104 protein-coding genes and 2 pseudogenes (2 of these 106 running past the window's edge) are annotated in these 113,926 nt (G+C 69.9%); 49 read left to right on the forward strand and 57 right to left on the reverse strand.

Going from position 1 to position 113,926, the window contains the following annotated elements:
* The 4 genes from AC0T5L_RS04050 to eccD all read right to left on the reverse strand — a co-directional run.
* On the reverse strand, positions 1-1,129 hold the 5' portion of the coding sequence (locus AC0T5L_RS04050) for an outer membrane protein assembly factor BamB family protein (protein ID WP_476163971.1). It extends 224 nt beyond the left edge of the window; 1,129 of the gene's 1,353 nt are visible here — the first part of the coding sequence; its start codon is at positions 1,127-1,129; the stop codon falls past the left edge of the window.
* Positions 1,130-1,134: 5 nt separating this feature from the next.
* Positions 1,135-3,648, reverse strand: coding sequence for a TPR repeat domain-containing protein (locus tag AC0T5L_RS04055; RefSeq protein ID WP_476163972.1), 2,514 nt, complete (start codon positions 3,646-3,648; stop codon positions 1,135-1,137).
* Between the two features lie 60 nt (positions 3,649-3,708).
* On the reverse strand, positions 3,709-3,999 hold the full coding sequence (locus AC0T5L_RS04060; protein WP_476163973.1) for a hypothetical protein: 291 nt from the start codon (positions 3,997-3,999) through the stop codon (positions 3,709-3,711).
* Positions 4,000-4,242: 243 nt separating this feature from the next.
* The gene (gene eccD / locus AC0T5L_RS04065; RefSeq protein ID WP_476163974.1) at positions 4,243-5,577 is read right to left on the reverse strand and encodes a type VII secretion integral membrane protein EccD; all 1,335 of its coding nucleotides are present in this window, start codon (positions 5,575-5,577) and stop codon (positions 4,243-4,245) included.
* A 218-nt stretch (positions 5,578-5,795) separates the two neighbouring features.
* Here eccD and eccCa point away from each other — a divergent pair, with 218 nt between their 5' ends.
* The 7 genes from eccCa (at position 5,796) to AC0T5L_RS04100 (ending at position 15,853) form a co-directional block, all read left to right on the forward strand.
* On the forward strand, positions 5,796-9,764 hold the full coding sequence (eccCa, locus tag AC0T5L_RS04070) for a type VII secretion protein EccCa (protein ID WP_476164098.1): 3,969 nt from the start codon (positions 5,796-5,798) through the stop codon (positions 9,762-9,764).
* A gap of 266 nt (positions 9,765-10,030) precedes the next feature.
* Positions 10,031-11,152, forward strand: a complete 1,122-nt coding sequence (locus AC0T5L_RS04075; protein WP_476163975.1) for a hypothetical protein — start codon at positions 10,031-10,033, stop codon at positions 11,150-11,152.
* Between the two features lie 397 nt (positions 11,153-11,549).
* Positions 11,550-11,885, forward strand: coding sequence for a hypothetical protein (locus AC0T5L_RS04080; RefSeq protein ID WP_476163976.1), 336 nt, complete (start codon positions 11,550-11,552; stop codon positions 11,883-11,885).
* Positions 11,886-11,928: 43 nt separating this feature from the next.
* Positions 11,929-12,222, forward strand: a complete 294-nt coding sequence (locus AC0T5L_RS04085; protein WP_476163977.1) for a WXG100 family type VII secretion target — start codon at positions 11,929-11,931, stop codon at positions 12,220-12,222.
* A 14-nt stretch (positions 12,223-12,236) separates the two neighbouring features.
* Positions 12,237-12,581: a hypothetical protein gene (locus AC0T5L_RS04090; RefSeq protein ID WP_476163978.1), complete on the forward strand. Its 345-nt coding sequence runs from the start codon at positions 12,237-12,239 to the stop codon at positions 12,579-12,581.
* A 72-nt stretch (positions 12,582-12,653) separates the two neighbouring features.
* Positions 12,654-14,708, forward strand: a complete 2,055-nt coding sequence (locus AC0T5L_RS04095) for a serine/threonine protein kinase (RefSeq protein WP_476163979.1) — start codon at positions 12,654-12,656, stop codon at positions 14,706-14,708.
* Between the two features lie 215 nt (positions 14,709-14,923).
* Positions 14,924-15,853, forward strand: a complete 930-nt coding sequence (locus AC0T5L_RS04100) for an AEC family transporter (RefSeq protein WP_476163980.1) — start codon at positions 14,924-14,926, stop codon at positions 15,851-15,853.
* A 38-nt stretch (positions 15,854-15,891) separates the two neighbouring features.
* On the opposite strand, the gene AC0T5L_RS04105 is transcribed toward AC0T5L_RS04100, so the two are convergent.
* From AC0T5L_RS04105 to AC0T5L_RS04125, 5 genes are all read right to left on the reverse strand, one after another.
* Entirely contained in the window at positions 15,892-17,556 is a 1,665-nt protein-coding gene (locus AC0T5L_RS04105; protein WP_476163981.1) for an OmpA family protein, read from the reverse strand.
* A 365-nt stretch (positions 17,557-17,921) separates the two neighbouring features.
* Positions 17,922-19,298 (reverse strand): dihydrolipoamide acetyltransferase family protein, encoded by a 1,377-nt coding sequence (locus tag AC0T5L_RS04110; RefSeq protein ID WP_476163982.1) that lies wholly within the window; start codon positions 19,296-19,298, stop codon positions 17,922-17,924.
* Positions 19,299-19,320: 22 nt separating this feature from the next.
* Positions 19,321-20,301: an alpha-ketoacid dehydrogenase subunit beta gene (locus tag AC0T5L_RS04115; protein ID WP_476163983.1), complete on the reverse strand. Its 981-nt coding sequence runs from the start codon at positions 20,299-20,301 to the stop codon at positions 19,321-19,323.
* Between the two features lie 3 nt (positions 20,302-20,304).
* On the reverse strand, positions 20,305-21,420 hold the full coding sequence (gene pdhA, locus AC0T5L_RS04120; protein ID WP_476163984.1) for a pyruvate dehydrogenase (acetyl-transferring) E1 component subunit alpha: 1,116 nt from the start codon (positions 21,418-21,420) through the stop codon (positions 20,305-20,307).
* A gap of 496 nt (positions 21,421-21,916) precedes the next feature.
* Positions 21,917-22,534 (reverse strand): sigma-70 family RNA polymerase sigma factor, encoded by a 618-nt coding sequence (locus AC0T5L_RS04125; RefSeq protein WP_476163985.1) that lies wholly within the window; start codon positions 22,532-22,534, stop codon positions 21,917-21,919.
* A gap of 280 nt (positions 22,535-22,814) precedes the next feature.
* Here AC0T5L_RS04125 and purS point away from each other — a divergent pair, with 280 nt between their 5' ends.
* The 6 genes from purS (at position 22,815) to AC0T5L_RS04155 (ending at position 28,567) form a co-directional block, all read left to right on the forward strand.
* On the forward strand, positions 22,815-23,060 hold the full coding sequence (gene purS, locus AC0T5L_RS04130; protein WP_476163986.1) for a phosphoribosylformylglycinamidine synthase subunit PurS: 246 nt from the start codon (positions 22,815-22,817) through the stop codon (positions 23,058-23,060).
* A 350-nt stretch (positions 23,061-23,410) separates the two neighbouring features.
* Positions 23,411-23,890 carry an ATP-binding protein gene (locus tag AC0T5L_RS04135; protein WP_476163987.1) on the forward strand — a complete coding sequence of 160 codons (480 nt, stop codon included), beginning with the start codon at positions 23,411-23,413 and terminating at the stop codon, positions 23,888-23,890.
* Between the two features lie 372 nt (positions 23,891-24,262).
* Positions 24,263-24,958 (forward strand): phosphoribosylformylglycinamidine synthase subunit PurQ, encoded by a 696-nt coding sequence (purQ, locus tag AC0T5L_RS04140; RefSeq protein WP_476163988.1) that lies wholly within the window; start codon positions 24,263-24,265, stop codon positions 24,956-24,958.
* A 31-nt stretch (positions 24,959-24,989) separates the two neighbouring features.
* Entirely contained in the window at positions 24,990-25,502 is a 513-nt protein-coding gene (locus AC0T5L_RS04145; RefSeq protein WP_476163989.1) for a hypothetical protein, read from the forward strand.
* 73 nt (positions 25,503-25,575) lie between these two features.
* Entirely contained in the window at positions 25,576-27,870 is a 2,295-nt protein-coding gene (gene purL, locus AC0T5L_RS04150; protein WP_476163990.1) for a phosphoribosylformylglycinamidine synthase subunit PurL, read from the forward strand.
* Positions 27,871-28,327: 457 nt separating this feature from the next.
* Entirely contained in the window at positions 28,328-28,567 is a 240-nt protein-coding gene (locus AC0T5L_RS04155) for a hypothetical protein (RefSeq protein WP_476163991.1), read from the forward strand.
* A 110-nt stretch (positions 28,568-28,677) separates the two neighbouring features.
* On the opposite strand, the gene AC0T5L_RS04160 is transcribed toward AC0T5L_RS04155, so the two are convergent.
* From AC0T5L_RS04160 to AC0T5L_RS04180, 5 genes are all read right to left on the reverse strand, one after another.
* Entirely contained in the window at positions 28,678-29,592 is a 915-nt protein-coding gene (locus AC0T5L_RS04160) for a glycine betaine ABC transporter substrate-binding protein (protein ID WP_476164099.1), read from the reverse strand.
* A 43-nt stretch (positions 29,593-29,635) separates the two neighbouring features.
* Positions 29,636-31,600: an ABC transporter permease gene (locus tag AC0T5L_RS04165; protein WP_476163992.1), complete on the reverse strand. Its 1,965-nt coding sequence runs from the start codon at positions 31,598-31,600 to the stop codon at positions 29,636-29,638.
* A 1-nt stretch (position 31,601) separates the two neighbouring features.
* Positions 31,602-32,798, reverse strand: a complete 1,197-nt coding sequence (locus tag AC0T5L_RS04170) for a quaternary amine ABC transporter ATP-binding protein (RefSeq protein WP_476163993.1) — start codon at positions 32,796-32,798, stop codon at positions 31,602-31,604.
* On the reverse strand, positions 32,798-34,366 hold the full coding sequence (locus AC0T5L_RS04175; protein WP_476163994.1) for a GMC family oxidoreductase: 1,569 nt from the start codon (positions 34,364-34,366) through the stop codon (positions 32,798-32,800). The genes AC0T5L_RS04170 and AC0T5L_RS04175 overlap by 1 nt, the downstream gene beginning before the upstream one ends.
* Positions 34,367-34,549: 183 nt before the next feature.
* The gene (locus AC0T5L_RS04180; RefSeq protein ID WP_476163995.1) at positions 34,550-36,076 is read right to left on the reverse strand and encodes an aldehyde dehydrogenase family protein; all 1,527 of its coding nucleotides are present in this window, start codon (positions 36,074-36,076) and stop codon (positions 34,550-34,552) included.
* 340 nt (positions 36,077-36,416) lie between these two features.
* Between AC0T5L_RS04180 and AC0T5L_RS04185 the strand changes: the two genes are divergently transcribed.
* Positions 36,417-37,079 (forward strand): class II aldolase/adducin family protein, encoded by a 663-nt coding sequence (locus AC0T5L_RS04185; RefSeq protein ID WP_476163996.1) that lies wholly within the window; start codon positions 36,417-36,419, stop codon positions 37,077-37,079.
* A gap of 250 nt (positions 37,080-37,329) precedes the next feature.
* Here the strand turns inward: AC0T5L_RS04185 and AC0T5L_RS04190 are convergent, their stop codons facing one another.
* The 4 genes from AC0T5L_RS04190 to AC0T5L_RS04205 are packed head-to-tail and all read right to left on the reverse strand — an operon-like array spanning position 37,330 to position 39,944.
* Positions 37,330-37,824 (reverse strand): hypothetical protein, encoded by a 495-nt coding sequence (locus AC0T5L_RS04190; protein WP_476163997.1) that lies wholly within the window; start codon positions 37,822-37,824, stop codon positions 37,330-37,332.
* 23 nt (positions 37,825-37,847) lie between these two features.
* The gene (locus AC0T5L_RS04195; protein ID WP_476163998.1) at positions 37,848-38,126 is read right to left on the reverse strand and encodes a helix-turn-helix transcriptional regulator; all 279 of its coding nucleotides are present in this window, start codon (positions 38,124-38,126) and stop codon (positions 37,848-37,850) included.
* Positions 38,116-38,973, reverse strand: a complete 858-nt coding sequence (locus AC0T5L_RS04200) for an ABC transporter permease (RefSeq protein WP_476163999.1) — start codon at positions 38,971-38,973, stop codon at positions 38,116-38,118. The genes AC0T5L_RS04195 and AC0T5L_RS04200 overlap by 11 nt, the downstream gene beginning before the upstream one ends.
* Positions 38,970-39,944 carry an ABC transporter ATP-binding protein gene (locus tag AC0T5L_RS04205; protein WP_476164100.1) on the reverse strand — a complete coding sequence of 325 codons (975 nt, stop codon included), beginning with the start codon at positions 39,942-39,944 and terminating at the stop codon, positions 38,970-38,972. The genes AC0T5L_RS04200 and AC0T5L_RS04205 overlap by 4 nt, the downstream gene beginning before the upstream one ends.
* Before the next feature lie 337 nt (positions 39,945-40,281).
* Between AC0T5L_RS04205 and AC0T5L_RS04210 the strand changes: the two genes are divergently transcribed.
* Positions 40,282-40,689 (forward strand): VOC family protein, encoded by a 408-nt coding sequence (locus tag AC0T5L_RS04210; RefSeq protein WP_476164000.1) that lies wholly within the window; start codon positions 40,282-40,284, stop codon positions 40,687-40,689.
* 20 nt (positions 40,690-40,709) lie between these two features.
* Here AC0T5L_RS04210 and AC0T5L_RS04215 read toward each other — a convergent pair whose 3' ends face one another.
* Complete coding sequence (locus tag AC0T5L_RS04215) at positions 40,710-41,477, reverse strand: alpha/beta fold hydrolase (protein ID WP_476164001.1); 768 nt, start codon at positions 41,475-41,477, stop codon at positions 40,710-40,712.
* Between the two features lie 156 nt (positions 41,478-41,633).
* On the opposite strand from AC0T5L_RS04215, the gene AC0T5L_RS04220 reads away from it, so the two are divergent.
* Positions 41,634-42,170, forward strand: coding sequence for a DinB family protein (locus AC0T5L_RS04220; RefSeq protein ID WP_476164002.1), 537 nt, complete (start codon positions 41,634-41,636; stop codon positions 42,168-42,170).
* A 377-nt stretch (positions 42,171-42,547) separates the two neighbouring features.
* Positions 42,548-43,330 (forward strand): SURF1 family protein, encoded by a 783-nt coding sequence (locus AC0T5L_RS04225; protein WP_476164003.1) that lies wholly within the window; start codon positions 42,548-42,550, stop codon positions 43,328-43,330.
* Here AC0T5L_RS04225 and AC0T5L_RS04230 read toward each other — a convergent pair.
* Both AC0T5L_RS04230 and AC0T5L_RS04235 read right to left on the reverse strand, forming a co-directional pair.
* Entirely contained in the window at positions 43,306-43,713 is a 408-nt protein-coding gene (locus AC0T5L_RS04230; protein WP_476164004.1) for a DUF3817 domain-containing protein, read from the reverse strand. The genes AC0T5L_RS04225 and AC0T5L_RS04230 overlap by 25 nt on opposite strands.
* Before the next feature lie 151 nt (positions 43,714-43,864).
* Positions 43,865-45,409 (reverse strand): glycosyltransferase family 2 protein, encoded by a 1,545-nt coding sequence (locus tag AC0T5L_RS04235; protein WP_476164005.1) that lies wholly within the window; start codon positions 45,407-45,409, stop codon positions 43,865-43,867.
* Between the two features lie 261 nt (positions 45,410-45,670).
* Here AC0T5L_RS04235 and AC0T5L_RS04240 point away from each other — a divergent pair, with 261 nt between their 5' ends.
* From AC0T5L_RS04240 to AC0T5L_RS04250, 3 genes are all read left to right on the forward strand, one after another.
* Positions 45,671-46,483, forward strand: coding sequence for a WbqC family protein (locus tag AC0T5L_RS04240; RefSeq protein WP_476164006.1), 813 nt, complete (start codon positions 45,671-45,673; stop codon positions 46,481-46,483).
* A gap of 105 nt (positions 46,484-46,588) precedes the next feature.
* Positions 46,589-47,302, forward strand: a complete 714-nt coding sequence (locus AC0T5L_RS04245) for a PIG-L deacetylase family protein (protein WP_476164007.1) — start codon at positions 46,589-46,591, stop codon at positions 47,300-47,302.
* A 115-nt stretch (positions 47,303-47,417) separates the two neighbouring features.
* Positions 47,418-48,401 carry an NAD-dependent epimerase/dehydratase family protein gene (locus AC0T5L_RS04250; protein ID WP_476164008.1) on the forward strand — a complete coding sequence of 328 codons (984 nt, stop codon included), beginning with the start codon at positions 47,418-47,420 and terminating at the stop codon, positions 48,399-48,401.
* Positions 48,402-48,716: 315 nt separating this feature from the next.
* Here AC0T5L_RS04250 and AC0T5L_RS04255 read toward each other — a convergent pair whose 3' ends face one another.
* Both AC0T5L_RS04255 and AC0T5L_RS04260 read right to left on the reverse strand, forming a co-directional pair.
* Positions 48,717-49,091, reverse strand: a complete 375-nt coding sequence (locus AC0T5L_RS04255) for a DUF202 domain-containing protein (RefSeq protein ID WP_476164009.1) — start codon at positions 49,089-49,091, stop codon at positions 48,717-48,719.
* Positions 49,088-49,450, reverse strand: a complete 363-nt coding sequence (locus tag AC0T5L_RS04260) for a YidH family protein (RefSeq protein ID WP_476164010.1) — start codon at positions 49,448-49,450, stop codon at positions 49,088-49,090. The genes AC0T5L_RS04255 and AC0T5L_RS04260 overlap by 4 nt, the downstream gene beginning before the upstream one ends.
* Before the next feature lie 282 nt (positions 49,451-49,732).
* On the opposite strand from AC0T5L_RS04260, the gene trxA reads away from it, so the two are divergent.
* From trxA to AC0T5L_RS04295, 7 genes are all read left to right on the forward strand, one after another.
* Complete coding sequence (gene trxA, locus AC0T5L_RS04265; protein WP_476164011.1) at positions 49,733-50,107, forward strand: thioredoxin; 375 nt, start codon at positions 49,733-49,735, stop codon at positions 50,105-50,107.
* Between the two features lie 448 nt (positions 50,108-50,555).
* Positions 50,556-51,428 carry a phosphate ABC transporter ATP-binding protein PstB gene (gene pstB, locus AC0T5L_RS04270; protein WP_476164012.1) on the forward strand — a complete coding sequence of 291 codons (873 nt, stop codon included), beginning with the start codon at positions 50,556-50,558 and terminating at the stop codon, positions 51,426-51,428.
* 430 nt (positions 51,429-51,858) lie between these two features.
* On the forward strand, positions 51,859-52,650 hold the full coding sequence (locus AC0T5L_RS04275) for a response regulator transcription factor (RefSeq protein ID WP_476164013.1): 792 nt from the start codon (positions 51,859-51,861) through the stop codon (positions 52,648-52,650).
* A 403-nt stretch (positions 52,651-53,053) separates the two neighbouring features.
* Positions 53,054-54,166: a phosphate ABC transporter substrate-binding protein PstS gene (pstS, locus tag AC0T5L_RS04280; RefSeq protein WP_476164014.1), complete on the forward strand. Its 1,113-nt coding sequence runs from the start codon at positions 53,054-53,056 to the stop codon at positions 54,164-54,166.
* A gap of 94 nt (positions 54,167-54,260) precedes the next feature.
* Entirely contained in the window at positions 54,261-55,259 is a 999-nt protein-coding gene (gene pstC / locus AC0T5L_RS04285; protein WP_476164015.1) for a phosphate ABC transporter permease subunit PstC, read from the forward strand.
* Entirely contained in the window at positions 55,256-56,167 is a 912-nt protein-coding gene (gene pstA / locus AC0T5L_RS04290) for a phosphate ABC transporter permease PstA (RefSeq protein WP_476164016.1), read from the forward strand. The genes pstC and pstA overlap by 4 nt, the downstream gene beginning before the upstream one ends.
* A gap of 149 nt (positions 56,168-56,316) precedes the next feature.
* A complete protein-coding gene (locus AC0T5L_RS04295; protein WP_476164017.1) occupies positions 56,317-56,529 on the forward strand; it encodes an EF-hand domain-containing protein in 213 nt (70 codons plus the stop codon).
* Positions 56,530-56,604: 75 nt separating this feature from the next.
* Here AC0T5L_RS04295 and AC0T5L_RS04300 read toward each other — a convergent pair whose 3' ends face one another.
* The 4 genes from AC0T5L_RS04300 to AC0T5L_RS04315 form a co-directional block, all read right to left on the reverse strand.
* On the reverse strand, positions 56,605-57,333 hold the full coding sequence (locus AC0T5L_RS04300) for a spermine/spermidine synthase domain-containing protein (protein ID WP_476164018.1): 729 nt from the start codon (positions 57,331-57,333) through the stop codon (positions 56,605-56,607).
* A 106-nt stretch (positions 57,334-57,439) separates the two neighbouring features.
* Entirely contained in the window at positions 57,440-58,294 is an 855-nt protein-coding gene (hisG, locus tag AC0T5L_RS04305; RefSeq protein ID WP_476164019.1) for an ATP phosphoribosyltransferase, read from the reverse strand.
* A 72-nt stretch (positions 58,295-58,366) separates the two neighbouring features.
* The gene (locus tag AC0T5L_RS04310) at positions 58,367-58,630 is read right to left on the reverse strand and encodes a phosphoribosyl-ATP diphosphatase (RefSeq protein ID WP_014913038.1); all 264 of its coding nucleotides are present in this window, start codon (positions 58,628-58,630) and stop codon (positions 58,367-58,369) included.
* A 161-nt stretch (positions 58,631-58,791) separates the two neighbouring features.
* Positions 58,792-59,625 carry an SDR family NAD(P)-dependent oxidoreductase gene (locus tag AC0T5L_RS04315; protein ID WP_476164020.1) on the reverse strand — a complete coding sequence of 278 codons (834 nt, stop codon included), beginning with the start codon at positions 59,623-59,625 and terminating at the stop codon, positions 58,792-58,794.
* A 163-nt stretch (positions 59,626-59,788) separates the two neighbouring features.
* Here AC0T5L_RS04315 and AC0T5L_RS04320 point away from each other — a divergent pair, with 163 nt between their 5' ends.
* Both AC0T5L_RS04320 and AC0T5L_RS04325 read left to right on the forward strand, forming a co-directional pair.
* Entirely contained in the window at positions 59,789-60,496 is a 708-nt protein-coding gene (locus tag AC0T5L_RS04320) for a class I SAM-dependent methyltransferase (protein WP_476164021.1), read from the forward strand.
* A gap of 518 nt (positions 60,497-61,014) precedes the next feature.
* A complete protein-coding gene (locus tag AC0T5L_RS04325; protein WP_476164022.1) occupies positions 61,015-63,384 on the forward strand; it encodes a trehalase-like domain-containing protein in 2,370 nt (789 codons plus the stop codon).
* 404 nt (positions 63,385-63,788) lie between these two features.
* Here AC0T5L_RS04325 and AC0T5L_RS04330 read toward each other — a convergent pair whose 3' ends face one another.
* The 3 genes from AC0T5L_RS04330 to AC0T5L_RS04340 form a co-directional block, all read right to left on the reverse strand.
* A complete protein-coding gene (locus AC0T5L_RS04330; protein WP_476164023.1) occupies positions 63,789-64,559 on the reverse strand; it encodes a glucose 1-dehydrogenase in 771 nt (256 codons plus the stop codon).
* Positions 64,560-64,639: 80 nt separating this feature from the next.
* Positions 64,640-65,494, reverse strand: a complete 855-nt coding sequence (locus AC0T5L_RS04335; RefSeq protein ID WP_476164024.1) for a helix-turn-helix transcriptional regulator — start codon at positions 65,492-65,494, stop codon at positions 64,640-64,642.
* 54 nt (positions 65,495-65,548) lie between these two features.
* Entirely contained in the window at positions 65,549-66,022 is a 474-nt protein-coding gene (locus AC0T5L_RS04340; RefSeq protein ID WP_476164025.1) for a DUF6194 family protein, read from the reverse strand.
* 97 nt (positions 66,023-66,119) lie between these two features.
* On the opposite strand from AC0T5L_RS04340, the gene AC0T5L_RS04345 reads away from it, so the two are divergent.
* Positions 66,120-66,821, forward strand: coding sequence for a MerR family transcriptional regulator (locus AC0T5L_RS04345; protein WP_476164026.1), 702 nt, complete (start codon positions 66,120-66,122; stop codon positions 66,819-66,821).
* A 103-nt stretch (positions 66,822-66,924) separates the two neighbouring features.
* Here AC0T5L_RS04345 and AC0T5L_RS04350 read toward each other — a convergent pair whose 3' ends face one another.
* The 3 genes from AC0T5L_RS04350 to AC0T5L_RS04360 form a co-directional block, all read right to left on the reverse strand.
* On the reverse strand, positions 66,925-67,098 hold the full coding sequence (locus AC0T5L_RS04350; protein ID WP_476164027.1) for a hypothetical protein: 174 nt from the start codon (positions 67,096-67,098) through the stop codon (positions 66,925-66,927).
* Entirely contained in the window at positions 67,095-67,358 is a 264-nt protein-coding gene (locus tag AC0T5L_RS04355; protein ID WP_476164028.1) for a hypothetical protein, read from the reverse strand. The genes AC0T5L_RS04350 and AC0T5L_RS04355 overlap by 4 nt, the downstream gene beginning before the upstream one ends.
* Before the next feature lie 622 nt (positions 67,359-67,980).
* Positions 67,981-68,466: a Scr1 family TA system antitoxin-like transcriptional regulator gene (locus tag AC0T5L_RS04360; protein ID WP_476164029.1), complete on the reverse strand. Its 486-nt coding sequence runs from the start codon at positions 68,464-68,466 to the stop codon at positions 67,981-67,983.
* A 263-nt stretch (positions 68,467-68,729) separates the two neighbouring features.
* Between AC0T5L_RS04360 and AC0T5L_RS04365 the strand changes: the two genes are divergently transcribed.
* A complete protein-coding gene (locus AC0T5L_RS04365) occupies positions 68,730-69,326 on the forward strand; it encodes an ATP-binding protein (protein ID WP_476164030.1) in 597 nt (198 codons plus the stop codon).
* A 71-nt stretch (positions 69,327-69,397) separates the two neighbouring features.
* Here the strand turns inward: AC0T5L_RS04365 and AC0T5L_RS04370 are convergent, their stop codons facing one another.
* Entirely contained in the window at positions 69,398-69,994 is a 597-nt protein-coding gene (locus tag AC0T5L_RS04370; protein ID WP_476164031.1) for a GNAT family N-acetyltransferase, read from the reverse strand.
* Between the two features lie 313 nt (positions 69,995-70,307).
* Here AC0T5L_RS04370 and AC0T5L_RS04375 point away from each other — a divergent pair, with 313 nt between their 5' ends.
* The 5 genes from AC0T5L_RS04375 (at position 70,308) to AC0T5L_RS04395 (ending at position 76,703) form a co-directional block, all read left to right on the forward strand.
* Positions 70,308-71,423: a winged helix DNA-binding domain-containing protein gene (locus tag AC0T5L_RS04375; RefSeq protein WP_476164032.1), complete on the forward strand. Its 1,116-nt coding sequence runs from the start codon at positions 70,308-70,310 to the stop codon at positions 71,421-71,423.
* Positions 71,424-71,595: 172 nt separating this feature from the next.
* Complete coding sequence (locus AC0T5L_RS04380) at positions 71,596-73,260, forward strand: hypothetical protein (protein WP_476164033.1); 1,665 nt, start codon at positions 71,596-71,598, stop codon at positions 73,258-73,260.
* Between the two features lie 118 nt (positions 73,261-73,378).
* Positions 73,379-74,194 carry a DedA family protein gene (locus AC0T5L_RS04385; RefSeq protein WP_476164034.1) on the forward strand — a complete coding sequence of 272 codons (816 nt, stop codon included), beginning with the start codon at positions 73,379-73,381 and terminating at the stop codon, positions 74,192-74,194.
* A 210-nt stretch (positions 74,195-74,404) separates the two neighbouring features.
* Complete coding sequence (lpdA, locus tag AC0T5L_RS04390; protein ID WP_476164035.1) at positions 74,405-75,808, forward strand: dihydrolipoyl dehydrogenase; 1,404 nt, start codon at positions 74,405-74,407, stop codon at positions 75,806-75,808.
* Positions 75,809-76,004: 196 nt separating this feature from the next.
* Entirely contained in the window at positions 76,005-76,703 is a 699-nt protein-coding gene (locus tag AC0T5L_RS04395) for a hypothetical protein (protein ID WP_476164036.1), read from the forward strand.
* Between the two features lie 121 nt (positions 76,704-76,824).
* On the opposite strand, the gene AC0T5L_RS04400 is transcribed toward AC0T5L_RS04395, so the two are convergent.
* Positions 76,825-78,429 carry an OmpA family protein gene (locus AC0T5L_RS04400; RefSeq protein ID WP_476164101.1) on the reverse strand — a complete coding sequence of 535 codons (1,605 nt, stop codon included), beginning with the start codon at positions 78,427-78,429 and terminating at the stop codon, positions 76,825-76,827.
* 400 nt (positions 78,430-78,829) lie between these two features.
* Here AC0T5L_RS04400 and AC0T5L_RS04405 point away from each other — a divergent pair.
* Positions 78,830-78,928 (forward strand): annotated as a pseudogene (locus tag AC0T5L_RS04405) (anti-sigma factor); the annotation flags it as partial.
* Between the two features lie 70 nt (positions 78,929-78,998).
* Here AC0T5L_RS04405 and AC0T5L_RS04410 read toward each other — a convergent pair.
* The 3 genes from AC0T5L_RS04410 to AC0T5L_RS04420 all read right to left on the reverse strand — a co-directional run bounded on the left by AC0T5L_RS04410 (position 78,999) and on the right by AC0T5L_RS04420 (position 82,676).
* On the reverse strand, positions 78,999-80,291 hold the full coding sequence (locus AC0T5L_RS04410; protein WP_476164037.1) for an MFS transporter: 1,293 nt from the start codon (positions 80,289-80,291) through the stop codon (positions 78,999-79,001).
* Between the two features lie 497 nt (positions 80,292-80,788).
* A complete protein-coding gene (hemC, locus tag AC0T5L_RS04415) occupies positions 80,789-81,736 on the reverse strand; it encodes a hydroxymethylbilane synthase (protein ID WP_476164038.1) in 948 nt (315 codons plus the stop codon).
* A gap of 586 nt (positions 81,737-82,322) precedes the next feature.
* Positions 82,323-82,676, reverse strand: a complete 354-nt coding sequence (locus AC0T5L_RS04420; protein WP_476164039.1) for a hypothetical protein — start codon at positions 82,674-82,676, stop codon at positions 82,323-82,325.
* A gap of 194 nt (positions 82,677-82,870) precedes the next feature.
* Here AC0T5L_RS04420 and AC0T5L_RS04425 point away from each other — a divergent pair, with 194 nt between their 5' ends.
* Entirely contained in the window at positions 82,871-83,722 is an 852-nt protein-coding gene (locus AC0T5L_RS04425) for a helix-turn-helix domain-containing protein (RefSeq protein WP_476164040.1), read from the forward strand.
* A 9-nt stretch (positions 83,723-83,731) separates the two neighbouring features.
* Complete coding sequence (locus tag AC0T5L_RS04430; protein WP_476164041.1) at positions 83,732-83,917, forward strand: DUF397 domain-containing protein; 186 nt, start codon at positions 83,732-83,734, stop codon at positions 83,915-83,917.
* Positions 83,918-84,131: 214 nt separating this feature from the next.
* On the opposite strand, the gene AC0T5L_RS04435 is transcribed toward AC0T5L_RS04430, so the two are convergent.
* Positions 84,132-85,403, reverse strand: coding sequence for an MFS transporter (locus AC0T5L_RS04435; RefSeq protein WP_476164042.1), 1,272 nt, complete (start codon positions 85,401-85,403; stop codon positions 84,132-84,134).
* 189 nt (positions 85,404-85,592) lie between these two features.
* Between AC0T5L_RS04435 and AC0T5L_RS04440 the strand changes: the two genes are divergently transcribed.
* On the forward strand, positions 85,593-86,102 hold the full coding sequence (locus AC0T5L_RS04440; protein ID WP_476164043.1) for an Lrp/AsnC family transcriptional regulator: 510 nt from the start codon (positions 85,593-85,595) through the stop codon (positions 86,100-86,102).
* Positions 86,103-86,215: 113 nt separating this feature from the next.
* Here the strand turns inward: AC0T5L_RS04440 and AC0T5L_RS04445 are convergent, their stop codons facing one another.
* On the reverse strand, positions 86,216-87,442 hold the full coding sequence (locus tag AC0T5L_RS04445; protein ID WP_476164044.1) for a sensor histidine kinase: 1,227 nt from the start codon (positions 87,440-87,442) through the stop codon (positions 86,216-86,218).
* A gap of 242 nt (positions 87,443-87,684) precedes the next feature.
* On the opposite strand from AC0T5L_RS04445, the gene AC0T5L_RS04450 reads away from it, so the two are divergent.
* Positions 87,685-88,290: a response regulator transcription factor gene (locus AC0T5L_RS04450; protein WP_476164045.1), complete on the forward strand. Its 606-nt coding sequence runs from the start codon at positions 87,685-87,687 to the stop codon at positions 88,288-88,290.
* A 13-nt stretch (positions 88,291-88,303) separates the two neighbouring features.
* On the opposite strand, the gene AC0T5L_RS04455 is transcribed toward AC0T5L_RS04450, so the two are convergent.
* The gene (locus AC0T5L_RS04455; protein ID WP_476164046.1) at positions 88,304-89,083 is read right to left on the reverse strand and encodes an ABC transporter ATP-binding protein; all 780 of its coding nucleotides are present in this window, start codon (positions 89,081-89,083) and stop codon (positions 88,304-88,306) included.
* Positions 89,076-91,577 carry an ABC transporter permease gene (locus tag AC0T5L_RS04460; RefSeq protein WP_476164047.1) on the reverse strand — a complete coding sequence of 834 codons (2,502 nt, stop codon included), beginning with the start codon at positions 91,575-91,577 and terminating at the stop codon, positions 89,076-89,078. The genes AC0T5L_RS04455 and AC0T5L_RS04460 overlap by 8 nt, the downstream gene beginning before the upstream one ends.
* A gap of 571 nt (positions 91,578-92,148) precedes the next feature.
* Between AC0T5L_RS04460 and AC0T5L_RS04465 the strand changes: the two genes are divergently transcribed.
* The 3 genes from AC0T5L_RS04465 to AC0T5L_RS04475 all read left to right on the forward strand — a co-directional run bounded on the left by AC0T5L_RS04465 (position 92,149) and on the right by AC0T5L_RS04475 (position 95,666).
* Positions 92,149-92,988, forward strand: a complete 840-nt coding sequence (locus AC0T5L_RS04465) for an EamA family transporter (protein WP_476164048.1) — start codon at positions 92,149-92,151, stop codon at positions 92,986-92,988.
* A 173-nt stretch (positions 92,989-93,161) separates the two neighbouring features.
* Positions 93,162-94,046, forward strand: coding sequence for an amidohydrolase family protein (locus AC0T5L_RS04470; protein ID WP_476164049.1), 885 nt, complete (start codon positions 93,162-93,164; stop codon positions 94,044-94,046).
* 48 nt (positions 94,047-94,094) lie between these two features.
* Positions 94,095-95,666 carry a long-chain-fatty-acid--CoA ligase gene (locus tag AC0T5L_RS04475; protein ID WP_476164050.1) on the forward strand — a complete coding sequence of 524 codons (1,572 nt, stop codon included), beginning with the start codon at positions 94,095-94,097 and terminating at the stop codon, positions 95,664-95,666.
* A gap of 76 nt (positions 95,667-95,742) precedes the next feature.
* Here the strand turns inward: AC0T5L_RS04475 and AC0T5L_RS04480 are convergent, their stop codons facing one another.
* The 3 genes from AC0T5L_RS04480 to AC0T5L_RS04490 form a co-directional block, all read right to left on the reverse strand.
* Positions 95,743-96,537 carry a VOC family protein gene (locus tag AC0T5L_RS04480; protein WP_476164051.1) on the reverse strand — a complete coding sequence of 265 codons (795 nt, stop codon included), beginning with the start codon at positions 96,535-96,537 and terminating at the stop codon, positions 95,743-95,745.
* Positions 96,538-96,708: 171 nt separating this feature from the next.
* Positions 96,709-97,227, reverse strand: coding sequence for a GNAT family N-acetyltransferase (locus tag AC0T5L_RS04485; protein WP_476164052.1), 519 nt, complete (start codon positions 97,225-97,227; stop codon positions 96,709-96,711).
* A gap of 82 nt (positions 97,228-97,309) precedes the next feature.
* Positions 97,310-98,338, reverse strand: a complete 1,029-nt coding sequence (locus tag AC0T5L_RS04490; RefSeq protein ID WP_476164053.1) for an aldo/keto reductase — start codon at positions 98,336-98,338, stop codon at positions 97,310-97,312.
* Positions 98,339-98,454: 116 nt separating this feature from the next.
* Between AC0T5L_RS04490 and AC0T5L_RS04495 the strand changes: the two genes are divergently transcribed.
* Both AC0T5L_RS04495 and AC0T5L_RS04500 read left to right on the forward strand, forming a co-directional pair.
* Positions 98,455-99,339, forward strand: coding sequence for a helix-turn-helix transcriptional regulator (locus tag AC0T5L_RS04495; RefSeq protein ID WP_476164054.1), 885 nt, complete (start codon positions 98,455-98,457; stop codon positions 99,337-99,339).
* A gap of 73 nt (positions 99,340-99,412) precedes the next feature.
* Positions 99,413-99,913, forward strand: a pseudogene (locus AC0T5L_RS04500) (alpha/beta hydrolase domain-containing protein); the annotation flags it as partial.
* A gap of 267 nt (positions 99,914-100,180) precedes the next feature.
* On the opposite strand, the gene AC0T5L_RS04505 reads toward AC0T5L_RS04500, so the two are convergent.
* From AC0T5L_RS04505 to AC0T5L_RS04530, 6 genes are all read right to left on the reverse strand, one after another.
* Positions 100,181-100,459, reverse strand: coding sequence for an antitoxin of toxin-antitoxin stability system (locus AC0T5L_RS04505; RefSeq protein WP_476164055.1), 279 nt, complete (start codon positions 100,457-100,459; stop codon positions 100,181-100,183).
* A gap of 113 nt (positions 100,460-100,572) precedes the next feature.
* Positions 100,573-101,058, reverse strand: coding sequence for a hypothetical protein (locus AC0T5L_RS04510; protein WP_476164056.1), 486 nt, complete (start codon positions 101,056-101,058; stop codon positions 100,573-100,575).
* Positions 101,055-101,384: a hypothetical protein gene (locus AC0T5L_RS04515; RefSeq protein ID WP_476164057.1), complete on the reverse strand. Its 330-nt coding sequence runs from the start codon at positions 101,382-101,384 to the stop codon at positions 101,055-101,057. Before AC0T5L_RS04515 ends, AC0T5L_RS04510 begins: the two co-directional genes overlap by 4 nt.
* A gap of 75 nt (positions 101,385-101,459) precedes the next feature.
* On the reverse strand, positions 101,460-101,711 hold the full coding sequence (locus tag AC0T5L_RS04520; RefSeq protein ID WP_476164058.1) for a Smr/MutS family protein: 252 nt from the start codon (positions 101,709-101,711) through the stop codon (positions 101,460-101,462).
* Between the two features lie 84 nt (positions 101,712-101,795).
* Positions 101,796-102,251, reverse strand: a complete 456-nt coding sequence (locus tag AC0T5L_RS04525; RefSeq protein ID WP_476164059.1) for an N-acetyltransferase family protein — start codon at positions 102,249-102,251, stop codon at positions 101,796-101,798.
* A gap of 92 nt (positions 102,252-102,343) precedes the next feature.
* Positions 102,344-103,366, reverse strand: coding sequence for a hypothetical protein (locus AC0T5L_RS04530; RefSeq protein WP_476164060.1), 1,023 nt, complete (start codon positions 103,364-103,366; stop codon positions 102,344-102,346).
* A gap of 98 nt (positions 103,367-103,464) precedes the next feature.
* Here AC0T5L_RS04530 and AC0T5L_RS04535 point away from each other — a divergent pair, with 98 nt between their 5' ends.
* Complete coding sequence (locus AC0T5L_RS04535; RefSeq protein ID WP_476164061.1) at positions 103,465-104,148, forward strand: MerR family transcriptional regulator; 684 nt, start codon at positions 103,465-103,467, stop codon at positions 104,146-104,148.
* Between the two features lie 85 nt (positions 104,149-104,233).
* Here AC0T5L_RS04535 and AC0T5L_RS04540 read toward each other — a convergent pair whose 3' ends face one another.
* The 4 genes from AC0T5L_RS04540 to AC0T5L_RS04555 form a co-directional block, all read right to left on the reverse strand.
* Positions 104,234-105,076 carry a class I SAM-dependent methyltransferase gene (locus AC0T5L_RS04540; RefSeq protein WP_476164062.1) on the reverse strand — a complete coding sequence of 281 codons (843 nt, stop codon included), beginning with the start codon at positions 105,074-105,076 and terminating at the stop codon, positions 104,234-104,236.
* Positions 105,077-105,086: 10 nt separating this feature from the next.
* A complete protein-coding gene (locus tag AC0T5L_RS04545) occupies positions 105,087-105,914 on the reverse strand; it encodes an SURF1 family cytochrome oxidase biogenesis protein (RefSeq protein ID WP_476164063.1) in 828 nt (275 codons plus the stop codon).
* Between the two features lie 137 nt (positions 105,915-106,051).
* Complete coding sequence (locus tag AC0T5L_RS04550) at positions 106,052-107,104, reverse strand: chaplin family protein (RefSeq protein WP_476164064.1); 1,053 nt, start codon at positions 107,102-107,104, stop codon at positions 106,052-106,054.
* Positions 107,105-107,698: 594 nt separating this feature from the next.
* The gene (locus AC0T5L_RS04555; protein ID WP_476164065.1) at positions 107,699-108,295 is read right to left on the reverse strand and encodes a TetR family transcriptional regulator; all 597 of its coding nucleotides are present in this window, start codon (positions 108,293-108,295) and stop codon (positions 107,699-107,701) included.
* Between the two features lie 93 nt (positions 108,296-108,388).
* Between AC0T5L_RS04555 and AC0T5L_RS04560 the strand changes: the two genes are divergently transcribed.
* Positions 108,389-109,321, forward strand: a complete 933-nt coding sequence (locus AC0T5L_RS04560; protein ID WP_476164066.1) for a zinc-binding dehydrogenase — start codon at positions 108,389-108,391, stop codon at positions 109,319-109,321.
* 325 nt (positions 109,322-109,646) lie between these two features.
* Here AC0T5L_RS04560 and AC0T5L_RS04565 read toward each other — a convergent pair whose 3' ends face one another.
* Positions 109,647-111,095 (reverse strand): catalase, encoded by a 1,449-nt coding sequence (locus tag AC0T5L_RS04565; protein ID WP_476164067.1) that lies wholly within the window; start codon positions 111,093-111,095, stop codon positions 109,647-109,649.
* 572 nt (positions 111,096-111,667) lie between these two features.
* Between AC0T5L_RS04565 and AC0T5L_RS04570 the strand changes: the two genes are divergently transcribed.
* Positions 111,668-112,798 carry a CapA family protein gene (locus AC0T5L_RS04570; protein WP_476164068.1) on the forward strand — a complete coding sequence of 377 codons (1,131 nt, stop codon included), beginning with the start codon at positions 111,668-111,670 and terminating at the stop codon, positions 112,796-112,798.
* Positions 112,799-112,970: 172 nt separating this feature from the next.
* On the opposite strand, the gene add is transcribed toward AC0T5L_RS04570, so the two are convergent.
* A protein-coding gene (gene add / locus AC0T5L_RS04575) for an adenosine deaminase (RefSeq protein WP_476164069.1) crosses the window boundary here: on the reverse strand, positions 112,971-113,926 show its 3' portion. The gene runs 103 nt beyond the window's last position; the window shows 956 of its 1,059 coding nt (coding positions 104-1,059); its start codon lies off the right edge, out of view; it ends in the stop codon at positions 112,971-112,973.

Genomic DNA, 113,926 nt, shown 5'->3' on the forward strand with positions numbered 1-113,926 from the left:
CCTCCAGGTAGTCCAGCCGGAAGAGCCCGTCTGAAGTCGCGATCCCGGGGGCGATCTCCGCCTCCCCCGGCCGCTCCGGCACAGTGGCTTCCGACTTCTCCGCGCCGTCGAATCCCATGTGCGAGTAGCGGACCAGACCCGTCCCCGAATCCGTATCCCGCGTGACGTATCCGTCACCGGTGATCCAGTCCGGGTACTCCGAGGTCTCCGCCAAGGACTCACCCGTCAACGGGTCGACCATCCAGTTGACGAAATCGCCGCCCGGTTCGAGGAGGTTCACCGCGATCGCGCCCCAGCCCGGTTCGTACCGCATATCCGGAGTCTCCTCCTGGGAAGCATCGAACGGTCTGACCGTCTCCCAGAGAAGCCCACCCGTCGACGCATCCAAACCGACCATCACGAGGGAGCGCTCCTCACCACGGCCCGCCACATCGACGGCCACCCCCGTGGCGACGACAACGCCCTCCGCCACGAAGACCGGACCCACCGAGTCGACTCTCTGCTCCCCTTCGTAGGACCATTCCTCCTCGGCATCCGCCAGTGAGAAGGCATCAGCCACGAGGCGTCCGTCGGTGCCCGTATGGGGAACGACATAGGAGTCGTCCGTGACGTATCGGAACCTCAGACGCTCACCCGAACGGGCTTCCTCCTCGAGGACGGGCACCTCGTACTCGTGCCTGAGCGAACCGTCCGCCGCGTCGAGGACAATGGTCGTCTCAAAGCCCTCACCCCCCTCGGTGCTCTCCGAGGAGAAGGTGACCGCGACGCTCCGGCCATCCGGCGTCACGGCATGGGAGCGCACCCACGAATCCGAACGCCGGTAGTACCACGATTCCTCTCCCGTCTTCCCGTTGATACCCACGACACCGTCACTGACGACGGCGACCGCACCCGAGACGGCAGGACGCACGTCCCTGATCGTCTGCTCGTGTGGCGGCCTCCACTCCCATCCGAACTCGGAGACCGTTCCGGGGATCTCCAGGTCTCCCGCGGCCGTTTCAGCTACCGCGTGGTCCACCGGCCAGAGCCACTCCATGACACGCGGCACGGCGAACACACCCGCCGCCAGCACGGCGAGCACTATCAGAACGGCCAGGAACACACGCAGGCGCTTGCGCGATAACCGCATTCTTCCTACTCCGATCTCTGAGCCCCGTAGCCGGTACCGAACATATCGACGAAGTCCTCCACGACGTCCTCCACCGGTTTGCCGTTCTCAGCACCAGGCCAGGATTCGTAGCGAATACCTTCGAAGTACTCCTGCCTTCCCGACCGCCCCTCGGTATTCCCTGCGTATCCCCAAGTATCGGTAGTCGGGTCGAACTCCCCTTCTTCGCTTTTCATCGATGGTGGCGGCTGAGGCCCGCCCCACTCATCACTGTTCTCAAGCCCGTCCATAGCATGGAGCTGAACCTCAGCCTCGGTCACCCCTCCGGGGAGGCCGGAAAGTTCAGCGAGTTCCTCCTTGGACAGGTGTTCCGTGTCCACCACCTGGTCAATAATCTCCTTCGACACGAATTTGAAGGCTTCAGCCGCCTGGGGATTGGGAATAAATGTTGCAGTCATATCAACAGCAAATGCACGCTGGTTCTTCTCGCTGCCCAACTCAGCGGTGTGATTTTCCAGGCGCGATTCCACCTCACTGGAGAAACCCGTCTCGACCGCATTCCACAGGAGGCCGGATCGCACGGCGTGGTTCACGTCCGGATACCCGTCATGGGTGTTCATATAAGATTCCAGGGACTCATTCGTGTACTGCGTGGAAGCATCCACCACACGTTCGAAGGCATCGGAGCTTCCCGCGATCAGCTGAATGAAGCCACGCCTGTCTCCCAACGAAACGGCGTAGTCACCGCTTCCGTCGTGTCCTGTGTCAACGGAGGAATCGATCTTGTCATCCGCCCCGAGGATCTCATCATCAGCGAAGGCGTCGATGTAGGCCTCGAAGATCCCAGCCATACTGTCAGCTGCCTCCGGGTTGAGGTGCCCCATTGCGACGTCCTTCCACTCGAAGGTCTTCTCCTCAGGCTCGCCGTCTCGGCCTTCCACCTCGAAACTGGCCTCCACATCATGACCGGTGGACGAGAGAGCTTCCAGCATGTAGTCGCTCGTGAAGGTGTCGACCAGGCCGATGAACGCCCTCTCCGACCTGTCCACCTCGTACGGATCATCGCTGTCCGCCTCTTCGGCGATCCAATCCGTCATATCTCGGAGTGTCGCCCCGTCATCGTTCCATTCATGGGTGTAGAGGCCCTCGATGGCCCGATTGATCACTTCCTGGTGGGATTGGTCGACGGAGTTCTCCTTGAACTCCCCGTTCTCACCGACGAAGTTGGGATGCTCGTACTCCCCCGTGAAGATGTCGTGCATAGCGTCGTGGTTACGGCTGGCGATCTCCACGAGAGAAAGCGTGTCCTCCTCGCCGAGCCAGGCGTCGACGACGTTCTCACCACCGCCCGCGTAGTGCCCCATCGACAAGGTGAGCGTCGCGGACAGGTCCACGCCCGCGCGCATGTCCGGGTCTGCGCTGCCCAGAAGGGTCTCCAACGCGCCGGCCTCGGAGGACCACGTGTTGAAGTCGTAGTGCTCGAATTCGTCCGGGTCCATCAGCGAGGGGCCCTCCGCGGCCCTGCGCACGCTCTCGGGGAGCCGGTCGTAGCCCCCGAAGAGGCTCTCGTCCGAGAGCATCATGAGGCCCTCGCCCATCGAGCCGAGGAAACCGGCCCGGATCTCGTCGTCGATGCCCTCGCCGTTCTCCAGCAGGTCCACGACACCGAGCACGCCACGGGGGCCACCGACGTTGACGAGGGTGTCCTCGAAACCCTCGTAGAAGGCCTCCAGGAAGTCCATGTGGTCGGCCGGGGGCTGGCCGCCGTTCTTCTGGTATCCGGGCCCGGCGCCGGTGACGACGGTGAGCATCGCCAGCACCTCGGCGATGTCACCCTCGTAACCCTCCGGGTCGTTCAGGTACTCCTCGAGCTCCTCGGCGGCCTCCGCACCCTCCTCCTCCGACAGCGGCGGCGGGTGGCCCGGAGGAAGGAGCCCGACATGCCGCCAGCCCAGGTGGCCGGCATCGATCATCCGCTCCAGGCTGTCCGCACTGGGGCCGTCGCGTAGATCCTTCTCCGTCTGCTCCGCCCGATCCATCAGCGTGTCCCAGGCGGTGGAGTGCTCTCCCAGGAGTTGGGTTCTCAGTTCCTCGAGTGCCTCGACCTCCGCCGCCTCCGGGTCCGTCACCCAGGAGGCGACCAGGCCGCCGAGCGGATCAGCCGGGTTGCTGAGGACGGGGTTGTCGACCCTGAACCGGGCTGACGACTTGGCCGTATTCCAGCGTTCTTGGAGTTCCCCCCTCGTAGAGCGGTACGTACCGATGTCCTCGGCCCACATCCGCAGGGTCGCCGCGCCGTAGGTCAGGGCCCCTGAGGTCTCCTCCCACTTGGCGAGTTCGGTCGTGGAGGCGGAACTGAGATCCCAGGCGACGGCATCGGTGAACTCGCCTGCGGCGTCATGGAAGTGGCCGTCGGTGTCGTGTGCCCGCCCCATCATCGTGGAGCAGATACGGTCGAGTGTTTCGCACTTGCTCTCGATGGTCGAGACGTCCGCGTCGATATCCGCCGGAAGCCCCAAGGACATGTCAGAGATACCCATAGCCGAAACCTTCTGCCGTCCTGAAGCACTTCAATGGTCTGACCTACCTTGTGCTCATACCTAGAAGTTGATCGGAATGTCCAGGGCCTCCAAGCCCTCCTGCACTTCTCCGGAGCTCTCGTGGTCCGTGTCGAGAATCGAGGTGTTCGCGCCCTCGACGTTTCCAGCCAGGGTTATCCCGTTCTGGACCACGGCACCGAGGTTCTCCATGGTGTTGTCCGAGTAGTCCCTCAACCCGGACTTGACGTACGAGGAGACCGCGCCGTTCAGGTCCTCGACGGCACCTTCGAAATCGATCCCGAGATAGATCATCGACTCCAGCATCGCCTCGGCCTTGGCCACTTCGCTCATAGAGTCATAGGGGTTCGAACCAGCTTCACCAGCCATGGAATCTCCACTTCTGATACTGGGAGCGCCTGTGTCTCGGGCACTCGTGAACGTTGTGGAAGCCACCTCGGCGGACAGTCGCCCCTCGGGAGTACCTCCCGGCCGAACGGTGACGTCCGCGGGTTCACACACCCCTTCCTCGAAGGCGTGTGCATCGGGACCTCCGCGCGTCCGCTCCGGAACGCGCGGGCAAGAACGCCACCGCCCCTACATGGACATCCGCTGCACGAGATCGAACAGGCCCATCCCCCACGCGAACACCGCGCACATCGCGATGATCACCAGGACCTCCACCCAGTTGAGGATGCGGCGCAGCGAGGCCCGCGGCACGTCGGTCAGCCGTACCCAGCTCAGCACGCCGACCACGGCCCCCACCACGAGCGCGGCCAGCGGCAGCCACGGCGCCAGGAACGCGTACTCGCCGACGGCCGCGACACCCGTCGCGCCCGCGCCCAGCACACCGGCCACGCGCAGTGGCAGCACATGACGGATCCGGTCGAACAACCGTGAGCGCAACACCAGCAGCAACGACAGCAGCCCGCACAGCAGCAGGTCGGGCAGGCCCGTGGCCAGACGGGCCAGCAGCACGGTGACCGCACCGCCGCTGACCGCCGTGCCCAGCATGATGCCCAGCAGCAGCCGGTCGGTGTTGCCGAAGGTGTCCTCGAACCGCTCCGTGGGGACCTGTCCCGAGCGCCCCACCTCGTAGTCGAGCCCGGACAGCCCGCCCATCACCATCGCCACGCGCGGCAGCGCGCCCACGCACAGCGCCAGGACCAGCCCCATGGACCGGACGCCCTGCACCGGCTCCACGAAGATCCCCACCGCCACGAGGACGCCGACCGCCACCACGACCACGCCGAGCCCGGAGATGTAGGCCAGACCCGTCTCGTGCATCGCCCAGCCGACCACCGCCACCAGCAGCGCTCCGCACAGCGCGAAGGCCGCCATCACCATCGGGTCCGTACTGGTCACCAGCTTCGCTGCGAGCACGGAGGTGACCGCGCCCCACACGCAGGCCGTCGCGAACAGCGTGTGCGCGACGGCGGGCAGGGGCCTGCGGGCGGCGAGCAGCATCACCGCGACGGTGAACAGGGTTCCCCCCGAGGCGATCCCCAGGTGTCCGGTGGACGGGCTCAGCCACATCATCAGCCCCAGCATCGCCAAGGGGCCGATCGCCGCGACGAGGAACCCGAAGGACAGCGTCGTCGTCGGGTTCCAGATGCGCGCGGTCTCGTCGACGCGGTCCTCGACCGCGCCGCGGACGTCGTCCACGTGCGCGGGCCTGCTCGGAGCCGTGTGGCGGTCCAGCACCAGCACGTCTCCGTCGTAGACGTCCGCGTTCTCCAGCGGTTCGTCCGGATGGATCGAGGCGCCGTTCACGGTGCTCAGCGCCCACGCCGCGGGCTCGGTGCCCTCCTCGTCGGGGGCACAGACCTCGATGATGCGCGGCATCAGGGTGGCCACGGGAACCGTTCCGGGAAGTGCCAGATCGGCCCAGCGTTCCGGCCCGGTGACCGTGACCCGGCAGTATCCACTCACACCAATGGTTCCTTTGTCGTCATCACGGGCGATTGTCGCCCTCGGGGGTCGGGACGGACGCGAATTAGGCGATTCGCGGGGATCGCGAGATCATTCATAGCGTAGTCACCCAGACACCAGCCCCCGTAGGCGGACCGAAAGAGATCCCTGTGGCGACGAGACCTGTCCCCCGCCCGGCTCGAAGCGTTCCGAACGCCCCCGGGAACACTCCGCTCGTCATCGCGACCCCGCCGCAGATGCCGGAGAACCCGCCCGCGTCGAGTTCCGGCGCGATGATCATCATGCCGATCATCACCGGATCGGGCTCCCTGCTGATGTCCATCACCATGGGGCACCGGCCGCTGATGGCCGTGGCGGGCGTGATGATCATGATGGCCAGCGTGGTCGTCGGCATCATCATGTTCGTCTCCCAGCACAACGGCCCGCGTAAGCGCATCCGGGAGCAGCGTGAGCGCTACGTCGACTACCTCGACCAACTGCGCGAGATCGTCCGTGACGTGGCCTCCACCCAGCGTGCCGACAACGCGTTCCGCCACCCCGATCCGAAGCTGCTCACCGACCCGGCCCGGTCCCGGGCACGCCGCTGGGAGCGGCGTGCCTCCGACCCGGACTTCCTGGACCTGCGCGCGGGCTCCGGGACGCGTCCCCTGGCACGGCGGCTCAAACTCAAGGTCGACACCTCGTCGCCGCTGATCGTCTACGACCCCGTCTGCCAGAGTTCGGCCGACCAGCTCATCGAGCTGTACGCGAACGTGCCGGAGATGCCGCTGATCGTCCCGCTGCGCGAACACGGCGTGGTCTCGATCGTCGGCGACCGCGAGGCCGGGCGCGGGCTGGCCCGCTCGCTCATCGCGCAGATGGCCACCTTCCACTCCCCGCACGACCTGCGGATCGGCGTGGTGCGCGACAACAAGGCGCGCCCCCGGTGGGAGTGGCTGAAGTGGCTTCCGCACAACACCTTCGACGACGCCGAGGACGGGCCGATGCCGGCCCGGTTCGTGTCGGTGAACACCGTGCAGATCGCCGAACTGCTCTCCGACGAGATCGAACGGCGTACCGTCGACCTGCAACGGCGCCGGGGCGCCCCGCCCGGTCCGGGCACCCAACGCCTGGTCGTCGTCCTGGACGGCGAGTACCAGTCCACCCTGTCCGGCCTGCACGCCGAGCCTCCCGTGACCTCCCTGGCCGACCTGGGCATCCACGTGATCGCCCTGGTCTCGGACCGGCGTGAGGAGCCGGAGGCGGTGGACCTGCGGCTGAACATCAGCGCCGACGGCACGCTGTCCGAGGACACCGAGAACCCCCGCGCGAGCGAGGACTCCCCGCACCCGCCGGTCGAGGGCCGGGCGGACCGGTCCAGCGTCGCCCAGCTGACCGCCCTGGCCCGCATCCTGGCTCCGTACGGCATCGCCGTCACCGACAGCGACGACGCCATGCACGCCACCGTCGGCCTTCCGGAGATCCTGGGGGTACCCGACGTCGCCCGGCTGGACACCCGGCGGACCTGGCGCAGGCGCAGCACCGGTGACTACCTGCGGGTGCCGATCGGCGTCGGTCCGAGCGGCAACACGGTCCAGCTGGACCTGAAGGAGTCGGCGTTCGGCGGCATGGGCCCGCACGGCCTGGTGGTCGGCGCGACGGGTTCGGGCAAGTCGGAGATGCTGCGCACCATGGTGGCGTCACTGGTCATCAACCACTCGCCGGAGTCTCTGGCCCTGCTGCTGGTGGACTTCAAGGGCGGTGCGACCTTCGCCGACACCGACCGGCTGCCGCACAGCGCCGGACTGATCACCAACCTGGCCGACGACGACTCGCTGGTCCTGCGGTTCCGGGAGGCCACCTTCGGCGAGCTGGTGCGCCGCCAGAAGATCCTCAAGGACGCGGGCAACCTGCCCAACCTGCACGCCTACGAGGCCGCCCGGGAGGACCGCCCGGAGCTGGAGCCGCTGCCGCACCTGCTGATCATCATCGACGAGTTCTCCGAACTTCTCACCGCGCACCCGGACTTCGCCGAGCTGTTCGTGGCCATCGGCCGGATCGGCCGGTCGATCGGCGTGCACCTGCTGCTGGCCACCCAGCGCCTGGAATCGGGCAAGCTCAAGGGCCTGGAATCGCACCTGTCCTACCGCGTGGGCCTGCGCACGTTCTCCGAGGCGGAGAGCCGCGAGGCCATCGGTGTGGGCGACGCCTACCACCTGCCGCCCGAGCCGGGCTCGGGCTACCTGAAGGTGGACACCTCGGTCTTCGAGCGGTTCAAGGCCGCGATGGTGTCACAGCCCTACGAGCCGCCGGTCGAGGAGGAGAAGGAGGAGCAGGAGCCGGTGCTCCCGCTGCTGTCCTACAACGGGCTGAACAGGGTGACCGGATCGGGCTCGCTGGTGGATTCGATCGTGGAGTCGATGCGCGCCAAGAGCGAGGAGTCCAAGCCCAAGGAGGAGAAGCGCACCACGCTCCAGGTCACCGTGGACCAGCTGGTGGCATCGCGCGCGGACAAGGTCCGACCGATCTGGCTGGAGCCGCTGCCGGAGCTGCTCACGCTCGACAGGGTGCTGACCGACCTGGGCGAGGGCGAGGACCTGGAGGGCGCCGGAACCGAGCCCGGGCCGTCGGACATGCGGGCGGTCATCGGCCTGACCGACATCCCCAGGGAGCAGAAGGTCGTCCCCGCCGAGATGGACTTCACCGGCGCCGACGGCAACGTCATCGTCCTGGGCGGCCCCCAGTCAGGCAAGTCGACGATGCTGCGCACGGTGATCGCCAGCCTGGCGTGGCGGTATCCGCCGGGCCGGGTGGGCGTGTACGCGATCGACTTCGGCGGCGGCGCGCTCCAGGCGATGGAGGACCTGCCGCACGTGGCGGGTGTGGCCGGCCGGGCCGACCCGGAGAAGGCGCAGCGCGTACTGGTGGACGTGCGCACCCAGCTGGAGCGGCGCCAGCGCGTGTTCCGCAAGTACAAGCTGGACTCCCCCGACGCACTGCGCCAGGCGCGCGCCGACGGCAAGGTCCCCGCGAGCGTGGTGGGCGACCTGTTCCTGATCATCGACGGCTGGTCCTCGGTGCGCGACACCTTCGACGAGGCCGACGAGGTGCTGATGGACATCGCCACGCGCGGCCCGTCCCTGGGCGTGCACACGATCCTGACCGGCGCCGCGTCCTCGCAGGTCCGGTCACGGCTACAGGCACTGTTCGGCGGCCGGTTCGAGCTGCGGCTGAGCGACCCGATGGACTCGGGTATCGGCCGTAAGGTCGCCGACGCGCTGCCCAAGGACACCCCCGGACGCGGTCTGACCTCCGAGGAGCACCACACTCACGTGGCACTGCCGCGTGTGGACGGCGAGGCCAGCGACAAGGACGTCACCGACGGCATCCGCGACCTGGTCGAACGGGTCGAGGAGCGGTGGCCGCAGAAGGCCGTCCAGGGTGTCAAGACGCTGCCCGCCAAGGTGGAACTCGCCGACCTGCTCAAGGGCCGCCGGACACCGAGGGGCCGACGCGGTGCCGAGCTGGTGCTGGGCATGGCCGAGAGCACGCTGGCACCGGCCACCACGAACCTGGAGCGGGACCCGCACCTGATGGTGTTCGGCGATCCGCAGACCGGCAAGACCGCGCTCCTGCGGGGGCTGGTCAAGCAGATCGTGCAGCGCCCGCCCACCGAGATCGGCGTGGTCATGGTGGACTTCCGGCGCAGCCACCTGGAGCTGGTGCCCGAGGAGCACCTGCTGGCGTACTGCACGAGCGCGGACCAGGCCAAGGCGGTCGCGGCCAACCTCGCCGGTTCGCTGAAGGAGCGCCTGCCCGGCCCGGACGTGACCCCGAAGCAGCTGCGGGAGCGCAGCTGGTGGCAGGGGCTGGACCTGTACATCGTGGTGGATGACATGGACATGCTGGGGGCGCGGTCGAACCCGCTCGCGCCGCTGGCTCCGTTCATCCCGCAGGGCTCCGACCTGGGTCTGCACATCATCGCGGCACGCCGCACGGGCGGTTCGGCACGGGCCATGTTCGAGCCGGTGCTGCAAGCGCTGAGCGACATGGCCACACCCGGCATGCTGTTCTCCGGGGACCGGATGGAGGGGCGTCTGGCCAACGGCACGGTGTCCAAGCAGCTGCCCGTCGGACGCGCCCAGATGACCCGCCGCGGACAGCGTCCGGACCTGGTCCAGGTGGGGTGGAGCGAGCCGCCCGCGTGACCCGGGACGGGTCCTGCGGGCGTCCGGAGGGCCGTCGTCCTCCCCGGTATGGCCGGATGCGGCCACCGGGGCGAGGCGGCGTGGCCGGTTCCGGCCACCGGCCGGTCCGCTGGCCTGGCACGTCCACGTGCACGGGAGCGGCGTGTCCAAGGGGCCTCCGCCGCCCCCGGAGCGGGTCCCCGGCATCCAACGTCCCGAATCGAACCATGGCACCCTTGGGTTGATCCCACCCCCTGTGTCCCCGTCGTCCCCCGAAAGGCAGCTCCATGCGGCGTGCCCCCGCCCTGATCCCGGCCGTGTGCCTGCTCGCCCTCACCGCCTGCACGAGCACGCCGAGCGGTTCCGACGGTCCCGCCGAGACCGTGGAGGAACTGGCCGAGGAAGGGCTGTCCGGGCTGGCCCTGCTGCACCGGGGCTTCGAGGGCGGGGACCCGGAGACCGACCAGGTCCTGGTCTTCCACGATCCCGGGACCGGGCAGCCGGTGCACCGGATCGGGCTGCCCGAGGGAGCCGTCGACCCGATGGCCCCGGGGCTGCACGTGCACTCCCAGTTCTCCGAGGACTGGACGTTCTTCGCCTACGCGACCACGGAGCCCAACGCCGTGCACATCGCCGTCCTCACCGATCCGGAGGAGTCCGAGGCGGAGGAAATCTCCTACCAGCCGGTCGACTCCGTCACCCCCTCGGCGAACGAGGTCCTGTCCCAGCCGGTCATCCACGGCGAGCGGCTCTGGTTCGTCTCCGACAACACGCAGGACGGCGCCCCGCCCCAGGTGCTGTCAGTGCCGTTGGAGGCTCCCGCGGGCACCCCCAACCAGGAGGGCAGCCTGGCGCTGGGGGAGAACCAGCGGCCCAGCGACTGGGCGCTCACCCCCGACGGTGCACTGCACATCCGCAACAGCGTGCCGACCCAGCAGAAGAACGCCTCCGGGGAGGGCGGCCTCGTGGTCCGGGAGACCGCGGGGAGCGTCGTCAACGCGACCCTCAACGTCACCGACGGGCAGTGGCAGACCTTCGACGACTCCCTGGTGTGGGGCGGGGGCACCGCCCTGATGCGCCCCGACGGCGCCGGAGGCGGGGAGGTTCCGGCGGGCGCCTACCTGGTGACGGTGGAGGGGGAGGGCCACACGGCCGTCCGGCTCCTGGAGGAGAGCGGCGGTCCGGTGGTGCAGTACGCGCCCGCGCCCGAGCGCGACGCGGTCCTGCTCCAGGCCGGCGAGTCCTGGTTCCGGGCGGACCTGGAGGAGGGCACGGTGACCGGGACCGAGGAGGCCTTTCCCCGGTTCCACGACGCCTCCATGGACGGGTGGCCCCTGGCGGTGCGCTGGGTCCGGGAGCCGGTGGTCTCCGACCCGGGCGGGAGTCCCGAGGAGGGCTCCGGCCCATGACACGCCGCGTGGGCGTGTGCTCGTGTCGTCACGCGTACGGGAGCCGCCCCGGAGGCCGGCTCCCCCGCCGCCGTGGCCGGAAGTGGCCAATCCCCGCCGCGGGCGCGCCCGGCTGCCGGCGGTCGGCCGGAGGCGCCGCCCCGCACGACCGGGGCAGGAGCGCCAGGCGACCCGCCTCGCGCCTTTCGATGCCCGGCCGGGCGGTCGGGTTCACCCGCCGGGCGAGGAGAATCATCACTTCGTCCCCGGTGTCACGAAGTGCGCCCCTCCGTTGACCGAGAGATGAGATCCTTACTATCGTCCATAATCTCCCCTCTTTACCGTGGCCACACGAATCCCCGAGTGCGCACGGCCCGGAGGTGGAGCCTTCACCCCAGAACTCCCGGGAAAGGTCCAGATGTCACACGTCGGTCTTGAAAACGTCAACAGTCTCGCGACGGGCAGTGAGCAGCTCGGGCAGGAGTCCGATGGCATCCGAACCCAGATGAACCAGCTCATCCAGGACATGACCAACGACGCCGACTCCCTCCAGGGCGAGTCGCTCACACGTTTCCGCGAGGCCCGCGAGCAGCTCACCGAGCGCTTCGACGAACTGATGACCTGGTGCAGCCAGAACGGCATCAAGCTGAGCGAGGGCCAGCAGCAGTTCAACGTCACCGACTCCGACTCCAGCTCCGACTTCTCCCAGGCCGGAAGCGACCTCGGCGGCCTCTCCCGCCCGGTCAACGCCTGAGCGTTCCCCCCTCCCCCAGAACTTCGCGAGAAAGGCCTTTCCCATGGGTGCCCAGTTCGACGTTTACGGCGATGTCTCCGGCCTACAGGGCATGGCCGAGGACCAGCAGGCCCACCTCGGCCGCTTCTCGGCCATCATGAGCCAGATCAACGAGCAGTCGGAGAGCACCGTCAGCCAGTGGGAGGGCTCCGGCAGCTCCCAGTTCCAGGCCAAGGCCACCGAATTCGACGCCCAGTTCTCCGAGGTCAACGCCGCGTTCGCCAAGGTGATCTCCGCGACCAGCAGTACCGCGGACAACTACGAGCGGCTGACCCGCTACCTCGACGGACTGTTCTAGTAAGCTGAACGACGATGTCGTCCCCACCCCCGCCGTCCGCCCCCGCAGATCCGGAGCCGCAACTCCCCGAGGCGTTCCACTACACGCCCAACGAGGAGAAGTACGTCCTCCAGGCGGACGCCCTGCGGCACCGCCAGCTGCGTTCGGCCCTGCTGTACGGTTCGAGCCGGTACTGGCGCCGCCGCCAGCAGGTGTGGCCCGCGGTGATCGGCGGGCTCATCCTCGTCGCGCTGATCTGCGGGGTCATCGCCCTCATCGGGGCCTTCGGCAAACAGCAGGAGGTCAACGAGGAGCGCGGGTTCGGCATCCGCCAGCAGGTGGGCCAGGGCCCGCTCACCGAGGCGCTCCCGCTTCCCTAGCACCCGGCGCCGCCCCTCTCTCTCCGACGGGGCATCCTCCACCACGAACACCACTCAGGGGGTCGCTCTCTCATGTCCGGCTCCGAGCACGTCTCGTGGGCGCCCGGGTACGACACCCCGGCCCTGCTCCGCCGGGGGCGCCGAGCCCGGATCGTCCGGGCGACCCGCTCCACGAGCGGGGCCGACGTCGTCCTCAAGGTCCTACCCGAGCCCCTGGGCCGCGCCGAGCTGGACCAGCTGCGCGACCTCAACGGGGTGTCCGGCGTGGTCCCCCTGCTGGACGCGGGGACCACCGCCGACGGCGACCTGTTCGTGGTGCTGCCGTTCTACGCGGACGGCTCCTTCGGCGACATGCTCGCCCGGCGGGGACCCGCGCCGATCCAGGAGGCCGCGGCCGTCGCCCGGAGTGTGACGGCGGCCCTGGGCGCGATGCACGGCCGTGGGCTGCTGCACAACGACGTCTGCCCCGGCAACATCCTGCGGGCGGGTCGGACACCGGTGCTCACCGGCTTCGGTTCCGTCCACCGGTCCGGTGAGGCCCTCGCCCCGCCCAGCCCGGGAATGGAGTCGTTCCTGCACTCCGCGCCCGAGGCGCTGCGGGGAGAGCCGCGCACGCCCGCCTCCGACGTCTACCAACTGGCGTCCACCATCTGGACGATGCTGGTGGGCCACACGCCCTTCTCCGCCACGGACGGGAGCCCGTTCGACCCCGGAGCCTACGCGGAGCGGGTGCTGACGCAGTCTCCCAGGCCCGTCCCCCGCTCCGACATCTCCCGCAAACTGCGCGGTGTGCTCAGCCGCGCGCTCTCCAAGCTGCCGGAGGAGCGCTACCAGACACCGGCGGCCTTCGCCTCGGCCTTCGAGCAGGCGCGTACCTCCAGGCCCGCGACGACACTGCCCGGTGCGACCGGGGGCCAGAATCCGCTCAGCGGTGCCCAGGAACCGGTGCCGGGGGCCCAAGCCCCCGCGGGCGCCCAGGTCCCCACCTCGGGCGCACAGTTCCCGCCCCCTCCGTACGCCGTCCAGGCGGGCCCCGGAGAGGAGGCGGGCACCCCCCGGACGGAGCCCCGGACCTCTCCTGCGGCTCCCGAGGCGCACACCCCCCAGCCGGGTCCCCGGACCTCTCCCCCGGCACCTCCCGAACCCCGGCCCACGGCGGACGCGGAACCCCCGTCCCCCCGCGCTCCGTCCTCCGGGCCGCAGGCCTCTCCCACCGCGGCGTGGTTCCCGCCCTCGGGGCCGCAGACCTCGCACGTCCCCTCGGCCCCACCGGACCAGCGGTCCTCCCCCCGCACGGAGCACCGCGACCTCCCGCGCCGGCCCACCGGGGTGGAGGGGAGCAGGCTCCCGGCCACCGACGCGGGCGGCACCGCCGAGATCATGATGGCCAAACTGCGCGGCGAGGAGATCTCCCCGCTGCGCGCCTGGTCCCGTCTGGAGGGCTGGACCGGCACCGCCGAGTCCTCCTTCCTGCCCGTGGACGAGGATCCGGCGGCGGCTGAGGACGTCTCCCCCGACTGGGGCCCCCTGCACGAGCCCGCACAGGACCAGGCGCGGTGGCGCCGCCACCTCCACATCGCCGTGACCGTGTGCGGCATCCTGTTGGTCACCAGTGTCGCCAGCGTGTTCGCCGCGGCCGGTTCCCGGGCCCCGGTGGTGACGGCCGCCGAGGAGGAGCCCTCGCCGGAGCCGGTGGCGGAGGAGGAGCCCGCCGAGCAGGTCGTGGAGCCCACGGCACCGCCCGAGGTCTCAGCTCCGTCGGGGATCGCGCTGGCGGACAACCTCGGCGCCGTCGAGCTGACCTGGACCGACAACAGCGGCGGTACCGCCTCGTTCTTCGTACTGGGTGGCCCCAGCGGCCACGACCCGCTCACCGTGGCCCGGACCGGCCCCGGCGTGGTGTCCGCGCAGATCGTCACGGACGACACGGTCATGGAGTACTGCTTCACGGTGGTCGCCGTGGAGGGCTCCGCGGCCGCCGCCGAGCAGGTGTGCACGACCCGCGCCGCGGACCGGGCCGAGGCCGAGGCCGAGCGTCAGGCCGAGGAGGAGGCCGCCGAGGAAGCGGCGGAGGAGGAAGAGGAAGCCGATCCCTCCGACGAGCCCAGCCCTCCCGCCGAGGACTGAACGCCGAGTTCCAGACGGGCTTGTTGTTCTTCCTGCAGTTCCGGGGGGCGAAACCCCGCCGCCCGCCGCGGGATCCCCACGCGCTGCCCGGCACCACGGCACCACGGCGCCAGGCCCTGTCTGACCGGAATGGTGTGACCTGCGACGTATCGTTATGAAGCAACCTCGGATAGCGTCTTCGCGGTCGTGTCGCGTGTTCGTAGTGGGGGCGCCCCTTGTCCGGGGTCTTGATCGGTTTCGGTGTCATCACCAGCGTCGTCGTCATCGGCTACATGCTCGGACGGCTCCCCCTCCTGGGACCGGGGGCCAAGGAGGTGCTCACCAGGCTCGCCTTCTACGTGGCCAGCCCCGCCCTGCTGTTCACGATCCTGGCCGACGTCGACCTCTCCGTGCTGGTGTCCGCCCCGGTCCTGGTCAGCGTGCTCAGCGTGGCCGCCGTGGCGCTCGCCTTCATCGCCCTCGGGCTGGTGCGGCGCTGGGGCGTGGGTCGGACCACCGTCGGCGCGCTCGCGTCGGCGTATGTCAACGCGGGCAACCTCGGCATCCCCATCTCCGTCTACGTCCTCGGTGACGCGTCCCTGGTCGCGCCCATCCTGCTGACGCAGCTCCTGGTCATGGCTCCGGTCGCACTCACCATCCTGGACCTGGCCGACGGCGACGTGCGCGGTGTGGGCCCCGTCCTGCGGCGAGCGCTCGGCACCCCGGTCCGCAACCCCGTGGTGATCGCCTCCGTCGCGGGCGTGGCCGTATCAGCCTCGGGCTGGACTCCCCCCGCGCCCCTGATGGAGCCCTTCGAACTGATCGGCGGCATGGCCGTCCCGGCGATGCTGCTGGCCTTCGGGATCTCCCTGCACGGCAGCGCGCTCCCCGGCCGTGGCCCCGAGCGCGTACCGGTCGTGGTGGCCGTGGTGCTCAAGACCGTGCTCCAGCCGCTGGCGGCGTGGGCGCTGGGCGCACTGGTCTTCGACCTGGACGCCTTCACCCTGTTCTCCGTGGTGGTGCTGGCGGCCCTGCCCACGGCCCAGAACGTGTTCAACTACGCCACCCAGTACCGCACCGGCGAGGTGATGGTCCGCGACGTGGTGCTGCTGACCACCTTCCTCACCATCCCGGTGCTGTTCACCGTCACGTTCCTGCTCGGGTAGCCGGGCCCCGTCCGCCCACGGGGTCCCGGCCGTGCTCCCTACTCCCCGAAGGGCACCCCCTCGATCTCGCCGAACGGACCTGCGCGCAGCGTCAGCTCCTCCACCTCCGAGGGCGGGGCGGCGAACACCGCGACCAGCTGGTAGCTGTTGCCCGGCTGCATCTGGTGGACCTCCTCGGCGAAGCCCGCGTAGGCGTCACCGCCAAAGCTCATCCGCGTCACGTAGCGGACCAGGTCGGTGTCCGGCTCCAGCAGTTGGAACCCGCCCAGGGCGCCCTCGCTGAAGTCGGTCGGCCCTCCGGGCGAGACGGCGTCCTCACCTCCCATGTCGGGGGTGACCGGTTCGTCGCCGGTGTTGGTCAGCGACACGGTGCTGACGACGTAGGCGCCGTCGCGGCGGAGCGGGTGAACGTCGAGCCGGACGTCGCCGTCGGTCTCGGTCGCCACCACCTCGGCGTCGTCCTCCGCGAGGAAGTCCGCGGGCGGGAACACGTTGCGCTCGCTGGAGCCCAGCGCGCCCTCCTCCCGGCCGCTGGTGGAATCGCGGTCGGAGGACCGGTCCACCTCGTACGCGAACTCGACCCTGCGGTTGCGGGCCCGTGCCTCCTCGTCGTCGGGGCCGCCCTCCTCGGCGACCGGCTCGTTCGCCGCGCGGCCCTCCAACTCGAAGGAGTAGTCACCGTCCAGCTCCTCCTCCAAGACGTCGCGGACGGTCTCGGCACGCTCCTCGGACAGCTCCTGGTTGTGGTCGTCCGTGCCGTGGCCGTCGGTGTGGCCGATCACGGTGATATCCCGGTTGTCCGGGTCGATGTTGCGCTCCACGGAGATGGCGGCCTGACGGACGACCTCCTCGGCCTCACCGGTCAGCTCCGCCGAGTCGAAGTCAAACATCACGTCCGACTTCAACGCGACCGTCTCGGTGTCGCCGTCACGGGTGGTGGAGGCCACGTCGGAGTCCACGAAGCTCTCCAGTTCCCCGATCCACTCCTCGGCCCCGGGCTCGGGCCGCCGGTTCTCGAACTCGACCGTCTCACCGGCCTCCGGGCCACCGACCACCAGGTCGGCGCCGTTGGGATCCTCGGGGTCCGGCTGTTCCTCCTCCACGTCCTCCACCGGGATACCGGTCATCGCGCCCAGGCCGCTGCCGACGAAGGTGATCTGGCGAACCTCGTCGGGCAGGCGCGGAAAGTACCGCCGGTACTGGTTCGTGGCGTCCACCTCGACGGGGTACAAGCCGCTGGTCCGGGGCGAGACGGAGCCGTAGGAGTCGCCTTCCCCGTCCCGGAGGGACCGGTAGGCCCGGCCGCTGACCGGGTCGACCAGGGTGTTCTCCATGGCCAGGCTGCGGTTGGTGCCCTCGAAGTGGTCAACGTAGGTGCGCTCGTAGTACATGACGGTGTAGTCGTCGGTGCGTTCCAGTCCGGTGATGGAGAAGCGCAGGGTGGAGTCCTGGCCGGTGTCCTGGAAGATCGGGCCCTCGCGGGTGTAGGGGAAGGCGACCTCCACGGGCTCCTCCCGGGGGTCGGCCTTCTCGGTCTCCTCGATCTCCTCGGCCTCCTCGGCCTCCTCCACGGAGGGGGCCTCCTCGCGGCTGCCCGTGAGGTCGCGGACGACACCGCAACCCGACAACGCGAGCGCGGACGCCGTCACGGCCGCGGACACGGCGAGCGCCCGCGATGCGGTGTCGTGCTGTCGTGCGGTCATGGGGGTTCTCCTCGACTCTCGTTTCCAACACCCCATGAGACTCCGGCAACACCCTGTTGGTTCTGGATCCGACGGAGCGGTCCGTCGGTCCGATCCGGACCCGGGTCCGGACTCGGATCAGGGCAACGAAGCGCCATGTGTCGATAAAAGTCGCGCGGGGAACACTGAAGGCACGGGGTCCGTCCCTCGCCCCCTTGGGGGACGGGCTCTCCTCGCGAAGAGGGGCCGGTGCGAGTTCGTCGCACCGGCCCCTCTTCGCGCCCTGACGGGCTCCTGGAAAGCGCCGCCCGCCCCTCGACGGGGGCGGGGGCGGACCCGCCCGCCCCGGGGCCGGGCCCCAGGGGACGGACAGGCTTCGGCTGGACTCAGCCCCAGGCCAGGGCGGTCAGCTCCGGGTCCTCCAGGGCGATACCGATGTCGCGCAACACCTTGGAGCCCAGCTCCCCGTCGACCATGCGGTGGTCGAAGGACAGCGACAACGTCGTCACCTTGCGGACCGTGAGCTCACCCTCATGAACCCACGGCATGTCCCGGATCTGCCCGAAGGCGAGGATCGCGGCCTCGCCCGGGTTGATGATCGGGGTTCCCGCGTCCACTCCGAACACTCCGACGTTGGTGATGGTGATGGTGCCGCCGGACATGTCCGCCGGGCTGGTCTTGCCCGAGCGCGCGGTCTCCGTCAGCCGCTTCAGCTCCGCAGAGAGCTCCGGCAGGGCCATGGCGTCGGCGTCCTTGACGTTGGGCACCACCAGGCCGCGCTCGGTGGCCGCCGCGATCCCCAGGTTCACGTAGTCCTTGACCACGATCTCCTGGTTGTCCTCGTCCCAGGAGGCGTTGACCTCCGGGTGCCGCCGGATCGCCATGAGCAGGGCCTTGGCCACCAGCAGCAGCGGGGACACCCGCACGTCGGCGAAGTCGGGCCGCTCCCGCAGGCGCGCGACGGCCTCCATCGTCCTGGTGACGTCCACCTGTAGGAACTCGGTGACGTGCGGCGCGGTGAACGCGCTGTTGACCATCGCCGCCGCCGTGTGCTTGCGCACGCCCTTGACGGGCACGCGCCGCTCGCGCGCGGCGCGGTCGGTCCGGGGCGCCGCATCCGCTTCCGGAGCCGCCGGGGCCTGGGCGGCCTCGGCCGCGGCCCGGACGTCCTCACGGGTGACGATGCCGCCCTCCCCGGTGGGGGTGACCGACGCCAGCTCCACGCCGAGGTCCTTGGCCAGCTTGCGCACCGGTGGCTTGGCCAGCGGACGTCCCGACGCCGGTACCGGCCCGGGGCCGGTCTCCTCCACGGCGGGCGTGTTCGCCGGCGCGGGCTCGGTGAGCCTGGGCACGGGCGGCGCCTCCGCTCCGGAAGGGGCCGGACGGCGGCGCGGGCGGCGCTGGGTGGCGGCCGCCCTCTCGCCGTAGCCCACCAGCGGCTTCTCCCGCTCCTCGGTGGCCGGAGCCTCCTCGTCGGCGGAGGAGCCGCCGGTGCCGTCGTCCACGGTGATGATCACCGTGCCCACTTCCACCGTCTGGCCCTCCTCGGCCAGCAGCTCCCGCACCGTGCCCGCGAACGGGCTCGGCAGCTCGACGACCGCCTTGGCGGTCTCGATCTCGCAGATCATCTGGTTGACCTCGATCTCGTCACCTGGTTTGACGTACCAGCTGAGGAGTTCGGCCTCGACCAGGCCCTCACCGACGTCGGGCAGTTTGAACGACTGCACGCCGCCGGTGGCGGGCTCGCTCTTGTGAATCGCCATGTCCTTCGGTTTCCCCGATCCCCTAGTACGCGAACGCCCGGTCAACACCGTCCAGAACGCGGTCAAGGTCCGGAAGGTAGTGCTCCTCAAGACGCGACTGCGGATACGGCGTGTCGAAGGCGGCAACACGGATCACCGGCGATTCCAGGTGGTAGAAGCACTCCTCGGTGACCCTGGCGGCGATCTCACCGCCGAGTCCGCCGGACAGCGGCGCCTCGTGGGCCACGACCAGGCGCCCGGTCTTTCGCACCGACGCGAACAGGGTCGTGTAGTCCACCGGGGACAGCGAACGCAGGTCGATGACCTCGACGGAGTGGTCGGTGTCGGCCTCGGCCGCCTGGAGTGCGGTCTTGACCATGGGGCCGTACGCCAGCAGGGTCACGTCCGTGCCGGAGCGGGCCACGCGGGCAGCGCCCAGGGGGGCCGCCTCGGTGATGGAGGCCTCGGTGTCGACCTCGGACTTCTCGTAGTAGCGCCGCTTGGGCTCCAGGAAGATGACCGGGTCCTCGCAGCGCACCGCCTGCTGGATCATCCAGTAGGCGTCCTCGGGGTTGGCGACCGTCACCACGCGCAGACCCGAGGTGTGCGTGAAGTACGCCTCGGGGGACTCGCTGTGGTGCTCGACGGCGCCGATGCCGCCGCCGTAGGGGATGCGCATGACCAGGGGAACGCTGAGCTTGCCGGCCGAGCGGCGGCGCATCTTGGCCAGCTGGGTGAAGGTCTGGTTCGTGGCCGGGAAGAAGAAGCCGTCGAACTGGATCTCGACCACGGGCCGGTAGCCGCGCATGGCCATGCCGATCGCGGTGCCGACGATGCCGGACTCGGCGAGCGGGGTGTCGATGACCCTGCCGGCGCCGAAGTCCTTGTGCAGGCCGTCGGTGACCCGGAAGACGCCGCCGAGCTTGCCGACGTCCTCCCCCATGACCAGGACCTTGGAGTCGTGTTCCATGGAGGCGCGCAGGCCCGCGTTGATGGCCTTGCTGATGGTGAGGTTGGTTCCCATGGCCTAGCGGCCTCCTTCCGCGCCCACGCCCTCGAAGGAGGCCAGGTAGTCGGCGAACTCGGACCGCTGCTGGTCGATGTGGACGTTGGGCTCGGCGTAGACCTCGTGGAAGATGTCGAGGGGCTCGGGGTCGGGAAGGGCACGGCACTCGGTGCGTACCCGCTCGCCCAGCTTCTCGGCCTCGGCGTCGACGGAGGCGAAGAACTCCTCGTCGGCCAGACCGCTCCGCTCCAGGTAGCGGCGCACCCGCAGGATCGGGTCCTTGGCCTTCCACTCGTCCAACTCGGCCGACGCGCGGTAGCGGGTGGGGTCGTCGTTGGTGGTGTGGGCGCCCATCCGGTAGGTGAACGCCTCGATGAGTGTGGGGCCGTTGCCCTCGCGGGCGTTGTTCAGGGCGGCGCGGGTCACGGCCAGGCAGGCCAGGACGTCGTTGCCGTCCACGAGCAGACCGGGGAAGCCGAAGCCGGCGGCGCGCCGGTAGATGGGAACGCGGGCCTGGCGCTCCGGCGGCTCGGAGATGGCCCACTGGTTGTTCTGGCAGAAGAAGACCACGGGGGCGTTGCTGACCGAGGCGAAGTTGAACGCCTCGTTGGTGTCGCCCTGGCTGGTGGCCCCGTCGCCGAAGTAGGAGATGACGGCCGTACCGTCGTCGCCGACGGCGCCGTCGCGCTGGACGCCCATGGCGTAGCCGGTGGCGTGCAGCGCCTGGCTGCCGATCACGATCGTGTACAGGTGAAAGCCCAGTTCATGGGGGTCCCAGCCACCGTTGGTGACACCGCGGAACATTCCGAGCAGTTCCTTGGGTTCGATTCCCCGGCACCAGGCGACGCCGTGCTCGCGGTAGGAGGGGAACGCCATGTCGTTGTCGCGCAGCGCGCGTCCGGAGCCGATCTGCGCGGCCTCCTGGCCGAGCAGTGAGGCCCACAGGCCCAGTTCGCCCTGGCGCTGGAGGGATACGGCCTCGCTGTCGACCCGGCGTACCAGGACCAGGTCACGGTAGAGGGCACGGATTTCCTCCGCGCTGATGTCCAGGGGGTAGTCGGGGTGCCCCGCCAGCTCCCCTTCGGGTGTAAGGAGCTGGATAAGCTCCGGTTCTTCGTGCACGGTGGTATCCGACACGTCGCTCCTCGGGTTCTCGGGGCCGAATTCGCGTGGGTGAACGCTGATCGGCCGAATCACGGTCCGCCCCTCCCCGGGGTGGTGGGTAAGGGTGGACAGCCCTCCCCATATCGTGACAGACCTCACCATGGAGAGCGCAAGCCCTCAGCGTCACCTTTTCAGCTGCGCGACCCATGATCCCCGACCGTTCCGCAAGGCGGTTACCAGGGCTTCCTAGCATTGGCAAGAGCTGTCGGCCACGTCGTGGACACCGCCCGGCAACGGGCGCACAACGCGCGGACGGCCCCCGCCGCGCAGGGCCGTCCAGGCATGCCGAAGGTGCTGGTGTGGCCGTGGAGGAGTGTGGAAACCGGGTGAGGAGCGTGGAAACCGGGCTTCGTCGGACGGTCGCCCAGCGGACGCGGGAGGGAAAGGACGCGGGGACGGGGGACCCGGGAGTACGGAGTGCCTCTCGGGGGCGGGGTTGTCTCAACCCGCCCTGGCGGCGGAGGAGCGCCTACTGAGCGGTGGCGACGCGCATCCCGCGGTCCCGTGCGTAGTCGGAGAGCATCTCGCGGAGCTGGCGGCGGGCGCGGTGCAGGCGGGACATCACCGTCCCCAGCGGGGTCCCCATGCGCTCGGCCACCTCCTTGTAGGCGTAGCCCTCGATGTCGACGAGGTAGATGACCTCCTGGAACTCCTCGGGCAGCTGGGCGAGTGCCTGCTTGATGTCGGAGTCCGGCAGGTGGTCCAGGACCTCGTTCTCGGCCGACCGCATACCGGACGACGTGTGCGCCTCCGCGGCGGCGAGCTGCCAGTCCTTGATCTCGTCGGTGGTCTCCTGGCGCGGTTCGCGCTGCTTCTTGCGGTAGCTGTTGATGAAGGTGTTGGTCAGGATTCGGTAAAGCCAGGCGCGTAGGTTCGTCCCCGCACGGAACTGATGGAAGTTCGCGAAGGCCTTGGCGAAGGTCTCTTGTACGAGATCCTCGGCGTCGGCCGGGTTTCGTGTCATCCGCAGAGCCGTGGGATAGAGCTGCTCGGCGAACGGTGTCACCTCGGTGGCGAAGTCCAGAGTCTGTTCTTCGTCGCGGGTCTCACCGGTCGTGGAGGCCTGGTCCATTTCGATAGTCGTCAAGATTCCCCCTCAGGACGACCGGACGGTCACTTCCACCCTGTTAGACGTCACCGCGTGCTTTCAATGATGACATCAGTCTGCGTGATCCGGGTCACTGGAGCTTCGAAACAGTCACCATCCCTGGTCAGTGTGCGGCAAAGACGCGGCGCGCTTCCTGGTCAGGACGCCTACCCACTCTTACGTGCCGTACGCTTGCGTCGCCCCCTCCCGTTCAGTCCGGAGAGGTAGGCCCGCCCGCCGCAGGCACGTGCGGCACCCCCGTTTCCTTGTGGAGGACCCTGTGGCCCGCGTCGTTGTTGACGTCATGCTCAAGCCCGAGATCCTGGACCCCCAGGGCCAGGCCATCGCCGGGGCCTGCTCACGTTTGGGCTTCGAGGGGATCGAGCAGGTCCGCCAGGGTAAACGCTTCGAGGTCGACGTCGAGGGAGAGGTGGACGAGGCCAGGCTCGACGAGGTCCGCCGCCTGGCCGAGACCCTGCTCGCCAACACCGTCATCGAGGACTACGAGGTCCGCGTGGAGGAGTAGGGAGGGCCCTGGCCGCGCCCGTCGGCGACGTCCTCTCCGTCGCCGGTTTCGCTTCAGGCGGAGAGCCCCCGGCAGGTGCGGGTCCCCACGGGTCCGCTCGACGGCCCTCCCGAGGCCGCGCGTGCGAGATGGGTCACACCGAGCACCTGCCCGTGATGGCGTCCGCGGCTTTTCGGCGCAGCCGGGGAAATCGGCAAATTCTTTGCATGGTGTTCGACACACCAGAAGTGCCGGAAAAATCCAGCCGTGTCCCCTCGTGGACACGGCTGTTCGTTTTACTCCATCCGCCCTCGGGGAAGGTTCCTAACATGCCGGGCTGAACACGACAACGGAGCACGAGAGGTGTACGAATGGACGCCGTTTTCTCGATCTCCCTCCCCAGGCAGGCGCACACGGTCTCCGTCGCACGCGACGTCCTCGGCACCCTCCTCCTCCGCGGGGGAGTGTGCCAGGACTGCGTCGACGACATCCTCCTGGCCGTCTCCGAGGCCTGTAGCAACGCAGTCGACCACGGCGGGCACGCCCGCGACTACATGGTCGAGGCCGAGATGGGCGTGCGGTGGTGCGAGCTACGGATATCCCATACCGGAAAGACATCCGATCTCGCGGCGCTGACCGAAAGGTTCACCGCCGACCACATGCCCCTCCCCGGCCTGGAAGCGGAATCGGGTAGGGGCATTCTGCTGATGCGCTATCTCATGGACGAGGTCGACTTCGAGGAGGAACCGCGCACGACGGTCCTGTTGCGCAAGAGGCTCACAGTGTGCGACGGCTCGTCATCGGAGGAGGCCGCCGGACGGGTACCGGCCCAGCGCTACGCCCTTCTCTGAGCAGCCCGTCTCCGCGTACCCGTCCGCGCGGAGTCCGGCCGGGTCCCGCTCCGCCGACCGCCGGTCCGCCGGATCGCACCGCGTACCCGCCCGCCACAGGGGCAGTCGCCGACACCACACCTCTCCACGTGCTCCACCGTCCCTGTCGGATCACACACGGGCACGGGCGCTCGGCGCGCCTCCGACAAGGAGGATCCTCTAAGGACGCGGACCCCAGGAGGGGGCACCGTCGTACCGGAGCACAGGTGAGCGGGTACGCTGCGAAGTGCGGACGCACCGTCCCCAGCGACGGGGCCAGGCACCGGCATCTCCTCGCCGAACGCTCCCCGTGCTCGCGGGGATGGACCCGACCCAACCTCTCGGAGTGTGCTCATGACAGCCCGTGTGGGCGTCGTCACCTTCCCCGGCTCCCTCGACGACAAGGACGCCGCGCGCGCGGTCGCGCTGGCGGGTGCCGAACCAGTCTCCCTCTGGCACGCTGACGCCGACCTCAGGGGCGTGGACGCCGTGGTCCTGCCCGGCGGCTTCTCCTACGGCGACTACCTGCGCTGCGGGGCCATCGCCAGGTTCGCCCCGCTGATGTCGGAACTGGTCCCTGCCGCCCGTTCGGGCGCGCTGCCGGTCCTCGGCATCTGCAACGGCTTCCAGATCCTGTGCGAGAGCCACCTGCTCCCCGGCGCCTTGACCCGCAACTCCTCGCTGCGGTTCGTCAACCGCGACCAGGTGCTGCGTGTGGAGAGCACCGGCACCGCGTGGACCGGCTCCTACACCGAGGGCCAGGAGATCCTGGTGGTGCTCAAGAGCGGCGAGGGCAGCTACGTCGCCGACGAGCACACCCTGGACGAGCTGGAGGCCACCGGTCGGATCGTGGCCCGCTACGTCGACGGCAATCCGAACGGCTCCCGCCGCGGCATCGCCGGCATCGCCAACGAGCACGGGAACGTCGTCGGCCTCATGCCGCACCCCGAGCACGCCGTGGAGGCGCTCACCGGCCCCTCCACCGAGGGCCTCGGGTTCTTCACCTCGATTCTCACCCACCTGGCCGCCGGTTCTCCGGTGAACGCCTGACCCGAACACCGAACAGGGGATTTGGCCGTTGATGGCGCTGCTGCGTTCCAGGAGGACGATGTTCGTCCTCGCCGGACTGGTCATCATGGGTCTGGTGGTCTCCGCCGCGGTGGGACTGTTCAACGCCATCGGGTCCGCGCCCGTGGCCACGCCGCCACAGGGCCAGGGGCAGGGCCAGCAGGACGGGGGACAGGCTCCGGGCTCGCCGCCGGACAAGGAGGTGCTCGGCCAGGCCCCGTCCGGTCTGTCGTACGCCTCCGACCCGGAGGCCGACGTGTACTGCGAGCAGACCGAGTGCGTCCGGATGGTGATGCTCATGACCGAGGACGGGGATATACCCGAGGACTCCCGCGAGTCCGTCGAGACCGTGGTCTCCCACCTCACCGAACGCGGCTGGGAGGAGCAGCGGCCCGAGGGCGCGCCCGAGGGACAGGTCTTCCTCAGCAACGGCGACTACATGCTGGCCGACACCTCCTCCCACGACGAGTCCGACTCCCCCGCGGTGCTGATGCTCGGCGACGCGGGCGAGGCCCCGGGCTCCTGACCGACGATCCTCCGCGCCGTTCGGCGGACGCCACGGCTCGGCTCACATCCGCAGAACCCGAACGGAACAACGCATGTCTGAAGTACCTGGTCTCGACACCGTCGCCGTGGCGCACGACAGCCCGGACACGCCGCAGCCGTACGCCGAACTGGGCATGGCCAAGGACGAGTACGAGCGGGTCCGCGAGATCCTGGGCCGCCGCCCCACCTCCGCCGAGCTGGCCATCTACTCGGTCATGTGGAGCGAGCACTGCTCGTACAAGTCGTCCAAGGTGCACCTGCGCCAGTTCGGGGAGAAGGCGCCCGAGAACGAGGCGCTGCTCGTCGGCATGGGCGAGAACGCCGGTGTGGTGGACGTCGGCGACGGCCGCGCGGTGACGTTCAAGATCGAGTCGCACAACCACCCCTCCTACGTGGAGCCGCACCAGGGCGCGGCCACCGGTGTGGGCGGTATCGTCCGCGACATCCTCACCATGGGCGCCCGCCCCGTCGCGGTGATGGACGCACTGCGGTTCGGCCCCGCCGACGCCGACGACACCAAGCGGGTACTGCCCGGCGTGGTGTCCGGCATCTCCTTCTACGGCAACTGCCTGGGCCTGCCCAACATCGGTGGTGAGACCGGATTCGGCGCCGGATACGTCGGCAACCCGCTGGTCAACGCCCTGTGCGTGGGCGTGATGCGGCACGAGGACATCAAGTTGGCGCAGGCGCCCGGACCGGGCAACAAGGTGGTGCTGTTCGGCTCCACCACCGGCCCCGACGGGATCGGCGGCGCCTCGGTGCTGGCCAGTGCGACCTTCGACGACGAGTCGCACACCAAGCGGCCCAGCGTGCAGGTCGGCGACCCCTTCATGGAGAAGCTGCTCATCGAGTGCAGCCTGGAGCTGTTCGACAAGGACCTGGTCGTCGGCATCCAGGACCTGGGAGCGGCCGGCGTGTCCTGCGCCACCACCGAGCTGGCCGCGGGCGGCACCGGCGGTATGCGTGTCCAGCTGGACCGGGTGCCGCTGCGCGATCCCCGGCTCACTCCCGAGGAGATCCTCATGAGTGAGTCGCAGGAGCGCATGATGGCGATCGTCGAGCCCGCGAGGATGGACGAGTTCCTGGCCATCTGCGACAAGTGGCAGATCCTGGCCACCGAGATCGGCGAGGTCACCGACGTGACCCCCGAGGAGGCCGAGCGCGGCGGCCGCCTGGTGATGACCTGGCACGACCGGACCGTGGTGGACATGCCGCCGCGGACCGCCTCTGACGAGGGCCCCGTCTACCAGCGCCCGTACGCGCGTCCCGACTCGCAGGACGCGCTGCGGGCCGACGACGTCGGCAAGCTGCCCCGCCCCGCCGCCGACGCCGAGCTGCGCGAACAGGTGCTGCGGGTGCTGGGCGCCCCCGGCGTGGGGGACCCGACGTGGGTCACCCAGCAGTACGACAGCTACGTGCGCGGGGACACGGTGGTCTCCACTCCGCACGACGCCGGGATGATCCGTGTCTCCGACGACTCCCACCGGGGCGTGGCACTGGCCACCGACGGCAACGGCCGGTTCACCCGCCTGGACCCGTACACGGGTACGCAGCTGGCGTACGCGGAGGCCTACCGCAACGTCGCCGCGACGGGTGCGCGGCCGCTGGCGGTGACCAACTGCCTCAACTTCGGCTCGCCGGAGGACCCGGGGGTGATGTGGCAGTTCGCCGAGTCCGCGCGGGGCTTGGCCGACGCGTGCCAGCAGCTGGGCACCCCGGTGACCGGCGGCAACGTGAGCTTCTACAACCAGACCGGCGACGTGGCGATCAACCCGACCCCGGTGATCGGTGTGCTCGGCGTGATCGACGACGTGCGCACCCGGCTGAGGACCGCGTTCGCCACCGACGGCGCCCTGGTCTTCCTGCTGGGCGAGACCCGGCCGGAGTTCGGCGGCTCCGCGTGGGCCGACACGGTCCACGGCCACCTGGGCGGTCTGCCGCCCCGGGTGGACCTGGCCGCCGAGGCCGCCCTGGGCGAGGTGCTGGCCGCCGCCGCCGAGCGCGGTCTGGTCGGGGCCGCGCACGACCTGTCCGACGGCGGTCTGGCGGTCGCGCTGGCGGAGTCGGCGCTGCGCGGGGGCCGCGGCGTGCGGGTGTCCGTGGACGGCGACGCGTTCACCGCCCTGTTCAGCGAGTCAGGCGCCCGCGCCGTCGTCGCGGTGGAGCCGGGCGGGGACGGGGCCCTCGTGGCCCTGGCCGAGGAGCACGGCGTGCCGGTGGAGCAGATCGGCGTCGTGGACGGCGACGCCCTGTCGGTCACCCACCCGAGCGGCGCCGTGGAGATCCCGCTGACCGAGCTGCGCGAGTCCTACGAGTCCGCCCTGCCCGCCCTCATGGACGGGGTGTAGGAGTGCCCGAGCGCGGTGGGGCGCTCTTCCCCAGCACCCCGCCGCGCTTTCAGCCGACCTTCATCCGTTCGTCGCCGAAATCCGCGACGATCATCAGGGTTCCGCCGAGGGCGGTGACGTAGCGGTCCAGAACGCCCCCCCGCCGAGATATCGCCGGACTCGGTCTGCGACACCCTCGCCGCCGAGATCCCCATACGCCGCGCCACCTGTGCCTGACCCGATCCACGGTGCTTGCGCGTCTCCACCAGCCGCCAGGCCCTCGCCCCGTCACGCGGGCGCATGGCCCCGGCGCCGAACTCCTCGGCCCCGCCAGCGGTGCCGATCGCCCGCTCCAGGTGGCCGAAGTCCCTCCGCGTGTTTTCCGACAGGTGGGTAGGGGGCGGAGAGGACGCCTGACCGGTGCATCGCGGCGACGGTGCGCCGGTGGTACCGGCCACGGGTGAAGGGAGCGGACGTCATGCGACGCGACAGGTTGAAGGGCCCTCTGGGCAGTCATGAGCGTCCGGCGAGCGCCCTCGGCTTCCGCACGGTGCTGGCCGTGTTCGGTGCCCTGGTGATGCTGGTCGGCACGGTCCTCGCCTACCTGTGGGCCGACCAGACATGGCTGGTCGTGCTGCTCGGCGCGGGTTTCGTCGCCGCCTGCGTGAATGTGTACTGGGTGGGGCGGCGGCTGAGGAACGAGCGACCGATGTCCTGACGGCCACCGGCGGCCCCGCTCCTGGGCAGGAGCGTTCGGGCCGCGGCGGCCGCCGAGAACACGCCGCGGGGGCGGGGGAACACCCCCGCCCCCGCGGACACACGAGTGGGTCAGCGCTGCGCGCCGCCCCCGGGAAGCCAGTCCTGCCACACGTCCGGGTTCTCGTTCACCCAGACCTCGGCGGCGTCGGTCGGGTCGAGCCCCTCGTCGGCGATCATCCCGGCCACCCGGTTCTGGTCCTCGTTGGTCCACGTCCAGTTGTCCAGGAACCGGTACGCGGGGTCGTCGTCCTCCACGAACCCGGCCCTGAAGATCTTGTTCAGGTCGTAGACCGGGTAGTCGCAGGGGATGTGTTCGGAATCCTCGTCGCACCCCGCTTCATAGTCCGGGAAGTCGACCTTGACCAGGTCCAGCTCCTCCTGGAGCCACTGCGGATCGTAGAAGTAGAAGAGCACCGGCTCCTCGTTGGCGTACCGCCGGCGGACCTCGGTGATCTGCGAGGCCTCCGAACCGGCGTAGACGATCTCCAGGTCCAGGTCGAAGGCATTGATCATCCCCTGGTCCTGGGTGACGAACCCGGGCGCGCCGCCCAGGAACTCCCCCTCGTCGCCGGTCTCGGCGGTCTGGAAGGTGTCGGTGTGCTCCCGTAGGCCGTCCGCGGTGGTGATCTCCGGATACTCCTCGGCCACGTAGGCGGGAACGTACCAGCCGATCACGCCCTCGTTGCCGGTCGAGCCGCCGTCGACCACGGTGCCGTTGCCCTCGGGTCCGTAGATCTCCATGAGGTTCTCATGGCCCCAGTTCTCCACGATCACGTCGAGCACGCCCTGGTCCAGCGCCTGCCACGACGGCTGTTCGTCGGTGCGGACCAGTTGGACCTCATAGTCCATCTTCTCGCGGAGGATGTAGGCCAGCACCTCGGCGCTGGCCTCGTAGCCCACCCAGCCGTTGACGGCCATCCGCACCGTGTTCGGGTCACGCGCGACCTGGTCGGTGCGCACCGCGCACGAACTCACCATGACCATGGCCAGTCCCACGGCGAGTGCCCTGACCAGGGAAAATCTCAACTCAGGCACGGGGTGCCCTCCTTCCCTGCGTCACCCTGTCCAGGAACAGGCCCAGGCACACGATCGCCAGGCCCGAGGCCAGGCCCAGGCCGAGCTTGTTCTGTGCCAGGCCGACCACCACGTCGTTGCCCAGTGCCCCGGCGCCGACCAGCGCGCCGATGACCACCATGGACAGCACGAGGATGATCCCCTGGTTGACGGCGAGCAGCAGCGAGCCGCGCGCCATCGGCAACTCCACCTTGGTGAGCAGCTGCAAGCCGGTGGACCCCTGCGAGCGCGCCGCATCCAGGGTCGGCTTGGGTATGCCCCGGATTCCGTCGTTGACCAGCCGGATCACCGGCGGCAGGGCGAAGACCACCGCCGCCACCAGGGCCGGGACGCGGCCGATGGTGAACAGCGCCACCGCCGGGATCAGGTAGACGAACGGCGGCAGGGTCTGCATCGCGTCCAGGACCGGCTTGAGGATCGCCGCGAACACGTCGTTGCGCGACATCAGCACGCCGATCAGTACGCCCAGCACGATGGTGACCAGGGACGCCACGAGCACCTGCGACAGCGTGTCCATGGCGTTGTTCCACACCCCCAGCAGGCCCACCGCGACCAGTGCCGCGCCGGACACGACGGCCGCGCGCGTCCCGGCGAAGATCCACCCCAGGGCAGCGGCGGCGAACACGACCAGCCACCAGGGGGAGTCCGTCAACAGGGTGGCGAGCGGGCCCAGCACCCCGTTCAGCAGCCACGTGGCCAGCACCGCGGTGGTGGAGCCGATCGCCTCCTGGACCAGGCCGTACACGGCGTTCACCGGGTCGCTGATATTGACCGCGACCTCGCGCGGCCAGCCGTGCACGCCCATCAGGCGCGCCGCCGCGACCACCGCGACCACCAGGGCGAGCGCGCCGCCCAGGACCGGCAGCCGGTAGCGCTCGGGGATGTTCGGTGTGCGCGATCCGTGGCCCACCGCGCCCGTCACCCGGTCCAGGGCGATGGCGAGCATGACGATCGCCAGGCCCGCCTGGAACGCCTGGCCGACGTTGACCTTGGAGAGCGCCTGGTAGATCGCGTCACCCAGACCGCCCGCGCCGATGACCGAGGCGATCACGACCATGGACACCGCGAGCATGATGGTCTGGTTGACGCCCAGCAGGATGGTGCGCTTGGCCATCGGCAGTTGCACCTTGCCGAGGACCTGCCACGGCGTGGACCCCAGCGACTCCGCCGCCTCGACCGCGCCCTTGGGCACCTCGCGGATGGCCAGCGCGGTGATCCGCACGGCGGGGGGAAACGCGTACACGGCCGTCACCACGGCGGCGGCCGGGTTGCCGATGCCGAACAGCAGCACGAACGGCAGCAGGTAGGCGAAGGCGGGCATGATCTGCATGAAGTCCAGCACCGGGCGGACGCCCCGGTAGAACCCCTCGCTGCGCCCGGCCAGGATGCCCAGCGGGATGCCGAGCAGCAGGGCGATGAAGACCGCCGTGATGATCAGCGCCAGCGTCGTCATCGACGCGTTCCACAGCCCGCTCAGCGCGAACACGGCGAAGGTGGCGAGCACCAGCAGCGACACGCGCCAGCCGGCGACCCGCCAGGCGACGAACACGCCGATGAGGGTCACGCCGGGCCAGGTGAGGAGGTCGAGGAACCGGTTGATCAGCACGACGGCCGACCCCAGCCCCACGGAGACGTAGTTGAAGAAGTACAGGAACAGCGGACTGTCGTTGCGGTTGGCGACGATCCACGCGTAGACGCCGTCGAGCCAGGCCGTGAACTGGTCGCCGACGAGGGTCGGGAAGCTTCCCGCCCAGGAGGGATGACCCAGGAGGCGGCTACCCCAGTAGCCGACCACGAGCAGCGCGACCACCAGCAGCGCCTGCACCCACGTGCGGCGCAGGGGGTTTTCGGCGCCTCCACCGTCACCCTGGCCACCGGTCCTCGGGGGGACGGTGGCGGGTTGGGTTGTCGCGGTCATGTCACGCACCGCTCCCGACCTGGACCGAAGCGACGCTGCCCTCGTAGGTTTCGGTGCCGTCGGAGGAGTGGTCGGCCACCACCTCGGACAGCTCGTCGGCCGCCTCCTCCTCGATGGCGGCGGCCGCGGCGTTGTCCAGCTGGTCCTCGGCGATGGCGCGCAGCACGTCGTCGCGGCCCACGTAGCCCAGGAGGGTGTCGCCCTCCACGACCCGCACGGGCGCGGTGCTCGCCGCGAGCATCGGCAGCACCTCGGCCAGCACGGTTCCGGGCTCGGTGACCGGGCCGTCCGTGCGCTCGTCCGGGTACGCCTCGCGCACCAGCCACCGGGCGGTGAGCACGGTGGTACGGGCCACGTCGGAGGTGAAGTCGGCGACGTAGGCGTTGGCCGGGCGGCCCACCACCTCCTCCGGGGTGCCCACCTGCACGATCTCCCCGTCGCGCATGATGGCGATGCGGTCGCCCAGCTTGAGGGCCTCCTGGAGGTCGTGGGTGATGAAGACCGACGTCTTGTTCAGTTCGCGTTGCAGACGGCTGACCTCGTCCTGCATGTCGCGGCGGATCAGCGGGTCCAGGGCGCTGAACGGTTCGTCGAACAGCAGCACCTCCGGGTCCACGGCGAGCGCGCGGGCCAGCCCGACACGCTGCTGCATACCGCCGGACAGCTCGCCGGGCCGGGAGTTCTCGTACCCGCCCAGGCCCACCATCTCGATCATCTCGCGGGCACGCTCGTACCGCTCGGAGCGCGACGTCCCGCGCACCTCGAGCCCGTAGGCCACGTTGTCGATGATCCTGCGGCTGGGCAGCAGCCCGAAGTGCTGGAAGACCATGGCCATCTTGTGGCGGCGCAGCTCGCGCAGCCGTTGCGGGGCGGCCTCACCGATGTCCTCGCCGTCGAGCATCACCCGTCCGGCGGTCGGCTCGATCAGCCGGGTCAGGCACCGGATCAGTGTGGACTTACCGGATCCTGACAGGCCCATGACCACGAAGATCTCACCCGGGCGCACGTCGAAGGACACGTCTCGCACCGCCACGGTGCACCCGGTCTCCTCCTTGACGCGGTCCCGGTCGGCACCCTCCAGCTCGGTGCCGACGACCTTGTCCGCGTTCTTGCCGAAGACCTTCCACAGGTTGCGGACCGAGAAGGTGACGTCTGAGGCGCGGTTCGTTTCGGCCTCCTCGGTTACCGATGTGCTCATCAAACTTCCTGTTCGGCCAGGGCGTCCTGACGGACGAGGTCCGCGGCGCGCTCGCCGAGGGCCAAAACCGTGACCATGGGGTTGGGGGTGGGAAGGGTGGGAAACACCGACGCGTCGACGACACGCAGTCCGCGCAGGCCGCGGACGCGCAGCCGGGGGTCGACCACGGCGGTGTCGTCGTCGGCGGCGCCCATCTTGCAGGTGCCCGCCGGGTGGTAGACGGTGTGGGCGGCGCGACGGCCGAACTCCGACAGCTCCTCGTCGCTCCGGACACCGGGACCCGGGGCGACCTCGCGCTTGATCCAGGACTTGAACGGCTCGGTGGCGGCGACCTCGCGGGCGATCTTCAGCCCGTCCACGATCGTCTTCTCGTCGTGGCCGTCGGGGTCGGTGAAGTACCGGAAGTCCAGCGCGGGCTTGGCCTGGGGATCACCGCTGGTGAGGTAGAGCTTGCCGCGCGCCTGCGAACGAGGGATGTTCGGCGTCATGCACACCGCGTATCCGTCGGGTGGGGACTCGTAGCCCAGCCGCTTCGTGTTGTCGTCGAAGGGGATCTGGTAGATGTGGAACATCAGGTCCGGGCGCGGGTCGCTGTCGTCGCGCCGCACGAACAGGGCCGCGTCGGAGTCCATCACCGTGTTCTCCGGGACCGGCCTGTCGGTCTCCCACATGATGATCGACTCGGGGTGGTCGAGCAGGTTCTCACCGACGCCGGGCAGGTCGTGGCGGGGTTCGATGCCCACCTCCCGCAGCTCCTCGGCGTTGCCGACCCCCGAGAGCATGAGCAGCCGGGGGGTGTCCACGGCGCCGGCGGACAGAATCACCTCGTGCCGGGCGTTGACCGTGACATGTGTGCCGTCCTTGGTCGTGGCGCTGACCCCGGTGGCGCGGTCACCGTCGAGGACGACCCGGTCGACCCATGTCTCCAGCATGACGGTGAGGTTGTCGCGCACGTCCATGATCGGGTGCAGGTAGGCCACCGAGGCCGATGAGCGGTAACCGGTGTAGGGATCGTAGGAGATGGACAGGAAGCCCGCCCCGTCCGCGAAGCCGCCGCCGTGCGATGTCAGGGCGTTGAAGTCCTCCACCACGGGGACGCCCGCCGCTTCGGCGGCCGAGGATACCCAGTCCTTGACCATCGCGTTGCGGTCCTTCTCGGCGACCGGGGTGATGTTGCACTTGATCCGGTCGGCGTAGGACTGCACGGTGGCGTTGTCCCAGCCCTCGGCTCCAGCGGCGACCCAGTCGTCAAGGTCCTCCGCGAAGGGCCGGAAGCTGATCAGCGTGTTGTGCGAGGAGCACCCGCCCAGCACGCGGGCTCGGGAGTGCAGGATGTTGGAGTTGCCGCGCGGCTGCTCGACGGTGGTGTACCCGTAGTCGAGCTCGCTGTCCAGGACGCTCAGCCAGTCGCCCAGGCGCAGCACGTGCTCCAGGTCGCGGTCGTCGGGGCCGCCCTCGATCAGGCACACGGTGGTGCCCGGGTCCTCGGTGAGCCTGTTGGCGATCACCGATCCGGCGGTACCGCCGCCGACGATCACGTAGTCGTAAGTGGTCTCGGTTGGAGACACGGTCCGATTCCTCTCGTTGTCTGTTCCCAGGGGGATGCCGGGGGGAAACCGACCTGTGTAGGGTCCTCTTCTCAAGTCGACCGTGGACTCTGCCACGGGGCACCCGGCGGAGCGGGGGGAGTCGGAGCCGCGCCGCCGGGCAGTCGTCGCCCCGGACCGCTTACCGGCCCGGGGCGGGTGCTGTCAGCCGAACCAGCGCTGTGGCTCGGGCGCCAGGTTGCGGTAGATGTGCTTGGCCTCGCGGTACTCGTCCAGGCCCGCCAGCCCCAGCTCGCGGCCGATGCCGCTGTGGCCGTAGCCGCCCCACTCGGCACCCGGGATGTAGGGACCGTAGTCGTTGATCCAGATGGTGCCGTGGCGCAGGGCCGCCGCGACCCGCTCGCCACGGGCGGTGTCGTCGGTCCACACCCCGCCGGAAAGGCCGTATTCGGTGGCGTTGCCCAGCTCGATGGCCTGTTCCTCGGTCTGGAACCGCTCCACGGTCACGACCGGGCCGAAGACCTCGGTCTGGACGATGTCCATGGAGCTCTCGCAGTCGACGAAGATAGTGGGCCGGTAGAAGTAGCCCTGGGAGAGGGCCGGGTCGTCGGGCCGCTTGCCCCCGACGATGATCCGGGCACCCTCCTCGACGCCGCGCTCGACGGCGGCCTCGACCTTGGCGCGGTGCTCGGCGGAGACCAGCGGACCGCAGCGCACGCCCTCGTCCTGGCCGCGGCCGATGCGGATGGCCTCGGCGCGGCGGGCGAGTTCGGTGGTGAAGGCGTCGTGGATGTCGTTGTGCACGATGAGTCGCGCGCCGGCCGAGCACACCTGGCCGGAGTGGAAGAACGCGGCGTTGAGCGCGTAGTCCACCGCGGTGTCCAGGTCCACGTCCGGGAAGATGATGTTGGGGTTCTTGCCGCCGAGCTCCAGAGCGGTCGTCTTGATCGTCTCGGAGGCCGCCGCCATGATCCGCCTACCGGTGGCCACCCCGCCGGTGAAGGAGACCAGGTCCACGTCCGGGTGCTCGGACAGCGGAGCGCCCGCGTCGGGGCCGCTGCCCAGGACCAGGTTGACCACGCCCGGCGGGAAGCCCGCCTCGGCGGTGAGCTCGACCAGCTTGGCGGTGGTGACCGGGGTGATCTCGCTGGGCTTGACCACCATGGTGTTGCCCGCCGCGAGGGCCGGGGCCATCTTCCAGGCGAGCTGGAGCAGCGGGTAGTTCCAGGGAGTGATCATGCCGCAGACGCCGACGGGCTCGTAGACCACCTTGCTGTGCACGCCCTCGGGCGCGGCCACGAGGCGGCCCGTGTCCTTCCCGGCCAGACCCGCGTAGTAGCGGAAGACGTTGGTGACGTCGTCGACGTCGATCCCGCCCTCCTCGATGGTCTTGCCGGCGTCGAGGGACTCCATGACCGCGATCTCCTCGCGGTCGCGCTGGAGGAGGTCGGCGATGCGGCCGACGAGTTTGCCGCGCTCGTCGTCGGAGACGCGGCGCCACTCCCCCTCGTCGAAGGTGCGCCGGGCCGCGGCGATGGCGTCCTCTGTGTCGGCTCTGCCGCCCTCGCTGACGATGGTCAGGACGGAGGCGTCCGCTGGGTCCAGGATCTCCCGGACACGGCCGTTGCGGGCCGCCTTCCATTGGCCGTCGATGTACAGGCTGGTGGCCGTGGCCGACCCCGGTTCTGACAGGTACGGCACGGACGGCAAGGTTACGTAGGGCTCGTTCACGGGTCCGGTTTGCCCAAGATCGGTAGTCACAAACAGCCTCGTCTCATAAGACGCATAAGTCACAGTTTCCCCAGGGCATGCATTGAGCTGCGAAAACGCTCAGCCACGACAGGATCTCCGTGGCAATCCCCACGTCACGCCTGGGCACACAACTACTCGGTGTGACGCTCGGGCCCGACCCCGACATCCCTACGTGGGGAAGACGAGGAAGAGAGTTTGACGTACATTGAGGTATAGCCGATGAGTTGAGGCATACCTAAGTAGGTTCGTCCGGTCTTCCACGGTCCCGCGACGGGGCCCGCTCCAGGACCGCGCCTCACCGCGCACCCTTTGAGGAAGCATGCTGCTTGAACAGGAACGTCGGGACATCTGCCTGACCGCCCGCGCCCTCGCCGCGGGTGCCGGTACCGCCCCGGGTGAGTCGGGAACCGTCAGCGTCCGTAGCGGCGGCCTCGTGGTCGTCACGCCGCACGGTACCGACCTCGACCAGATCCAGCCCGCCGACTGCCCGGTGATGTCGCTCGACGACCGGGTGCTCGAAGGACGGCGCGACCCCGCCGCCGAGGCCACCCTGCACATCGCCGTGCACCGCCAGGCCGCCGAGCACGAGCGCGGCGTCACCGCCGTGGTGAACGCGTTCACCGCCGACACGGTCGCGGTCTCCTCGGTACTGGACGAGCTCCCCCCGATCCACCACCGCGCCGCCTCCCTGGGCGGAGCGGTCGCCGTGACCCCGTACACCACCTACGGCACCGGCGAGATCGCCGACCACGCGGTCAAGGCGCTCAAGGGCCGCGACGCCGCACTGCTCGCCAACCACGGCGGCCTGGCCCTGGGCCGCGACCTGGGGCACGCGCTGGAGAACCTGCGGCTGCTGGACTGGCTCAGCGCCGCGTACCTGAGGGCCTGCCAGCTCGGCAGGCCCCGCGTCCTGTCCGAGGACGAGCTGGCCCGTGTCCGCGAGCGCGACACCTACGGCTGGGCGGGCCCGGACATCTTCTGACCCCGGGCCCTAACCCACCTCCACGGCCAGGACTCCCGGAAGCCCGTCGAAACGCGTCTCGGCGTCACGGCTCACGACGGTCCGCCCCGCCTGGGCGGCGTGCGCGGCGGTGGTGAGGACGCCGGCACGGTATTCGGCGATGGTGACAGCCGCGACAGCGGGTCCGTCACCCGCCGAGGGGACTCCTGTCCACCGTGCCGCGCTCGGACCAGCCCCCGTACGCGGGACCACGGGTCGCGGGTTCCGCCCCTCAACCCGGCTCGTCCTCGTCGGGGACCTCGTCCGGCTGGGTCCAGGCCAGGTGGAGGGCGGGGATCGAGGCGTGCGCCATGATGATCACCCACAGCGCGGGCATGAACAGCTCCCTGGGAAAGGACACGGACTCGGGCGAGTAACCCTCCAGCACGGCGACCACGACGAACACCGCCAGCATGATCCCCGCCGTCACGTGGTGGCCGATCCGTGTGGCCCGGTCCAGCTCGGCGCGCTGACGCTCGTCCAGGTTCCGGTAGCGGAAGTTCGCCCCCGTGGCCCGGCCCAGCTGCGTCGTGACCACCAGCATCACGGCCACCAGCGCGAGGAGGGCCGGCAGCAGGACGGCCATGGTCAGCGTCGTGCCGGTGTTGAAGCCGATGAAGCCCATGAGCACCGTGGCGGCCAGTACGGCCAGGACGATCAGGGCCGCGTAGACGCGCCGTCTGGACCGGGAGGCCCGGAGCCGGGCGACACGGCTTGACTCAGTCATTGGAAATCCTCTTCCTGGTCGGGTCACTGGCCGATGCGGGGGAAGGGCTCGATGGAGAAGACGACCTCCACCGGGACCTCGAAGTAGCGCGCGATGCGCAGCGCCAGGTGGAGGCTGGGGCTGTACTCGCCCCGCTCCAGGTAACCGACCGTCTGGTAGTGCACGCCCAGGGCCTCGGCCAGCTGGCGCCGGGACACGTTCCGCTCGGCACGCAGCATCGCGATCCGGTTGTAGATGGCCTCGCCGCTCCCGGGCGCCGCCCTCGGACGGCGCCCGGCCGCGTTGTCGTTCTCAGTAGGCACGCTTCATCGCCTTCTCCCGGGCCGCCTGGACCCTCGATCCCGACTCGCGCCGGGCCATCCGCCGCAGCACCCACTGCGCGACGGCGAACCCGACGAGAGCCCACAGCGCCAGGACCCCGGCCACCTGCGGCAGCTGCCAGGTCCCGGCCAGTTCGAGGGTGGCGTGGTCGGCGGGCATCAGCGCGGCGCGCACGCCCAGGCCGATCCAGTAGACGGGGAAGACCTGGGCTAGGCCCTGGACCCAGCCGGGCATCACCGTGATGGGCATCATGACGCCCGAGATCGCTATCAGCCCCATGACCGGCACCATCAGCAGGCCGACCCCGGTACGCGGGTTGGACAGGGTCGCGCCGAGTATCGCGCCGACGGGGGCCAGGGCCAGCATCGCGAGCACGAACACCCACAGCATGGTGAGCGTCCCGGCCACGCCCCTCAGGACGAACCCGTCGACGAACAGCAGCCCCGGCACCAGCATGAGCATCACGGCCACCACCGACATGGCCAGGATGTGCCAGGTCTTGGCGACTCCGTAGCCGAGCATGCCGTGCGGCGTGGCCTTGGCCCGCAGCAGGGCGCCCTCCTCGCGCTCGCTCCCGAGCACCTGGGCGACCGTCATCAGTCCGAGGATGACCATGTGCATGGTGATCCCCGTGGACATGATCGTCGCACCGACGGAGGTGTCGCCCCCCGAGACCTGCTCCCCGCCTAGGACGACGGCGAGGACGACGAACATGACGGGCATCAGCAGGTAGCCGCTGAAGAGCTCCTGAGCGTTGGTGAAGGAGGCCCGGAACTCGATCCACCCCCGGGAGACTCCCGCTCTGACGGCGTTGGCCCTGGCGTTCATCGGATCTCCTTCGCGAACTCGGCTGCCGCGGTCTCGGCGTCGCCGGACTCGTGCCTCTGTGCCATGGCCATGTACACGTCCTCCAGGGAGGGGCGTGCGACCCTCAGGCCGGTGACGTCCTCGCCGTGCTCCGCGTACAGCTCGGCGACGTGGCGGGCGGGGCTGGTGGTGCTGTGGACGTGCCGCTGTCCGCCGACGCTCCAGGTGACCTCGCTCTCGCGGGCCACCAGGGAGGCGAGCTGGTCGGCGCTGCCGTCGGCGACGATCACGCCCCCCGCGAGGATGAGGATGCGGTCGGCCAGCTTCTCGGCCTCGTCCAGGTCGTGCGTGGTCAGCAGGATGGCGGTGTCGTCCTCGTCGGCGAGCCGGTGCACCAGTTCGTGGAACTCGCGGCGGACCAACGGATCGAACCCGGCGGTGGGTTCGTCGAGGAAGAGCAGTTCGGGACGACCGACGATGCCCAGGGCGACGTCCACGCGGCGGCGCTGCCCGCCGGAGAGGGTGCGCAGCCTCTTGTGCGCGTGCTCGGTGAGGCCCACGGACTCCAGGAGCTCGTCGGTGTCGAGGGGGCGGATACGTTCTGGCTCGGAGAAGGGCTCGTGGAAGCGGCCGAAGTGGTGGACCAGCTCCCGGACCCGCCAGGCTCCGTGGTCGCGCCAGGACTGCAACACGACGCCGATCCGGGAGCGCCACGCCTCGTCACCGTGCTGGGGGTCGCGCCCCAGGACCTCCACCTCGCCCGCGGAGCGCCTGCGGAACCCCTCCAGGATCTCGACCGTGGTGGTCTTGCCCGCGCCGTTGGGCCCCAGCAACGCGACCACCTCGCCGCGCCGGGCGGTGAGGTCCACCCCCCGCAGGATCTCGGCGTCACCGTAGTTCATCCGCAGGTCGCGGGCCCGGAGCACGGTCTCCTCCGGGGCCCCCGACGCCTGGGTCCTCGCTCTGGATGTCGCCTGAACCGCTGAATCCATCATCACATCCGCCCCCTTTCTCGTACCGGTTCTACTGTCTTTGATAGTACATGTACTACATCCTGGATAATAGGGGGTACACAAGAGTGGATGTGTGCTACAGCATGCCGCAGATCGGCTATCCACATGGGAGGGCGCAGTTCAGGACACGCGCGGAGGGAGGATGGCCGGTTTCGGCCACACGGTGAGGGTTCGTCCCCGGCCCCCCTGCGCGAAGGCCCGGGTTTCAGGCACGGCACCGCGGACAGATGACAAACCGGGTGCGAATACCCGAGCCGTCCGCTGCCCCGACACGGGACAATAATGCGGACAGAGACACCGACCAGCAGGAGGCCCCATGCGCTGCACCAACATCAGGCTCCTCGTCAACGACTACGAGGCCTGCTTCCACTTCTACTCGGAGATCCTCAAACTTCCCTTGCTGCGGGGCGACGAGAGCAGCCGCTACGCCGAGTTCGACGTGGCTTCGGGGACACGGCTGGCCATCAACCAGCGCGAGGTCATGGCCGAGGCCCTGGAGACCGACACGGCCGACCCCGAGCTTCCCTACCAGGACCGGCTCGCGGTGATCTTCGAGGTGGACGATGTGGACACCACCGCCGCCAAGCTGGTCGCGGACGGCGCCCGCCAGGTGATGGAGCCGCGGGACTGGACGGCCTGGGGCATCCGCGCGGCCCACTTCCGCGACCCCGACGGCTACCTGCTGGAGATCAACTGCCCCCTGCTCCCCCTGGCCGAGGTCTGACCTTCGGTCTCATGCCCTCTTCACCGGGCCACGTGTTCCATCAGGAGCTCGTTCACCCGGTCCGCACGCTCCACTCCGAGAAGGTGCGCGGCACCGGAGACCACCTCGAACCGGGAGTCGGCGATCCCGTCGGCCAGCCTGCGGCCGTGCCCGGGCGGCAGTAGCGGATCGTGGGCGGCCGAGGCCACCAGGGTCGGCACCCGCACGCCGGAGACCAGGTAACGCTGGTCCATATCGGCGACCGCGTCGCACAACCACGAGAAACCGCCCGGATCGAGTCCGCCGAAGTCCTCGGTGAACCTGGCCACCACCTCCGGGCGCTCCTCCCCCATGTCCGGGGTGAACCAGGGCAGCGCCACCTCGGCGGCCACCGAGTCCAGGCCCTCCGTCCGCACCCGCGAGGCGATGCGGTCCCACCGGTGCGGACGGGGCGTACGGGGCGCCGCCGCGAGCAGCGCGAGGCGGTCCAGGGTGCGCGGCGAGTTGGCCGCGATCCACACCAGCAGCGAGCCGCCGAGGCCGGCGCCGACCGCGGAGACCCGGGTGAGGCCCTCCGCCTCCAGTAGGCCGAGCAGGTCCAGGGCGAGTTCCTCGATGGTGTAGGGCCCCGGAGGCGCCGAGGAGGTGCCGTGGCCGCGGTGGTTGACCCGTAGGACCCGCCGGTTACGGGTGAGTTCGGGCATCTGCGGTTCCCAGACCGGCATCTTGGTGCCGAAGGGCGGCACGAGCAGCACGACGGGTGCGTGCCTGGGGCCGTCGAACCGGTGCTCGAGCGGAAGCAAGGTCATGGAACCTCCGAGTCGCCAGAAGGCCAGGCTATCGGCCGGCCCTTATCCGAAGCTTCAAGGCTTCTTCTGGTTCCCGTGAAGTGGAGGACAGGACCTGACCGCCTTGCTTCCTAGGGTTTCACCACCGAGTCGGACACGAAGAAGGCGGTGGCCATCATGACGGCGACAGCGGCGAACACGGTTCTGGACTCTGAGCGCGCGACCCTCCTGCGGGTCCTGGCGGAACAGCGCGACTTCCTGCGCTTCACCCTCAAGGGTCTGGACGACGAGCAGGCCGCGAAGCGCACCACGGTGAGCGAGCTGACCATCGGAGGACTGGTCAAGCACGTGACGGACGCCGAGCGCAACTGGATCCGCTTCATCCAGGAGGGGAAGCTGCATGACGGGGACCTGGACTACGAGGACCCGGCCTCGTGGGAGGTGCATGAGAAGAGCTTCCGGCTGATCGGGGACGAGACCCTGGCCAGCGCCCTGGAGGACTACGAGCGGGCCGCCGGGGAAACCGAGCGGTTCGTCGGGCGACTGCCCGACCTGGAGGTCAGCCAGAAGCTGCCGAAGGCGCCGTGGTTCCCCGAGGACACCTGGTGGTCCGCGCGCGACGTGCTGCTGCACATCCTCCGCGAAACCGCGCAGCACTGCGGCCACGCCGACATCCTGCGCGAGGAGCTGGACGGCCAGAAGACCATGGGCTGACACGCCCTGGGGCACCCCAGGGAGTGGGAACGAGGACGGGGGCGTTCCCACCGACCGGTGGAAACGCCCCCGTCTACGAGGTGGCGAGGGTCGCCTCCGCATCCCCCCTCAAAGTACGGAAGCGACCCTCGCGCTGGGAAACGGCCAGCGACTCCTCCCCCCTGGAGTCGCGGCCTTGAAGGCCTTTCACGGAAGCGACCCTGTCGTTCCGCGTTGATAGAGACACTACCCACCCCACCACCGAAGAACAACCCTCAGTCACAGGAAACTACTTAAAGTGATCGTCATTCCTCGGCAGGCGGTGAACCAAGTCCGGGTGGTCAGCGTCAACCAGGGGTCACGACGGAGCGCTCGGAACGCGCGCATAGCCTGGTCTGGTGAGATCACCACTCCTCAGCCCGCGGTGGCTCGGCATCCACCTGCTGGCCGTGCTGGTCACCGTCGTCTGCGTCGCCGGGACCTCATGGCAGTTCGTCCGGGCCTTCGAACCCGACCGGGAGGTCATCACCAACCCGGTCGAGGACCTCGCCGGAGCCGTGCCCCTCTCGGACCTGTTGGAACCCGGCGAGTACATGCACCCGGACTCCTTCGCCAACAGCGCCGTCGAGACCACGGGCCGATACGACACCGGGGCCCAACTGCTGGTGCCCCGGGTCTCCGAGGGCGTGAGCGGCTACGACGTCATCATCCCCCTGGTCACCGGTGACGGCGCCGCCGTCACCGTGAACCGGGGCTGGGCCGAGGAGGGCCAGGACATCCCGCCCGCCCCCGGGGGCGAGGTCACTGTCACCGGCTGGCTCCTGCCCCCGGTGGGCGCCGACGGGGTCATTCCCATCGAGGAGTCCGAGGGCCAGGTCGCGCGTATCGCCACGTCCGTGCTGGTCAACGAGTGGGACTACCGCCTCTACGAGGGCTACGTCGCCCTACCCGAGCAGGACCCGGCCACCGCCTCCCTCACCCCGGTACCACCGCCCGAGCCGCCCACGGAGATCAAGGTCAACTGGCGCAGCCTCAGCTACACGGTGCAGTGGGCGATGTTCGGTGCCTCCGGCGTGGCCTTCTGGATCCTCCTGATGCGCCGGGAGCTCAAAGAGGCCCGCTCCCGGAGGGAAGGGGCCTCGCGGGACGAGCGGGATCAGCCCGCGGTCGCGGACTCCTGAGCCCGTCCGGCCGCCTGGTCCTTGGCCTGCTCCGACCTGACGATCCGGTGCTCGACCACGAACCCGGCCACGGGGATCGTGCCCGCGAGCGCCACGCCCAGTGTGCGTGCGGCGCTCCAGCGGCGGTCCAGGGACACCCACAGCACCACGAACACGTACGCCATGTAGATGTAGCCGTGCGGCATCGCGATGAACAGCATGAGCGGCGACTCGGGGCCGAACCAGTGCTCCATGCCCTGCGGCGCGCCCACCAGGGAGAACCGGGCGGTCTCCCCGATCAGGTACTTGGCGGGCATGGCCACGAAGGTCAGGCCCAACAGAAAGACTCCGGTCACGTACGCGAGCACCCGGTACAACGCGAACGACACACGTCTCTTGTCCACGGCTGATCCACACCCCATCCGACGGCTGCGCCCCTGCTCAGGCCTTCCGCGTCGCGGTCCGCGAGCGGGCGAGATCAGCCTAAACGCTGTCCGGCCCCGCGGACGCCCGGGGTGGCCGGGGCCGGCCGATCTCACATCCGCGCAGGTGGGATCACCCGCCCGAGACGCGGTCCGGGCTGCTCCACCGGCCGTCGGACTCGGTGGTCCACGCCTTGGGGATCATCCGCAGTGTGAGGAAGGCGTCCACCAACCGGATCGGCAGGAAGAGCAGGCCGTAGACCAGATAGGACGGCCGCCGCCGGATCGCCGCCATCAGGCAGGTGAGCATGTAGTCCGGGATGAACAGGCCGATGCCGATCGCCAGCAGCGGCAGGAAGGCCGTCACCGCGGCGAAGGCATCACCGAAGAACGGCAGGCTCAGGAACGGGTCGCCGCCGATCGTCCCGACGAGGACGAACAGCCCGACCACCGTGGTGACCAGCAGCGTCAGGGAGACCAGCACGACCTCCAGGATGTACAGCGACAGGCACGCCCAGAACAGGCTCGGCCACATCCGGTGGCGCCGGACGGTCTGCCAGAAGCCCAGCGTCCACCGGCTGACCTGCTTGTAGTAGTCCCGGAAGGTGAAGGGGTCCTGGCTGTAGGCCTTGGTGTCGGGGTTCATCGAGACACGCCCGAGGCGTTTGTGGTGCACCTCGAAGGTCATGTTGAAGTCCTCGATCACCAGCCCCTTGGGGTTGACGTCGATCCGTCTCAGCGCCTCGCTGCGGTAGACGCTGGCGAAGCCCGGCACGATGAAGGCCGTGTTGGCGTGTCGCCAGGTCTGCCCGAAGCGCATGAGGTACTGGAGCATGAAGTACAGGCGATCGCGGTAGGCGGAGATCATCCGGCCGACGAAGGTCCGCTGGCGCGGCTTCCACTCCGAGACCACGAAGCCCGCGACGGCCGCCACCGACGGATCGGCCAGCTGCCGCTTGGCCCCGTCGACGTATCCGGCGTCGATCTCGGTGTCGGCGTCCAGGATGAGGACGCCGTCGTAGTTGTCGGTCAGCGCGAACTCCTCGAGGACCGCCTCGATGGCCCCGGCCTTGCCGCGGTTGGTGAGGAGTTCGAGGACGTTCACGCCGGTCTTGGCCGCGATCTCCGCGGTGGAGTCCCCGGAGGAGTCCGAGACCACGTAGATGTCCCAGCGCTCGAAGAGCCCCATCGCCGAGGCGATGGCCCCGCCGATGACGGGCTCCTCGTTGTGCGCGGGGATGATCACGGCCAGGGACGTGGTCTCAGGGCCGGTACCGTCCGACAGCTCCGCCGGAGCGTGCGAGGCGTCCACACGGCGCTCGGCCGGGTCGGAGCCGTCTTCGTCCCGTTCGGCCAGGGCGGTGCCCCCTCCAGCGCCGCCCGAGCCGACCAGGATGCGTTCACGCGTCTTACCGCCGACGGCACGGCGGCGTTCGGCCCCGCGTGACCGGACCGCGGCGCGCACTGAGTCGTCGCCCAGGCGCACGAGCCCGAGGACGGTCCACAGCAGCAGGTTGGCGCCGAAGGCCAGCCACAGGAACACGTAGCCGAAGGCCCCCAGCCCCGCGGCCGCCGCCATATCCGTCGCGAAGCCGAACCAGTAGACAAAGAGTGCTGCGGCCAGTGCCAGAGCGATAAGCCCTGTCAGCAGGCCGCCGATGAAACGTACGGTACGCACAGCGCTGGGACCCTCCGAAGTTCTCGATTTCGGACCGACATTAACCCGCAAAGACGGTGTTAGGTTGACGCCTTGCGGCATCGGTAGGTTCACCCGGTTTCGCGTCCTATGTAGGCCACGCAAATCGTATACACGGGCTTGCGTGAGGTGATACCCATAAGAAGATATTTGGGACCCGAGTGCGCAAGACGGCTTCGGTTTACCTCAGAAGGTCCAGGTCCCAGAAAAATCCGTGCAAAGTGACCTACGGAGAGAAGGAGAATGCTCGGCGTGAACTGCGTACCGTCATCCTCCTCACCTGATCGTGCTAGCGGCCCTCAGGGCGCTGTACCGGAGAGTCGCACCGCCACGACCGGTGAGGAAGCCGCCGGAGTCACGGTGGCGCTCCACCAGCCGCACTATCTGCCATGGCTGGGACTTTTGGACAAGATTGACCGTTCCGACCGCTTCGTCATCCTTGACAACGTCCAGTTCGAGCGACGTGGGTGGCAGAACCGTAACTATGTGGCAGGAGCCGGAAAACCTGTCCTACTCACCGTTCCGGTCGCTCAGGGCAGTCGAGACGACCGCATACGGGACAAGGTCGTTGACAACAACCAGAAATGGAAGTCAAGACACTACAAGGCACTCGCGGAACACTGTTACCGTAAGGCACCCTACTGGGAGGATTACCGCGACGAGATCGCCCACCTGTACGAAGAGGAGTGGGACAGTCTCGCGAACCTGGCCATAGCGACCACACGCATGTTGATGCGGGGGTTCGGGATCGACACCCCACTGCTCCTAGCCAGTGAGATCGGGGACTTCCCCGGCCACAAGAGCGAACTCCTCGCTCAGATCTGTGCCAAGGCGGGAGCCACCACCATGCTCTCAGGCGACGGAGCCAGGGACTACCTGGAACTCGCGACCTTCCGCCGATACGGGCTCGGCGTCGAGTGGCAGAACTTCCGACACCCGGTGTATCCGCAGCACGCGCGCGGCTCGGCCGACTTCGCGCCTCGTCTGTCGGCGATCGACCTTCTTCTCAACACCGGTCCGGAAGCGCTGAACGTGCTCCGGCAGGCGAGAACCTAGAGCTGACCCGGACAGAACCACAACACCGACGCGCCACCGGGCGCGACGCCGCTCGCAAGGTTCGGGCAACAACCACCGCTCTCTAGGCAAAGGATGGAAACCGGCATGACGATGGACTGGTCACAGGAACGCATCCTGGTATACGCGCCCCATCCCGACGACGAGACACTCGGCTGTGGCGGCCTCATCAGCAAGGCCAAGACGGCGGGTGCCGAGGTCTTCGTCCAGTTCCTCACCGTCGGAGACACAGCCGACCTGTCTCCCAAGGGCTTCTCGACCGCGGAGGAGCGCTACACGGAGATCAAGAAGGTCGCCGACCACTTCCGCCTGGACGACTGGCACATGGCCTTCCCCGGCGACCAGCACCACCTGCGGCTCGACTCCGCCGCCCGGGTGGACCTCACGCAGGTGATCGAACGCGAGAGCCCGCTGTCCGTCGAACGGCTCCGCCCCACCGTGGTGCTCGCACCGCACCGCTTCAGCTACAACCAGGACCACGCGGCCACGGCCGAGGCCGTACACACCGCGCTGCGCCCGTCCAACGCCGCGCTGCGCCACCACCCGCGTCTGGTGTTGTCCTACGAGGAGGCCGCCGACCACTGGCGCTCGGAGCCGCTGTGCCCGCCGAACCTCATCGTGGAGCTGAGCGAGGAGCAGCTGGCCGACAAGCTCTACGGCATGGAGCTGTACGGATCGCAGCACCACCAGCACCCGCACACACGTTCCGAACTCACCCTGCGCAGCCTCGCCGTCCTGCGGGGCATGCAGGCCGGGGCCGCGCTCGGAGAGGGTTTCCACGTACTGCGCTGCACAGCCTGAGCGCCCTGAGACCGCGTCCCGGCACACCACTCCTGTCCCTGCGCGCGGCTCGGTCGGCCGCGCGCAAGCCACCCCAGTGAAGAAGACAGAGGAACACCGTAGTGGAGGGGAAACCATGAAGGCTGTAGTCACCGGCGGAGCCGGTTTCATCGGTTCGCATCTGTGCGATCACCTGGTCGCCCGAGGACATCAGGTCACCGTCCTGGACGACCTGTCGACCGGTTCCCCCGAGAACCTGGTCCACGCACAGGGCTCTCCCGGGTTCCGCTTCGTGGAAGGGGACATCCTGGACCGGGATCTGGTCGACTCCCTGATCGCGGAGGCGGACACCGTGTTCCACCTGGCCGCGGCCGTGGGCGTGTACAACATCGTCGACAACCCGCTGCGCTCCCTACAGATCAACCTGCACGGAACGGAGAACGTGGTGGAGTCGGCCGTGGCGCACAGAGTGCCCTACATGGTCGCCTCGACCAGCGAGGTCTACGGCAAGAACGACGCCGACGGGCTCGGGGAGAACGCCGACCGCATCTACGGACCGGCCACCAAGAGCCGCTGGTCCTACGCCGCGGCGAAGGGCCTGGACGAGCTGGTGGCCTACGTGCACGGCGCCCAGTCCGGCGTGCCGTGCGTCATCACCCGCTTCTTCAACGTGGTCGGTCCCCGTCAGACGGGCCGCTACGGGATGGTGGTCCCCCGTTTCGTCGACCAGGCGATGACGGACGAGCCCATCACCGTGTACGGCACGGGCACGCAGCGCCGCTGCTTCGGTTCGGTGTTCGACGTGGTGCCCGCCCTCCTACGGCTGATGGACACCCCGGAGGCCTACAACCAGGCCGTCAACCTCGGCGGGCACGAGGAGGTCTCCATCAAGGGGCTGGCCGACCGGGTCGTGGAGCTGACCGGGTCCGAAAGCGCGATCACCTTCGTCGACTACGAGGAGGCCTACGGCGACGGCTACGAGGACATGCAGCGCCGTTACCCGGACACGTCGCTGGCCGCGCGGCTGATCGGCTACCGGCCCGAACGCGACCTCAACGACATCATCCGGTCGATCGTGGAGCACCGCAACACGCCGGACTCCGTCCCAGAGCCCGTGTGAGCTGAGCCGCGGTCCGGCCTGGGCGCCCACTCCGCCTCGGCTGGCCCACACGGCCGTGTGAACGGACGGGTCCGAGGGCCGCCATCGGCCCTTGCCCAAGGATTCGCACTCCGGGGATACGGCGCACCCATGCCCGCCGAGGACGGACGCACCGGGTACCCGGCCACAAGCCCGACAAGGGCATGAGAACCGCCGGACGCACCTCTTGTCCGGCGGAGCGGCTCCCCTGACGGCGAGCCGCCGACCGGGAACGGAGCGGCACCGGACCGGCGCACCGCGCGGGACGCGTTCCGGCTCCGTTCTCCCGATCCTTCCTCAGGGCACCAGGAGCACTGTCAGGGCCAGGACACCGCTGAGGAAGAGGACACCCGCGCACAGGGCCGCCATCGCCCACGGGCTCGCCAAGCACGACGGTGGCTTCCCCGTCTTCGGAAAGTGCTTGCCGTGCCCGCTGCCGCGCCAGCGAAGCCACAGGTGCAACCCCAGAACCAGGCCCAGGACCAGTAGCACGGCCATCACCGCCACGCGCACCACGATCGGCGCCTCCGGGACGGCGTCGTCCCCGGGTGCCAGCGAACCGCGCAGGAACAGCAGTCCCACCACGACCAGCAGGGCGATCGTACGCTGCCAAGCCAACAGTGTGCGTTCTGGTTGCAGACCCGGGGCGTCGCGTTCGGCGGGAGGGCTCAAAGCAGGTGGCCCAACAGCAGCAAGGCGCACACCAGTCCCACCGCGAAGGTGGTGATCAGCGGCAGCACGCTCAGCTTCAGGGCCTCGCCCCGGCTCATGATCCGCTGCACGTGGTACCAGCGCAGCGGGGCGTAGACGGTGATGGTCCCGGCCAGTGCCGCCAGCACCAGGCCGACCACGGTGCGCGGCCCCTCGGCCCAGCCGAGCGGGAGCAGGTGCAGGACGGCGACGGCACCGGCGAGGAGCGCCAGCGCGGTGCGGACCCAGGCGAGAAAGGTGCGCTCGTTGGCGAGGGTGAAGCGGTAGTCGACGGGCTGCTCGGACCCCCGTTCGTTCCCTCCGTGTGCCTCGGAACCCATCCTTCACCCTCTCACCAGGAAATTCGCGTGGCCGACCTCTGTCAGGACCAAGGACCACCATGCTGGCTCCGTACCCCCGCAGCCGACACTAACCGTTGCCGCCCTTTCCTCCCAAACAGGTATGTAACACGTGTTAAGGAGGAAACTGACAGGGCAACCAGCACAGTCCGTGACGCCCGGGTTCGCATATGGAACAAACGAGGGGGCACGACCGCTGTAGCACTGAGAGATGGCGGTTGGCCGACGGTCGACACCAACCAACGAACAGATACAGGAGACCACGTGCCCACGGTCGAGCTCACCAAGGACAACTTCGCGGAGACGCTGAAGGACAACGACTTCGTCCTCATCGACTTTTGGGCGGACTGGTGCGGTCCCTGCCGACAGTTCGCCCCGGTATTCGAGACCTCCTCGGAGACGCACACCGACATCGTGCACGCCAAGGTGGACACCGAGGCACAGCGCGAACTCGCCTTCGAGTTCAAGATCCAGTCCATCCCGACCCTGATGATCGTTCGCGAGCGCACCGTCATCTACAACGAGCCCGGCGCACTGCCCGCCGACGCGCTGGAGAGCCTGATCACCCAGGCCCGGGAGCTGGACATGGACGAGGTCCGCCAGAAGATCGCTGAGCAGGGCGGCGACTCCGAGGAGTAGGCCAGCTGCCAGCCCGCCCCCGGACACCCCGCCGCGGCGGGGTGTCCGGGGGCGTTTGTGTACCCGGAACCGAACGCGCGGGCACCGCACCGCCCCCGGGAAAAGCCGGAAAAACAGGACCGGACAGACCGAAAGGTCACCAACGGGTTCGGACCCGGTCACCTGTGCGCCCCTCCGCCCCGCCGTGGCACGAAGGGTCCGAGAACACTCCGGGAACGGGCTGGTCGGCACCGCCGCGCGGAGGGAGGTCCCCCGCCGACCTCCTTCGGTGACAGGCGGACAACGCTCGGCTCTCGCGGGGCCTCCGAGTCCACCGCCCACGTTCACCTCGGTCACGGGGTTCGTTCACCCTCGCTTCACATGGACATATTTGCATGGGGTTGACCGCGCTCCGCGGCTCCGGCCGCCTCTCCCTGGCGCATGCACAGTCCGACCCGGAAGTGGCCTCATGTCTGTCAGCAACACCGCCTCCCCTCGCAGCACCGAGACCGGTCGCGGCGTCGCCCCCGACACCGTCCGGTACAACCGCGAGGTCCCCAACCTGGACGACCCCGTATTCGACGTCTCCGGCCTCTCCATCCACTACGGCAGCAACAAGGCCGTGCGCGACGTGGACATGAAGGTGGGCCCCCGTCAGATCACCGCGATGATCGGCCCCTCCGGCTGTGGCAAGAGCACCGTCCTGCGCACTTTCAACCGCATGAACGACCTCATCCCCGGTGCCCGCGTCGAGGGCAGGGTGACCTACCACGGTGAGGACCTGTACGCCCCCGAGGTGGACCCCATCGAGGTGCGCCGCCGGATCGGCATGGTCTTCCAGAAGCCCAACCCCTTCCCCAAGACGATCTACGACAACGTGGCCTACGGCCCGAGGATCAACGGCGTGCGCGGCAACATGGACGACCTGGTCGAGGAGACGCTGACCAAGGCCGCCCTGTGGGACGAGGTCAAGGACAAGCTCAAGGAGAGTGCGTTCGCCCTGTCCGGCGGCCAGCAGCAGCGGCTGTGCATCGCGCGCACCATCGCGGTCAACCCCGAGGTGATCCTGATGGACGAGCCGTGCTCGGCCCTCGACCCCATCGCGACCCTCAAGATCGAGGACCTGATGTACGAGCTGGCCAGCGAGTACACCATCGTCATCGTCACCCACAACATGCAGCAGGCGGCGCGCGTGTCCGACCGCACGGCGTTCTTCACCGCCGGTGTGGACGACACGGGCGCGCGCTACGGCAGCCTGGTGGAGTTCGACGAGACCGCCAAGATCTTCAGTAAGCCCTCCGACCAGCGGACCGAGGACTATATCAGCGGCCGTTTCGGCTAGTGCGGTGACCACAAAGGTTCGCCGAGGCGGTGCTGTCCAGCGTGATCTTGTACTTATAGCGTGGCTCGACGGTCCAATCTCGCTACAAGTACAAGATCAATGAGCGTGGAACCTCCTGCTTCACACCCGCAACGTTTACGGCCAACCCACTAGGGAGTGTTTTTTAGAAGGCTTTCGGGTCAGTGAGCGGCAGTCCGGGCCATCTCTCGCAAGACGGTGTGCGAAGTTCAGCCTGGTCGTGCTTCACGAGCGCAGAGGCGTAGCGAGAGGCAGCCCGGTGGACGCGAGCCCGAAATGATGCAAAAAACACGACCTAGCCGTCCCGACCCCGCCGACCAGATGTGACCGCTGATCGAGCCCCGTCCGCTGGCTCGCTCCGCCGAGCGGCCCGGAACCATCCCCTCCCGTTCCTTCGACGAAGTGGACTTCCATGCCCGCGCTCACCTCCTCCGCCGCCGTTCCGCTCCCGGGTGCCCCGGTCGCGGACGAAGCGGTGGAGCGACCGGAACGGTCGGACGGGCCGCTCCGCGTGCTGCTCGTGGAGCCGGAGTCCGAGCAGTCACACCAGCTGGTGCTGTCACTGAGCGGGCACGACGTGGACATCACCGTGTGCGTGGACGGCGCCGAGGCGCTGCTGCGGGTGGGGATGACGCGGCCGGACACCCTGGTGACCAGCGCGACCCCGCCCGAGGTCGACCTGGAGACGCTGGTGCGGGTGACCAGGCGGGCGACGGAGATCCCGATCCTCATCGGGGTGGGCCCCGGCGACTCCCAGCGGGCGATGCGCGCGCTGGCGGCGGGGGCCACCGCCTGTGTCAACCGCCCCTACCGGATCCCGGAGCTGGCGGCCCTGCTGCGCGGCTCCCTCCCGGGAGTGGACGGCGGCGGCCTGGACGGTACCGCCTCTCCGTCCGCGCTGCGCTCGGGCGCGTTGGAGCTGGACGCCCTGGGACACCGGCTGTTCGTGGACGGCAACCCGGTCAACCTGGCCCTGCGGGAGTTCGGGATCATGGACTTCCTGCTCAGACACAGCGGCAGGGTGGTCAGCCGGGAGGAGCTGTGGACCGAGGTCTGGCACAAGCCGCTACCTCCGGTGAACAACACGATCGCCGTCCACATCCGCCGCCTGCGGCACAAGCTGGGCGACTCCGAGGCCCAGCCCAGGTTCATCCACACGGTGCGCGGAATCGGTTACCGGCTGGACACCGCGAACGGCTCCTGAGCCGAAGGGAAAACGCGGGGACAAGGTCACGGATTATCGCACAGGGCCTTCCGGGAGACACCGGTGAGGCCCGTTGTTCATCTTGGCGTCACCTCCTCTTCCGATGAACGTGAAAGTGAACCGACAGATAATCTGCCCCGTCACCTTCGTTGCCGGAAGACCACCGCGAAGTTCCCACCAGCAAGGCCATAGACGCAGGTCATCACAGTGCGTCCAGAAGACATGACAGAACCGCGCAAAGCCGGAAACACGCCTCCGTTATAAAATAGTGACCGCCATTCACTTCGCATTCACCCGGCTTCTACCAGCACGCCTCCATTTCGATGGCGCCGTGTCTTTCAGCGCATCTACTGTCGTTTTACGTCAGCCCCGACAGCGGTGATTCAACGAGGAGAACTACGACATGCGCAACGGGCGTTCCAAGCTTGCCGTCCTGGCAGCCATCCCCCTGCTCGCGGCGGCGTGCAGCAGCGGCGGCGACAACGGCGACGGTTCCGGCGACGGGGGCGGCGATCTCAGCGCCTCCCTGACCGGAGCCGGGGCCAGCTTCCCCGACCCCCTCTTCCAGGACTGGATCTACACCTACTCCAACGACGTCGAGCCCGGCGTCAGCGTCAACTACCAGAGCGTCGGCTCCGGTGCCGGTGTCGAGCAGTTCCTGGAGCAGACCGTCGACTTCGGCTCCTCCGAGGAGTACCTGAGCGAGGAGGACCTCGCTGCGGCCGCCGACGCCCGCGGCTGCGAGGCCGTGCAGTTCCCCGTCGTGTTCGGCGCGGTCGTCATCGCCTTCAACAACCCCGACCTGGACGGCCTCGTCCTGGACGCCGAGACCATCGCGGCCATCTACGACCGCGAGATCACCACCTTCGACGACCCGGCCATCGCCGATCTCAACCCGGACCTGGAACTGCCCGACGACGAGATCGTCCCGGTCCACCGCTCCGACGGCTCGGGCACCACCTACGTCTTCTCGCACTACCTGTCCACCGAGGTCGACTCGTGGGCCGACGACTACGGCGAGGGCAAGGAGCTGGACTGGGCCGACGGCCTGGTCGGCGGCCAGCAGAACGACGGTGTCGCCCAGGGCATCACCCAGAACCCGGGCGGCCTGGGCTACGTCAACCAGTCCTTCGCGCAGGAGGCGGACCTGTCCGTCGCCCAGATCGTGAACGAGGACGGCAACCCGATCGAGCCGACCCTGGACGCCACCATCGCGGCCTCCGAGGAGGCCGACATCCCCGAGAACTTCCAGTTCGCCATCGACGACATCGGTGGCGAGGGCTACCCGATCGCCGGCTCCAACTGGATCTTCACCTACACCTGCGGCTACGAGCAGGCCAGTGCCGACGCGATCATCGACTTCTGGACCTGGGCCCTGACCGACGAGTCCGCCCGTGAGCTGGCCGGCGAGCTGGGCTACGCGCCTCTGGGCGAGGGCCTGACCGACCGCGTCATCGCCGAACTGGAGAAGACCAACTCCGAGAACGGCTCCGAGGCCGACTCGGGCGAGGAGTAAACGCCCCGCGGGGCCGGGGAAGCCTCCCCGGCCCCGCTTTCCGCCGCCCGGCGGGGCGGCCAGACTCCCCACGAGAGCCACAGAGGAGAAGCACATGTCCACCGAGGCCCGCGAGGCCCCCGAGGACTCCCGACGGGGGACACTCCAGTCCGGCAGGGGTCGCCTTGCCGATCCGGTCTTCAAGTGGGTCGTCGCGGCCTGCGGCACCACCGTGCTGATCATCCTGGCGCTGATGGTCATCCGGACCACCAGCGAAGCCTGGCCGGTCTTCGCCAAGGAGGGCTTCTTCGGCTTCCTCTTCGGAGAGACCTGGGACCCCGGCACCTCCCGCACCGAGATCACCGGAACCTACGGCGCCTGGCCGTTCATCTACGGGACCATGGTCACCGCGGTGATCGCGATCGCCATCGCCCTGCCGCTGTCGATCATGGTCGCCGTCTACCTGACCCACCTGGCCCCGCGACGCATCGCCAAGCCGCTGTCCTACATGGTCGAGCTGCTCGCGGCGGTGCCGAGCGTCATCTTCGGCCTGTGGGGCCTGCACTGGTTCCTGCCGAACGTGCTGCGCCCCTTCTTCGACTGGCTTGAGAGCGCCCTGGGCTGGTTCTTCCTCTTCGAGGGGCCGGTGCGCGGGGTCGGCTACCTGCCCGCCGGAATCGTGCTGGCCATCATGATCCTGCCGATCATGACGGCGATCATCCGCGAGGTCGTCGCCGTCCAGCCGGTCGAGCAGCAGATGGCCGCCTACGCACTGGGATCCACCCGGTGGGAGGTCATCACCAAGGTGATCGTGCCCGCCAGCTTCTCCGGGATCGTGGCCGCCGCCATGCTGGGCCTGGGCCGCGCCCTGGGCGAGACCATCGCCGTGCTGATGCTGATCGGTGGCTCCCAGGCATGGGGCGCCAGCCTGTTCGGCACCGGCAGCAGCATGGCGTCGCACATCGCCGCGACCTTCGGCGAGTCCTCGCCGGAAAGCCGCATCGCGCTGATGGCGATCGGTGTCGCCCTGTTCCTGGTCACGATGATCGTCAACATCCTGGCCCGCGTCATCGTCTGGCGCCTCGGGCAGAAAACGGGAGACGCCGCCGTATGAGCACCGAAACCACCACTCCCCCAGCCGCCCGGCACACTCCGCTGAGCCAGCGCCCGCCCGGCTCGAACCTGCGCAGGTTCAAGGACCGCTCGGCGTCGGTGCTGCTGACCGCCGCCATGATCGTGGCGATGATCCCGTTGGTCCTGATCATCTTCGAGGTCACCAGGCGCGGCATCGGCGTGGTCAACCTCGACTTCCTCACCCAGACGGAGCCGCCGCCGCGGCGCGAGGGCGGCGGATACGCGGCCGGGTTCTTCGGCACGCTGTACATCATGGCGCTGGCGGTCCTGATGTCGATCCCCTTCGGCATCGCCACGGCCGTCTACATCGTGGAGTACGGGCCCAACCGGCTGACCTCGGTGATCCGCTTCTTCACCGACGTGATGACGGGTATCCCCTCGATCTTCGTCGGCCTGTTCGTGTACGGCCTGCTGGTGATCGGCTGGGGCGGCATGGGCTTCGGCACCTTCGCGGGCGCCGTGGCGATCGCGGTGATGATGCTGCCGATCGTGACGCGGTCGGCGGAGGAGATGCTGCGGCTGGTCCCCAACGAGATCCGCAACGCCAGCTACGGCCTGGGCGCGCGCAAGTGGCAGACCATCATGTACACGGTGCTGCCCGCCGCCGCGCCGGGCCTGACCACGGGTTCGATGCTGGCCGTCGCCCGCGGTATCGGCGAGACCGCGCCCCTGATGCTGACCGCCTTCGGATCGGGCCTGCTCGTGACCGCGTTCCAGGGCGAGGCGCAGGGCGCCGTGCCGATCCAGCTGTACCGGGGCGCCACGCAGCCCTTCGAGGCCGGTATCGACCGTGCCTGGGGCGCCGCGCTGTGCCTGTTCGTGCTGGTGCTGCTGTTCACCGTGATCGCGCGGTGGATCGGCTCTCGGAGCTCTGTGGGCGGCAACTAGGTATCAGCGCCTTGGGGGACGTGTACCGGAGGGGGTCCGCCGGACGCACGTCCCCTTCCGCTTTCGCGACACTTCCCGCCGTTTCCCGAATCCGGACGCCCCCGGTAGCCTTTCACCGAACCCCTGACCCCCTCGGAGACGGACAGCAGATGCCCGACACCAACGAGTACGCGACGACCTTCGCGTTCGTCGACGCCAACAGCGACGGGCGCATCTCCGCCCAGGAGTACGCCGACCTGATGCACCGCCTGGGAGACAGCTGCACCGAGGACCAGGCTCTGCGAGCGATCGCGGCCATGGACGAGGACGGCGACGGGCTGATCACCCTGGAGGAGTTCACCCGGTACATGTCCCAGGGCTGAGGGGCCCGCAGGCCCGCCCTGCCTCGCCGTCCCGCACGACGGCGACGGGGCTCCGCCCGGTGCCGACCGGGCGTGTCAGTGCGGTTCGCGTACCAGGTAGACGGTGTCCGGCACGCCCCGCGCGACCGGGACCTCGACGACCTCCACCGAAGCGAACCGCCCGCGCAGCAGTTCCTCGAACTCGGACACCGCGTTGGCGCTCCAGAAGGCCAGCACACCGCCGGGGGCGAGCAGTCGGACGAGCTGGTCCAGCCCCGCCGCCTCGTAGAGGCGGTTGTTCTGCTCCACCACCGTCCAGTCGGGGCCGTTGTCGGTGTCCAGGCAGATCACGTCGTAGCGGACGGGGTTCTCCGCGGAGGCGGCCTCCTCCAGCCACGCCACGATGTCGGCGTTGAGCACCCGGCAGCGCGGGTCCTGGTGCACATACTCGGCGGCCTCGCCCAGCTCGCCGTCATGCCAGGCGATCACGTGGGGTTCCAGCTCCACCACGTCCACGATGGACACCTTGGGGTGGTCCAGCGCCTCGCGGGCGGAGAAACCCACACCGAGCCCGCCGATGAGCACTCGGGAGCGGGAGCGGCCCGCGGGGAGCGCGGCCAGGCTGACGCGAACCATCTCGCGCTCGGAGGTCCCGTCCCGGGTGTCCATGAGGAACAGTCCGTTGGAGTAGATCTCGTAGTGCGCACCCTCCCTGCGCAGGACGAGGTCGCCGCCGGTCTCCCCGGTCACCCTGGCCAGTGTGACCGAATCGCCCTCGGGAGCGTGGGGATCGGTTTCGGGAACGTCTGAAGTTCGCTGGGTCATCTCCACATTGTGCCCGCACGGTCGGTCCCAACGGTGTGGCACGCGGTACGGGCGGCGGAAAGCGAAGGGCCCCGCGACCGATCGGTCGCGGGGCCCGAAGAACCGGCTACAGACGGCAGGCGTAGATGTCCGTGACCAGGATGGCGCGGGCGCCGAGCTGCCACAGGTCGTCCATGATGCGCTGAGCGTCCTTGCGCGGCACCATCGAACGGACCGCGACCCAGCCCTCGCGGTGCAACGGGGAGACCGTCGGCCCCTCCATGCCCGGCGTGAGCGCGACCGCCGCCTCCATCTGCTCGGCGTGCACGTCGTAGTCCATCATCACGTAGTCGCGTGCGACCAGGACGCCGCGCAGGCGGCGCAGCAGCGTCTCGATCTGGGGGTCCTCGTCGGCGCCGGTGGGCCGGATGACGACCGCTTCGGAGACCAGGATCGGGTCGCCGAAGGTCTCCATGCCCGCCTGGCGCAGGGTGGTCCCGGTGGAGACCACGTCGGCGACGGCGTCGGCGACGCCGAGCTTGACGGAGCTCTCGACCGCGCCGTCCAGGTGGATGACGCGGGCATCGACGTCCTGCTCTTCCAGGTAGGAGCGCAGGAGCCCGTCGAAGGACGTGGCGATCCGCTTGCCGTTGAGGTCGGACACCTTCATGTCCGCGCCGCCGGGGGCGGCGAAGCGGAAGGTGGACCCGCCGAAGCCCAGCGGGAGGACCTCGTCCACGGGCGCGCCGGAGTCGAGCAGCATGTCGCGGCCGGTGATCCCGGCCTGGAGGATGCCCTCGCCGACGTAGACGGCGATGTCCTTGGGACGCAGGAAGAAGAACTCGGTGTCGTTGTCAGGGTCGACCATGACCAGGTCACGGCTGCTCTTGCGCTGCCGGTAACCGGACTCGCGCAGCATCTCCACGGCGGGTTCGGAGAGCTGGCCCTTGTTGGGCACGGCGATTCTCAGCATGTCGGGCATGTTCACGGCTTTCTGTGGCTGCGGTTACGGGGACGTCCGTCGATGGCCGGTACGCGCCGGGGGCGCGCCGACCTACAGATGCTTGTAGACGTCCTCGAGGCGCAGCCCGCGGGCCAGCATCAGGACCTGGAGGTGGTAGAGGAGCTGGGAGATCTCTTCGGCCGCCTGCTCGTCCGACTCGTACTCGGCGGCCATCCAGACCTCAGCGGCCTCCTCGACGACCTTCTTGCCGATGGCATGGACACCGGCGTCGAGTTGGGCGACGGTCCCGGACCCCTCCGGGCGGGAGCGCGCCTTCTCGGACAGCTCGGCGAACAGCTCTTCGAAGGTCTTCATGGTGTCTTTCCTCGGCCGACAGATGCGCTACCAGCGTAGGCGGTTTGGCGGCCCGATGCCGCAACGGAGCGAGGGTGTCTCAGCATGTGGTCGGCGGCATGCGCCACACCGCGCGCGGGCGGCGCCGGGGGCGGCCGTACCCGGCCCCGCGGGGCCCGGCCTCACCAGACCCTGCGGGCGGCCGCGCGCAGGACCGGCTTGGGCAGGAAGCGCAGGATGCTCGTGGCGGCCTTGTACTGGGTGCCGGGAACGACGCTGGGCCGCCCGGCCGCCCAGGCGGTGAGGGACTCGCGTACGACCCTCTCCTTGGGGACGAACGCGAAGTCGGGCAGGCCGCTCTCCTGGACTTGCCTGGTCATGTCGGTACGCACGAAGCCGGGCAGGACGGCGGTGACGTGCACGTCGTGTTCGGAGACCTCGGCGGCGACGCTCTCACTCCACAGGCTTACGAACTTCTTACCCGCCCCGTACACCGAGCCGCCGGGGTTGGCGGTGACCTCGCCCGCGACGGAGGAGAGGTTGATGACGCCGAGCCTGGCCCGGGTTCGGCCCGCCCTCCTGCGGGCGATCTGTACCGGCAGGACGGCACGGGCCAGCTGGAGGACCGCGCGCACGTTGAGGCCGAGCATGGAGTCGATCTCGGCGGGGTCCTGTTCGGTGAAGGGGCCTCCGTCGCCACGTCCGGCGTTGTTGACGAGCAGGTCGACGGGGGCGTCTTCGCCGGTGCCGTCGGCCGACAGGCGCTTGACGACCAGGGAGAGTCCCTCGTCGGTGCCGAGGTCGGCCGGCAGGGGCTGGGCACCGACCCCGTAGCGGAGGACGAGCTCCTCGGCAAGGGCCCTGAGAGCCTCGCCCCGGCGGGCCACGAGGACCAGGGAGTAGCCGCGCTCGGCGAGCCTGAGGGCGTACTCCTCTCCGATCCCGGTCGAGGCTCCGGTGACCAGCGCGGTCCGGGGGTGGTCGGGGGTCTCGGAGGTGCTGGCCGGTTCGCTCATCCCCCCAGAGTAGGACGTGGCCCCGGGCCCCGGACGGCGGCCGGGAGGCGGGAGGCTGGCCGGTCCGGCGGCGGACCCGAGCACAGCCGCCCCAGCCCGTGTTTTCCCGGTGTATCGGCCGCGCCGGCTCCCCCGGGCGGCGCCGAGGCGTTAGCGTTCGGGTATGTCCGAGACACACAGTCCTGCCGGACCCTTCTCCTCCCTGAGGTTGGACGAGCGCCTGCGCGACACCCGACTGTTCTTCAGCCAGGCGCTACGTACCTTCCACGCCACGGGTTCCATCGTTCCCAGCAGCGGTGCGCTGGCCCATGCGATGGCCGAGTACGTCCGGCGGCGACCCGAACCCGACCAGCCGCTGCGCATCCTGGAAGCGGGAGCGGGAACCGGCGCGATCAGCCGCGGGATCGCCGCGGCGATGCGTCCCGGGGACACCGCCGACCTCGTGGAGTCCAACCCCGAGTTCGCCGCCTACGTCGAGGACCTGCTCAAGACCGACCCGGCCATGTCCGGGGTCTCCGAGAGCGTCAGGGTGCACGCCAAGCTCGTCAACGACATGGGCACCGACCGCTCCTACGACGTGATCGTGTCGGGCCTGCCGTTCGCGAACTTCAGCGCCGATGCCGTCCGGGAGATCCTCGACTACTACTTCGAGGTGCTCGAACCGGGCGGAACGCTGTCCTTCTACGGCTACCTGTACACCAAGGAGATCAAGGCGGTCATCGCCCGCCGCGAGGACTACCTGCGCCAGGCACGTACGAGCTGGCTGGTGCAGGACTGGATCGACCGGTACGGCGTCGGCTCCGAGAAGGTGTTCGCCAACATCCCGCCCGCGTGGGTGCACCACCTGCGCAAACCCGGCAAGACCGCCTGAGACCACCCAGACCTACCAGTCACCGGGCCCGCCACACCACGTGGCGGGCTCTTCGACGTGCGGGCCCCTTCAGCGGTGATCCTGCTCTTGGCGGCGTTGCGGGGCGCTGGGAGCGTCACTGGGAGCGGGACCATCGCGGGTATGCTCCGCGGCGGAACCTCCGCGACGGTGGGTGATCGCGGGACCGCGCGGATCAGTCGACGCGGCCGCCTCGCCCTTTCGCAGCCGATTCGTGACCCCCATCACCGGAATCTGGTGTCGCAGGTACGGGTTGGGCGGGGGTAGTCTCGCGTTGACTTCTTGCGGACTGAACCTTTGCGTTCGGCAGGACCTTTTTATCCGCGTACACGTGACAAGTTCCCGGGGGACTCCCCCACGTCCTTGAAGTCCCGCGCCCGCGCCACAAGCCCTGGGCCCATCCTTCCCACACCCGTATCAGTGTGAACCAGCACCATGCGCGCGGAATCATACAGATCACCCATTTCCCCAGGTCACTGTGGACCAACGGAGGAGGCAACGTGACGCTCACCCAGGCGGTCGAGGCGGTTCCGGGATTCCCGGAGAACACCGTCCCCGCGGTCATGTCCGTGGACGTCCGACAGCGTGTCTCCGCTCTGGCCAGGACCTCGCGTCTGCTGGTCGCCTGCGACTACGACGGTGCCCTCGCTCCGATCGACCCCGCGCACGGGCGACCGCTGCCCGAGGCCCTGCGCGCGCTGCGCGACCTGGCCGACCTGCCCGGGACCGTGTGCGCGGTCATCTCCGCCCGGCCCCTGCGCGACCTCGCCGTGCTCTCGCGCCTGCCCGCCGAGGTGCGTCTGGTGGGTGCCCACGGGACCGAGTTCGACACCGACCTGACCATCGGCCCCGGGCACGCGATGACGGGCTCCGACGCCCTGCCCTCCGACAAGGCCGCGGCCCTCGAACTGCTCCGCGACCAGGTCGGGGCGAACGCCATCCTCTACATCGGTGGCGGCGACGGCGAGGAGCCCGTCTTCATGCGGCTGACCGGCGCCGACGCGGGCGTGCGGGTCGGTGAGGAGCCCACAGCGGCCTCCCACCGCGTGCCCGACACCCCGACCGCCGCGGCGCTGCTGTCCACGCTGTCCACCGAGCGCCACTCCTGGGTGTTCGGCGAGCGCCCCACGCCCATCGAGCGCATGTCGATGCTCTCCAACCAGAGCTCGGTCGCCCTCATCGGCCCGGACGCGCGCCTGCTCTGGTTCTGCCACCCCGAGCCCGACTCGGGTGCCGTGTTCGCCGAGGTCCTGGGCGGCCGCCAGGCGGGCGTCTTCGCCGTCGCCCCCGCCCACGGCGGCCTGCCGCTGGGCCAGCGCTACCTGCCTGGCACCATGACCGTGCGCACCCGCTGGTCGCGCATGGACGTCACCGACTACCTCGCCCACGGCAACCCGCGGGGCCGCACCGACCTCGTCCGGGTGATCAGCGGCGTCACCCCGGCCACCGTCGAGTTCGCGCCCCGTCCCGAATTCGGCCGCACGCCCGTGCGTATCACCCGCCGGGAGGACGGCCTGCTCGTGGAGGGCGCCGACTTCCCGATGGCGCTGTACTCGCCCGGCGTGGACTGGGAGATCGACCACGACGGCGTCGCCGAAGTCGCCCGCGCGGTCGTCCACCCCTCCTCGGAGCGTCCGGTGGTGCTGGAGCTGCGCTGCGGCACCGACTCCCTCGTGTCCGGCACGCTGCCCGAGCCCGAGCGCCAGCGGATGGCCGACGAGCACTGGTCGTCCTGGCTCGACGGCCTCGCCCTGCCCGAGACCGCCCAGCAGCTGGCGGCGCGCTCCGCGCTCACCCTGCGCGGGCTGTGTACCCCGTCCGGCGGCGTGATGGCCGCCGCGACCACGTCGCTGCCCGAGGAGATCGGTGGCGTCCGCAACTGGGACTACCGGTACTGCTGGCTGCGCGACGGTTCCCTGACCGTGCAGTCGCTGGTCTCCCTGGGTTCGACCGCCGAGGCCGAGGAGTTCCTGGACTGGGTGCACCGGGTCGTGGACTCGCTGTCAGGCCCGGAGCTGCTGCGCCCGCTGTACTCGCTGCGGGGCACCGACCTGGGTCCGGAGGAGGTCCTGGACTCTCTGTCGGGGTACGCGGGCTCGCGCCCGGTCCGGATCGGCAACCTGGCCGACCACCAGGTGCAGCTGGACGTGTTCGGTCCCGTCGTGGAGCTGATCGAGAAGCTGTCGTCGGTGCGGGGCACTCTGGCCGACCGCGACTGGGACCTGGTCCGGTCGATGGCCGAGGCGGTCGCCCGCCGCTGGCACGAGCCCGACCACGGCATCTGGGAGGAGCGAGACGAGCCCCGCCAGCGCGTCTACTCCAAGGTGATGTGCTGGGTGACCCTGGACCGGGCCGTCTCCCTGGCCGATCGGTACGGCCGCCGGGTGGACCCGTCCTGGCCGGGCCTGCGTGACGACATCGCCGCCGAGGTGCTGGAGAAGGGCTGGAACGAGGAGGCGCAGGCCTTCACGACCGCCTACGACGGCATCGACCTGGACGCGGCATCGCTGCACATCGGCCTGTCCGGGCTGATCGACCCGGCCGACGAGCGCTTCCAGGCCACTGTGACGGCCATTGAGGCGGAGCTGCGCAGCGGCCCGACGGTCTACCGCTACCACCGCGACGACGGCCTGCCCGGTGGTGAGGGCGGCTTCCACCTGTGCACCACATGGCTGATCGAGGCGTACCTGCTGACCGGCCGCCGCGCGGAGGCCGAGGAGCTGTTCAAGCACCTGGTGGACTGTGCCGGACCGACCGGACTCATCCCGGAGGAGTTCGACCCCGACACCGAGCGGGCGCTGGGCAACCACCCGCAGGCGTACTCGCACCTGGGCCTGATCCGCTGCGCCCAGCTGCTCGACCGCCTCTAGTACCGCTGCCGGGCTTCCAGCGGACCCGGCCGGGCGCCCGCCGGACGGGGCGGCGTCCCACCCGTCGAGGTTCCCGGGTCTCCCGACCGCCCCCGCGGATCGGGCCACCCGGGAACCTCCGGCGCGCCATCACCCCTTCCGGTTCCGGGGGAGAGGGCCCGGAGACCGCCTGGGGCCTGCGGCTTCTCCGAAGGGACCACATCCGGCACCGACCAACGGCACCGAAAGATGTTACCTGTCCGTGACCTTACCCCCTTATCGGCCGCACGTCGAAATCCCCGGCCGGACCGCGCGGACTCCTGGCGCACGTCGACGGCCCTCAACGGGCGGTAACCCGCTGAGGGCCGTTTCGTGCGCTGGGCCCGGAGCCAGGAGGACCCGGTGCGCGAGCGCACCACCACGGCCTACCCCGCCGCCCCGGGGATGGCGGCGACCAGGCCGCCGTCGATGACCAGGTCCTGTCCGTTGACGTAGGCCGCCTCGTCGGAGGCGAGGAAGGCGACCGCGCCCGCGACGTCGTCGGCGGTACCGAGGCGGCCCGCCACCACGCCGTCGGCGACGGCGCCCTTCTCCTCCTCGGGGACGGCGGAGTGGAACATCGCTGTCTCGATGTAGCCGGGGCTCACCGAGTTGACCCGGATCCTCCGGGGCCCCAGTTCCGCCGCGAGGGTGTGCGCCAGGTTGTGCACCGCCGCCTTGGTCGCCGAGTAGAGGGTGGCGCCGGACATGCCCCGGTGCAGCGTCCACGACGCGTTGATCACGATCGCCGCGTGGTCGGACAGCAGCGGAAGGGTCTTCTGGACGGTGAAGAACACCCCCTTGAAGTTGATGTCCACGAGGCGGTCGAACTCGGCCTCGGTGACGTCGCCGCTCGGCTGGAACGAGGCGACGCCCGCGTTGGCGAAGACCACGTCCAGCCGCCCGTACCGGTCCCGGATCCGGTCCGCCAGCGCGTCGAGGTCGGCGAGGCTCGCCGCGTCGCCGCGCAGCGCGAGGACGCGGTCCCCGCCGTCCAGATCCTCGACCGCGGCGTCCAGCCGGTTCTTGTCGCGCCCGGTGATGACCACCCGCGCGCCCTCGGAGAGCAGCCTTCGCGCGGTGGCCAGTCCCATGCCGCTCGTGCCGCCGGTGATGAGTGCGGTCCTGCCGTCGAATCGGGAAGTGCTGTGTGTCATGGGGCCAACGTTCCAGCCGGCGCACGGCACGAACAGGGCGCGCTTATCCGGGGAGTGGCACCACCAGGTTCGGCGGGCGGTCAGGCCGGAGCGCCGAGCCGGGCGCGCGTCAGCCGTTCGAGCCGGTCCCCGGTCCCGGTGCCGGGACGCGGGTTGTACAGTTCCAGGTGCCAGTCCGGGCGGTCGGCCACCGTCAGGGTCGTCTTGTCGAAGACCAGGTCACCGGCCTCGGGGTGGCGCACCGCCTTCACCGCTTGGACGTGGTCACCCACGTCGTGGCGTGCCCACAGTCCGGCGAACTCGGGGCTCACGGCGCTGAGGTCCCCGACCACCCGGCCGAACTCCGGGTCGTCGGGGAAGTGTGCCGCGTCGGCGCGGAAGGCGGCGACGACCTCCGGCGCGACCGACGCCCAGTGGACGTGCATGTCGCGGTACCGGGCGTTGGTGAAGAACGTGATGAGGCAGTTGTGGTCGGTGTCGCCGTAACCGAACACCGTCCGCGCCGCGTCGTTGACCGCGAGCAGGTTCCAGTACCGGTCCCGCAGCATCGCGGGCCGCGGCGCCCACGCGTCGATCAGGTGCCGCAGCTCCGGGGTGACCGAGGTGCCCCGCGTCCCGCCGGGCCGTGGCGGGTTGAGGCCGGCCAGCACGTACAGGTGCGCGCGTTCGGGTTCGGTCAGGCGCAGTGCCCCGCTGATCGCGTCGAGCACCTCGACCGAGACGTTGATGTCGCGTCCCTGTTCGAGCCAGGTGTACCAGGAGACGCCGACCCCGGCCAGCACGGCGACCTCCTCGCGCCGCAGGCCCGGTGTCCGGCGCCTTCCCCCCGCGGCCATGCCGACGTCGCCGGGCGCGAGTCGCGCCCGGCGTGTGCGCAGGAAGTCGCGTAGCTGCTCGCGGCGGTTCCGTGCCACCGCGGGGGGTTCGCTGGCCATGCGCCATGGTAACAACGGCCGGTCCGGCCTTCCGGGGCTCGGCGGGCGTCCCCGTCAGCCCGGCGCCGGCCCGGCGCGTCGCTCGTGGCGCGAGCGTGCGAGCCGGTGCGCCCTGCCGAGCAGCTCGCGGACCACCGTGCCGGTCCGCCGGCCCGGATCGACCACCGCGAGCCAGCCGAGGGAGCCGTAGACGGGGTGCGCGATCACGGTGTCGGCGGCACCGGGGTCGGTGCCGTCCCCCGGCTCGCGCGGTTCACGGCCGGTCCAGTGGACGAAGGACTCCTTCCCCGCGGCGATGTTGACGCGGAACGTGTCCGGGCGGTCCAGCCGTGACCCCTCGTCACCCGGGTAGTCCTTGGTCACGATCGTCGCGAAGGGCTGGGTCGCCTCCGGCATGACGCCGTCGGGCGCGTAGTAGAAGAAGGTGTCGCCCCAGCTGATCTCCGGTGTGCCGTCGCCGGGTTCGGGACTGAAGGTCAGGACGCCGTCGAGGCCGTCCACGAATCTGATGATCTCGTCCTCGGTCATGTGCTCCAGCGTTTCATTAAGGTGCTTGTGGAGGCTTTGGAACGGAGACAGCTGGAGACAGGGGGCCTTCGGGGTGTCAACCCTCAACTCGCGGGCCATGCGTACGGCCGACGTCGCGCGACGCGCCGGATACTCCGTCCAGCAGGTACGCAACCTCGAACGCGACGGCGTGCTGCCGCCGGTGACACGCACGGCCTCGGGCTACCGGGTCTACCGGGAGGTCCACCTGCGTTCCGTGCTGGCCTACCGGGCCCTGGCGGCCGGCACGGACCCGGTCCGGGCCAAGGGGATCATGCGCGTCGCGCACGGGCGCCCGGTCCCGGAGCTGCTCGCCCTCCTCGACGCGGCACACGCCCGGCTCGACCGGGAACGCGGGGACCTCAGGCTCGCCGGGGAAGCCGTCGAGGCCGTCTCCGCCGAGCCGATAGACGAGGTCCGCCCGTCGGACTCGATGAGTGTGTCCGAACTCGCCGCCGCACTCGGGGTGCGTCCCTCGACGCTGCGGCACTGGGACTCCGAGGGGCTTGTCGTTCCCGACCGTGTCCGCACACGGGGGCCGCGGCGGTACTCGCCGGTCCAGGTGCGGGACGCCCGGATCGTCCACCAGCTGCGCAGAGCCGGGTACCGCGTCGACACCCTCCGGGTCCTGATGCCCGATCTGCCGCGCGGGCGCCGGTCGGAGGAGGTCGAGGCCGCGCTGGCGGCCCGGGACGCGGGCATCACGGCCCGCTCCCTGGCCCTCCTCGACGCCGCCGCCGAACTCGGCGCCCTCACCCGGCTCGCCGCTCAGCGGACGTGATGACCGGCCCGGCCAGTGACCTCCCCGCCGCTCAGCCCCGGAGGGCGTCAGCCGAGGAGGTCCTCGACGCGCTCGACGGTGACGGCCCTGGGCACCCATGCCTTCAGGGTTCCAGGCCGGTGCGGGACTCGACGTGCTGGCGGACCTCGTCGGAAACGGTGGACCCGCGTGCGGCCAGGACAGCGATCACGCTGTGGGACGGGCCCTCCTCGCGGCCCATGCCGACGTACTCGCGGGCGAGGTCGCTCTGCCACCGGAACCTGTCCGCGGGGCTCATGCGGGCGCTCCCTGGCGCTGCTGGCCGAGCCAGGTCCGGGTGAGTCCGGCGAGTTCGTCCCACTCGGAGGGGCCGGAGAGCAGGTCGCCGGCCGGGGCGGACGTGGCCGCCCACTCCCGGACCAGCGCCCTGGCACGTGCCTGGACGCGGGTGGAGCGGCGGCGTCGGCCGAAGGTCGAGTGGCGCCCGCACGGGGCGGGGAGGAAGGCGGTCACCGGGCCGAGGGCACGGCGGAGGAGGGCAGCGCTAAACTGGCGCATGCCGGCAAGTCCTTGTGTGTAAAGGTGGTCAATTTGCTAGCCACGGCCCCGAGCGGTTGCTAACGCCGCGGGGTCATTTCGTGGGTTCAGTTGTGTGTTCGGGAAGAACATCAGGGGTGCGGACGAGCGGAGATGGCAATACCGAGAAGTAATATCAGATGTTTCCAAAAAAGATGTCACGACAGACCGAGAAGGCTGCGCTCAATCCGTACACCCCAAGGCCGTTGGTTAGTATTTGCCCGAATTGATGGGGATTCCCGAAAACTTTCGGGCAGCAGAAAACGGCTGGCCATAAACCTGGCCAGCCGTTACGGGATTGAGAAGCCTAGAAGCGTGTGAGCCTCACGCCCCGGAGAAAGGACGCCCAGGCGTCGGCGGAGTACTCCACGTGCCCGAGGCCGCGTTTCTGGGTGTCGCGCGCCAACACGCGCTCCCCTCCGCCACCTCGACGCAGCGGCCCCCGCCACGCTGTGGCTGCTCGTGTGCCACAGACGCCCGTCGTGATCGTGTCTGTCCGTCAATGCTCTTCCTGGCCTTCCCGACCAGTTCCACGCTGGCCTCCATCGGCAGCGCCTCGGCTTGCAGGAGGCCGAAGACGGCCATCCACCCCTGCACCCCTCCATCAGCACCTCACCACCCGAGTACTCGGCTGAGGGCGCGTCTTCTCCAGGATCTCCCGGCGCCGCATCCGCGACGTGACCATCTGATCGACCTCGTCCCCCGAGGCCCACGGAGCTCCGTCCCGGATGGTCGCCCTGGCGTACTCGGCGGTCTGGACCAGGCCGGGGACGAGCTGGCACTGGTACTCCCGCAGCTCCGAAACCCGTTGTTCAATCTCCGGCGCATGTTCGTACCAGATCGGCAGCGAATCAGGCGCGTTGACCTTCTCATACGCGCGTGCGAGGCGGCCGTTGGCGTTGAGTGCCTGGTCGATTTGGCGGGCCTGGATTTCGGTCATGCCGCGCTTGCCGTTCTCCCATGCCGAGACCTGGGCGGGAACGACTCTCGCGTACGGCGCCAGCTCGGATCGGGTCGTCCGGGTCCGCTTCCGCAGTGCCCTCAGCTCGGCACCCAGCTTGCGCCATTTCGGCCTTCCGCGTCGTCCCACGCATCCATCCGATCAACCGGAGGAAAACCAGTCCGACCGCTCTCCCGCGAACGGTCGGCCAGAAACAATCGATTCACCGTTTCCTCACCAGCCCGGTTGTTTTCCTGGAGTTCCGGCCCGTAAGCGTCCATGGTGTTGTCCATGGACACGCGTCAGCGGCACAGCGGCCGCCCGGCACAGCGCCCGCGCTGTTCAGAGCGTGTCCGAGGCCAGCGAGACGCCCTCTCCGCCCCATGGCGGACGGGCTGGAAACGGGGGGTCGGATGGGATCAGTGATCCGTATGGGACAGCGTGGGAATGCCCCGCAGGAGGGTTCGGCGAAGGAGGGCCGGGCCACCCGGTTGCCCCGCCGCACGACCGACCCCCGCGACCGCGCGGCGATCCTGGTGGAACGGGCGCCGGACGGCATCGGCCACTCCCTGACCCTCGCCGGGGTGGCCGAGCAGGCCTCCGTGCTCCGGCGCCGGATCGCCTCGGCCGCCTCGCTGCCGCCCCGGTCGACCGAGCTGCTCCAGGACCTGGTCAGCGAACTGTTCAACAACGCGGTCATCCACTCGCGCAGCGGCTGCGAGGGCGGGGAGGTGGCCGTCACGCTGCACCGGCTCCGGGGGCGGACGCAGGTGAGGGTCACCGACCAGGGACCGCTCACGCCCGAGGCGGCCACACCGCACCTGCGCCCCCTGGACACCTCCGGTGAGGGCGGCCGGGGGCTGCGGTTGGTGGCGGTACAGGCCAGCAGGTGGGGAACCCTGCACGAGGACGGCCGGACGACGGTGTGGTTCGAGCTGGACCGGCCCGGCCGGGACGCGCCCACCCGGGACGATCCTGCTCTTGGTGCCGCTGCGGGGCGCCGACAGTGACACCGGGAGCGGGGCCACGGGGAGGAGGCCCCGCGCGCCACCGCCCGCGACGCTTCCGGACGGCACCGGCCTCACCGGAAGCTCGGGCCCTCCTCCAGGAGCTCGCGCACGCCCGGCCACTCGGCTTTGAGCACCGAGTAGTACACCGCGTCGCGGCGGTGCCCGTCAGGCATGGGGTTGTAGCTGCGCAGCACGCCCTCCTCCGTGGCACCGATGGCGCGCAGGCCCCGGCGGGCGCGCTCGTTGAGCACGTCGGTCTTGAACTCGACCCGTTCGGCGCCCATCTCCTCGAAGGCGTGCCGCATCAGCAGGTACTTCGACCAGTGGTTGATCCCGCGCCCGCGGAACTCGCGTCCCAACCAGGAGCTGCCGATCTCCAGGCGCTGGTCCTCCTCGGACATGTTCCCGTAGCTCGTGCTGCCCGCGACACGCCCGCTCGCCTTGTCGGTGATGGTGAACGTCGTACGTTTCCCGCTGTCACTGGCGGACAGGTAGGAGTAGAAGAACCGGACGAAGCTCGCCTCGTCATCCACCCGGGTCACGAAATGCGTCCAGATGTCCGGGTCCATGGCCTGTTCCCGCCACCCCTCGCGGTCCGTCTCCACCAGTGGAGTGATCAGCACATGCTCGGTCTCCAACTGGACTCGCGACTGCTCGGACCACGACATGGGCACTCCTCCGGTATACGTCGTTATGTCCGTTGCGGATTGTAGTGTCGACCAACGAACCGGCCCCCATGCGGGGACCCCTCCAGAGCCACCGACCCGCAGTCGTATGGCCCGCCCCACCCACCAGACCACCGCGTCGGGGATGACGCAACCGGCCCCGTGACCACGTGGTCCGCCTCCGCGTCGAGGCCGCCGAAGCCCGAAGGACGCCCCCTTCCACCTCCGCTCCGGCCCGCCCTGGCCCGCCTCGCCCTGTCGGCCCCCGTCGGTAGTGTGCCCCCCACTGACCGACGCCTCCGGGAGGAACCGAGCGATGACCGCCGCCGACACCGTCCTCTCCCGGCGCGCGCTGAACCGCGCCACCCTCACCCGCCAGTTCCTCCTGCGGCGGGTGGACCGCCCGGTCACCGAGGTCGTCACCCACCTGGCCGGCCTCCAGGCACAGACCACGCACACCTGGTACGTCGGCCTCCAGAGCAGGATCGAGGGGCTCGACCCCCACGCGGTCGGGGCCCAGCTCACCGACGGCGAGCTCGTCCGGGCCACGCTGATGCGCGGCACCCTCCACCTGGTCACCCCCGAGGACCTCCGTTCGCTGCGCCCCACCCTGCGGACCGTCATGGCCAACGACCTGGCGCGCAGCAGCCACGCAAAGGCCACCGCCGGAGCCGACCTGGACGCCGTCGTGGACGCCGGCCGCGCCGTCCTGGAGCAGGGGCCGCTCACCCCCGCCGAGTTGGGCGCCCACCTGGCCAAGCGGTGGCCGGACCACCCCACGGGAGACCTCTCCTACGTGGTCCGCGCCCTGCTCCCCGTCGTCCACGTGCCCCCGCGCGGGGTGTGGGGCGCCTCCGGGCAGCCCAGGCTCGCCCCCGCCGACACCTGGACCGGGCTGCCCATGGACGCCGATCCGGACCCTGAGGCGCTCGTGCTCCGCTACCTGGCCGCCTTCGGTCCTGCCACCGTGAAGGACGTTCAGACGTGGTCGGGGCTGACCCGGCTGCGCGCGGTGGTGGACCGCCTGCGGGAGCGGCTCGTGGTCCTGCGCGGCGAGGACGGCACCGAGCTGTTCGACCTCCCCGAAGCCCCGCGCCCGGGGCCGGACGTCCCGGCGCCCGTGCGTTTCCTCTACGACTTCGACAACTTGTTGCGCGGCCACGCCGACCGCAGCCGGGTGATCTCCTCCGAGAACCTGAGACGGATCAACTCGCGCAACGGGATGCCGCCCGCCACGGTGCTCGTCGACGGCGAGGTGCGCGGCTCTTGGAAGGTGGTCCGCACCGGGAGGGCCGCGACCGTGGAGGTGATCCCCTACGCACCGGTCGGAGGCGCCGACCGCGACGAGGCCGAGGCGGAGGGCCTACGGCTGCTGGAGTTCCTGGCCCCCGACCGCGACAGGCACGAGGTCCGGTTCGCCCAGCCCGTCTGACCACCGCGTTCGTGCTTGGGACCGTCCCGGACCGCTCCGGACCGCCCCAGACCGCCCCGTTCACTCCCGCGCGCTTCACATGTGTCCGTTTTATGCCGATATTGCCGATGTCCGCCATGGGGGCATGTAGCCAGACCTCGGACACTACGCGTGGGTATGGAAAGATTCACGGGTGACCGAAGAGTTCCGCACCGCGTTCCAACGCGTGCTCGACACCGCAGCCAGCCAGGCGTCCGACTTCCCAGCGGCCGTACACGACGTGTTCCGGCTCTCCTCCCAGGTGCCCGTGGAAGAACTCGCCACCGCCCTGGAGGCGCTGGCGCCGGTTCTGGGCGACACCGAGCCGGTCGCGGGAATCGCGGCCGATCTCGCCGTCCTGGCCGGCGCCCTGGTGGAGTCCGGAGCGCCCGCGGGGCAGGTGGGGCTGGAGGTGCTGCGCCAGCTCGGCAGCTACGGTCAGGCCGCGGCGGCGTTCATGCACGCGTGGGACAAGACCGGTGGCGGGACACCGCCCCCGCCCAACGACGTGTCCGCGGCCGCCGAGCAACGGGTCGAGGAGGTCCTCGGGGACAACGCGCCGCTGGCCACGAGGGGCTGGTGGACGTCGCTGCGCTACGGGCTCGCCGCCAAGGCCATGCTGGGCGACCCCGAGATGCGCGCGGCCGTGCGCACCGACTCCAGCGCGCTGGAGGGACTCACCCAGATCGTGCACGCCCTCTCCACCCAGCTCAGCGAGTTCGTCGAGCTGAACGAGCTGCTGCGGATGGCGGAGGCGGACACCGCCCTGGTCCTGGAGCGGGCCTCGTGGCGGGGTTTTCGGGTGCGCTTCGACGGGATCGGCGACAACTTCCAGCTGCACACGCTGCTCGCCGACGCTCTCATCGGCAAGGAGGGCAGGCTGGTGCCGGGCACCCGGCCCGACCCCCGGTGGACCGCCGCGTGCCTGGACGCTCCCGTGGACCCGCTGGCCGACGTGGTGCGCGGCGAGTGGGACCTGGTCGGCGGCGACGGCACGTGGGTGGGCAACGAGGCCTACCCCGGGGACATCCCGGTGGTGAACGGGGAACGCGTGCTGGTGCTGGAGCCGCAGTCGCTGGCCCACTCCTGGCGCGCGGGGCGCAGGCACCCGCATATCCCGGGTTCGCTGAAGGTGCTGGAGGAGCTGAGCCCCGGTGAGGCGACCGCCTGGTGGTCGCGGATCCATCCGGCCGGTGAGGTGCGGCACCCGATGGCACCTCCGATCGAGCACGACGAGACCGGGACCCACCGGGCGCCCCGCCACTTCGGGGTGGCCGCGCACTTCGCCGAGGTGGACTCGGGCCCGATGTCGTCGACGTTCAAGGCGTTGGAGCCGGACCCCGTGGAGGAGGATGACCCCTTCGCCGGAACCGGTCCCGCTCCGGACGGGTCGCGTGCCCCGACACCCGTTCCGGAGCCGTGGGGTGTGCCGCAGGGATACCACGACGAACTCACAGCGCCAGAACCCTGGGGAACACCGCAGGAGTACCGCGACGAACTCACAGCACCGGAGCCCTGGGGAACGCCACAGGAGTACCACGACGGGCCCGCGGCGCCGGGTCCGTGGAGAACACCGCGGAAGCGCCACGACGGACCCGCGGCGCCGGAGACGGAGTCCGAGCCGCAGCGGGGGGCCGCCGAACCGGTGGACTTCCTCTCCGGGCCCGCGGAGGCCGCCGAAGCCGTGGAACCACCGTCCGCCGCCGACGGCAGGCGGCCCGGTGCGCGACTGCTGCCGCCCCTGCCGCCGGGGGTCTCGGACAGCTGGTCGTGGGCTCCCAAGTGGAAGCGGCCCCTGCCACCCGGTTCCTCGCTCTGACCGAAGCCCCCTCTCCTCGCCATGACATGTGTCATGCCGCGGGGCCGTCGGCTCTCACACCGGTCCGCTGACACACGCGACTACGGGGCGAAGCGCCTGATCCGTGAGAATTGGTGGCATGACGACAGCGAGTGGCGACCGCACGGGCGAGGACCCCGCGGACCCGCGGGCCGGGCAGGACCCCCCTCAAGAGGCCGGGGAGCCCCCGGAACAGGGGACGCGAAGGATCAAGGAGGAGGTGCGGAAGGAGGAGGCCCGGGCGGCCTTCCGCTCGGTGAAGCCCTGGCAGGGCGAGGCCACGCGGCAGGACAAGGCCCTCCTGGCCGCCTTCTTCGGGCTCCCCCTCTTCTTCATGGCCCTGACACCGCTCAAGCCCTTCCTGATCGCCCACCACCCGGTCCTCCTGGAGTTCGTCACCGGCAGCACCTCGGCGATCGGCGCGGCCGCGGCCTTCGCCCGTATCGGTGAGATACCGCTGTGGCTCGTCATCGTGGCGGGCGTCTTCGGCAAGGTGAAGTTCGACTGGCTGTTCTGGTGGGTGGGCCGGCTCTGGGGCCGCGGCATCGTCAACCTTCTCGCCCCGGGTGAGAAGGCCCAGCACCTCGCCGACGGGGCGCAGAACATGAACCCCTGGATCATCAGGGCCGCCGTCCCCCTCAGCTACCTGCCGGGGATCCCCTCCGCCCTCGTCTACGTCGTCGCGGGCTGGACCGGGATGCGCCTGTCGTCCTTCCTCGCCCTGGACCTCGCCGGGGCCCTGCTCTTCACCTCGGCGGTGGCCTCCATCGGCTACGCGTCGGGCCAGGCCGGGGTCGACATCGTCCTCATGGTCGACAAGTACGCCCTCTGGGTCTCCATCGGCGTCATCATCCTCATGGCCTTCGTTCCCGCGGTCAAGAAGAGCCGCGCGGCCAAGGCGGCGGCGCGGAGCTGACACCGCGGGACCGTGCCCGAGGCCGTCAGGGGCCGGCTCCGGCCAGGCGAATCCGCCGCCACCAGCCGCCACCCCGGAAAGTGGTGGCAAGAAAGCGGCTGGTCACCCATGTGCGGCGGGCTCCCGACTAGGCTGGCGTTCGGCAAACCGACAACCCGGGCAAGCCGACTGCGCTGGGTGCGTCACAAACACACTCAAGGAGATCCCGTCATGGGACAGCGACACTTCGACCTGGTGGTTCTCGGCGCGGGGCCCGGCGGCTACGTCGCCGCCGTCCGCGCCGCACAGCTCGGCCTCAACACCGCCGTCATCGAGGAGAAGTACTGGGGCGGGGTCTGCCTCAACGTGGGATGCATCCCCTCCAAGGCGCTGCTTCGCAACGCCGAACTCGCCCACCTGTTCCACAATGACGCCGACCTCTTCGGCATCAAGGTCGACGGCAAGGTCGAGTTCGACTTCGGCAAGGCCTACAGCCGCAGCCGCGAGGTGGCCGACGGCCGCGTCAAGGGCGTCCACTACCTCATGAAGAAGAACAAGATCACCGAGATCGACGGGCGCGGCACCTTCACCGACGACCACACGATCGAGGTCAACGGCGAGGACGGCGGCACCGAGACCGTCACCTTCGACCACGCGGTGATCGCGGCGGGGTCCTCCACCAAGCTGCTTCCCGGCACCGAGCTGTCCGAGCGGGTCGTCACCTACGAGGAGCAGATCCTCACCGACACCCTGCCCGAGAGCATCGTCATCGCCGGTGCGGGCGCCATCGGCGTGGAGTTCGCCTACGTCCTGGCCAACTACGGCGTGGACGTCACCATCGTCGAGTTCCTCGACCGCATCGTGCCCACAGAGGACGAGGAGGTCTCCAAGGAGCTGGCCCGGGCCTACAAGAAGCTCGGCGTCAAGGTCATGACCTCCACCCGCGTGGAGTCGGTCGAGGACACCGGCCAGGGTGTCCGGGTCACCGTCAGCAGCAAAGGCGAGGAGCAGACCCTGGAGGCCGACAAGCTCCTCCAGGCCATCGGCTTCGCCCCCAACGTGGAGGGCTACGGCCTGGAGAAGACCGGTGTGGAGCTGACCGAGCGGGGCGCCGTCGCCATCGACTCCCGTGGCCGCACCAACGTCCCGCACATCTTCGCGATCGGCGACGTCACCGCCAAGCTCATGCTGGCCCACGCCGCCGAGGCCATGGGTATCGTCGCCGCCGAGACCATCACGGACGCGGAGACCCAGGAGATCGACTACAGGTTCATCCCGCGTGCCACCTACTGCCAGCCGCAGATCGCCAGCTTCGGCTACACCGAGAAGGAGGCGCGGGAGGCCGGCTTCGACGTCCAGGTCGCCAAGTTCCCGTTCATGGCCAACGGCAAGGCGCACGGTCTCGGGGACACGCGCGGTTTCGTCAAGATCCTCTCCGACGGCAAGTACGGGGAGTTCCTGGGCGCCCACCTGATCGGCCCGGACGTCACCGAGCTGCTGCCCGAGCTGACCCTGGCCCAGCAGTGGGACCTGACCGTGCACGAGGTCGCGCGCAACATCCACGCCCACCCGACGCTCAGCGAGGCGGTCAAGGAGGCCGTACACGGCCTGGCCGGTCACATGATCAACATGTGACGGCCCGTATCGCCGGGTCCCCCTCTCCTCGGCGGAGGCGGGGACCCGCTCGTGGGGCCGGACCCCGCGCGAAGGTGCCGCCCGGACCGGCTGGGAGGGCCGCCGCCGAGATGGGAACGCCGGGAACTTGCTAGGTTTCCTGTGTCCCCCGCCGGAGCCTCCCCTCGCCCGGCGCTCCCCGACCCGAAAGCCACCCATGCGACTGATCCCGTCCACCCCCCTGTCGTGCCTGGGCACGGCCGTCGCCACCGTCGTCGTCGGCGGAGTCGTCCTCGTCGGCTTCGGCGTGGTCGACCTCGACGAGTTCGACATGGACTTCAGCCTCTCCTGGGGAGAGGGCGAGGAGTCCCCGGACGAGGAACCCGAGGCCGGTGCCAGCCCCGAGGAGGAGGCTGAGGAAGAACAGGCCGCGTCGGACTACGGGCTGCCCGAGTCGTGCGAGGCCGCCGGTGCCGCCGGGGTCGTCGGCGACCTGGCACCGGGCACCGTCCTCGCCGAGGAGACCGGCGGGGTGGAGGGTATCGACGGCGCCGAGCAGGTGGTGTGCTCGTTCAGCGACGGCAGCACCGATCCCGGCGCGCCCTCGTTCACCCTCGTGTTCACCCTGAACGCCGACCCGAGCGCCAACCCGGACGTGGTGCAGGTGCCCGGCGCGGAGGCGGAGATGAACTGGGAGGTGGACGTCGACGTGGACGTGGACACCTACCACACCGACGGCTCCGACTCCCTGGGCGGCGACCTGGAGTACGTGGGCACCGTGGACGGCTCCAGCCGCCACCTGTACCTGTCGCTGCCCGGCGACCTGTACGTCACGGCGATCGCCTACTCCGACGAGGTGCCGCGCGAGGACCTGGAGCGGGTGGTCATGCAGGCCGCCGAGCAGATCCGCGGCTGACGCCCGGGAACGGCGGAGGGGGCCACCCGTCGGTGGCCCCCTCACGCGTTCCCGGGCAAGGAGGGGCTCCGCGGAGCCCTGAAGGGGTGCTGCGGAGCCCAAGGGCGAAAAGGAACTGCCCCTAGTACTCGACCGGGATCTCCTCGAACTCGCCGAACGGACCCGCACGCAGGGTCAGCTCCTCCACGTCCACCGGCGGCGCGGGGAACACCGCGACCAGGTTGTAGGTGTTGTCGGGCTGAAGCATGTGCACCTCCTCGGCGAAGCTGCTGTAGCGGCCCTCGCCGAAGTCCATCTGCGCCACGTACCGCACCAGGCCGCTCTCCGGCTCCAGCAGCTGGAAGCCGCCGAGCGTGCCCTTGTTGAACTGCTCCGGTCCACCGGCCTGGATGGCGTCCTGGCCGCCCATGTCGGGGATGGTCGGCTGGTCGGTGGTGTTGGTCAGCGACACGGTGCCGATGACGTAGGCACCGTCGCGGCGCAGCGGGTAGACCTCCAGGTTCACCCCGTCCAGCTCGCCCTCGGCCACCACGGACCCCGGGTCGTCGTCGTAGGCCGCGGGCCAGGTGACGTTGCGCTGGGCGGCGCCCAGGCCGTCGTCGTCGTACTCCTCTTCCTCCGTGGTCTCCACGGAGGTGTTGAAGACGTAGGAGAACTCCACACGCCGGTTGCGGGCCCGGGCCTCGTCGTCGTCGGGGCCGCCCTCGCGCGCGACCGGCTCACGCTTGCCCCGGCCCTCGACCTCCAGGTCGTAGTCGGTGCCCAGTTCCTCGGCGAGCAGGTCGCGCACGCTCTCGGCGCGCTTGACCGACAGGGGGTCGTTGTAGGAGTCGTCGCCGATGCCGTCGGTGTGGCCGATGACGGTGATGACGGGCTCTTCGGGATCGACGTTGTCGGCCAGGGTGGTGGCCGCGCGGCGCACCACGTCCTCGGCCTCGGCGGTCAGGTCCGAGCGGTCGAACTCGAACATGACGTCGGAGTGCAGGGAGATGATCTCGCGGTCGCCGTCACGGGTGGTGGAGGCGATCTCGGAGTCGACGAAGCTCTGCACCCATCCCTCGTCGGCCACCGCGTCCTCGTCCGGGCCGCGGTTGGCGAAGGTGAGGTTCTCACCGCTCGGGGGAGGGTTGTCCAGGGTGAGGTGGTCGGGTCCGTTGGGGTTCTCCGGGGCCGGCCGCTCCTCCTCCACATCCTGGATGGGGATGCCGGTCATGGCGCCGAGGCCGCTGCCGACGAAGGTGATCTGCTCGACCTCGTCGGGGATGCGCGGGAAGTAGCGTACGTACTCGTTGGTGACACCGTCATGGACCGGGTACAGGCCGTCCTGGTTGGGGCTCTCGGAGCCGTACTTGCGGCCCTCCTCGTCCAGGAACTGCCGGTAGACGCGGCCGGTGAGCGGGTCGACCAGGGTGTGGGCCATGCTCAGGTTCCGGTTGGGACCGGAGAACTCGTCGGGGTAGGTGACCTCGTAGTACATGACGGTGTAGTCGTCGGTGCGCTCCAGGCCGGTGACGGCGAAGTGCATCTCGTTGTCCTGGCCGGTGTCCTGGAAGATGCGGCCCTCGCGGACGTAGGGGAACTCCTCCTTGACCTCGGGTGGGCCCGACGCGTCTCCGAACGTCTCTGACCACCAGTCGGATATGTCCGCGGTGACCGTGCAGCCGCTGAGTAGGAGGCTGCCCGAAACCATCAGCGCGACCACGGTGAGGGGCGTCTTCCGCGCCATGTGGGGGAACTCCGATCGTTGAGAAGACATACGGGCAATATCCTCCTGCACTCGCGGGGTCGAACCGACCACCCCGTCCCCGGTTGGCGGGATACGGCACCTTTCAGAAGGGTTGTCCGGCGCGGGGGAGGACCGGCGCGGGGAAAGTCCCCCACCGGGGGAGGTCGGCGCAGCGGATCCGGGAACCGCATGTGCGCAGTTCACAGCGCTCGTCGAACCTTCCGAGAAAATACTCCGAAGGCACCCATCCGCCTCGGCGCCAGCCCCGAATACCCGACGTGGGCACCAGGACACGCGGGAACACCCCGCCACGCGACAGGCGGCGGTGCGTCGTCGGATCAGCCGTGGGGCTACTCACCGTGACCGCCTCACTGGGCGTCGCGGAGCTGGCCGTCCCGAGGACGAGGCGACCGAGGGTGTGGCCGTCACCGTCGAGCCCGAGGGCGGCTCCGAACAGCCCACCTCTGACCCGCTGATGGCGATGGCGATCGACGGCTGACGTCGGCCCCACCGGGGCCGGCCCGCCGTCCGTGGCCTGGTTCCGGCCCCTGCGCGGGGCGGGGCCGGGGTCAGGCCACGGACACGTCCTCCGGGCGGGGCAGGTTCCGCATGACCGGCGAGAGGCTGAACAGGGCGGCGAGCGCTGAGACCAGTGCCATCGTCAGGAAGACCCAGGTGGGCCCGGCCAGGTCGAAGATCACCCCGATCCCGAGGATGCCGATCGGCTGGGAGACCAGTGCCATGAACGTGACCGCGCCCAGCACGCGCCCCTGGTAGCCGTCGGTGACCGACGCGGCGACGTAGCCGTGGAACACCGCGTTCACACACGGCACGATGGAGAACACGCAGCCCACCAGCACCCCGAGCGTCATCACGTTGGGCGCGGCCAGCAGCGCCAGCGCGCACACGGGGGCCGACCAGGCTGCGGCGAGGAAGGTGGTCGACGGGCGCACCCACTTGACGACCGCCCCGGCGAACAGGGCACCGACCAGGCCGCCGGTTCCGGCCAGGGATACGGTCAGCCCGATCTGGAAGTGGCTGGCGCCCTGGCTCTCGGCGGTCGCGATGAGGGCCAGAGCGGCGCCCGTCTGGGTGAAGGTGAGGTTGAATCCGACGATCCACAGGATCATCGGGCGCAGGATCGGGTTCCTGGCCAGCACGGTGAACCCGCTGACCGTGCCTCGCAGGGTCCACTGGTCCGGAGCTTCGCGCTGGTGGGCCTGCATGGGACGGCGGATGGACAGCACCAGCACCGCCGACACCAGGTAGCTGAGGGCCTCAGCGGCGAAGGGGAAGGCCCTGCCCAGGCTGAAGAGGGATCCGGCTACGGGCGCTCCGAGGGCTGTGGTGGTGAAGAAGCGGATCTGGTTCTGCGCGGCGGCCTCGGCCACCTGCGGGGCGGGGACCAGCTGCTTGATGGAGGCCATCGCGACGGGGTTGGAGACGCCCATCATCGCCGCGGAGCCGACCGCGACGCCCGTGAGGAGGGGGAGTGTGACGTTCTCGGTGACCAGGAGGACGGTGAAGAGGGCGAGCAGCGCGAGGCGTCCGAGATCGCAGCACAGCAGGACGGTTCTGCGGTCGGACCGGTCGGCGAGCGAGCCGCCGATGACGGCGGCGATCATCGCGGTGGCGACCTGGGCGGCCCCGATGGCGCCCGCCTGCGTGGCTGATCCCACGAGCAGGAGCGCGAGGAGGGGGTAGGCGACCTCACCGCTCTCCTTGCCGAGCCCGGCGAGGAACCGGCTGGTCCAGAGAAGCTGGAAGTCGCGGTTGCGGATGAGGGGGACGAACTGCTCCGCGCCGTCGATCGGCAGTGCCTGCCCTGCGGGATGTGGTGAGTGGTGCGGCGGCGCCGTCATCGCGACCGGTTGACCCGTCCGCAGACCCGGGTGGGGGGCCTGTCGAGGGGTGTGGTTCTCATGTCGTCATTATGCGCTCATCGCCCATATTGACGAAGCTTTGGTGGTTCTGCGCCTCGTACGACGGGATTATCTGGAAAAAACGCTCTGTGAGTGGTGTAGGCGGTTGCTCTCTCCGGAGTGGGAGCAGGACGGCCTCGACTGCCTCACGGAGCCTTCCACCCCAGATGAGCAGCGAATACGCGGGATAGGGCCGGCGCCAACCGTATCCGGGAGACGGGGGCCCACGGGCATGCCGTTGCGGATGGGGACAGTGGGTGCCACGGGAGAGGAAAGCGGCTACCAGGGACGACGACGGGCGGGGCCGGGGGAGCCGCCGCGGCGTCGGAGGAGGACATGGCCGGGTTCGGTCACGGCCCCGCCCCGGGGAGGGGTCGGGGCCGGGCGGGTGGGTCCGGAGCCGCTGGGGGCCGGAGGGGGTTCGTCGTGTCCGGGCTCTAGCGCGGGATCCCGTCGATCAGGTCGCGCCCGCCTTTACGGAGGAGGGTCGCGCCGACGTAGGCGCCGAGCTCGACCGCACGCTCCGGGACGTCCCATTCCTGGGCGTACACCCAGTCCGACCCGTCGCGGGTGAACACCTTCCCGTGCAGCGAGATCTGCCCGTCGGGGGTGGTGGTCGCGTGCCCAGCGATCGGACTGTTGCAGTGGCCACGGAGCGCGCCGAGCATGGTCCGCTCGGCCGTGATGTGCACCCGCGTCTCAGCGTCGTCAAGCTCCTGCAACAGCTCGTCGACGCCGTGGTCCGGCTCCCGGCACTCCAGACCGAGCACGGACGCGCCGACCGCCGGACACATCATGTCCAGGGGGAGGAGTTCGACGGCGCGGTACGCGAGCTCCGTCCGTTGGAGTCCCGCGTAGGCGAGTACCGCGGCGTCGAACTCGCCCTCGTCCAACCGGGCGATCCGCGAGTTGATGTTGCCCCGGAAGTACTCGGTCTTCAGGTGCGGGTAGTGCTGGCCGAGCTGGGCCCGGCGCCGTACCGCGGAGGTGCCGACGCGGGCGCCCGGTGATAGGTCAGCGAGGGACTTCGCCGACGCTGTGGTCGGGAGGAGAAGGCAGTCGCGGGGGTCCTCCCTCGGCAGGTACGCCGACCAGGTGAACCCGTCCGGACGCGGAACGTCCCCCGGAACGTCCTTCATGCAGTGCACGGACATGTCGGTCTCGCCGAGGGCGAGCGCACGGTCGAGCTCCTTCATGAAGGCGCCCTTACCACCCAGCACGCTCAAATCCCCGCGCCATTTGTCGCCTGCGGTCGTGATGGGCACGATCGCGGTCGGCAGGTCGGGCACGGCCTGAACGATCAGAGCCTGCACCTGGCGGGCCTGGGCCATGGCCAGCGGAGAGGAGCGGCTACCGATACGGAGCGGCGGGCGGTCGTCGGGCATGCGACCAAAGTACTCGGCCGCGGCTACTGGCCGAGTACGTTCGGGCAGGTCACGACGGGTTGTCGCAATCTCAGGCACGGAGGCCCTCCCTGGGGGTGGGTCCCGTGTGTTCGGCGGGGCCACGGCCGAGCACACAGGGGGCTACTCGTCGTCGGGGTGCGTCCAGAAAACTCCGCCTAGGATCGGGACCTCGGTCCCCATGGCACCCCCAAGCCCTTCCTCGGGGTCCTGGGCGTCGTCGTCGGTGGGGTCGCCGGACATGGCGGGGTCCTCATCTCAGGTATCGCGGGCAGACGCCCGCTGTCACGGGCGCGGAGGCTGGCCTCCAGCTGCTCGGGGGTGGGCTCCGCGTGGGTCTGCCACGGCGCCCCGGCCTCCCGTGCGGTGGCCAACCACATGTGGCCGGTGAAACTCACGTAGTGGGTGGCCTCCCACCGCTTCCGTAGGCGGGCCAGGACCACCTGCCACGGCTGCCACCGGTACCCGTAGGCGTCCGTGTGAGGGCCGTCGTGGCCACCGGGGAGGAAGCACACGCGAGCGCATCCCTGGGTGTCGCGGCTCTCGTCGCCGCACGCCTCGCGGCGCCTCATGCGGCCACTGCCTGACGCTGCCGAACGGCCTCCACCAGGACGGCGACGCCGCGACGGGACCGGGCGGCCCGGACCCGGTCGGGGCTGAGCACGTCCACCGGCACGGGTGTCGGGACAGTCCGCCACGGGCGCGGCCGAGGGACCGGCAGGGGCGGGGCGGCGACGCCGGACGCCATCCTCGGGGTGACGAGCGGGACGGGGCCGGTCACCACCGACCGGCGGGCGGGGAGCGGTCGGGCAGCGTAGCGGCGCACACGGTGCCCGCGACGCCGGGCGGCCAGGCGGGTGTGGTGGGCGACAGCGCGGGCTATCAGCCACAGCGCCGATGCGATCAGAGCCAGGTATCGCACGGGGCGACTCCTTCGTCAGGTGCGGGTGGTCAGCCCGCGTGAGTTCTGGTGCACCCATAGTGACCCTCAGCCAGCAAACTTTCAATACAAATCTTCGGATTGATGAGATCCTGGCCTCAAAAGTTTCGCGAAAGGGGTGATCTACCATCGGGGCAGACCGACGAAAGACCAGGAAGAGCAAGGGAGCGCGCGCTGTGACGGACCGCTACAGCCCCACGATCCGGCGCCGCCGCCTCTCGGCCGAATTGAGACGTTTGCGCGAAGCGTCGAAGATGACCGCCGAGCAGGTCGGCGACAAACTCGGCTGGTCACGCGGTCGGCTCACCAATATGGAGCTGAACAAGTGGAAAAGGCCTGACCCGGTGATCATCCGAGCCCTGGCCAACCTCTACAAGGCACCCCCAGAAGTCACCGAGGGCCTGGTCCTGCTCGCCCGCCAGTCCCGTGAAAAGGGATGGTGGACCCGCTACGGCGACGTGTTCACCGACGCCTACGTCGGCTTCGAAGCTGAAGCATCCGCAGTGTCGACCTACCAGACCATGGTGGTACACGGCCTGCTCCAAACCCCCGAGTACGCCGCGGCGTCGACACGGATCGGCCGCTCCCGAGCACCGGAGACCATCGACCGCGTCGTGCAAGCCCGGCTGGTACGGCAGGAGGTACTCGACCAGGACGACCCGCCGAAGCTGTGGTGCGTGCTAGATGAGAGCGTGCTGCTACGCCCTGCTGGCAACACCCAGGTGATGCGGGACCAGATCGCGAAGCTCATCCACCTCATCGAGACCGCCGACCACATCAAGATCCAGCTGCTCCCGATGGAGGTGGGTCTCCACCCCGGCATCGCGGGCAGCTTCACCATCCTGGATTTCGCAAACCCCCTGGATCCCTCCATCGCCTACATCGAGACTCGCACCGACGGCCTCTACCTGGAGGAGACCGAAGAGGTCCAAGTCCACCGGGATGCGTGGGATGAGATCCGGGTGATGGCACTCCACCCTGATGCGAGTGCTGACCGTATGCGTCAGATCATCAAGAAGCACGAGTAGGAAACCACCGTGTACCAGAACCAGCAGCTGACCTTTCACAAGTCGTCCTACAGTGCGACCGCGAACGACTGTGTTGAGGTTGCCGAGGCACCCAGCGGCGCCGCTGTACGCGACACCAAGAACCGCGAGGCCGGGCACCTCATGTTCACCGGCCCTGAGTGGGTCGCAGCCTTGAGGGCGCTGCCCCACTCCTAGGTGCCGCACGACGAGAGGCCCCGGTGACCAAACCGGGGCCTCTTCGTGTACCAGAACAGGGCTACTCTACCGCCCCGTTCGGGCCCGACGAGGATCTGCCGCTCACCAGCGCGAATGCTCCTTGTGTTCTTCGAACCCGGAAGGGGGCACGGGAAGCGCGGGCCCGGAAGGGACCGCAGGTCCCGGGCCTGCCGGAGACGGCAGGGGCGGCCGGCTACCTTGCCGCCACCGCGACGGCGTTCCCGTGATCCCGCTCCCCCGCCGCCGCGGCCTCGATGCTCCACGGGATGCGCTCGACGTAGGCCACGACGAAGGCGACCGCCAACGAACCGCCGGCCACCAGGACGTATGAAGCGGCCCAGCCCCCGGTCAGCTCGCTGAGCAGGCCGAACAGCAGCGGTCCGCCCAACGCGAGGCCGCTGCCGGCTCCCTGGACGAACCCGGACAGTGCGGCCGCGCCCCGCGGGGTGGCGCTGCGCGCGTTGATCATCGTCATGGTCACCACGAACAGGCTGGTGCCCAGCCCCAGGGCGACCACCCACAGCGGCGTCAGCTGGGGAGCCAGGGCGATGCCCGCGTAGCCGACCGCGTACCCGGCCAGGCCGAGCGCCACGATCGGGAAGGTGTTCGCGGACCGCAGCGTGACCGTGGGTGCCACCAGACCGAACAGCAGGCTGGTGCCGACCATCAGGGAGACCATGCTCCCGGCCATGGCCGGGCTGTGCCCGGCGTCGGTGATCAGGGTGGGCAGCCAGGTGAACAGCGTGAAGACGTTCCAGGTGACCATGCCGAAGAGCAGGGCCATCCGCCAGGCCATGCCGATCCGCCAGATCGGGCGGGCCAGGGCGGGACCGCCGGTCGGGGAGACGGCGGCCCCCGGGTGCGGACGCCCGCGCTGGAGTGTCCACAGCAGGGCGGCGACCAGAGCGATGACCGACCAGCAGCCCAGGGCGAAGCGCCACCCCGCGGTCTCGGCGAGGGGCACCGCGACCAGCGGCGGGAACAGCGCGCCCACGTGGATGGCGACCATCTGGATGGTGCTCAGAGAGGCCAGCCGGTCGGGGAAGTACTGCTTGATCAGCGGCGGGATCACGACGTTGCCGAGCGCCGCGCCGGTGAGGGCGACACCGGTGAGCACCAGCAGGGTGCCGGTGTCGGGGGCGAAGGCACGCAGGGCCTGGCCGACGCCGGCCAGGAGCATGCTGAGCACGGCGGTGGACTCGGCGCCCAAGCGGCGCATGACCACGGGTGTGACCAGGCCGAAGACGGCGAAGGCGACCAGTGGCAGGGTGCCGAAGACACCGACGACGGTGGCGGTGAACCCGAACTCCCCTCCGACCGTGGTCAGCAGGGGCGACAGGGAGGTGACCACCAGGCGCAGGTTCAGGGCCGCGCAGACGACGGCGGCCAGGGCCAGGGTGCGGCCCCTGAGGTGCGGGCGGACCGACGGTCGGTCGGTGGCGGCCGCGACAGGGGAAAGTCTCATGGCAAGGACGTCCCTTGTGTTCTGCGGTGGTGCGTCTTCGCACCGGAGCGGGGCCGAACGGCGGGGCGGCGCTGCCTGCCTCGGAAGGATCGCTTCCAGGCGAGCCAAATACGGCCTTTTCCCTTAAATGTTATGCATACACCGGCTTGATACACAACATTCCGTACTTTATACGGGTAGTATGGCTATATGCCTGATCTTGACGAGCTTGATACGGCGATTCTGGCCGAACTCCAGTCAGACGCACGGAAAACCAACCGCGATGTGGCCGCAGCGGTCGGCGCATCGCCCACCACGACCCTGGATCGGACCCGTGCGCTGCGGGAAAAGGGTGTGATTCGGGGCTCACTCCTGGACGTGGACCTGGAGAAGATCGGTCGCCCGGTCCAGGCGCTCATCACCGTGAGCGTGGTGAAGCCCTCGCGGCACAACATCGAGGCCTTCCGCGACTGGGTGCGCTCCCTGCCCGACACCCTGTCGGTGTTCGTGACCTCGGGCAGCGAGGACTTCCTCATCCACGTGGCGCTGCCCGACAACAACAGCCTGTACGCGTTCGTCATCGACAAGCTGACCGAGCGCCCCGAGGTCGCCGACGTGCGCGCGTCGATCGTCTACGAGCACCTGCACAACCACCGCATCTCCCCGGCCAACGCCCGCACCCGCCGGGGAGTGAGCCCCGGGGGCGGCGGTCTCGGCTGACGGGGGACGGCCGGGCCCCTCCGTCGTCCGTGTCGTCCGCAGGAAGGGTCTCCGCGAGGGGAGGCACGGCGTGGAACACGTGCCCGAACGCCTCAGGAGACGGTCACGTCCTCCTACTCCACCGGGACCCGGCAGGTCAGGACGAACCACCCCTCCGGATCCAGCTTCGTGCCGGCCCGGCCACCCACCGAGAAACAGCGCGCTGCCACTCCCCGCAGGCCCGTTCCGTACACCACGGGCACCCCTGCGGGGTCAGCACCGTCGTTGGCCACACGCAGCACCACGTGCTCGTCCACCGCACCCACCGACATCCGCACCTGAGCGGCCCCGCTGTGCACCAGCACGTTGGTCACCGCCTCACGCAGTGCCGCCGCCAGCACCCACTCCGCCCCCGGTGGGACCTCATCGGCACGGACGTCGGCGACCAGGTCCACGGACGCGTCGCCCAGGACCGCGCGCGCCAGAGCCACCTCCTCCACGAGCGTCGTGCTCCACGACGACGCGACCACCGACCGTATGTCGGCGCGCGTGTCCCGCACCAGATCAACCAGCCCTCGCGTCTGCCGCCGCAACTCCGACCACGGCTCAAGGTCCGCTTCCATCACAGCTGCGGCCTTTTCCTCCGATCCCGGCGCGGGCCGCACGTCCCCTCCGAAGTCCGCCGTCCTCGCCCCCTCCTGGCTGGCCCGTTCCACCAGACCGTGCACCACCTCGCCCTTGAGCGTGATCGCCACCAGCGTCCTTCCCAGGACGTCGTGCAGACCGGTGGCGATCTGGGCGCGCTCGTGTTCACGGGCGTTCTGCACCGCCTCCCGTCTCCCCCGCCACTGAAGCCGAACCAGTGACACCAGCCGCACCAGGGCCCAGACACCCAACCCGATCCCCGTGTGGCAAGTCAGCCAGTGCGCCAACTGCTCCGGTGACAGCAACAGCGGTACCGACGCCACGGGCACCGACACGGTGAGCGCCACCGCGACCGGAACCCCCAGTCCGGGCCTCAGCGCGGCCAACACGGCACCGGCCAGCAGACCGGTCGTCCCATGCCACAGCCACCCGTCCGCCAGCAGCAGAAGAACTGTCAGTACCGTCTGGCTTCCCAGGAGCCAACACCGTACGGACGATCGGCGCGACAGTGCCGCGCCGTAGGCCTGCGCACCGAAGACCACCGCGACCACCATGAACCCGATGCACGACACCCGTACCGGAACGGTGGGGGTGCGGTCCCCAGTCGTGGCGGCCAGCAGCGCGCAACCGGTCACCAGGAGCAGAGCGGCCACGGGGACCAGGGACGCAAGCCCGCGCACCCTGGCTTCGTCCGGGTCACGCGTCGGCGCACCCATCACCCACCTCCTCCCGGAGGGACGGCGCCGCCACGGGTCCCGGAGCATCTCGGTTCCGAGATACGGGGCGTACCCTCGCCTCCGCCAGCGCGGCGGCGGATACCGACCCCGTGAACCAGCAAGCGCCGCGCGTCATCGGTACTGCCGAGAGACCGGCGCTGACCGTGCGGAGGGGACCCCGCCAGCGCGACCACACACCACGGACGGAACCACGGAAAGGGCGGCACTGGTATAAACCGGGTGTGATTCGTGTACTCCTGGCCGAAGACATGGTGATCCTCCGCGAGGCCCTGGTCCAGGTCCTCTCCCTCAACGCGGACATCACGGTCGTGGCCGAGTGCGCCCGCGGCGAGGACGTCGTCGATCGCGCCCTGGGAGCACGGCCGGACGTGGCGGTCCTGGACGTCCGGCTGCCCGGCATCAGCGGGTTCGATGCCGCAGAACGCCTCTCCGAGGCTCTGCCCGACTGCCGCACAGTGTTCGTCACCAGCTACGCCACCCCGGCCAACCTGCGGCGGGCGGTGTCTGCGGGCGCGCTCGGATTCATCGCCAAGGACGCCTCCCCGGACCGGCTGGCCGACGCGGTTCGGCGCGTCCATGCCGGTGGGCGGGTCCTGGACCCGGACGTGGTCACCGACGCCCTCAGCCACGGAGCCAGTCCGCTCACCGTGCGGGAGTCGGAGATCCTGCGTAGGGCCGCCGACGGGGAACCGCCCTCGGTGATCGCCAGCACGCTGTCTCTGGCGGAGGGTACGGTCCGCAACCACCTGCGCTCGTGCACGGACAAGCTCGGGGCGCGCAACCGGGCCGACGCGTTTCGGATCGCCACCGGCAACGGCTGGATCTGACCCCTGCGGGCCATCACCGGACCGCCCGTGCCAGGCGCTCGGTGATCGACTCGACGGTGGGCCGCTCCAGGGACCCGGCGATCCGGCCGTCGCGCAAGAACAACACCCGATCGGCGTGCGCGGCGGCGAGCGGTTCGTGCGTCACCATGATCACCGTCTGGCCCAGCTCGTCCACCGCGTCACGCAGCAGCCCGAGGACGTCCTCGCCGGTGCGGCTGTCCAGGGCACCGGTCGGCTCGTCGGCGAACACGACCTCGGGTCGTGCGACAAGCGCCCGACAGATCGCCATTCGCTGCTGCTGCCCGCCGGAGAGCTCGTGCGGAAACCGGTCCGCATGCTCGCGGACACCGGTCCGGTCCAGAACACTGTCCACCCACGCGGCGTCCACCCCGCGCCCCGCCAGCTGGAGTGGGAGCACCACGTTCTCTCTGCCGGTCAGAGACGGCAGCAGGTTGAACGACTGGAACACGAACCCCATCCGTCGTCTACGCAGCACCGCCAGGTCGCGCTCCCGCATCCCGGCGATGTCGGTCCCGCCGAAGGACACGGTTCCCCGGGTCGGGGAGGCCAGGCCCGCCGCGCACTGGAGCAGCGTGGTCTTACCCGATCCCGACGGTCCCATGATCGCGGTGAACTCAGCCGCCCCGAACCCAACCGTGACATCCCGCAGAGCCACCACCTCGGCCGGATCAGCCCCGTACACCCTCCACAGCGCCTCCAGCCGTATCGCCGGACCGCCGTCCACGTCCCGCCGCACCGTCCCTCGCCTTCCGAAGCGTGTCACGTCACTCATCCCCGTCCTCGTTCCTGCGCACCGCGCGTACCGCGAGCTGGGCGCCCGCCACCGACAACACCAGAGTTCCGGCTCCCAGCGCGAGCAGAGGACCGCCGGGGAAGGTGGTCAAAAGCATTTCGTGGCCGCCGTGCCCCCATCCCAGCGGTGCGGTCACCCCGAGGGTCACCGCGGCTGCCACCGAGAACAGCAGTCCGACCGTCAGGGCCACCTCGCCCGCGACCATCGTGTGGATACGTGGCCAGCCGAAGCCCAGCATCCGCATCCCCGCGAACTCACGTCCCCGATCGAACTGGGCGATGCTGACGGCGTTGGCCGCGCCCAAGGCCAGGAATGCCCCCACCATGACGACCATGCTGGTCATGGGCCTGTTCTGCTCCGCCCACTCCTCGGCCGCGGACGCACGGATGCTGTCCCGGTCACGCACGGCTCCGGCCAGGGGCACGGCCTCGCGGACGGCCTCGGACCCCAACGACGGCTCCACGGTCAGATGGATCTCGCCGTAGCGCCCCGGGGCGATTCCCAGGTGTTCTGCCGCGGCACGGCCGACCGCCATCGAGCGCCCCAGATATCCTCCCTGGTAGGTTCCCGTGACCAGGAGCTCCTTTTCCCCGCCAGGGCCGGTCACGGTGAGTCGGTCCCCCACACCGATGCCGTGCGCCTCGGCCACGTAGGTCAGGACGGCGACCGTGCCCGCGTCACCGAGGTCGAGGCAGCCCTCCACGATTCCGAGGTCGACCACATCCGCTGCGTCGCCGTCCAGGACCGTGAGCGTCGATTCCTCGGGCTCCGCGCCCCGTGCCGTGAACGCGACGGGCACCGTCTGTGAGGCCGTCGCCGCCATGACCCCCCGAGTCTTCCGAGCCTCCTCCAGAGCACGACCGTCGAAAACGTCCCGTGGCCCCGCCACGACCGCAAGATCGGACGAGAAGTGATCGACGGCGCGTTCGGCCGCCAGCCAGTTGAGGTAGGACTGACCGCCCAGGAACGCGCCGACCATCGTCGTTCCCATCAGGAAAGCGCCTACGGCGCCCGCGAACCGGCGGTGGTGGAAGGACACGTTAGCGGTGGCCAGACCGGCTTTCCCCGGCCGGAGACGGCGTACAAGCGCGCGGGCCCATGCTGAGGCCGCGCCGAGCGCTCCGGGGGCGACCATCCCCGCACCGACCACCGCGGACAGCACCAGGGCGAAGGCGACGGCCTCACCTCGTGTTCCCTCAAGACCGGCCCTGGACAGGATCAGACAGCCCGCGCACACCATAGCCAGCAGAGCTGTTCCCGAGCCGGTCCGCCAGCGGTGCGGCCGTGCGCCCTCGGTGACGGCTTCCGCGAACGCGTCCGAGGGCCGGACCCGCAGGGCGTATCTGGCCGCGAGCAGCGCTGCGACCTGAGCTGAGACGACCACGAGTCCCGCCGACAGGAGTACGGCCGCCACCGGGCGGTGGACTTGGAAGGCGGCGCTGAGCCCGGTCTCCAGTCCCAGGCCGCCAGAGGCCAGCCACCCGGCGAGGGCCCCGCCCAGCGGTAGTCCCGCGAACAGGGCGACAGCCGACAGCACCGCGGCCTCACCAGCCATCATGAGGCGGACCTGGCCGGGGGTGGCCGCCACCGCGCGCAGTACGGCGATCTCCCGGCCGCGCGAGCGCACGGACAGGCCGATCGCACCCGCGACCACCCCGCTGGCGACGACCGCGATCGCGATCACGAACGTACTCGTGGAAAGGGCGACGGCCCGGTCGGTTCGTGGGTCGACGTTGCCCTCCGCCAGTCCGCGGTCGGCACCCGACAGGGCGACGTGGGGTGCGGGAAGCAGCACGGCGACGGCCTCCCGGGCCTCGGTCGCGGTCACCCCGTCCGCTGGCCGAATACCCAGGACATCGGCGTGAGCGTCACCACGTCCCCACAGGTCCACGGCGTGAGCGTCCTCGAAGAAGAGGGCGGACTGATAGTGCCACGCAGCCCCGGTGTCGGCGATGCCGGATACCCGGTACTCCCCGACCTGGCCGAACACCAACAGCTCGACGCTCCCGCCGACCGTGAGACCGGCCTCCTCGGCCAGCTGACGGTCGACCACCACGTCCCCGGGACCCGGCTCCCGCCCCTCGGCCACTACGAAGGGGGTGAGCGACGCGCTGCCCCAACCGTGTCCGAAGGAGTTCTCGGTGCCAGGAACGCGCAGCGCACTTCCCTCAGGGCCGACGACCGATGCCGGGAAGGTGATATCGGAGATGACTTCGGCGACCTCCGGGAGCTGCTCGATCCGGTCGGCCGTCTCCAGGGGGACTCCGAAGCCGCCCGGCTGGTCGGGCACCACGACGAGAGGGGTCCCATCGAAGCGCTCGACCGTGGGGACCTGGTGTTCGGCGGAGAAGTAGACGAAGACGAGGCCGCTCACGAGAGCGGTGGCGATCGTCAGCACGACCGCTGCGCCCAGGAACGAGCCGGGCCGGTGGCGTACCGAACGCCATCCGAGCCAGGCAGGGGTCACACGCATGAGGGAGGATTCTCCTCCGCTTGGGGGAAGGGTCCCAGTCAACCTAAAGCATGGTGTTTTACCAGCTCAAGTGCGTTTTGCACGACTTCGGCATGCGTTTCACACGGGTGGTCTGCCACCGTGGGAGGGGTCCGGGGGCGGCGGTCCCGGCGGACGGGGACGGCCGGGCTCGTCCGTCGTCCGTGTCGTCCGTAGGAAGGGTGTCCGCAGCAGGGTGACCGCAGGGCAAGTTGGGGGTGCCGCGAAGGGTGTTCGCGGGGCGGGACGGCCATGGGGGAAGGTTGTCCCCAGGCGGGGCACCGGGGTGGTGGACAGAGGACCAGCGGGTCATGCTGTTGTTGGGGGCGCTCGTCCTCCGCGCCGTGGAACACGTTCCCCGTTACGGGTCTGCCCCCGCCAACGCGGTCCCACCCTGCTTTCCCGCCCTGTGGACGCAGGCCTAACCTTGTCGGATGCCCTCACACCCCTCCGCCGGGACGTTCCCGGCCGCGCTCCTGCCCCGCATCCGCTTCCGCCCCCGCCCCTGTATCCGCCCCTGCCGGACGTCCCCACGACTCCCCGGTGTCGCCCCGTGACCGCGTCCGTCGTGGCCGCGGTCCTGGTCGCCGCGCTGCTGCACGCGGGCTGGAACGCGATCGCCCACTCCATCACCGACCGCCTGCTCGGGTTCGCCCTGATCGGCCTCGGCGGCATGCTCACCGCCCTGCCCGTGCTCGCGGTCGTGGGCCCACCGCCCCGCGAGGCCTGGCCGGTGCTGCTCGCCTCGCTGGTCACGCACCTGCTGTACATGACCCTGCTGATGCTCTCCTACCGGACCGGCGAGTTCGGCCAGGTCTACCCGCTGGCGCGGGGCACCGCGCCATGGGTGGTCGCCCTGGTCGGCGTCGCGTTCCTCGGCGAGTCGATGCCCCCGTCCCATCTGGCCGGGGTCCTGGTCGTCTCCGCAGGACTCATGACCCTGGTGTTCGCGGGCGGACGCCCCTCCCGGGCACAGCTGCCATCGCTGCTGGCAGCCCTCGCCACTGGACTGGGGATCGCCACCTACACCGTGGTCGACGCCTACGGGGTCCGTCTCACCCAGGACCCGCTGGGCTACATCGCATGGATCATGGCCCTCCAAGGGCCGGTGTTCTTTCTGGTGGCGGTACTCACCCGCCGCAGCGCGCTCCCCGGCCAGCTCAAACCGATCTGGAAGTTCGGGCTCCTCGGCGGCGCGGTCAGCGCGGGCGCCTACGGGCTGGTGTTGTGGGCGCAGCTGACCGGCGCGGTCGCGGGCATCGCCGCGCTGCGCGAGACCAGCATCATCTTCGCCGCGGTGCTGGGCACGCTGTTGTTCGGGGAGCGATTCGGCCCGGTGCGGATCGCGGCCTCCGTCATCGTCGTGACCGGGGTACTCCTCCTGGCCCTCTGAGTGCTCCCGGCCACCACGCCCCACGCCCGGGAGCTCCCTCACACCCGCACCCGCACCCGCACCCGCACCCGCACCCGCACCCGCACCCGCACCCGCACCCGCACCCGCACCCGCACGACTACACCCGGGGCCGCCCATGACCCAAGGCCGGACCGGCCCGTATCGTGTCCGATGTGACACGAGTCTCAAGCAGCGCCGGGTCCGAGTCCGCTGCCGTCCGCGCGGTCTGGCGAGACCTCGACCTCCCCGGACTCATCGACGTGCACACGCATTTCATGCCCGCCAACGTGCTGCGCAAGGTGTGGGACTACTTCGACGCCCTCGGCGGGGCGTGGCCGATCACCTACCGGGGCGACGAGGACGAACGCCTGGCCCTCCTGCGCGGGTTCGGGGTCCGGCGCTTCACCGCCCTGTCCTATCCCCACCGCCCCGGCATGGCCACCTGGCTCAACGGCTGGGCGGGCGATTTCGCCGACCGCAACCCCGACTGCCTGCGCAGCGCGACCTTCTACCCAGAGCCCGGGGCCCGCGACTACGTGGCCGCCGAGGTCGACGCGGGCGCCCGCGTGTTCAAGGCCCACCTCCAGGTCGGGCGCTACGACCCGCGCGATCCCCTGCTCTCCGACGTGTGGGGGACCCTCGCCGACTCGGGCACGCCCGTGGTCGTCCACTGCGGCTCGGGTCCCGAGGCGGGACCCTTCACCGGCCCGGCGCCGTTCGCCGGCGTCCTGCGCGAGCACCCCCGCCTCACCGCCGTCATCGCGCACGCCGGGGCACCCGAGTACGGCGCGTTCCTGGACCTGGTCGAGCGCCACGACCGCGTCCACCTGGACACCACGATGGTGTTCACCGACTTCACCGAGCGTTGGGCGCCCTTCCCCGGCGAGGAACTCCCCCGGCTGAAGGACGTGGCCGAACGCGTCCTGCTCGGCACGGACTTCCCGAACATCCCCTACCCCTACCTCGAACAGCTCCGGGCCCTGACCGGCCTGGACCTGGGCGCGGACTGGCTGCGCGCCGTCCTGTACGGCAACGCCGCCCGGCTGTTCGGCCTCTGACAACCGCCGAACCCTGACTCCGCCGACGCAGAAAGGCACCACGGCACCATGGAACTCACTCTGACTCCTCTGGAGTTCGCCCGCCGCACGCGCAGACTGCACCCGCAGCGCGAAGCGGTGGTCGACCGGGACCTGCGGTTGACCTACGAGGAGTTCTTCGACCGCTGCGACCGCTGGTCGGCGGCCCTCCAGGGCATGGGGGTGGCCAAGGGCGACCGCGTCGCCTACATCGCCCCCAACACCCATGCCCAGCTGGAGTCCTTCTACGCGGTGCCACAGCTCGGCGCGGTACTGGTACCGGTCAACTTCCGGCTCTCGGCGGACGACTTCGTCTACATCGTCAACCACTCCGGCGCGAAGGTGCTGTGCGTGCACGCCGACCAGCTCGACGCCGTGGACGGGGTCCGCGACCGGATGCCGGACGTGGAGCGGTTCGTCGCCCTGGAGGGCGCGCGCCCGGGGTGGGAGGACTACGAGGCCCTCGTCGCGGAGGCCGACCCGGACTTCACCCGCCCCGAGATCGCTGAGAACGACCTGCTGACCATCAACTACACGAGCGGCACCACCGCGCGCCCCAAGGGCGTGATGATCACCCACCGCAACGCCTACATGAACTCGGTGGGCACCCTGCTCCACCTGCGGATCGACGTCGGCGAGCGGTACCTGTGGACGCTGCCGATGTTTCACGCCAACGGCTGGACCTACACGTGGACGGTGACCGCGGCGGCCGCCACCCACGTGTGCCTGCCCGCGATGAACCAGGCCAACGTGTACGAGCTGATCCGCGCCGAGAACGTCACCTGGCTGTGCGCGGCACCCACCGTGCTGATCATGATGGCCAACACCCCCGGGGAGGTGCGCGGCGAGGTGCCGCCCGGCGTGCACGTGGTCACGGCGGGGGCCTCGCCCGCCGCTGACACGATCGAACGTCTGGAGGACGGTTTCGGTTGGACCGTCACCCATGTCTACGGGCTGACCGAGACCACGCCGTTCATCACCGTGTGCGAGCCCCGCGCCGAGCACGGCGGCCTGCCGCCGAGTGACCGCGCCGCCGTCAAGGCCCGCCAGGGGATCGAGCTGATCACCTCCGGGGAGCTGCGTGTGGCGGACGCCGACGGCGCCGAGGTGCCCTGGGACGGCGAGACCGTCGGGGAGATCATCGTGCGCGGCAACGTGGTCATGAAGGGCTACTACAACGAACCGGAGGCCACGGAGAAGGCCATGGGCGACGGCTGGTTCCACACCGGCGACGCCGCGGTCACCCATCCGGACGGGTACGTCGAGATCCAGGACCGGATCAAGGACGTCATCATCTCCGGCGGTGAGAACATCTCCTCCGTCGAGGTGGAGGGGGTGCTGCTGCGGCACCCGTCCGTCCTGGAGGCGGCCATCGTGGGCGTACCGCACGAGCGCTGGGGCGAGACCCCGAAGGCTTCCGTGGTCCTGCGCGAGGGGGCCGAGGTCACGGAGGAGGAGCTCATCTCCTTCACCCGGGACCGCCTTGCCCACTTCAAGGCTCCCACCCAGGTGGAGTTCGTGGAACAGCTCCCGAAGACGGCCACCGGCAAGATCCAGAAGTACGTGCTGCGCGGCGGCGCGTCCGCCGTGTCACGGCAGTAGTGCCCCGGCCTCCGCCCCGCTCCCGTGGGGCGGAGGCCGCTTCCCTGCGGCGTTACGGCCGAGGTGGCCCGCCAGGTCACTCCGGCGACGGTCGTAGCAGGACGAACCCGGCTCCGAAGGGGTCGGAGCACACGGCGAGCCGTCCCACGCCCCGCATGTCCTCCGGCCCCATGTACACCTGTCCGCCCTCCTCCCGCACCGTCTCCACGGCGGTGTCGCAGTCGGCGACCGCGAACACCGGGTGCCACTCCGCGGACCCTTCGGTGTCGGTCAGACGGGCGGGGTCGACCGCCATGAGCCCGCCGTGCGCGCGGTCCTGGCCCTCACCCGCCGGGGTGAGGATCGTGTACGTCCCGGACCCGTCCGGCAGGTCGAAACCGGTGATGCCCCACTTGAAGAGTTCGGTGTAGAACTCGCGGGACCCTTCCCCGTCGGGGGTCCACATCTCTGCCCAGCACAGGCTGCCCGGCTGGTCGGCGACCTCCATCCCGGGAATGGAGACGGCCTGCCAGACGCCGAAGTGACCGCCCTGGGGATCGAAGAACTCCGCCGTGCGGCCGAAGTCCCACACGGCGAACGGCTCCACCAGCAGGGACCCGCCGAGCCTTTCCACGGTGTGGACCGCCTCCTCCGCGTCGGGGACGGAGAAGTAGATCGTCCACGTGGAACGTTCCCCCTCACCCACGAGCGGCCTCAGGCCCCCGACCCCCGCGCCGTCCAGGCGCAGGATCAGGTATCCGCCGCTGTCGCGTACCGGCGGGACGGCTTCCCATCCGAACAGTCGACGGTAGAAGGCCGCCGAGGCCTCGACTTCGGGTGAGGCGATCTCGATCCAGCAGGGCGATCCGGTTAGGAAGTCGGTGGTGATCATCACGGCCCTCCTCCGTAGACACCGTTTCGGTGTCCTTCCCTCACCGGCGGCCTTCCGGGGATCGGCGCGGCAAAGTCTCGCACAACTCCTGTTGGCGGACCCCGGGAAGCCGGCGTCCAGAGCGCACGCCCCGGAGCGGCGGGGTGCGGTCACCTCGTGTCCGCGTCGCCCTCAGGCGCGCCCGGGTAAGGCCACGTGGACCCGGTGCGGACCGCCGTAGTGGGTCCCCTCGCCCACGGCGAGGAACCCCAGGCGCTCGGCCACGCGGAGGCTGGGAGCGTTGTCGACGTGGACCAGCGCCCAGACGGAGCCGAGCCGGAGCTCGTCCAGCCCGTGGCGCAGCAGGGCCCGCGCGCCCTCGGTCGCCAGGCCCGCGCCCCCGTGCCGGGGGTCCAGGTACCAGCCGATCTCCGGCAGCTCTCCGGGAAGCTCCCGGGACGGGCGCAGGTGCGCCAGACCGACGACCGCGTCGCCGAGCAGGAGGACCCAGTGGCCGAGCCGCGGCGGCCCCGCGTACGCCAGCCGGTTCCTGACCATGGTCCGGGCCAGGGAGCGGTCCGAGAGGTCCGCGCCGAGGTAGGCGCTCATCTCCGGAGCAGCGAACAGGTCCACCACCGCGTCGAAGTGCGCGCCCTCGAGAGGCTGGAGGACCAGGCGCTCGGCCCTGATCCGCTCCTGACGTTCGTGCATGCCGCAGAGCATGGCACGAAGGGCGTCCGCCGAGGCCACCGCGCTTCATACGCCGCACCGGCCGGACCGGACGGCGCGTCCGTCACCTGCGGCGCAGCCGCTTGTCGGTCACCGACGGGGGGTCGTAGAAGGTGATGTCCCGGCTGACGTCGGTTCCGGGCGGGACGATTTCGTCGATCCTGTCGAGCACCGAGTCCTCCAGACGCACGTCCGCTCCTTCGAGGAGACCCGCCAGCTGCTCGTGTGTACGCGGTCCGATGATCACCGACGTCACCGCCGGATGGCTCCGCACGAACGCCGTCGCCAGGTGGGGCAGCGTCACACCGGCGTCCGCCGCGACCTTCTTCAGCTCCGTCACCGCGGCCGCCTTCGCCGCGTTGCCCGGGAGCTTCGGGTCGAACATCGGCGCCAGCATGGCGCTGCGGTGCGCGGAGGCGGGGTCGCCTCCGTCGGGTCCGCCGTACTTGCCGGACAGCCAACCCGCGCTCAGAGGGCTCCACGTCAGCACGCCCATACCGTGTCGGCTCGCCGTTGGGAGCACGTCCCTCTCGATGCCGCGTGCCAGCAGCGAATAGGGCGGCTGCTCGCTGCGGGGCTTGACGTGGCCCCTCGCCGACGCCGCCCACTGCGCCTCCACGATCTCCTCGGCGGGAAAGGCCGAGGTCCCGACGGCCCGTACCTTCCCCGACCGCACCAGGTCCGACAGCGCCGACAGGGTCTCGTCGATGTCGGTGTCCGGGTCGGGACGGTGCACCTGGTAGAGGTCGATCCACTCGGTGTCCAGGCGCCGGAGGCTGTCCTCCACGGCGCGGACGATCCAACGCCGCGAGTTGCCCCGGTGATTGGCGTCCGGGCCCATCGGGTTGTGGAACTTGCTCGCCAGGACGACGTCGTCTCGGCGCCCCTTGAGCGCCTTGCCGACGATCACCTCGGACTCGCCGTCGGAGTACATGTCGGCGGTGTCCACGAAGTTGATCCCCGCGTCCAGGGCCGTGTGGACCATGCGGACCGAGTCCTCGTGGTCCGTGTTGCCCCAGGCCCCGAGCATCATCGTGCCGAGCGCGTACTCACTGACGGAGATTCCGGTGCCACCGAGGATGCGCCGTTCCATTTCTTTCCACTCCTTGTCTCGTGTTCCGTACGCCGAGCACTCTTCCGGAGGCGGCTCGGTCCAACCAGACCCCTCCCAACCGGGGTCTGCCAGAACCATGTTGGATACTCGTGCGCATGGTGCACTCCGAAGCCGAGATCAGCCTGTTCCTGAAGGCCCGACGCGCCGCTCTCACCCCTCAGCGGGTCGGTCTGCCGGAGGGGGTGAACCGACGCCGTGTACACGGACTACGCCGGGAGGAGGTCGCCCAGCTCGCCGGGGTCAGCGTCGACTACTACACGCGCGTCGAACAGGGGCGGGGCGGCGGGGTGTCGGCGGGTGTGCTGGACGCCCTGGCTGACGCACTGCTGATGTCCGACGACGAACGCGGTTACCTGCACAACCTGGCCGGGCGGCTGAACCGGCGCACGGGGGGTGCGTCCGCGGCGTCCGCCCGGAACCGGTGCGCTCCGCCCGAGGCGCCCCGTCCGAGCGTCCGCCCCGAGCTGCGGCACCTGATCGAGGCGATGGACAGGGTGCCCGCACTGGTGCTGGGCCAGGCACTGGACCTGCTGGCCTGGAACAGGCTCGCCGGACGGCTGTGGCCGGGACTGGCCGACCTGCCGGAGGCGGACCTGAACCTGGCGAGAATGGTCTTCCTCCGTCCTGGGACGGCCGACGTACACCTCGACCTGGACACGATGCGAGACGAGATCGTCGCCAAGCTGCGAGCGGAGTCCGGAAAGGCCCCGGACGAGCCGCACCTGTGCGGGCTGGTACTGGACCTGCGGCGCGAGAGCGCGCTCTTCGACAAGCTGTGGGAGGCCGGGGAGGTCAGGGAGGTCCCGCACGGCACGCACCGGCTGCGCCACCCCTGGGCGGGCGACCTCGAACTGAACTTCGAGAAGACGGTGCTGCCCGCCGACTCCGGACAGGTGCTGCTCACCTACTCCGCCGCACCGGGGTCCCCCTCGGAGCGGGCCCTGCTGTCGCTCGCCGCCTCCGAGCTGGTCGCACCCTGACCTCCGGGCCCGGCGTGCCCCTCCGAACAGGGACCGCCGACGGTTCGCACCCATCGGTGGATTCACTCGTTCCGTGCCGACGGCGACGAGCGGGACTCCTTGTCGCGGCGGTTCGCCCGTCCCAGCATTCCCGCAACACTGGGCTACCAGAGGTAATAGATGCGGATGCGCTCTCGAATCCCCCTGCGCTTCGGCGTGGCCGCGACGGGAATGGCCGTTCTCTCCGTCCTGGCCGGCGCGGTACCCGCTCAGGCGGAGCCCGCTGACGGACCCGTCGCCACCGTGTCCGGCCCGGTCCCCGTCACCGGGGACGCCTATCCCTTCATGTCCGCCGACGGCCCCGGCGTACCCCCGGTCGAGGCCGGCGAGGCCATCGAGGCCGACCTCGGCGAACACGGCTACGGAGGAGTTCCTGCTCGACGGCACCGCCGAGCACGAGGTCGCCACGGCGCTCAACCACGGCGACAACACCGGCGACCCGTTCTGCGTCCTCCAGGGCACCCACGTCCCCTTCGGCGAGGAGACCCTCAAGGAGCTGTATCCGCGGCGCGGCGGGTACGTCTGGCAGGTGAACCGGGCCGTGAACCAGGCGCGGCACGACGGCTACCTCCTGTTCGAGGACGCCCGTGACTCCCGCAGGGCCGCACTGCGGACCGACCACCCCTGGTGGTAGGCCCACCGCGGGCGATGTGAGAGCCTCCCGGCCCTCGACCCCGGGGCCGGGGCCGGTCCTCACGGGTCAGGAGGTGGACGTCCGGCCCCGGTGCGCGTCAGACCGCCCGGCGGCCCCCACCATCCCGGCTGTCGAAGCCCACCTCGTAGGAACGCGGCTGCCCGTCCGTCACAGGCCGAGCTCCCTGGCGACGTCCTCAGCCGAAACAACCTCGGCGTCGCCTGCCCGGGTCTCCTCCAACCTCTGGTGCGCGACACGGCCGTCCTGCTGGTCGAGAAGCTCTTCGTAGGCCTCGACCAGCTCGATCGGAACGATCGCGGCAACACGCTCACGCTTGCGCCCTCGGGTCACGTAGGTGATCTCGTCACCGAAGGCCGCCTTGTGCACTCGCTGGGAGAAGTGGTCACGGGCCTCCGTGACGGACAGTTCCTCGGATTCAGCGCTCATGCGCCAACTTGGCCACCTTATCGCTGCACCTCAGTGACGAAAATGGATGAAAGGGCGGCCAAGACTCTTCCAACGACCACACTTCTGTCAACAGCGAGACCGAGCCATGGGACTCATACCGCGACCAGGTGCACGTCGTCGGTACCGATCGCGTCCACGTAGGCGGCGATGTCCCCCGGATCACTGGTGAACACCACGGCACTACGGTGCTTCACGGCCGTCCAGGCGACGAGGGCGTCCACCGCGTCCGGGCGCTTCTTCGCCGGGAGGGCCGCCACACCCAGGATCGCGCCGATACGCCGCCAGTCGGTGATGTCCGGAGCGGCCGCACACGCGATGCACCCCGCCTGCCCCGCGCCGGTGGGCCGCAACGCGGCCAGAGACGACCGGGCTTGGGGAACGGTGCACTCCTTCAGGACCGCGCTCATGGCGTGCACGGTCGCCGGATCCGGACGCCATACCTGAGCCAGGACAGGACCGGGGACCACGGGACGGTGCGGGGACCGTGCGAGCCCCCGGTGCATCTGGACCGCCTTGGCCTTGCGCGCCGCCAGAGCGATGAGCATCCCCGTGTCGTAGACGGGTACACGGGTGCTCACGCCACCTCGCCCCGATTCCGGGCCTGGGCTTCTCCGGCACCGTAGACCAGGCGCATCGCCTCATCCACCTCACGGCGCTCATCCGCACTCAGAGAGTCATCGCCTGCCTCGTCGACGGGCCCGTAGGGCTCGGCTCGCTCTTCGGCGTCGGCGATCAGCGCGTCGACACCCGCAAACTCCGCCTCTGCCGCTTCGGCCTCGGCCATCTGACGGATCGCGGCGTTGACCAGGTAGGACGACACGTCCATCCCCACGCGGTCCGCGTGCGACCTGACACGCTCGGCCGCGTCGGGGTCAAGGCTGATACTGATTCGAACCTTCGCCATACCCTCAGCGTAATACGGGTATTACGCCATGTCCAGCAGGCGCCATCGAGGCAGAAACCACGAGCCCACAGGACATCAGTGGCGAAAATGTATAAAAAGGCGGCCGAAGTTCTTGGAGTCCTTCTCGACCCGGTGGTAGCGGGCCTTGACGTCCTTGCGGTCGAGGAAGCGCAGGACCCGCTTCTTGAGCTGACCGGACCCCTTGCCGGGGATGATCTCCACGGTCCGGGCCTTCGTGCGTTCGGCCTCGTCCATGATGTCGTTGAGGGCCCGGTCGATGTCGCGGCCCTTGTTGAAGATGTCGTGCAGGTCGAGTTTGAGCCGCATCGTGCCTCCTCCGCGTCCGGTAGCCCGGATCATACGCGGCGCGGCCCCGCGTACCGGGTGTACGGAACCGCGCCGCCTCGGGCCTCACTCCCCGAGGCGCAGTGTGAAGACCATCCGGTCCGCTCCCGGGCCGTCGTAGTCGGTGTGCGGGCCGGTGACCTCGAATCCGTAGGAACGGTGGAAGGCGACCGAGCGCTCGTTGGCCGGTGACGTGATCGCCCGGACCACCGTGCGCCCCTCGCCCCGCGCCCCCTCGGTGAAACGGTCGTACAGCCGCCCCGCCAGCCCTGACCTGCGATGCTCCGGAGCCACCCCCGCGAAGTGCACGTAGGCCTCCTCGGACACGGACGGCGAGGGGAAACCGACGAGGAAGCCCGCCAGTTCCCCATCCGACTCGGCGATGAGGCTCGTGGAGTGGAAGTGGTCCAGGAAGAGCCGGGGGAGGATGTGCGCCACGGGACGCTCCCACCACTCGTCACAGACCGCCACGATGCGCGGGTGGTCGGCGGGGCGGGCTGCTCGGACACGGACATCGGTCACGCTGGAACTCCTTGTCGTCGACACGGCGGACCTGTTCGTCGGTACCCGGACGAACACCCCTGAACCTCCGGGTGCGCCCCGGCCCACCCGGGTCAGGTGCGCTCAGGAGTGCGCTCCTGGACCGCGTCCCCGCCTCGCGCCTCCTCCGGTCCCCCGCGCCGGAGCGCCCACCACAGGCCGAGGAGGGTGGCCGCCGCCAGCACCCCGGCGGCACCCAGGGTGAGGGCGTCGGGTCGCACGACCGACTGACCACGCAGCGCCTGCCACGTGGTCAGCCCGACCACCGCGGTGTAGGAGACAGCGGCCACGGTGACGACCCGCAGCCGGAGAGCATCCGATCCCAAGCGCGGATACCGGTTCCCGAGGGACGCCAGCGCCAGGGCGAGCAGGATCATCACCTGGAACCCGTGCAGGCCGACGAAGTGCGGCACGCGAAGGCCGCCCGCGACGGTGCTCCAGCCCACGAACGGCAGCCCCGGCCCTCCGTCGGACAGGCCGACGGTGTGCGCGCCGACGGCGTCGGCGACGCCGCCCTCCCGCAGGACGACCATCTGCTCCGCGCTGGGAACGGTCATCAGGAAGGCCAGGGCCATCCCCACGGCCCCGATCGCGATACCGCTCCGGACCGCCAGGCCCGTGGAGCGGTCGCCGAGCCGCTGCCCGAGCAGGAGGGCGCCGATACCGAGGTTGGCCACCCACACCGCGACGATGATGACGCCCATGGCGTTGTAGACGGCCATGTCGAACGGGGTCGCGGCGTTGAAGTGGCTGGGTACCCCGCGCACGGCCTGGAGCGCGATCACGGCGAGTTCCCCGACGAGCATGGCGGAGACGAACGCGCCGATCCACCAGCCGACGCGCCGCCAGCGGACGAGCAGGGACAGCAGCCAGGCCAGGGTGACGTTGTAGACCGCGATGGACAGGGCGAACTTGGCGGGCTTGGTCCAAGCCGCCTCCCCGTTCACGACACGGTCGTCCAGGGCGAGACCACCCGTGATCACGGCGAGGAGGACGACACACAGGGCCGCGGTGGCCATGAGGGGGCGGTGCCAGTCGAGCATGTCCTGGTAGGGGGTTGGTGAGCGGGTCGCGGTTCTGGCGAGGGGTGCGTTCATGCAGGACCTCTTTTTTGGATAGCAGAACTATCTATTATAGATAGCATTAGTATCCGAATAAGATGGATCCGGCAAGAGAGCGAGGTGGGGACGGGCCCATGCGTATGGCCGAGTTGAGTGAGCGGTCCGGAACCACGGTGCCGACGATCAAGTACTACCTGCGGGAAGGCTTGCTCCCCCGAGGCGAGCGCACCGGCCGCAACCAGGCGAGATATGGCGAGGAGCACCTGTGGCGGCTACGCCTGGTGCACGCCCTGACCGACGTGGGCGGGCTGTCCATCGCCGCCGTCCGCGCCGTCCTCGCCCGTGTGGACACCCCCGGGCCAACCACCCACGAACTGCTCGGCCGCACCCTGTACGACCTCACCCCGGCCGCGAAGGATTTCGGAGACGCGGACGACGAGGACGTGGAGCGCACGGAGGACCTAGCCAGGCGGCTCGGCTGGCACGCCCGCGTCGGGAGCCGCGCCCTCACCGACCTGGCCGCCGTGGTCGCCGCCTACCGGCGCGCGGGCCACCCCCTCAGCGACACCGCGCTCGACGGCTACGTGGTCGCCGTGAGGCAGACCGCCCGAGTGGACCTCGACATCATCGGGAGCATCACCGAGACGGACGAGATCCTGGAGAGCGCGGTGGTGCACACCGTTCTCGGCGACACTCTCCTGGCCGTCCTTCGCAGGCTCGCTCAGGCCGACGAGTCCGCCCGCCGGTACGAGGCACCGGACGGCGACCGAACTCCTCTGGCGCACCGGCACCGTGACACGGGGCCATCGCTGCCATGAACCGGAGGGAACTCGTACGCGGCTCCGGATCCCGGGCGCGTGTACTCCGCCACGGTCCCGGCGGGGCGGGGGCGGGCCTCGCCCCTCAGGGCCGGCCCGGCCCCCTGTCCGCGGAGAAGATCGCCGTGCCGGGGATCATCTGGCCGCGCACCGGTCCCCAGCCGCCCCACACCTGGTCCAGCCCCTCGGGCCACTCCGGCTCGGCCATGTCCCGCAGCACCAGGCCCGCGCGAGCGATCCCGCGCACCCAGTCGCCCACTGTGTGGTGGTGCTCCACGTAGATCGCGTTGCCGTCGTCGTCCTCCTCCACGTAGGCGCGACGGTCGAAGTAGGGCTGGTGCACGATGAGCCCGCGCTCACTCGGATCGTCCGGAAAACTCCACCGGATCGGATGCGTCACCGAGAACACCAGCCGCCCTCCCGGCCGCAGTACCCGTGCGGACTCGGACAGGGCCTCTTCCGCGGAGGGGACGAAGGGAAACGCCCCGAAGGACGAGAACACCACGTCGAAGGAGGCGTCGGCGAACGGCAGCCGCTGGGCGTCAGCCTGCACGGCGGCCAGCGCGTACCCGGTCTGCTCATCGATCCGGCGCGAGTGCTGGAGCTGGCGAAACGACAGGTCGAGGGCCACCACCTCGTCCACTCCCTGGGAGCGCAACCACCGGCCGCACTGGCCCGCGCCGCAGCCGACCTCCAGGATCCGGGAGCCCCGGAGCCTCTCGGGCTCCCCGAGCAGGTGCGCCTCAGCCTCGGTCAGTCCCTCCGGAGACCACACGAACTCGGCGTCGCCGAGGAAGGCGCCGTGCTCCGCCTGGTAGGCGTCGGCGGCGCCGTCCCACCACATGCGCCCGGCACGGGCACTCTCCTGGGCGTCCACCGCACGGCGTTCGACACGTCCGGGGGCCGGGTAGCCGTCCTCGTCGTACATGGCCCCGACCCTAGACCGTTTCCCCGGTGTTCGGAGGCGGTTCCACGCGGTCGACCTCCTCTGAGCCCGCGCCGTCTCCGGCCGTCTCAGCCGCGGCCTCACGGGCGTCCCCGATCTCACGGCGGACGAGGAAGACCCACCCGCCGACGGCCACGACGGTGAACACCCACCACTGCACGGCGTAGGACAGGCTCATGCCCGAGTCCTTCTCGTGCAGGGCGACCCGCTCGGGTGCGGGATCTGGCACCGGGTCCTGTCGGATGAGCTCGACGTACCCGCCGTAGACCGGATACGGCAGCCCTTCGGCGATCATGTCCACGTCGACCATCATGAGCTGCCCCTCGGGCAGGCCGTCGCGGTTGCTCAGCCCGCTGTTCTCCTCGGTCTCGGAGTAGTGGAGGCGCCCGGCCACCTCCACGGTGCCCTCGGGCGCGGGCGGGACCTCGGGCTGGTCGAGTGCGGTCTCCCCCCGTTCGATCCACCCCCGGTTGACCAGGACGGCGGGCCCGTCCCCGGTGACCAGCGGGGTCAGCACGTGGAAGCCCACACCCCCGGACCCGTCGCGGTTGCGCAGCAGGAGCTCGCGCTCCGTGTCCCAGGTACCGGTGGCCTCGACGGTGCGCCAACGGTCAGCGGGGTCGACGTCGTCGCCGACGCTCGTCAGCTCGGCGACCGGGGCGGGGGCGGCGGCGAGGTTGTCCTGCTGGAGGCGGACCGACTCGCTGCGCTGCTCCCACCGGTCCAGTTGCCAAAAGCCCAGCCAGATGAAGCTGGGCACGATTACCAGCACCAGCGCATGGAAGGCCAGCATGCGTTGCGAGAACAGGACTTTGAGCACGTCTTCGAGATTATGAGACGTTCACGGCCGCCCCGCACCGGCCCTTCCCCAGCACCGCCGCGGCCACCTCCGCACACGTGTGCGGGGCCGCCGGCCACCGGCGGCCCCGCATGGGACCGGAGAAGGACTTCCCGGTACTACTCCTCGTCGCTCACCGCGGCGGCGGCCTTGCGCTTGCGGGCGAAGTACAGGCCCGCGCCGCCGGCGCCGACAGCGGCGACCCCGGCGGCGACCAGACCGGCCAGGGCGCCACCGGTCACGGCGAGCTGCTCGTCGGCCTGGGGCTCGGGAGCGGGCTCGTCGCCCTCGGTGCTGGAGTCGTCCTCCTCCTTGTCCTCCTCGCGGGGCTCCTCGGGCTTCTCACCCCCGGGCTCCTCCGGGTTCTCCTCCTCGGGCTCCTCGGGCTTCTCACCCCCGGGCTCCTCCGGGTTCTCCTCCTCGGGCTCCTCGGGCTTCTCACCCCCGGAGATGACCTCCAGGCAGGAGGCCTCGGCCAGTCCGAGCACGGACACGGCGTTGCCGCAGATGTCGACGGCCGCGTCGACCGGGACCACGACCTGGTTGCCGCTGGCCACACCGCCGGAGCCGTCGGTGGCGATGTCGCCGCCCTCGTTCTCGGGGGAGGACTGGATGATGTTGATGATGGTGGTGCACTTGGCGCTGGAGCCGCCCAGGATCGCCACCGAGTTGCCGCAGACGTTGATGGCGGCGTCCACGGGGACGACGAGCTGGTTGCCGCTGGCCACACCGCCGGAGCCGTCGGTGGTGGTCCTGGGCGCGTCGGCGCTCTCCTCCTCCAGGACCTCGACCACCTCGACGCACTCGGCTTCGGAGATACCGCCGACGGAGGCCGCGTTGCCGCACGCGTCGATGGCGGCGTCCACGGGGACGACGAGCTGGTTGCCGCTGGCCACACCGCCGGAGCCGTCGGTGGTGGTGTCGCCGCCCTTGCCGCTGGTCTCGTAGAGGACTTCGGAGACCTGCGTGCATGTGGCCTTGGAGATACCGAGGACGGCGAGCGAGTTGCCGCACAGGTCGGCCTCGATGTCCACGGGCACCACGACCTGGTTACCGCTGCCGATACCGCCGGAACCGTCGGTGGAGGTGTCGGCGAAGGACGCCGCGACGGGGGCGACGACCAGCCCGGCGGTCATGACGGTGGCGAAGGAGTAACGGAGTGTGTTGCGCATGTGCGGATGTGACCTTTCACGGATACAGCCTGGGGATCGCGCCGGTTGAGGCGCTGTGCCATGGCAGAGTCGGCGCCCGCGCCACCGGAGTGGACGCGGACCCGTGGACCACGGGCATGGCGGGCCAGCCACAGGAGAAAACGGTGTGACGGCGGGGTGACCCGCGTGTGTGAATTCGCGGCCCGACTCGGAGTTCCTTCCGCGGAACCGCCAACGGACCGAAACGCTAGCAAGCCATCAGGGGCCTGCATGCGCTTTCGGAAAATACTCTGCATCAGTATAAATGCACAGGGCGATAAGTCAGTCACGTAAAGCCATGCATGCAGTTCAGCACGCTGTAATCAACTACACGTAGCACACATTCGCATACCCAAGGTTACTACGCGAAAGAAAAAATTTCCGGGTAAACCAGAAAAACTAACCAACGAAGCACCTTCGTAGAGCCGTTTCCCGACCCTCCTATTGCGCCTTAACCCCTTTGTCCGGATTTTGCTTATACACAGGAAAAGTCCATTACGTCAGGAATGCGAGCAAGGCACGGAAAGCGAAGGCTCCGACCGGGTCGAAGCCCCACGGAGCACCCACGACCGCTGCTCACGCCTCCAGGCGCAGGCCGTCGTCCATGGTGGCGAAGGCGCGCCGCACGCACACGGCCAACTCGTCCGGCTCGCAGGCGGGCAGCCACTCGTCCAGCGCGCAGCGCCAGGTAGCCACGCAGAACTCGAGGAGCAGCCGCAGTTCGAGGCGGCGCGGGTCGCCGAGCCGTTGCGCGATCTCCGCCTGGACCTCCGCACAGTGCCGCAGGGAATGTCCGTCCAGCGACGGCGACCGCTCGATCAGCCTGAGCGTGGCCGCAAAGCGCCGGTACCAGTCCTCGTCCATGCGGTCGAGGGTGGCCAGCATCGCGTCACGGAAGACGTCGACGAGCGGCCCGGACTTCTCGGCCCCGTCCAGCACGTCGAGGTAGGCGCTCCAGAGTTGTTTGACGGCGGTGAGCGCGACGTCCTCCTTCGAGCGGAAGTTGCGGAAGAAGGTCCGTCTCGACACCTCGACCTCGTCGAGCAGCGCGTCGAGCGGTGTGGCGTCGAAACCGCGCTCGCCGAAGATCGAGGTCGCCTTTTCCGCCAGGGCCTGGCGGGTGCGCAGCTTCTTGCGTTCGCGCAGCGTGGCGGGCTGTTCGGAGGTCGTCATCGACGGCAGTCTAGCGAGCTCGCTCCCCTTGGGTATATGCTCCAATGGAGCAAATGCCACACTGTGGCACATTAGCGCGAAGGAGACCTGGCCATGCGTGCACTCGTCGTCGACCACACAGCGCCGGCACACCTCTCGTTGGCCGAGGTGGCGGACCCGGTACCCGCGCCGGGTGAGGCGCTGGTCCGGGTCGGGGCGGCTTCGCTCAACTACGGCGAGGCCAGGGGCGCCACCGGTCCGGGTACGCCGGATGGCACCGTGATCGGCTGGGACGCGGCGGGCGTGGTGGTCCGGGCGGCGGCCGACGGGTCGGGGCCGGCCGTGGGGACCCCCGTGGTCACCCTGGGCGAGGCGGGCTGGGCCGAGCTGCGTGCGGTCCCGGCCGCCCTGCTCGGTGTCGTCTCGGGCGGTACCGACCTCGGCGCGGTCAGCACGGTTCCGGTCGCAGGCCTGAGCGCACTGCGTGTGCTGCGCCGCATGGGCCAGATCCTCGGCCGCCGGGTGATGATCACCGGCGCCTCCGGCGGTGTCGGCCGCTACGCGGTGCAGCTCGCCGCCCGCGCGGGCGCGGAGGTCGTGGCGATCAGCGGGGACCCCGCCCAGGAGGAAAGCCTGCGCGCGCTGGGCGCGCACGAGGTACACACCGATCCGGCCAGGGTGGACCGGCCCGTGTTCGCGGTACTGGACAACGTCGGCGGCCGGCAGCTGGTGGACGCCTTCGCGGCGGTACGGGCCGGTGGCGTGCTGGTGAACGTGGGCCGGTCGTCCGGGGCGGACTCGGTCCTCCCGCCCGAGGCCCTACAGGCCACCGAAGGACGGCACGACCGGTCGATCCGCACGTTCTTCCTGTTCGGCGACCCCGCCACCGACTTCTCCGCCGACCTGACCTGGCTGGCCGCGGAGGTGGCCGCCGGCCGCCTCGACCCCGGCATCAGCTGGCGCGGCCCGTGGACCCGCTACGACGAGGCGGCCCAGGCCCTGCTCGAACGCCGCCTCCACGGCAAGGCGGTCCTGGACATCGGCTGAGCTGGCGGCCCTCCTGGGGCGCGGGTGTTCAGCCCCGGCCTGCACCGGCTCCCGGGGGCCGTGACGCGTCCGCGACGACGCGCCGCGGCCCCCGGGCCCGTCCCGGAACCCCAGGTCGTGTTTTTTGCATCACTTCGGTCCCGCCCGTCTCCCTCCACCACCCTCAGGGGAGAGCCTGCGGCTCCAGTCCCCCGCGTCCACCGGGCCGCCTCTCGCCACGCCTCTGCGCTCGTGAAGCACGACCAGGCTGAACTTCGCACACAGTCTCGCGAGAGATGGCCCGCACGGCCGCTCACCGACCCGAAAGCCTTCTAAAAAACACTCCCTAGGGCTGGACGCCCAGGCCACGGGCGACGCCGCCGCCCAGGTCCGGGTGGATGTTGGACCAGTACTCGACCACGCGCTTCCTCATGTCGGCGGTCACCTCGGGGGCCGACGCGTGACCCACGATGTTGGCGACCATGTTGGCGCGCTCGCCCTCGGACAGGACCTTCTCCCACAGGGCGCGGGCCTGGCCGAAGTCGTCGTCCTCCTTGTGGAGCTCGTACGCCGAACGCACGATCTCACCGGCGACGTGGTACTCCGAACCCTTGTACAGCTCCTCGTCGGCGACCGGGCCGCCTGCGGTGTTGGGCGCGTAGACCGGGTCACCGCCGTTGTGGAAGGCCATGGCGCCGTCGCGGTTGTAGCTGTTGACCGGCGACACCGGGCTGTTCACCGGTAGCTGAAGGTAGTTGGCACCGATGCGGTAGCGATGGGTGTCGGGGTACGAGAACAGGCGCCCCTGGAGCATCTTGTCCGGGCTCATCGCGATACCGGGAACCAGGTTGGAGGGCTCGAAGGCGGCCTGCTCGATCTCCGCGAAGTAGTTCTTCGGGTTCTTGTTGAGGACGAATCGGCCGATGGTGATCTCCGGGTAGTCCTCATGCGGCCACACCTTGGTGAGGTCGAACGGGTTGAACCGGTAGTCGGCGGCGTCCTCGAAGGGCATGATCTGGACCTTGACGGTCCAGCTCGGGTGGTCGCCCCGCTCGATGGCCTGCCACAGGTCGCGGCGGTGCGCGTCCGGGTCCTCGGCCTCCAGGGCCTTGGCCTCGCCCGCGGTCAGGTTCTCGATGCCTTGGTCGGTCTTGAAGTGGTACTTGACCCAGAACTTCTCACCGGCGGCGTTGTACCACATGAAGGTGTGGCTGCCGAAGCCGTGCACGTGGCGCCAGCTCTTGGGAGTGCCCCGATCGGTCATCAGGAAGGAGACCTGGTGGGCCGACTCGGGGTTGAGGGTCCAAAAGTCCCACTGCATGTTGTTGTCGCGCAGCTGGTTGTCGGCGCGGCGCTTCTGCGAGTGGATGAAGTCCGAGAACTTCGAGGGGTCGCGGACGAAGAAGATCGGTGTGTTGTTGCCGACGATGTCGTAGTTGCCCTGCTCGGTGTAGAACTTCAGGGCGAAGCCGCGGGGATCGCGGGCACTGTCGGCGCTGCCCAGCTCACCGGCGACGGTGGAGAAGCGCAGCAGCAGCGGGGTCTTCCTGCCCTTCTGGAACAGGTCGGCCTTGGTGTACTGGCTGACGTCCTCGGTGATCTCGAGTTCACCGAAGGCGCCGCCTCCCTTGGCGTGCACGACACGCTCGGGCACGCGCTCGCGGTTGAAGTGCGCCATCTTCTGGAGCAGGAAGTGGTCCTGCATGAGCAGTGGGCCGTTGGGGCCCACCGACTGCGAGAGACCGTCGTGCGGCATCGGGATACCGGCGTCGTCCGTGCTGTATGGAACGCTCACAGCTCGCACCTTCCAAGTGGCAGAGGAAAAATCGGGAAACACTGCATGCCCCCGCAGCGGGGTCGGCCCCCGGAGGGAACCAGGCTCCGCGGGGCCCGTGGCGCGTGGACCGGCCCGGTCAGCGGCCGTCCCGCGTCCCGTCGGTGACTTACGACCCGGCGGAGCGGAGGCCGTTGGCGTCGTCCATGCCGCCCACCATAGGACACAAACTGGAATGGTTCAAGAAAACGCCCTCCTTCCGGATCTGCCTGCCGCCCAGGTGTGCGCGAACCCCCGTAACCACAGGAGTTCACCGATACAACACGCGTCACCACTTGCACCAAGACCAGCAAAAGCGCTGGTCATGTGCGCGTACCCTGGTCCAACGGGCCGCCCCAGCCGGCGCCCCCCGTCAGCACCGGAGCCCGGTGCCAGCACTCTTGAGACCACTGCGAACGCCCGTGTTCATCCCCGGTGACGGCTCGGGATGCCGCCCGGCATCCATCCAGTCACGACGGCCAACCGGAAACGTGTAACGCACGTCCCACCACCAGGACATGCCCCCCCGTTTCCCCCGCCCTACTGGAGCATGCATGCACCCTGTATCCTCGCGTTCCCGCATACGCAAGGCCCTCCCGACCAGCGCAGCGGCCCTGGCCCTCCTGCTCGCCGCCGCCTGTTCCTCCGGCGAGGACGTCCCGGAGCAGAACGAGGGCGCCGCCGCTCCCACTGACGAGACCACCACACCGGCGTCTCCCAGCCCGGATCCCGAACCGGCCGGTGAGCCCTTCAGCATCGCCTTCGGCGGCGACGTGATGTTCGACGGCGTCCTCGAACCGCGCCTGAACGACCCCCAGACCGCGCTCGGCCCGATCTCCGAACAGCTCTCGGCCGCCGACCTGGCCATGGTCAACCTGGAGACGGCCATCACCGAGGGCGGCACCTCCGCCCCCGGCAAGGCGTACACGTTCCGTGCGCCCGCGAGCGCCTTGGAGGCCCTGGACGCCGCGGGTGTGGACGTGGCCACCATCGCCAACAACCACGGCATGGACTTCGGCACCGAAGGCCTGACGGACACCCTGGAGAGCGGTGAGGCCTCCCCCGTCGAGCTGGTCGGCGCCGGGCGCGACGTCGACGAGGCGTACACGCCCCACGTCGCCGAGGTCAACGGGCAGAGCGTCGCCATGTTCGGTGCCACCGACGTCCTGGACGACCACCTCATAGCCGAGTGGACGGCGGGCGAGGGCAAACCCGGTATGGCCTCCACCAAGAACGAGATGAGGCAGCGGATGCTCACCGCGGTCTCCGAGGCCGCCGCCGAGCACGACAACGTGGTGGTCTTCCTGCACTGGGGCCTGGAGGGTGCGCACTGCCCGCTCCCGCACGCGCCCACCCTCGCCGAGGAGCTGGTCGACGCGGGCGCGTCCGCCGTCGTCGGCGGTCACGCGCACGTACTGTCCCCGGGCGGGTTCATGGGCGACTCCTACGTGCACTACGGGCTGAGCAACTTCGCCTTCTACAACTTCGACGGCCCCACCGCTGAGACGGGCGTGCTCACCCTCACCTTCGACCAGGGCAGCGTGACCCGGTCCGACTGGGCCCCCGCCCAGATCCAGGGCGGCGTCCCCGTCCCCTACGAGGGCGCGACGGCCGAGGAGGCCGAGCAGACCTGGCTGGACATGCGCACCGAGTGCGGGCTCCCGCTGACCGACTCGCCCGCGTAGCCGCTGCCTCCCTCGGGGCGCCACACCCGCCGCGCCCCCGTGTCCAGGCGTCCGAAAGGCGGGGACTCCGTCGGCGCCCGAAGAACACTCCAAGGGCCGGACAGGTAGTCACCAGGCAGGCTCCGGGGAGCCTCCCTCCGTTCCGGTGGAGGGCCCCCGGAGCAGGCGGCCGCTACTGCGGCGAGGGAAGCCCCTCCGCACCGGCCCCGTGGCGCGCGGCGACCTCCGCGATCTCGGCCAGCAGGGTGTGACGGCGGGCCGCCCCCAGGTAGGAGGCGTGCACGCCGTTCGCGGCGAGCCGGACCAGGTCGGCGGGGCCCAGGCCCAACCGGTGGGCGATGCGGTACTCGTTGGTCAGGTCGGTGCCGAACATGGTGGGGTCATCGCTGTTGAGGGTGACCAGCAGGCCGGCGTCCAGCATCCGGGGCAGCGGGTGCTCCTCAAGCCGCTTCACCGCGCGCGTGCACAGGTTGGAGGTAGGGCTGACGTCCACGGGGATCCCTCCCTCCGCCAGCCGCTCGACCAGCGCCCGGTCCCGCACGGAGTCGATGCCGTGGCCGATACGCTCGGCCCCGAGGGCGTCCAGGGCCTCGCGCACCCGCTCGGGGCCGCCGTGCTCACCGGCGTGCGGCAGGCTGGCCAGCCCGGCGGCACGCGCCCGGCCGAACACCCCGGCGTACTGCTCCAGGGGGGTCTCCACACCGCCGACGCCGAAGCCCACCACGCTGGGCGGCGCGTCGCGCAGGACCGCGTCCACGGTCGCCTCGGCGCTCTCCAGCCCGAAGTCGGCGGGGAAGTCGGGGATCCACCGCAGCTGGACGCCGTGTTCGGCCTCGGCCGCGCGGCGCGCCTCCTCGATGCCGTCGAAGACCACCCGGGCGGGCACCCCCCGCATCAGGTGGGCGTAGAGGCTGACGTGCACCTCCGCGTAGCGCACGTTCTGCGCGGCCAGGCGCTCCGCGACCGCCGACGCCAGGAGGGCGAAGTCCTCCTCATCGCACAGGGTCCTCACCGAGGCCAGGTAGACCTCGACGAAGTGCGGGAAGTCGGTGAAGGCGTACCAGTCCCGGAGCTCTTCCAGGCCGCCGGGAACGTCCTCCACGCCGTGTCTGCGCGCCAGCTCGAACA

Source organism: Nocardiopsis sp. TRM 82005 (assembly GCF_056312425.1).

Bases quoted from the DNA above. Each gene is read 5' to 3' on its own strand.
- AC0T5L_RS04055 (WP_476163972.1), bottom strand. From the start codon at position 3,648: ATGGGTATCTCTGACATGTCCTTGGGGCTTCCGGCGGATATCGACGCG.
- AC0T5L_RS04060 (WP_476163973.1), bottom strand. From the start codon at position 3,999: ATGAGCGAAGTGGCCAAGGCCGAGGCGATGCTGGAGTCGATGATCTAT.
- AC0T5L_RS04075 (WP_476163975.1), top strand. From the start codon at position 10,031: ATGCGGCGTGCCCCCGCCCTGATCCCGGCCGTGTGCCTGCTCGCCCTC.
- AC0T5L_RS04080 (WP_476163976.1), top strand. From the start codon at position 11,550: ATGTCACACGTCGGTCTTGAAAACGTCAACAGTCTCGCGACGGGCAGT.
- AC0T5L_RS04085 (WP_476163977.1), top strand. From the start codon at position 11,929: ATGGGTGCCCAGTTCGACGTTTACGGCGATGTCTCCGGCCTACAGGGC.
- AC0T5L_RS04090 (WP_476163978.1), top strand. From the start codon at position 12,237: ATGTCGTCCCCACCCCCGCCGTCCGCCCCCGCAGATCCGGAGCCGCAA.
- AC0T5L_RS04095 (WP_476163979.1), top strand. From the start codon at position 12,654: ATGTCCGGCTCCGAGCACGTCTCGTGGGCGCCCGGGTACGACACCCCG.
- AC0T5L_RS04105 (WP_476163981.1), bottom strand. From the start codon at position 17,556: ATGACCGCACGACAGCACGACACCGCATCGCGGGCGCTCGCCGTGTCC.
- AC0T5L_RS04110 (WP_476163982.1), bottom strand. From the start codon at position 19,298: ATGGCGATTCACAAGAGCGAGCCCGCCACCGGCGGCGTGCAGTCGTTC.
- AC0T5L_RS04115 (WP_476163983.1), bottom strand. From the start codon at position 20,301: ATGGGAACCAACCTCACCATCAGCAAGGCCATCAACGCGGGCCTGCGC.
- AC0T5L_RS04135 (WP_476163987.1), top strand. From the start codon at position 23,411: ATGGACGCCGTTTTCTCGATCTCCCTCCCCAGGCAGGCGCACACGGTC.
- purQ (WP_476163988.1), top strand. From the start codon at position 24,263: ATGACAGCCCGTGTGGGCGTCGTCACCTTCCCCGGCTCCCTCGACGAC.
- AC0T5L_RS04145 (WP_476163989.1), top strand. From the start codon at position 24,990: ATGGCGCTGCTGCGTTCCAGGAGGACGATGTTCGTCCTCGCCGGACTG.
- purL (WP_476163990.1), top strand. From the start codon at position 25,576: ATGTCTGAAGTACCTGGTCTCGACACCGTCGCCGTGGCGCACGACAGC.
- AC0T5L_RS04155 (WP_476163991.1), top strand. From the start codon at position 28,328: ATGCGACGCGACAGGTTGAAGGGCCCTCTGGGCAGTCATGAGCGTCCG.
- AC0T5L_RS04160 (WP_476164099.1), bottom strand. From the start codon at position 29,592: ATGGTCATGGTGAGTTCGTGCGCGGTGCGCACCGACCAGGTCGCGCGT.
- AC0T5L_RS04165 (WP_476163992.1), bottom strand. From the start codon at position 31,600: ATGACCGCGACAACCCAACCCGCCACCGTCCCCCCGAGGACCGGTGGC.
- AC0T5L_RS04170 (WP_476163993.1), bottom strand. From the start codon at position 32,798: ATGAGCACATCGGTAACCGAGGAGGCCGAAACGAACCGCGCCTCAGAC.
- AC0T5L_RS04185 (WP_476163996.1), top strand. From the start codon at position 36,417: ATGCTGCTTGAACAGGAACGTCGGGACATCTGCCTGACCGCCCGCGCC.
- AC0T5L_RS04190 (WP_476163997.1), bottom strand. From the start codon at position 37,824: ATGACTGAGTCAAGCCGTGTCGCCCGGCTCCGGGCCTCCCGGTCCAGA.
- AC0T5L_RS04200 (WP_476163999.1), bottom strand. From the start codon at position 38,973: ATGAACGCCAGGGCCAACGCCGTCAGAGCGGGAGTCTCCCGGGGGTGG.
- AC0T5L_RS04205 (WP_476164100.1), bottom strand. From the start codon at position 39,944: ATGGATTCAGCGGTTCAGGCGACATCCAGAGCGAGGACCCAGGCGTCG.
- AC0T5L_RS04210 (WP_476164000.1), top strand. From the start codon at position 40,282: ATGCGCTGCACCAACATCAGGCTCCTCGTCAACGACTACGAGGCCTGC.
- AC0T5L_RS04215 (WP_476164001.1), bottom strand. From the start codon at position 41,477: ATGACCTTGCTTCCGCTCGAGCACCGGTTCGACGGCCCCAGGCACGCA.
- AC0T5L_RS04220 (WP_476164002.1), top strand. From the start codon at position 41,634: ATGACGGCGACAGCGGCGAACACGGTTCTGGACTCTGAGCGCGCGACC.
- AC0T5L_RS04240 (WP_476164006.1), top strand. From the start codon at position 45,671: ATGCTCGGCGTGAACTGCGTACCGTCATCCTCCTCACCTGATCGTGCT.
- AC0T5L_RS04245 (WP_476164007.1), top strand. From the start codon at position 46,589: ATGACGATGGACTGGTCACAGGAACGCATCCTGGTATACGCGCCCCAT.
- AC0T5L_RS04250 (WP_476164008.1), top strand. From the start codon at position 47,418: ATGAAGGCTGTAGTCACCGGCGGAGCCGGTTTCATCGGTTCGCATCTG.
- AC0T5L_RS04260 (WP_476164010.1), bottom strand. From the start codon at position 49,450: ATGGGTTCCGAGGCACACGGAGGGAACGAACGGGGGTCCGAGCAGCCC.
- pstB (WP_476164012.1), top strand. From the start codon at position 50,556: ATGTCTGTCAGCAACACCGCCTCCCCTCGCAGCACCGAGACCGGTCGC.
- AC0T5L_RS04275 (WP_476164013.1), top strand. From the start codon at position 51,859: ATGCCCGCGCTCACCTCCTCCGCCGCCGTTCCGCTCCCGGGTGCCCCG.
- pstS (WP_476164014.1), top strand. From the start codon at position 53,054: ATGCGCAACGGGCGTTCCAAGCTTGCCGTCCTGGCAGCCATCCCCCTG.
- pstC (WP_476164015.1), top strand. From the start codon at position 54,261: ATGTCCACCGAGGCCCGCGAGGCCCCCGAGGACTCCCGACGGGGGACA.
- pstA (WP_476164016.1), top strand. From the start codon at position 55,256: ATGAGCACCGAAACCACCACTCCCCCAGCCGCCCGGCACACTCCGCTG.
- AC0T5L_RS04295 (WP_476164017.1), top strand. From the start codon at position 56,317: ATGCCCGACACCAACGAGTACGCGACGACCTTCGCGTTCGTCGACGCC.
- AC0T5L_RS04300 (WP_476164018.1), bottom strand. From the start codon at position 57,333: ATGACCCAGCGAACTTCAGACGTTCCCGAAACCGATCCCCACGCTCCC.
- hisG (WP_476164019.1), bottom strand. From the start codon at position 58,294: ATGCCCGACATGCTGAGAATCGCCGTGCCCAACAAGGGCCAGCTCTCC.
- AC0T5L_RS04310 (WP_014913038.1), bottom strand. From the start codon at position 58,630: ATGAAGACCTTCGAAGAGCTGTTCGCCGAGCTGTCCGAGAAGGCGCGC.
- AC0T5L_RS04315 (WP_476164020.1), bottom strand. From the start codon at position 59,625: ATGAGCGAACCGGCCAGCACCTCCGAGACCCCCGACCACCCCCGGACC.
- AC0T5L_RS04320 (WP_476164021.1), top strand. From the start codon at position 59,789: ATGTCCGAGACACACAGTCCTGCCGGACCCTTCTCCTCCCTGAGGTTG.
- AC0T5L_RS04330 (WP_476164023.1), bottom strand. From the start codon at position 64,559: ATGACACACAGCACTTCCCGATTCGACGGCAGGACCGCACTCATCACC.
- AC0T5L_RS04335 (WP_476164024.1), bottom strand. From the start codon at position 65,494: ATGGCCAGCGAACCCCCCGCGGTGGCACGGAACCGCCGCGAGCAGCTA.
- AC0T5L_RS04340 (WP_476164025.1), bottom strand. From the start codon at position 66,022: ATGACCGAGGACGAGATCATCAGATTCGTGGACGGCCTCGACGGCGTC.
- AC0T5L_RS04345 (WP_476164026.1), top strand. From the start codon at position 66,120: ATGCGTACGGCCGACGTCGCGCGACGCGCCGGATACTCCGTCCAGCAG.
- AC0T5L_RS04350 (WP_476164027.1), bottom strand. From the start codon at position 67,098: ATGAGCCCCGCGGACAGGTTCCGGTGGCAGAGCGACCTCGCCCGCGAG.
- AC0T5L_RS04355 (WP_476164028.1), bottom strand. From the start codon at position 67,358: ATGCGCCAGTTTAGCGCTGCCCTCCTCCGCCGTGCCCTCGGCCCGGTG.
- AC0T5L_RS04365 (WP_476164030.1), top strand. From the start codon at position 68,730: ATGGGATCAGTGATCCGTATGGGACAGCGTGGGAATGCCCCGCAGGAG.
- AC0T5L_RS04370 (WP_476164031.1), bottom strand. From the start codon at position 69,994: ATGTCGTGGTCCGAGCAGTCGCGAGTCCAGTTGGAGACCGAGCATGTG.
- AC0T5L_RS04375 (WP_476164032.1), top strand. From the start codon at position 70,308: ATGACCGCCGCCGACACCGTCCTCTCCCGGCGCGCGCTGAACCGCGCC.
- AC0T5L_RS04385 (WP_476164034.1), top strand. From the start codon at position 73,379: ATGACGACAGCGAGTGGCGACCGCACGGGCGAGGACCCCGCGGACCCG.
- lpdA (WP_476164035.1), top strand. From the start codon at position 74,405: ATGGGACAGCGACACTTCGACCTGGTGGTTCTCGGCGCGGGGCCCGGC.
- AC0T5L_RS04395 (WP_476164036.1), top strand. From the start codon at position 76,005: ATGCGACTGATCCCGTCCACCCCCCTGTCGTGCCTGGGCACGGCCGTC.
- AC0T5L_RS04400 (WP_476164101.1), bottom strand. From the start codon at position 78,429: ATGGCGCGGAAGACGCCCCTCACCGTGGTCGCGCTGATGGTTTCGGGC.
- AC0T5L_RS04410 (WP_476164037.1), bottom strand. From the start codon at position 80,291: ATGACGGCGCCGCCGCACCACTCACCACATCCCGCAGGGCAGGCACTG.
- hemC (WP_476164038.1), bottom strand. From the start codon at position 81,736: ATGCCCGACGACCGCCCGCCGCTCCGTATCGGTAGCCGCTCCTCTCCG.
- AC0T5L_RS04435 (WP_476164042.1), bottom strand. From the start codon at position 85,403: ATGAGACTTTCCCCTGTCGCGGCCGCCACCGACCGACCGTCGGTCCGC.
- AC0T5L_RS04440 (WP_476164043.1), top strand. From the start codon at position 85,593: ATGCCTGATCTTGACGAGCTTGATACGGCGATTCTGGCCGAACTCCAG.
- AC0T5L_RS04445 (WP_476164044.1), bottom strand. From the start codon at position 87,442: ATGGGTGCGCCGACGCGTGACCCGGACGAAGCCAGGGTGCGCGGGCTT.
- AC0T5L_RS04455 (WP_476164046.1), bottom strand. From the start codon at position 89,083: ATGAGTGACGTGACACGCTTCGGAAGGCGAGGGACGGTGCGGCGGGAC.
- AC0T5L_RS04460 (WP_476164047.1), bottom strand. From the start codon at position 91,577: ATGCGTGTGACCCCTGCCTGGCTCGGATGGCGTTCGGTACGCCACCGG.
- AC0T5L_RS04475 (WP_476164050.1), top strand. From the start codon at position 94,095: ATGGAACTCACTCTGACTCCTCTGGAGTTCGCCCGCCGCACGCGCAGA.
- AC0T5L_RS04480 (WP_476164051.1), bottom strand. From the start codon at position 96,537: ATGATCACCACCGACTTCCTAACCGGATCGCCCTGCTGGATCGAGATC.
- AC0T5L_RS04485 (WP_476164052.1), bottom strand. From the start codon at position 97,227: ATGCACGAACGTCAGGAGCGGATCAGGGCCGAGCGCCTGGTCCTCCAG.
- AC0T5L_RS04490 (WP_476164053.1), bottom strand. From the start codon at position 98,338: ATGGAACGGCGCATCCTCGGTGGCACCGGAATCTCCGTCAGTGAGTAC.
- AC0T5L_RS04495 (WP_476164054.1), top strand. From the start codon at position 98,455: ATGGTGCACTCCGAAGCCGAGATCAGCCTGTTCCTGAAGGCCCGACGC.
- AC0T5L_RS04505 (WP_476164055.1), bottom strand. From the start codon at position 100,459: ATGAGCGCTGAATCCGAGGAACTGTCCGTCACGGAGGCCCGTGACCAC.
- AC0T5L_RS04515 (WP_476164057.1), bottom strand. From the start codon at position 101,384: ATGGCGAAGGTTCGAATCAGTATCAGCCTTGACCCCGACGCGGCCGAG.
- AC0T5L_RS04520 (WP_476164058.1), bottom strand. From the start codon at position 101,711: ATGCGGCTCAAACTCGACCTGCACGACATCTTCAACAAGGGCCGCGAC.
- AC0T5L_RS04530 (WP_476164060.1), bottom strand. From the start codon at position 103,366: ATGAACGCACCCCTCGCCAGAACCGCGACCCGCTCACCAACCCCCTAC.
- AC0T5L_RS04535 (WP_476164061.1), top strand. From the start codon at position 103,465: ATGCGTATGGCCGAGTTGAGTGAGCGGTCCGGAACCACGGTGCCGACG.
- AC0T5L_RS04540 (WP_476164062.1), bottom strand. From the start codon at position 105,076: ATGTACGACGAGGACGGCTACCCGGCCCCCGGACGTGTCGAACGCCGT.
- AC0T5L_RS04550 (WP_476164064.1), bottom strand. From the start codon at position 107,104: ATGCGCAACACACTCCGTTACTCCTTCGCCACCGTCATGACCGCCGGG.
- AC0T5L_RS04555 (WP_476164065.1), bottom strand. From the start codon at position 108,295: ATGACGACCTCCGAACAGCCCGCCACGCTGCGCGAACGCAAGAAGCTG.
- AC0T5L_RS04560 (WP_476164066.1), top strand. From the start codon at position 108,389: ATGCGTGCACTCGTCGTCGACCACACAGCGCCGGCACACCTCTCGTTG.
- AC0T5L_RS04570 (WP_476164068.1), top strand. From the start codon at position 111,668: ATGCACCCTGTATCCTCGCGTTCCCGCATACGCAAGGCCCTCCCGACC.